The organism is Rhodococcus sp. AZ1, assembly GCF_054979605.1.
Genome location: NZ_JBUEQF010000004.1, coordinates 230,687 through 332,183 on the forward strand (window position 1 = coordinate 230,687; position 101,497 = coordinate 332,183).

Here is a 101,497-nt window from a genome sequence, read left to right on the forward strand (position 1 = left end):
ATACAGCGACTCCGGCTTCAGCCGCTCGGCCACCGTGGTGAGCCCGCCGTAGCGGTGGACCGCCCAGACTCCGGCCATGTCCCAGTTGCCACTGTGCGGCAGAGCGAGAACCACACCGCGACCGGCCGCGAGGGCACGGTCGATGTGCTCGCGGCCCACGATGGACGCATCGAGCGAAGCCGCGAGAGCTGCCAGATCCATCGACGGAAGTCGGAACGCCTCACGCCAGTAGCGCGCGTAGGAGCGCAGACTCTCCGCGATCAGGCCGTCGGGGACCTGCTCGGGCGGAACCGACAGAACACGGGAGAGGTTACGGCGCAGCTGAATCGGACCGCCTGCACGCCGTGCCACCATGTTCGCGCCGGCGTCGAAGAGCGTGACCGCCACTCGCTCGGGCATCATCCGGACCAGCTTCCAGCCCGCGGCGTACCCGAACCCCCCCAGCTGTTCGGACAGGCTCACGCTGCTCCGTCGGTACCGGGCGCGCTCACGGTGCGGAGGCCCCGCGGTCGCTAGCCACCGGTGCCGAGGTATCCGAGGGCCCGGTGGGCAGCACGTCGCGAGCGCCCGGCGAGGCGTACACCGCGTACACCCGCTGAACCACGGTGACCACGCTCGCGACCGCGAGGAACCACATGGCGACGTGGATGGACCAGCGAAGCCAGCCGACGTCGAACATGTTCCCCAGGCCGGTGAACCCGGCGCCGACCAGTCCGATCACGAGGCGATCGGGACGCTCGATCCAACCGCCGTCGGCCGAGAGACCGCTGGCCTCGGCGCGCGCTTTCGCGTAGGAGATCACCTGTGAGGTCACCAACACCACGAGGGTGGCCACCACCAGCGGCCGATTGTTCTCGCTGTAGGCCGCCCACCATGCCAGGGAGCCGAAGATGGCACCGTCCGCCACACGGTCGCACGTCGCGTCGAGCACCGCGCCGAAGCGGGTGCCGCCACCACGCGCGCGCGCCATCGCCCCGTCGAGCATGTCGAACATGACGAAGAACCAGATCACCATCGCGCCGGCGAAGAGGTGGCCGGCGGGAAACAGTGCCACCGCGGCCGCCACGCTGGCGATGGTGCCGAGCACGGTCACCGCGTCGGGTGTCAGGCCGGTGCTGTTGAGCGCGCGACCGAGCGGAGCGGTTGCCCGCGAGACCGATGCGCGCCCGAAGATGCTCAACATGGTGGCATCGGTCCTTCCATCCGCGGTCCGTTGGTCACGTCAGTCCTTCCAGGCCCGAGCGAGGAGGTCGCGAGTGTCGCGGAGAAGTTGCGGCATCACCTTGGCACCGCCGATGACGGTGATGAAGTTCGCGTCCCCGCCCCATCGCGGTACCACGTGCTGGTGCAGGTGCTCGGAGAGTGAACCACCCGCCGGTGCACCGAGGTTGAGCCCGACGTTGAACCCGTGCGGATTGGACACACGCTTGATCACTCGCAGCGCCTGCTGGGTGAACTGCATCAGCTCCGCGGCCTCGGCGTCGGTGAGGTCCTCGAGCGCGGCCACCCTCCGGTACGGAACCACCATCAGGTGGCCCGGGTTGTAGGGGTAGAGGTTGAGCACGGCGTACACGTGCTCGCCCCGCGCGACGATCAGCCCCTCCTCGTCACTGAGCTTGGGTATCTCACTGAAGGGCTCGGTGACCATCTTGTCGTCGACACGCGGCTCGGTCGCCAGGTACGACATGCGGTGGGGGTTCCACAGGCGCTGAAGCGCGTCGGGTTCGCCCACTCCCACGTCCACGATCGGGGCGGCGACGGCCTTCTCGTCGGGTTCGCTCATCGGCGCACCTCCGCCGCGAGGACATCTGCCTCCGACAACTTCTCCCCGCTCGGCGACTCGTTGCGGCGAGAGCCGATCCAGTCGGTGATCAGCGCGACCGCGCGGTCCACCGGGACCGAATTGACCTGTGTCCCGTCCCGGAACCGGAAGCTCACCGCATCCGCCTCGACGTCACGTTCGCCGGCCAGCAGCATGAACGGCACCTTGCCCGTGGTGTGGTTGCGGATCTTCTTCTGCATGCGGTCGTCGCTCGCGTCCACCTCGGCTCGCACACCGGCCTCCCGCAGCCGAGCAATCACCGCGAACAGGTGCTCCTCGTGCACGGCTGCAACCGGGATCCCCACCACCTGCACCGGTGCGAGCCAGGCCGGGAACGCGCCCGCGTAGTGCTCGGTGAGAACGCCGAAGAATCGCTCGATGGAACCGAAGAGTGCCCGGTGGATCATCACCGGGCGCGCTTTGGTGCCCTCCGGCGAGGTGTACTCGAGCTCGAATCGTTCGGGCAGGTTGAAGTCGAGCTGGATGGTCGACATCTGCCATGTCCGCCCCAGTGCGTCCCGCGCCTGCACGGAGATCTTCGGCCCGTAGAACGCAGCACCGCCGGGATCGGGCACCAGATCCAGACCCGACGCCGCCGCCACCTCGGCCAGCGTTGCCGTCGCTTCCTCCCACACCTGCTCCGAACCGACCGACTTCTCCGGGTTTCGGGTGGAGAGCTCGAGGTAGAAGTCGTCGAGCCCGTAGTCCTTGAGCAGATCGAGTACGAACGTCAGCAGCGAGGTCAGCTCACCGCGCATCTGCTCACGCGTGCAATAGATGTGCGCATCGTCCTGCGTCATCCCGCGCACGCGGGTGAGGCCGTGGACGACTCCGGACTTCTCGTACCGGTACACCGACCCGAACTCGAAGAGCCGCAGGGGCAACTCACGGTACGAGCGGCCGCGGGAACGGAAGATCAGGTTGTGCATCGGGCAGTTCATCGGCTTGAGGTAGTAGTCCTGGCCGGGCTTGCGCACGGTGCCGTCCTCGGCGAGTTCCTCGTCGACGTGCATGGCCGGGAACATCCCGTCGCGGTACCAGTCCAGGTGTCCGGAGACCTCGTACAGATGGCCCTTGGTGATGTGCGGGGTGTTGACGAACTCGTAGCCGGCGGCGATGTGGCGCTGACGCGAGTAGCTTTCCATCTCGTTGCGGACGATCCCGCCCTTCGGGTGGAACACCGGCAACCCCGACCCGAGCTCGTCGGGGAAGCTGAACAGGTCCAGCTCGGCCCCGAGCCTGCGGTGATCACGGCGCTCGGCCTCGGCGAGCAGCTCGAGGTAGGCCTCCAGTGCCTCGGCCGACTCCCACGCGGTGCCGTATATCCGCTGTAGCGCAGCGTTGGCCTGGTTGCCGCGCCAGTACGCAGCGGAGCTTCGGGTGAGCTTGAACGCGGGAATGTACTTGGTGGTGGGAACGTGCGGGCCGCGGCACAGATCGCCCCACTCCCGCTCACCGGTGCGCGGGTTGAGGTTGTCGTAGGCGGTCAGCTCGGCGCCGCCCACCTCCATGATCTCCGGGTCGTCGGCAGATCCCTTGTCGTCGACGAGTTCGAGCTTGTACGGCTCGCTCGCCAACTCCGCCCTGGCCGCATCGAGCGAGTCGTAGACCCGCCGGGAGAACCGCTGGCCACCCTTGATGATCTGCTTCATCTTCTTCTCGAGGGCGGCGAGGTCCTCGGGGGTGAACGGCTCGGCCACGTCGAAGTCGTAGTAGAAGCCGTTCTCGATGGGTGGCCCGATGCCGAGCTTCGCCGCCGGGAACAGCTCCTGGACGGCCTGGGCCAGCACGTGCGCCGCCGAGTGCCGGATCACGCTTCGACCGTCCTCGCTGTCGGCCGTGACCGGCTCGACCTCGGTGTCGGTCTGCGGAGTCCAGGACAGGTCTCGCAGGGCTCCGCTGGCGTCGCGGACCACCACCACCGCCTCGGGGCCCTTGTTCGGCAACCCCGTCTCGCGCAGCGCACTTCCGGCGGTGGTCCCGGCCGCCACGCTGATGCGTGCGACACGGACAGCGGAATCGGACGTGCTCACGGTGGGGGCTCCTGGTCGGGCTCGGATCGTGCGGGAGTGGACGGACAACACCCTATCGGCCCGTGCACCTGCTGGGCGCCGCCACACCTGATTCGTTCAGGGAACGAGCGCGCTCAACCTCTCAGCGCGGTCGGCGGGAGTGCGCCGCGGACAACTCGAACACAGCCCACCACCGACCTCGAGGATCAGACAGCACGAGCTTCGCCGCACGAACGTGCGAACTCGACCCGACTTCGGGGACCTCACGTCGACGAACCGTGGTGTCGGCATGGCACCGGCGGCGCCGGCCGTCAGCACTCGGGCGAACTCGGCCGCCGCGGGGTCGAGTCGCCCGTCGTCCGCGCAGGTGCTCAGCACACAGTTGGCCACCGAGTCGGACGCGACGGCCCACAGACTGGGCCGACCGACGGGCGCCACCGCGCCCAGTGCGTCGACCACGCGGGAGCAGAACGCCGCCAGTGAGTCCGCTGCGGACCCGGTCGACATCGGCACCCTCGGGCCGGAGAGCGCGACCAGCACACCGTCCGAGCCGACGACGGGTGTGGCGGTCGCCGCATCGACGACGCTCTCGGCCCGCAGAAGGGCCCGCACGAGCGGGTCGACGACGTTCCAGGACGAGGAGTACCACCAGAGCGTCGCCTGCACCCGCGGGGTCGCGGTCGGCCAACGCCGCGCGATGAGGGCGGTGAGGGTCGTGGGGTCGAGCGGCCGCTCGTCGGCTGTCAGAACGGCGCCTTCAACCAGGTCTGATCGAACCCGAGCCACCCGGAGACCAATTCGACGGCACCGAGCAGCCACAGCGTCACCAGGACGACCGCGGTTGTCAGAAGGACGCCGATCCCCTTGACCCACGTCGGCTGGGCGCCGAACCAATCCATGAACTTGCCGTAGCGATCCTTTGCGTAGCGCAGGAGTCGTTGCGCCCAGGCGAACTCGGAGGCGAGGATCGCCAGCCCGGCGAACACCACGGCCCATCCGGGTCCGGGGTACGGGATGAGCACGATGCCGAGGGCGAGGACGGCGATTCCGATGACGGCGACGGTGATCCGGTAGGCGATCTCGGTGCTGCGCCGAGCGGCTATCCGATCTCGGGCGGCGGCCAGCCGACCCTTCTCCGCGGTGTCGTCACGGTCCGATCGGACGGTGGTCTTGTTCTCGGGCACGACGGACCTGCCTGGTGGAAGGGTTCGGGAGACGGGACCGACAGTACCAATGTCTCGACGGCGGAACCCGTGCGTCGAGACCGTCTCCGGGTTCCAGCGACGTCGCGAGGTGTTCTCTGTGTGGTCCCGGCTGGGATCGAACCAGCGACCTCCCCGGTGTGAACGGGACGCTCTTCCACTGAGCCACGGGACCGAAGCGAGTTGCTGCGCAACCCGTTCGAACGAGCACGAAGACTAACACGCGGGGCTGGCACCGGCCCAATCTCGAGTGGGCGGGCAACGGGGCTCGTCGGGTGAACGGAAGCTGAACTGGTGATTTGTCCTCCTCCGCGGGCGTGGGCTAATGTTGCCAACCGCACCACGGGTCACCCCGTGGGGTGTGCGGACGTGGCGCAGCTGGTAGCGCACAACCTTGCCAAGGTTGGGGTCGCGGGTTCGAATCCCGTCGTCCGCTCGAGGACCTACAGTCCACGGTGGAGTGGCCGAGTGGTGAGGCAACGGCCTGCAAAGCCGTGCACACGGGTTCGATTCCCGTCTCCACCTCACCGTCTCGGGCCCCGGTTCGAGACCCCGCGCGATTAGCTCAGCGGGAGAGCGCTTCCCTGACACGGAAGAGGTCACTGGTTCAATCCCAGTATCGCGCACCACGACGTTCCCGAGGCCTGCTTGACTGCCCGGATGGCCCTCTCGATTGCCCGCGCCCACGCCGGTGACGCTCCAGCGCTGGCCGAACTGGCCGCCCGCACCTTCCCGCTGGCGTGCCCACCAGGATCCGACCCGGCGGATATCACCGGCTTCATCGCCTCGACCCTGACCACGCGGCACTTCGCCGAGTATGTCGACGATCCGCAACGCGTGGTGCTGCTGGCCACCGACCCGGCGCCGGTGGGTTACGCAATGCTGATCACCACCCCACCGTCGAACCCGGACGTGATCACCGCCCTCACCGACGGAACCGGCGGTGGGACGGCACCGACGGGCGTGGTGGAGATCAGCAAGTTCTACGTCGATGCTCGCGCACACGGGCGCGGTGTCGCCGCGGCGCTGATGGATGCCGTCACAACCGCTGCCGAGCCGGCTCGGCTGTGGCTCGGGGTGAACCAACGCAACCACCGCGCGCAGAAGTTCTATGCCGCACAGGGCTTCCGCGTCGTCGGACACAAGCGGTTCGTCCTCGGCGAGGACGTTCAGGACGACTTCGTGATGGCTCGCCCCTGAGCGATGCTCAGACCGCAGCGAAACGCGAGAGTGCGAGCAGACGCGATGTCGCCCGCAGGTACTTCTTGCGGTACCCGCCCGCGAGCATCTCCTCGGTGAACAGCTCGTCCAGCCGGGCACCGGCAACGGTGACCGGTGTGCCGGCGTCGTAGAGGCGGTCCGCCAACACCACCAGCCGCAGCGCGACGGCCTGATCGGGCGCGGGGTGCACATGATCGATGAACACCGCGGTCACCCCGTCGATCAACTTGCCGTAACGCGACGGGTGCAGGGTGCTCAGGTGCGCGACGAGCGCATCGAAATCGTCGAGCGTGGAGCCGGCGACGCGCTCGGCTGCGGCGTGGAGCTCTTCGGAGGTCAGCGGCTCCGGTGCCGGCGGGAGGTCGCGGTGGCGATAGTCCGGGCCGTCGACTCGAACGGCCTCGAAGATCGAGCCCAGCTTCTTGATCTCGCGCAGGAAGTCCTGCGCGGCGAAGCGCCCCTCCCCGAGCTGACCGGGAAGCGTGTTGGAGGTGGCGGCAATGCACACCCCACCGGCGGAGAGCTCGGTGAGCAGTCGAGAGACGAGCATGGTGTCGCCCGGATCGTCGAGTTCGAACTCGTCGATGCACAGCACACTGTGCTGCGAGAGCTCCTCGAGCGCCTTGGCGAACCCGAGAGCGCCGACCACGTGGGTGAGCTCGACGAATGTGCCGAAGGCCTTCGGCCCCGGCGCCGCGTGGTAGATCGACGCCAGCAGGTGGGTCTTGCCCACGCCGAACCCTCCGTCGAGATACAGACCGGCGCCCGTGGTGGGGGTCTTCTTCCCGAACAGTCCGCGCTTGCCGCTGCGGATCTTCGCGATGCGGGCGGCGAAGTCCTCCGCCGTCGCCACCGCTGCGGCCTGCGTCGGTTCCTGCGGATCGGGGATGTAGGACGCGAAACTGACGTCGTCGAACATCGCCGGTGGCACCATCTGAGCGATCAACTGATCGGGGGGCACCACCGGATTGCGGTCGACGAGGCGTTCGGGCATACGAGTGAGGCTAACGACGTGCTGTGATGGTCCTTGTGCAGCGCATCGATAAAGCGACCTACTTCACAGTGTCGGAGACCCGTTCAGCACCGTCGGAGACCCGTTCAGCACCGTCGGAGACCCGTTCAGCACCGTCGGAGACCCGTTCAGCACCGTCGGAGACCGGGCCCGGGCTGTCGGAGACGGAGTTCCGCGAGCTTCACGACCACCCCGCCGGACGCGGTACGGCAGACGGCGTCCTTCCGTGGATTCGGGTGAACTTCATCTCCAGCATCGACGGTGCAGTGAGCGTCGACGGCAAGTCCGGTGGCCTGGGCACCCCTGCCGACCGGCGCATCTTCACGGAGCTGCGCGAGAGCGCCGACGCCATTCTGGTGGGCGCGGGAACGGTGCGCGCCGAGAACTACGGGGGTACCGGAGCGTCCGCGCAGCTGCGCGAGCGACGCGCGGCGGCCGGTCGACCGGAGATCGCCCCGATCGTGGTGGTGACCGCATCGGCGAATCTGGACCCCACACTGCGGGTGTTCACCGACACGGCCGTGCCGCCGGTGGTGATCTGTGCGCAGTCGGCTCCACAGGAACGCAGGGACGCACTCGAGTCGACCGGCGCGGATCTGGCCGTCGTACCGGGCTCGTCGGTCTCGACCGAGGACATCCGCAGAGCACTGAGCGAGCGTGGCCTGCGCCGGGTGCTGTGCGAAGGGGGGCCTTCGCTGTTCGGACAACTCCTCGCCGACGACGCCGTGGACGACGCCTTCATCACCACCTCCCCGCACCTGGTGGCGGGGCAGGCGCCGAGAATCGCCAGGTCGGACGACGAACACACGCGCCGAATGCGCATCGGGCACATCCTTTCCGACTCCGATGGCACCCTGGCCGTCCGCTGGATACGAGATCGACCTGGCACGCTGTGATCATGACCGGTGATCACAGGCCTGGCGTGCGGCCGGGCACGGCACGAAACGTGGCGGCCGGTACCCGGCTCACTCGCGGGCCACTCGCGTCGGCGTCCGCGCTGATCCTGGTCGGCGTCCTGGCCGTGACCGGATGCTCCATCGGACCGTCCGAGCGCCCCGGCGTCGCGGTGTCCGGCCGCAGCGACGGCACCCCCGCGGACGGCGGCGCCACGACCTCCGCGGCCCCGTCCGCTCCCCCGGTGGTTGCGCCGACCGACGATCTCGCGTGGACCAACTGCGGCGCGAGCGTCGCCGCTACCTACGGCGTCACACTGACCGGCGGCGTGGTGGTCGAGTGCGCCACCTACCAGGCGCCCATCGAGCCCGACTCGCCGGCATCGGGAGACTTCGCGATGGCGGCGACCCGGGTCCGGCTGACATCGACCCCGGCGACGGCTGCCCCGCTGGTGTTGACCACCGGCGCCGATATCGCGTCCGAAGCGCAGGCGGCCGTTCTCGGGTCCGCCGCCGATACCGCCCTCATCGCGGCGCATCCCGTCGTCGCCGTCGACCGTCGAGGGACGGGGAAGTCGGCGCCTTTCGACTGCGGAAGTGCCATCGCGGACGTCCGCCGACCTCTGTTCGACCTCGGACAGTTCACCGATCCCGGCAAGGATCCGGTGGATCGCACCGCCGACCTCGCGCGAGCGGCAACCGTCGCGTGCACAGACTTCCTGCAGCCCGACGCGTTGGCGTTCGGGTTGAGCCAGAGCGCCTCCGACCTCGAGGCCCTACGCAACGCGTGGAAGGTCGACACCCTTGCGATCATCGGTGCGGGCAACGGCGCCGCGGTGGCGCTGGCCTACGCGCGGGCTTTCCCGAAGAGCGTGTCGCGGTTGATCCTGGACTCCCCCGCACCGGCGGGGGTCGACGTGACCACCTCGATGGAGCAGACGGTGCGCGGCCAGGAGGCCGCCTTCGACGCTTTCGCCGCTCGGTGCACTGCCACGGCCTGCTCCCTGGGACCGGACCCGCGAGCCTCGGCGACGACGGTCGTCCAGCGGGCCCGCGACGGACAACTCGGCTCGCTGTCCGCACACGCGGTCACCACTGCACTTGCGCAGACACTCGCCTTCGGCTCCCCGACGGACCCGGCTGCGCGCACCACCGTTCTGTCCGATGCCCTCGCGGCTGCTCTGCGCGGTGATGCGGGACCGCTGACGGCGTTGGTGAACGCGGCCCTCGCCCGTACCGGCAGCGACGGGCAGTACGTCAGCCGGTGCACCGACGGCGGGCAGGTGCCCACACCGGATCGCATCCGGCAGGTCCGCGCCGCGTGGACCGCCCAGTACCCACTCTTCGGGTCCGAGGCCGCCCTCGACCTGGCGTCGTGCACGGGGTGGCCCACCACTGCTCCCGCTCCCCTGCCGACCGACCTCTCCGTGCCCGTGCTGCTGCTCAGCGGTGCCGCCGACCCGGTGAGCGGCAACGGAGGCATCGACACCGTGCGCGGATCGGTGTCGGCGGCCGGTGCTGCGACGAGCACCGTCACCTGGGCCGGGCTGGGACACCCGTCGAGCGTGCTGTCGGGGTGTGTGCGCGCGGCGGTATTGGCCTACACCGACGACGCCGCCACGGGCAGCGACGGCACGGCCTGCCCGTCCTGAGCACACGGCTCGCCCGACCCCTGAGACCTCAACGCGGCAGCAGCCACCCGTAGCCCTCGACGCCCACCTCGAGCCGGTCGCCGACCGAGGGAGCGACACCGGAGATCGACATCGGGTACTCCCCGCCGTCGGCCAGGCGAATCCGAAGATCGCTCGACGCTCCTCCGAACACGGACGCCGTCACCACGGCCTCGACCCCACCGGGTCGTTGGCGCAGTTGTTCGGGCCTCAGCATCAGGTGCCCTCCGTGACCCTGTGCCTCGACGGGACCGAGTGGAGTCGTCAGGGTGGCCACGCCGGCACCATCAGGTCGCGACGGACCGTGCTCGACGTCGGCGGGGTCCACCAGCAACGTCGGCCCCGTCAGCTGCGCGGTACGCAGATCGACCGGGCGCTGGTAGACCTCCTGCGGGGTGCCCTGCTGCACCACCACCCCGTCACACATCACCGCCACGGAATCAGCGATGGAGAACGCTTCGGTGCGGTCGTGGGTGACCAGCACAGCGGTGCATCCCTCACGGCCCAGCACCTCCCGCACGTCTGCGCGAACGCTCTCGCGCACACGCGCGTCGAGAGCCGAGAACGGCTCGTCGAGCAGCAATGCCCGCGGCGCCGGTGCCAAGGCCCGAGCCAGCGCCACCCGTTGCTGTTGACCGCCCGAGAGCTGGTGAGGGCGCCTGCGTTCGAACCCCTCGAGACCCACCAGTGTCAACATTCTTCGCACGCGCGCGTCGGCGTCCGGGGCACGCATCGAACCCCGGCGCTGGGTGAACGACAGGACCGGCCGGAGGCCGAAGGAGACGTTCTCGCGCACGGACAGGTGCGGGAAGAGAGCACCCTCCTGAGGCACCAACCCGATCGAGCGCCGCTCGGGCGGAACATCAACACCCGGTCCGACGATCTCCCGGGAGCCGAGAAGAATACGCCCCGCGCTCACCGGGTGGTGTCCCGCGAGAGCGCGCAGCAGGGTGGTCTTGCCGCACCCGCTCGGCCCCAGCACCGCAACCACGCTCGCCTGCGGCACGTGCAGGTGGACACCTCGCAGCACCTCCGCGCGGCCGTGGCGGGCGTGCACACCGATCACCCGAAGATCGCCGGGGTCACTCATCACGCGCCCCGGATCCGGGTGAGCGCGACCGCCGGAACCGAGGCCACCAACACCAGGGCCAGGGCGAAGGGCGCAGCGGCTCCGTAGGCCCCAGTGGATGTTCGACTCCAGATCTCGGTGGCAAGGGTGTCCAGCTCGCTGGGCCGCAGGACCAGAGTGGCGGGCAGTTCCTTCATCGCTGTCAACATCACCAGGAGTGTCCCGGCCGCGAGCCCCGGAGCTGCGAGCCGACCGGTCGTCGCGGCTGCACCGATTCTGCCCCGCCCGAGGGAGCGAGCAGCTTCGGCCATCGACGGTGGGACCTGTTCGAGAGCGGTACGTCCCGTTCCGATGGCCTTGGGAAGCATGAGCACCACGTACGCGAACACCAGAACGGTGACGCTCTGGTACAGCTCGGGCGCCGCCCGCAGGGTGAAGAACACCAGCGCGAGCGCCACCACCAGACCGGGTAGGACGTGGCCGGCGTAGCCGGACGTCTCGATGGTCGTCACCAGGGTTCCTCGGTAACGGGCGGTCAGCGCGGCGATGGGCAGCGACAGCGCGAGGGCAACCAGGGCGGCGGCGGCGGCCACCGACGCGGTGCTGCTCAGCGCGGCAAGAACTTCACCTGCGTCGAACACCCCGGGGCGAGCGTCCTGCAGTCGTCCGAGCAGGGCACCGATGGGAACCACCACGGCCACCACCGGCGCCGCGAGCACCACTGCCAACAGCGGTGCCTCGAACCATCGCGCCGCGCGTGCGGCGCCCGGACGACGCACACCAGATCCCACCCGCCACCGCGCTCCGCGATCGCGAGCTGCCCGCTCGAGTGCCACGACCGCGGTTGCGATCACCACGAGCGCCGCCGCCAGCACGAAGGCGCTCTCGCGCCCGATGAGCGATTGGAACTCCCGCGCAATCACCACGGTCAGGACGCGTTCACGGAAGATGGCGACGGCGCCGAAGTCCGCCAGCACGTACAGCACGACCAACAGGGTCCCCGCTGCCGCTGCCGGCGCGATCTGCGGCAGCGTCACGCGCCACCACGCCGATACCGGCCCCGCACCGAGCGAACGTGCGACGTCGACGGCATCCGGGTCCGCGGACCGCAACGCGGCCAGTACCGGCAGGGTCACGTACGGCGCGCACACGGCCGAGAGCACCATCCACGATGGGACGGGTCCACTCCAGTCCGGACGCACTGCGAGCCATCCCAGCCCGGCGACGTACGACGGCATTGCCAGCGGCAGCACGGCCACCACCGACCACAGGCCGCCACCGGGCCACCGTCGCCGCGCGAGCAGCATCGCCGTGGCCACACCGAGCGCGGCGCAGGTGAGGGCAACCGCACCGGCGAGCGCGACGCTGCGGGTGACCACGTCGACGAACCCCGGTCGGCCGAGGACCTCGACGATCCCGCCGCCGCCGATGTCGATCAGGCGGATCGCGAGGAAGATCACCGGGAGCAGCGCGCAGGCGGCCGCGACGGTGGCGGCCGCCACGAGGGCAGTCGGTGGCCCGGCCGCACTGCGCCGCATCGACGTTCGGTGCGCCCGCTCGCGAGTACGGGCCCTCACGCCAGACCGGCCTCGCGGATCATCCGCACCGACGTCTCGAGATCGGCGAGATCGGACAGGTCGACAAGTGGTCCGCGCAGGGAGTCGAGCGCTGGCAGGCCGGTCGGGGTGGGCACCCCGGCGGCGAGTGGGTACTCGAACACGGTGTCGGCAAAGTACCGCTGGGCCTGCTCACCGACGAGGAACCGAACGAACGTCGCGGCGTCGGGGTCGTCGCCGAGGATTCCGGCACCGGAGACGTTGACCAGTGCTCCGGGATCACCGGCCTCGGCGAATGCGAGTTTCGACCGCATACCGCTCGCCCCGACCTCCGCCGACTTCTCGAACCAGTAGTAGTGGTTGATCAGGCCCACATCGAGGGCCCCGGACTCGACGGCATCGAGTACCAGCAGATTGTTGTCGTAGGTGCGGGCGTCGTTGGCCGCCATCGCGCTGAGCCACGTTCGCGCGGCATCGTCTCCGCGTGCGACACGGAAACCCGTCACAAAGGAGTGGAACGAGGCGTTACCGGGCGGGAATCCGACGCGGCCCTTCCACATCGGGTCGGTGAGCGCCTCGACACGGCGGGGTAGCTCTGCCTCGCTCACGCGATCGGGGTTGTAGACCATGACCCGTGATCGGCCGGTGACCCCCACCCATCGGCCGTCGGCGTCGGAGTACGTGGTCGGGACGGCGCCGAGGACGTCACCGGGGAGGGGTTCGAGCAACCCGCGGTCACCGAGCACGCCGAGCGCGCCGGCATCCTGGGTCACCACGACGTCGGCGGGGCTCGCGTCGCCCTCTTCGAGGAGTGTGGCGGTGGTTTCGGGTGTTGCGGCGTAGCGCGCGCTGACCGTCAGGCCGCTCTGCTGCTCGAACTTCTCGATCAGCGGCGTCATCAGCGCTTCGTTGCGGCCCACGTACACCACGAGGTCGGGGTCGGCCGTCTCTGTCCCGCAGGCGGTCAACACACCCGCTGCAAGTGCGGCGGCAATGAGCAGGGTCGTACGGGAACTCGGGCGGGTGGACATCGGCACTCCTTCGCAATCCGGCAAGAACTGCTGAGGCTACCCTAATTCAGATAAGCCTCACCTAATCACACCGAAGAGGGTCGCTGCTGGGTACCGCGTGCTCGCGCGGTGTACCGTTCGCGCGTGCTGATGCGATCGTGGGAGCCCCGGACGGCCGAGACCACCGCGCGACTGATCAACTACGTCGTGTGGCCCTTGGCCGTCATGACCATCCTCAATCGTGCCCTGGTCAAGGCCGTGAACGGCTTCCGGACGGACGATTTCGCGCCCGTCTACCAGGCCGCGCTGGCCTTCCTCAATCGCCGCCCGGTGTACACGGCGGATTTCTCCTCGACCGATCCCCACTACCTCTACCCGCCGAGCGGCACCCTGCTCATGGCACCTCTGGCCGTGATCGATCCCGAACGCGCGCGCTGGTTCTTCATCGGCATCAACACCATCGCGATCATCGCGGCGGTCGTGCTGCTGCTTCGGATGTTCCAGGTGCGGTGGTCCTCACCGCTGACACCGGTGGCCCTGCTGTTCGCCTTCTACTCCGAGACCGTCACCAACACCCTGGTGTTCACCAATGTCAACGGTCTCGTCCTGCTCGGCGAAGTGTGCTTCTTGTTCCTGCTGCTGCGGCGCAAGCAGTACTGGTCGGGCGCGGCGATAGGTCTGACCCTCGCCATCAAGCCGACCCTCGCCCCGCTGCTGTTGATCCCACTGGTGCGCGGACAGTGGCGGGTGTTCGTGACGGCGCTCGCGGTACCGGCGGTGCTCACGGCGCTGGCCTGGCCGCTGTCGGTGGACCCCATGGCCTTCGTGCGTCGGACCGTGCCGTATCTGTCCGAGACCCGGGACTACTACAACTCCTCGATCACCGGCAATGCGCTCTACTACGGCCTCCCGACGTGGCTGACGGTGTCGATCCAGGCGCTGTTCGCCGTGCTGACGGTGGTGGCGCTCTACCTCCTGTGGCGCTTCTATCGACACGACGACCTGCTCTTCGTCAGCACCACCAGCGGTGTGCTGCTGACGGCGTCGTGGCTGCTGTCCTCGCTGAGCCAGATGTACTACTCGATGATGCTGTTCCCGCTTCTGCTGACCGTGGTGTTGCGGAACTCGATGATGCGGAACTGGCCGGCCTGGCTCGCCGTCTACGGATTCATGAGTTACGACAGCTGGTTGACCGGTCGTTTCCCCACGACCGGCCGCGCCGCCGAGTACATGAAGACGACGTTCGGCTGGAGCCTTCTCATCATCGCCATCACCACCGTCCTCGTCGGGCGCTACCTGCGGGCGCGCGCCGCCGGTCGACTCGACGACGGGATCGACCCACCCGAACTGCGAGAGGTCGGGCCGGACCGCTCACCTGCGAAAACTGCGTGAGGGCTCTCGCAGTATTAGCGTTGGGGCATGAAAGCTGTCGCCAACGATGATCCCGCGTACAAGCTGACCGACGCCCAGTGGCGCGAGAAGCTCACCCCCGCCGAGTACGCCGTCCTGCGCCAGGCAGGAACCGAGCGCCCCGGGGTGGGCGAGTACACCGACACCACCACGGAGGGCATCTACCGGTGCCGGGCCTGCGGGCAGGAACTGTTCCGCAGCACCGAGAAGTTCGAGTCCCACTGCGGGTGGCCGTCGTTCTTCGATCCCGCGAACTCCTCGGCCGTGGTCCTGAAGAAGGATCGCTCGCTCGGCATGGTTCGCACCGAGGTGATCTGCTCGAACTGTCACAGCCATCTGGGGCACGTGTTCGAGGGTGAGGGGTATCCCACTCCGACCGACCAGCGGTACTGCATCAACTCGATCTCGCTGACCCTGGTCCCGGCACACGCTGCCGAGTAGCCACACACCGGGGTTGGATCGAACTAGTGTCGAACCCATGACAACTCTGTCGTCCGCATCGGACGTGCTCGGTTCGATCGGCAACTCACTCGGTACCAGCCCATGGCTCGAGATCACTCAGGACCGCGTCGACAAGTTCGCGGACGCGACCGGGGATCACCAGTGGATTCACATCGATCCGGTGCGCGCCAAGGCGGAGAGCCCGTTCGGCGGACCGATCGCGCACGGCTTCCTCACGCTGTCGCTGATCCCGCTGCTGGCCGGTCAGACCTACAGCTTCCCCGGGGCGAAGCTTGCGGTGAACTACGGGTCCGACAAGGTGCGCTTCATCAATCCGGTACCGGTCGGCGCGCGCATTCGCCTGCAGTCGACGGTGGCGGCCGCATCCGAGCTTCCCGGCGGCGCCGTGCAGATGACGGTCATCGCCACGATGGAGATCGAGGGCGCCGACAAGCCGGCGCTGGTGGCCGAGACGATCACCCGCGTGTACTTCTGAGCCGCGTCCGTCCGAGGTTCACCGCGCGCCCAGCGCGGCCCGGTCGACGAACCGCGGCTGGTCGTACGCACGAATGGGCGGCACCTCGCCGAACCAGCGTTCGATCTCCACCAGGACGTGCTGGCCGGTGCACCCGCGCGACAACGACGACGCCGGCACATCCGCCGTGAGCACGTTCGGGTTGCCGTGCACGCACATCGATGTCGGATCGGCCGGGTCCAGCGGGTCGTACCAGGCTCCGGTGGACAGCTGCACCACCCTCGGGGCGACGCTGTCGTCGATCACCGCGCCCGCCAGGCACGCTCCCCTGTCGTTGAACACCCGCACCACGTCACCACCGGAGATTCCGCGCTCGGCGGCCGCGGCGGGATGCAGACGTATCGGCTCACGGCCGGCCACCTTCGAATCCTGACTGACCTTGCCGTGATCGAGCTGACTGTGCAGGCGGGTGCGCGGCTGGTTGGCGATCAGATGCAGGGGGAACCGCTCGGCTCGCGCACTTCCCAACCATTCGTCCGGCTCGATCCAGGACGGGTGGGCACGACAGTCGTCGTAGCCGAACCCGTCGATGTCCTCGGAGAAGATCTCGATGCGACCGCTCGGCGTGCGCAGCGGCTCGGCGACCGGATCTCGCACGAAGTCCTCGAATGCGATCAATCCGTCCTCGGTGTCCATCGCGACACTGCCCGCGTCCCAGAAATCGTCGAACCCCGGCGCATGTGCACCCGAGCGCAGCACATGTCCGCGCCACTCGTCGTAGAGCGTGCGAATCCACTGAGCTGCGGTGCGCCCGCAGGTGAACGCCTCGCCCACACCGAGTCTCGCAGCCAGCGCCCCGAGCGTGTCGTAGTCGTCACGAGCGTGGGCGAAGCGCGGAACCACCTGCTGCATCGCCACCAGCAGTGGATCGTTGCGGGTGCAGCTGAGGTCGTCGCGTTCGAGGCTGGTCGTCGACGGCACCACGAAATCGGCGTGCCGAGCCATCGGTGTCCAGTACGGATCGTGCACCACGATGGTCTCCGGGCGCGCGAGCGCACGCCGGAGCCGCGAGATGTCCTGGTGATGATGGAAGGGGTTGCCGCCCGCCCAGTGCACCAGTCGAATGTCGGGGTACGTGAGCACGCGACCGTCGTAGTCGAACTGCTCACCCGGGTGCAGCAGCATGTCCGAGATCGCGGCGACCGGCACGAACTCGGTCACCGGGTTGACCCCCTGGCCGAGCGTGGGCAGCGGGTACGGCACCGGCGCGAGTCCAGGCTCGTTCATCGACCCGTACCCGTGGCCGAATCCGCCTCCGGCGGTACCGATACCCCCGAGCATGGCCGCGAGCGTCACCCCCATCCAGGGCGCCTGCTCACCGCCGCGTATGCGTTGCAGCGACCATGTCACCGAGACGAACGTGGTGTGTGCGGCCATCTCACGCGCCAGGCCGGTGATCGACTGGGCGTCGATCCCGGTGATCGTCGATGCCCAGGCCGGGTCCTTCGCGAGCCCGTCGGATCTGCCGAGGAGATAGTCCTCGAAGCGGTCGAACCCCGTGCAGTACCGCTCGAGGAACACCGTGTCGTGCAACTCCTCCGTCACCAGCACGTGCGCCAGCGCGAGCATGAGGGCGACGTCGGTTCCGGGGCGGGGCGAGAGCCGATGCGCGTCGCCGTGTATGTCGTCGGCGAGCGGGGAGATCGAGACGATCCGCCCACCGCGAGCGCGCAGCCGGTCCAGCGCGCGCCGAGCCGGATGGTTCGATGTACCGCCGTGGTTGATTCCGGTGTTCTTCACCGGGACCCCACCGAAACACACCATCAGCTCGGTGTTCTCGGCTATCAGATCCCACGAGGTGGATCGGGCGAACAGCTTCCAGTGTGTCCCCACCACCCGCGGCATGATCACGGCCGTGGCGCCGAGCGAGTAGCTGTTGACCGACCGGACATAGCCACCGATCGTGTTGAGGAAGCGATGGAGCTGGCTCTGGGCGTGGTGGAACCGGCCGGCACTGGCCCACCCGTACGAACCTCCGTACACGGCGCGGTTACCGTGCGTATCGAGAACCCGCCGGTATTCGCCGGCGAGAAGGTCGAGGAACTCGTCCCACTCGAGTTCGACGAACTCGTCGTTGCCCCGCCTGTCGGACGGGCCCGGCCCCGACTCGAGCCACCCGCGACGCACGGCCGGACGCCGAACCCGAGCCCGGTGCGTGACGGACCCGACGATGTTTCCCAGAATCGGCGAGGGGTCGAGATCGCCTGCATGGGGATCGAGTGCAACGACGTCGCCGTCGCGACCCTGCGCGGTGAACATGCCCCAGTGGGCCATGTGCGTGCGGCTCACGGGAGCGAGGACACCAGCTGTTCGAGCTCGACCCGCGGACCGGTGTAGAACGGGATTTCCTCACGGACATGACGTCTGGCTTCGGTTGCGCGCAGATCACGCATCAGGTCGACGATCCGGTCGAGCTCGGGAGCCTCGAAGGCGAGTATCCACTCGTAGTCGCCGAGAGCGAAGGACGGCACGGTGTTGGCGCGCACGTCCTTGTAGCCCCGCGCTGCCTTCCCGTGGTCTGCGAGCATCGTGCGTCGCTCGTCGTCGGGCAGCAGGTACCAGTCCAGTGAACGCACGAACGGGTAGACGCAGATGTAGTTGCCGGGGTCCTCGCCGGCGAGGAATGCCGGGACATGACTCTTGTTGAACTCGGCCGGACGGTGCAGAGCAGCGTTGCTCCACACCGGGTCGCTGGCACGACCGAGCTCGGTGGTGCGGCGGAAGTCCGAGTACACCTTCTGCAGATCCTCGATCCGCTGAGCGTGCGTCCAGATCATGAAGTCCGCGTCGGCGCGCATCCCGGCCACGTCGTAGAACCCGCGAACGACGACGTCGGTGTCCTCGAGCGCATCGAAGAAGGCTCTCGCCTCCTTCAGCGCGGCTTCACGATCGGCGCCGAGGACCCCGGGGCGAACCTTGAACACCGAGAACATCAGGTATCGGAGAGTGGAATTGAGGGCTGCGTAGTCCAGTCGTGCCATGCCTCCATGGTGCCACGGTGGCCGCCGACGTCACGCTGCGAGCGAGGCCGCCAGACGCTCGACGGCGGACCCTGCCGAGGCGATGCACGCCGGGACACCCACTCCGTGCAGGAAGGCCCCGGCGACCTCCAGGCCGGGACACCGCGCCACGTCGGCCTCGATGTCCGCCACGAGGGACTGGTGGTGCGGGCCGTACTGCGGCAGCCCCCCGAACCACCGCTGCACGACGGCCTCGGACGGCGCCGCCGCAATCCCGAGCACCGCTTCCAGATCGCGGCGCGCGGCGGCGATGATCTCCTCGTCGGCACGATGGACGATGGCGTCGTCGCCGAATCGGCCGAACGAGGCACGGACGATCGAGACCCCGCGCTCGGCGAGATGCGGCCACTTGCGACTCGAGAGAGTGAAGGCCTTGGCGTCGAGCGGGCGGCCCGTTCGATCACATTCGCCTGTCGCAACGAGCACACCACTGTTCTCGGGCAGCTCGATCGCATCGAACTGCAGGGCCGCAACCACCGAGCTCGCGAGCTGGATCCGGCCCAGTCCCGGTGCACGACCACCGATCAGGGCAGCGGCGTCCGGGGCCGGTACGCACAGCACGACTCCGTCGACGGTTCCGACCGGGTCGACCACCCAGCGCGAACCGTCCGGCCGCACGGCCGTGGCCGCCACGCCGATCATCGGCTGGACGTCCGCTGCGACGCGCAGCGCGTCGAGCAGCGTCGCGTACCCGTCGCGGAAGGACCCGAACACCGGGCCGGACGACGGCGGTGGCAGTGCGGCGCCAACGGCGGCAGTGAGCGAGAGCGCACCCGACCCTGATGCGGCGGCGTCCAGAGCGGCAGCCAGCGTCGGCACTGCCGCCCGTACGCCGATCGTCTCGGCTGAACCGGAGTACACACCGCCGAGCAGTGGGTCCACGCTTCGAGCGACGACCTGCTCCCCGAATCTGTCCCGGACGAGGGCACCGACGCTGATGTCGGATCCGGGGGTCCACTCGAACTCGCGGTCCGGCTCGGCCTCCACCTTCGCGATGGTGGCGGAGTCGACGAGACCGACCAGTGACTGCGCCGTCGACGGGATGCCCATGAGAGTTCTCGTGGGGATGGGGTGCAGCTCACCTGCGGCGCGAACAAGCGGGGAAACGGGCGCCGGGTGTACCACCTGATCGCTCAACCCCAGTTCGGCCGCCAGAGCGGCCACCTCGGGTCGGCGTGCGATGAACGCCTCGGCGCCCATGTCCAGTGGACCGCTCGACGTTGCTGCGGTGACGAGCTTGCCCCCGCTGCGAGGGGCACACTCGACCACGACGATGTCGGCGTCGGGACCGAACGTCGTCCGGGCCCGGAACGCCGCGACGAGGCCGGTGATCCCGGCACCGATGACGGCGATCCGACTCACAGCGAGTGCACCAGCTCCACCACCGAGGTGAGCACGTCAGGATCGGTCTCCGGCAGGACCCCGTGCCCGAGGTTGAAGATGTGTCCCAGCGCTCCGGCCTCGACAGCGCGGTCGGCGTCGGCGAGCACACGCCGAACACCGGCCTCGACCACGTCGCGACCGGCGAAGAGCAGCGAGGGATCGAGGTTGCCCTGCAACGCCTTCCCTCGCCCGACGCGTCGGGCGGCCTCGTCCAGCGGGACGCGCCAGTCCACACCGACGACATCCGCGCCGGCCTCACCCATGGCCCCGAGCAATTCCCCGGTCCCGACCCCGAAGTGGATGCGGGGCACGCCGGCGGCGGCGACGGCATCGAACACCCGCGCCGAGTGCGGCAACACATACTCGCGGTACTCCGCGAGCGAGAGCGCTCCGGCCCACGAGTCGAAGAGTTGAACGGCGTCGACACCGGCGGCGATCTGAACGTCGAGGAACGTGGTGGTGATCTCGGTCAGCGCGGACAACAGTGCGTGCCACGCGGCCGGATCTGCATGCATGAGGGCCTTGGTCTTCTCGTGGTTGCGGCTGGGACCGCCCTCGACGAGGTATGACGCGAGAGTGAAGGGTGCCCCGGCGAATCCGATGAGCGGGGTCTGCCCCAGGGCGGCCGTGAGCAACCGGACGGCCTCGGCGACAGGCGCGACGGCACCGCGGTCCAGGGACGGAAGCGCCGCCACGTCGGCTGCCGATCGAACGGGTGAGGCGATCACCGGTCCGGTGCCGGCGACGATGTCGAGGTCGATACCGGCGGCACGCAGCGGAACGACGATGTCGGAGAACAGGATCGCTGCGTCGACACCGTGACGTCGGATCGGCTGGAGTGTGATCTCGCAGACCAACGCGGGGTCGAAGCACGAATCGAGCATCGCGACCCCCTCGCGCACCTTGCGGTACTCGGGTAGGGAACGCCCGGCCTGGCGCATGAACCAGACCGGTCTGCGCTCAGGTACCCCACCACGGGCCGCCACCAGCAGAGGGGCGTCGGGGAGATGGCGGCGCGAGGACGTGTCGGTACTCATTGCTTCCATGATCCCACGGGCGATCGGACGGGTGCGGCGCGCCTCCACGACGGCCTCCGTGGTCAGCGATAGCGTCCGACACTGTGACCACGTCCGATGCCGCCGATCCGGCACCCTTCCGTGCGGCGATCGACGCCATGCTGCGCGCCAGCGTGCACCCGGACATCGAGGTCGGGCCGATCAGGCCCCCTCAACGTCTCGCGCCGTACAGCTACGCGATCGGTGCCGAGGTGCGTCACCCGGAGAGCGACGTCATCGCCGAGCAGAGCGACGGGGACGCCTTCGGCCGACTCATCCTGCTGTACGACCCCGCAGGCGACGAGGCGTGGAACGGAACCATGCGCCTGGTCGCCTACATCCAGGCCGACGTCGACGCCTCCCTCGCCGCCGATCCGCTGCTGCCGGAGGTGGCATGGAGTTGGCTGGTGGACGCATTCTCCGCTCGCTCGGAGAATGCGGGGTCGGCCCTGCAGACCGCGCTCGGCGGCACGGTGACCTCCACCAGTTCCGTGCGCTACGGCGATATCGTCGGGCCTCCGCGTGCCCACCAGCTCGAACTCCGCGCTTCCTGGACGGCTGTCACCGATGAGCTGGATGTTCACGTGGAGGCGTTCGGCGAGGTGCTCGCATACGCCGCGGGTCTGCCCCCGGCCGGCGTCACCCGTCTGGGATCGGTGGGGCTCCGCGATACCGGGCGGTGACCACGGGCGTAGCGGCGGTGACCACGGGCATAGAGTCGACAGCCATGAGGGTGTCATGAGCGAGCCGAAGAATGCAGAGCCGGTTCCGTTGCTGGCTCCGCGCGACGGTGTGCCCGCTGTCACCGACACCGTGCGTGGGGCGCTCGAGGCTGCCCGTCGACTGGCCGACGGCAGCGGACCACTGGCGGTGGACGCCGAAAGGGCGTCCGGCTTCCGCTACTCCGCGCGTGCCTACCTTCTGCAGTTCCGCCGCGATGGCGCCGGAACTGTACTGCTCGACCCGATACCGATCGTCGCCGAGGCCGGACCCGACGCCCTCGAGCCCTTCGGCGCTGTGGTCAACGACCTCGAGTGGGTACTGCATTCGGCCGATCAGGACCTACCGGGGCTGGCGGAACTGGGCATGCGGCCCGCGCGACTGTTCGACACCGAGCTCGCAGGGCGGCTGGCCGGCTTCGATCGTGTCGGTCTGGCCGCCATCGTCGAACGAGTCCTGGGATTGTCTCTACAGAAGGGCCACGGCGCTGCGGACTGGTCGACGCGACCGCTACCGGACACCTGGCTCAACTACGCGGCGCTCGACGTCGAGGTGCTCGTCGAGCTCCGCGACGCAATGGCGCAGGAACTGACCGAGCAGGGCAAGATCGACTGGGCGGCCGAGGAATTCGAACACATCAGGACCAGCGGACCTGCGGCGCCCAAGCCCGATCGGTGGCGACGAACGTCGGGAATCACATCGGTCAGGACGCCTCGGGCGTTGGCAGCGGTGCGCGAGTTGTGGACCACGCGCGATCAGATCGCCGAGCGACGCGATATCGCACCGAACCGCATTCTCCCCGACTCCGCGATCGTGGCGGCGGCGACGGCAGACCCGGCCGGCGTGGCGGAGTTGCGGGCACTACCGGTGTTCGGTGGACCGCGTCAGCGTCGAACCAGCGGCGTCTGGGTGGAGGCTCTGGCCCGCGCCCGAGCACTGCCCGAGCACGAACTCCCCCCGCTCACACCACCGTTCAACGGTCCACCGCCTCCCGGACGCTGGGCCCGCCGGAACCCGGAGGCAGCGGCACGGTTGAGTCGAGCGCGGGCGGAGATGACCGAACTCGGCGAACGCCTCGCCGTCCCGGTGGAGAACCTGCTCACCCCGGACATCCTGCGGCGTCTGCTGTGGGACTGGACACCACCTGCATCCGAGGCCGACGTGGCGGACACGATCGACGCGTTCCTCGCACGGTCGGGCGCCCGACCCTGGCAGCGCCGAGTGACCGTACCCGTGCTCGTTCGGGCCCTCGACGCCGTTGCGGAAACCGGGCCGGATCCAACCGCCGGGTCTGATCAGCCCGCCGGTCCCCCGGCTGCGCCCAACCAGCCCTGAACTCGACGTGTGATGTCCGCGGCGGTCAGGCCGATCTCGGCATGGATCGCATCGCGGGCAGCGTGGTCGAGGAACCGCTGTGGCACACCGAGATCGCGGCACGGCACGTCGACCCCGGACGAGCGAAGGGCAGCCGACACCGCCGATCCGACACCTCCGTGCAGCCCACTGTCCTCGATGGTCACCACGAGGGCATGCTCGGCCGCCAACTTCACCAGCGACTCCGGCACGGGGATCACCCACCGCGGATCCACAACCGTGGCACCGACGCCGTGCTCGCCCAGCGCAGCCGCAACATCGATGGCCGTGGACGCCATGGACCCGACCGCAACGAGCAGCACGTCCCGACTGTCGGACTCGCTCAGGACATCGACCACCGAGTCCAGTCGCCTCACTGCGGGAAGATCCTCCCCCACGGCACCCTTCGGGAAACGCAGAGCGGTCGGACCATCGGAGACTGCGAGCGCCTCCCCCAGTTCCTCGCGAAGCGTCGACCCGTCGCGCGGAGCGGCGACACGGATGCCGGGAACGATCGCCAGTAGCGAGAGATCCCACATGCCGTTGTGACTGGCTCCGTCCGACCCGGTCACACCCGCGCGGTCGAGAACCAGGGTGACGGGAAGTTTCAGAAGCGCCACGTCCATCAGCAGCTGGTCGAAGGCACGGTTGAGGAACGTGGAGTAGATGGCGACGACCGGGTGCAGTCCACCCAGGGCCAGACCTGCGGCCGATGTCAGCGCGTGCTGTTCGGCGATGCCCACGTCGAAGAAGCGGTCGGGGTAGGCCTCACCGAAGGGCGCGAGACCGGTCGGCCCGGCCATGGCGGCGGTGATCGCCACGACGTCCTCGCGCGTGGCGCCGATCCCGATCAGCTCGGCCGAGAAGACCGACGTCCAGTCCACCGCCGGCGACGACTTCGCCTGCCCGGTCACGGGATCGATGACACCGGTGGAGTGCATCTGGTCGGCTTCGTCGTTCTCGGCGTGCGAGTAGCCCATTCCCTTACGCGTGACCGCGTGCACCACCACGGGCCCGCCGAATGCGCGGGCGCGGCGCAGCGCCGACTCGAGGGCCGCTTCGTCGTGACCGTCGACCGGACCGAGGTACTTGATGCCGAGGTCGGTGAACATCACCTGAGGGCTGACCGCGTCCTTGAGCCCCGCCTTGATGCCGTGCAGGAGCTTGTACGCGGGCCCGCCCACCACCGGGAGGCGACGGACCGCACGCCGTCCGTTGTCGAGGAAGCGCTCGTAGCCGGGCTGCAACCGAAGCGCCGCGAGGTGCTCTGCCATACCTCCGATGGTCGGAGAGTAGGAACGACCGTTGTCGTTGACGACGATCACCACCGACCGGTTGCTGCCGGCCGCAATGTTGTTGAGCGCCTCCCAGCACATACCACCGGTGAGCGCGCCGTCCCCGACCACGGCCACCACGTGACGATCACGCTGGCCGGTCAGCTCGAACGCCTTCGCCAGACCGTCCGCGTAGGACAGGGCTGCCGAGGCGTGTGAGGACTCCACCCAGTCGTGCTCACTCTCTGCGCGCGCCGGGTAGCCGGAGAGACCGCCCTCCTTGCGCAGGGTGTCGAATCCGTCGGCACGACCGGTGACGATCTTGTGCACGTACGCCTGGTGGCCGGTGTCGAAGATGATCGGATCGTTGGGGGAATCGAAGATTCGATGAAGTGCCAGCGTCAGTTCCACGACGCCGAGATTCGGGCCGAGATGGCCGCCCGTGGCGGAGACCTTCTCGACGAGGAACTCGCGGATCTCCGCGGCCAGCGCCGCGAGTTCGATCCGGTCGAGGCCACGAAGGTCTGCAGGCGTTCGCACGCGATCGAGAACACCCAACGAGATCTCTCCCTCCACCCGCTCGCACGCCCACGCGTTCGAGGTCTGTCGAGTCTACGTGGCGCGGCGCAGTTCATGGGTCGCGACGAGAAGTGGCCGACCTCTCCGCGCGCGCTCCACCGGGCCTGCGAGGTGGCACGGCCGGGCGAATTGTGGCCGATACCACTGTCAGCTCAGCGTGACCGCGGTGATCGGGGTGGTGGTGGGTGCGGCGGCACCCGCTGCGGCCTCGACGGTGACGGCAAGTGTGCCCGCCGAACCCAGACGCGCCACCACCGCTCTCGACGTGCGGTCGGGAGCGACGAGACCGACAGGGCGCGGCGCCGACCCGTCGTCGATCAGCCACAGCGCGAACACGCGCCCCGGTGCGGGTGCGGACAGACCGTCCAGGGTCACCACCGCGGCGTCGTTGCGCCGCGACCAGGCCACCGTGGCGGTGCCACCGCCGGTGACCGCCGCGGACGCCGACTTCACGTCCGGTGAGTTCAGAATCGACTCCGGGGCCGTCTCCGGCGCCGACGCGATCGCCGGCACCGACGCGGAGTCGCGGTCGAGGGTTCCGATCACCGAAACGCCAGTCGCGACGACGATCGCGGCAGCTGCTGCCGCGACGGCGGTTCGGTATCGGCGTCGGCGGCGGGCGTCCAGAGAGACGACGGGCGCGCTCGAACCCTGTGCCGGAGAGTCGCTACCGACCTCGGGAACCCCGACCTCGGGCAGCCCGACATCGGAGAACAGGGCGGCCCGAAGGCTCGGCGGGGCGTCGACCGCGGTTGTGGCCGACATCAGGGCCAACGCCTCGTGCACCTCGCGAACAGCGGTGGCGAAGCGCGTTGCGACCTCCGGATCCGCTGCGGCCACGGCGGCCTCGACAGCGGCGTGCTGATCGGCGTCGAGGCTGTCGAGGGCATACGCGTACGCCCAGTCCGTGATCAGGGTGTCGGTCTCGATCGGGTCAGTCATCGAGGCTCACCCCGAGGCAGGACTTGAGTTTGATCAGCCCATCGCGAATCCGGGACTTGACGGTGGGAACGGCGACACCGAGTTCCTCGGCCACCTCCCGATAGGTCCGGCCGCTGTAGTACGCCAACCGCACCGACTCCCGCTGGGTATCGGTGAGAGTGTCCAGGCAGCGCACCACCGCCTCCGACTCGAGGCTCTGTGTCACCGATTCGAGCACCTGATCGTGCGCGGGACTGTGCGTTGACGATCCGTACAGAGCCTCGCGGTCGGTGCCGCTCTGCTCACTACGCACCCGGTCGACCGCGCGCCGGTGTGCCAGCGTCATCATCCATGCCAGCGGTGAGCCCTGCGCCGGGTCGTACCGGTCGGCGGTGCGCCAGATCTGCAGGAACACCTCCTGCGCGGTCTCCTCACTGAACCCCGGATCACGCAGAACACGCAGCACCATGCCGTAGATGCGCGACGACGTCAGGTCGTACAGCTCGGAGAATGCCCGTCGATCCCCGCGACCGACGGCCACCAGCAACGAGCGCAGCCGCTCGGCCTCGCTCGCCCGAACAGCGGCAGAGTTCGGCGCCGGCACCGGGCATGCCGGCGCGGCTGCGGGCCGATCCCAATTCTCAGTCGTCACGGGCAGGTGCGCCCTCGGACGTCGGCAATCACGTTCATCGCAGACGAGCCTAATGCGCGGGGTACCCGATCCCCTACACGAGTGTCCCGCCCACCGGAACGAACAGACCGATCACCTCCACGTGGTGGGTCATCGGGAACGCGTCGAAGCCGGCCAACCGGGCCAGTCGGTAGCCGCGCGCGCGGTAGTCACCCGCGTCGCGAGCGAAGGCAGCCGGGTCGCAGCCGATGTGCACGATTCGCTCCGGCCCCACGGCTGTGAGGTTCTCGATCACGGCACGACCGGCACCGGAGCGGGGTGGATCGAGCACCACCACCTCGGGAGGCCGAGATGTCGGCAGAGTCGTTCCCGCTCGCAGCACCCGCTCGACGCGCCCGACCTCGAGTACGACCTCCGGCATCGCGCTCAGGGCTACACCGCCGTCTCGCACCGCCGACGCCGACGCCTCCAGGCCCCATACCGCCCCACGCTCGCCGACCTGTTCGGCGAGCCGGGCCGCGAACACCCCGGCGCCGCAGTAGAGATCCCATGCGGTGGCTCCCGGGGACGGCCGGGCCCACTCGGCGACCACATCGCTGTATACCGCGGGTGCGTCCCGATGGGCCTGCCAGAAGCCGGCGGCGTCGACCACCCAGCTCTGCGGACCGACCCGCTCGGTGGCCCGGCCGGTTCCCTCGACCACCTCCACCGAACCGTCCCGGCTCGCTGCCGTACGTGCGGCGGTCGCAGCACGTCTGGCTGCGTCGCGACCACCCGACCCGCGCAGGCCGCCTCGTGAGCGCTCGCCACCGCGTGGCGCCCGCAGCTCGAGCACGTGCCGGGAGCCGGTGGAGTCGACGACCACCTGGACTCGGGAGTGCGGTGTGAACCGCAGATCGCCAAGTCCGACCATCGCCGCGGGTACGCCCTGTCCGCACCTGTCGTCCGTGATCACCCTCTCGCTCCGGAACCCTCGAACACCGGCTCTGCCGTTGGCATCGACACCGAGCCCGGTGCGCGTGCGCCAACCGCGGGGCGCGCCCGATCCGACCGGACGCACCGTCACCGGAATGTCGATACCGGCCAGGCGGCGCAGTTGATCGCCGACAACCGTGGCCTTGAGCTCGCGTAGCGCAGACGGGTCCACGTGCGAGAAGTCGCAGCACCCGCCGCGGTCGGGTCCCGCGACCGGACACAGGGGGGCGATGCGGTCCGGCGAGGGCTCGAGAACCTCCACCGCATCGCCGCGGCAGAAGCGCTTACCCGGATCGTCGGTGATGCGTACCCGTACCATCTCGCCAGGAAGGGTGTGGCGGACGAAGACCACTCGACCGTCGTGCCGCGCCACACACGATCCGCCGTGCGCCGGTCCCCCGACGCGGACCTCGACGGTCGAGCCGGTCAGGCCGACGGCCGTCGCATTCGGGCGGCTCTCGTTCATGTCCCCGCTGGGGGTTCGTACCCGCGTCGCAGGGATCCCGGGGCGTTCTGAAGCGAGTCCTGTCGAGCATTCGCACTCGAACTGAGCTGCCAGGGGACGCTGGTGACCATGACACCGGGCTGGAAGAGCAGTCGACTCTTCAGACGCAGAGCGCTCTGGTTGTGCAGGATCTGCTCCCACCAGTGGCCGACCACGTACTCCGGGATGAAGACGGTGACCACGTCCCTGGGCTGATCACGGCGCACCCGCCGGACGTAGTCGAGCACGGGCTTGGTGATCTCGCGGTACGGGGACTCGACCACCTTCAGCGGCACCGAGATGTCGCTCTTCTCCCACTGCTGCACCAACTCTCGCGTATCGGCCTCGTCGACGTTGACCGTGATCGCCTCGAGCGTGTCGGGGCGACTTGCCCGCGCGTACGCGAGCGCTCGGAGGGTGGGCCGGTGAAGCTTGGACACGAGAACGATCGAGTGTGTGCGGCTGGGTAGCACGCCGTCCCACTCGACGTCGGCAAGCTCGGTCGCCACCGAGTCGTAGTGACGCCGAATCGCTTTCATGAGTACGAAGATCGCGATCATCGCGACGATCGCGATCCAGGCTCCCGCGGCGAACTTGGTGATGAGCACGATCACAAGCACCGTGCCCGTCATCGCCAGACCGATCGAGTTGATCACCCGCGACCGTTGCATGCGTCGCCGAGCCACCGGATCGGTCTCGGACCGCAGCAGACGCGTCCAGTGCCGGATCATTCCGGTCTGGCTCAGGGTGAAGGAGACGAAGACACCCACGATGTAGAGCTGGATGAGCTTGGTGACCTCGGCGTTGAAGAGCACCACGAACGAGATGGCTGCCACCGAGAGGAAGAGGATCCCGTTGCTGAAGGCCAACCGGTCGCCACGGGTGTGGAACTGGCGTGGGAGGAAGCGATCCTGCGCAAGGATCGAGCCCAGCACCGGGAATCCGTTGAATGCGGTGTTCGCGGCCAACACCAGGATCAGGGCCGTGACGGTGGTGATGAAGAAGAAGCCCACCGGGAACCCGGAGAAGACGGCCTCGGCCAGTTGGGCGATGAGCGTCTTCTGCTGGTAGTCCGCGGGGGCGCCGGCCAACTGGGTGGCGGGGTCGGCAGCGAACTTCACCCCGATCTTCTCGGCCAACACGATGATGCCGAGGAGCAGGGTGATGCCGATCAGACCGAGGAGTAGAAGAGTGGTCGCGGCGTTGCGGGACTTCGGCTTACGGAATGCAGGCACCCCGTTCGAGATCGCTTCGACTCCGGTCAGTGCAGCACAGCCCGAGCTGAACGCACGCGCGAGCAGGAATGCGAACGCGATGCCGTACAGGTGCGAATCGTCGCCGACGAGTGTGAAGTTCGACGATTCCGCCTCGACGTCGTCGCCGAGGAGGAACACCCGGATCAGCCCCCAGGCCAACATGATGAACATGCCGATCATGAATGCGTACGTCGGGATTGCGAACGCGGTCCCCGACTCCCGGATGCCGCGCAGGTTGATCGAGGTGATCACCGCGATGGCGGTGACCGCGAAGAGCACCTTGTGTTCCTCGACGAACGGGATCGCCGATCCGATGTTCGACGCTGCCGCCGAGATCGACACGGCCACCGTGAGTACGTAGTCGACCAGGAGCGCGCTGCCGACGGTCAGACCCGCGGACGGACCCAGGTTGGTGGTGGCGACCTCGTAGTCACCACCCCCCGACGGGTACGCGTGCACGTTCTGGCGGTAGCTGGCCACCACCACGGCCATGACGGCCGCAACGGCCAGGCCCACCCACAAGCTGAAGGTGTACGCGCTCAGACCCGCCACCGACAGCACGAGGAAGATCTCCTCGGGTGCGTAGGCGACCGACGACATGGCGTCTGAGGCGAACACGGGCAGCGCGATACGCTTCGGCAGCAGGGTGTGCCCCAGCGTGTCGCTGCGGAACGGTCTGCCCAGTAGCAGCCTTTTGGTGGCCGTCGATAGCTTGGACACGCAGCAGAGCCTAGGGGTAGTCCGCGTTCGAAACGCGCCGGGGCGCGAATACGGTCCCACGGGGTGGGACGGTGGGCGCGGCGGCTGTACGGTTTGGGCCGTAGCCACCGTCGCCTCGGCCGCCGTCTCGAAGCGGTCGTCGCCCGAACCGAGCACCTGGAGCAGTGTTGTACGTAGTCGTCATGGGGTGCGGCCGGGTCGGATCGTCCCTGGCCTGCGCCCTCGCGCGCATAGGTCACGAGGTCGCGGTCATCGATCGCGACGCGAACGCCTTCCTACGGTTGGGGGCAGGGTTCACCGGCACCACGGTGCAGGGAATGGGATTCGACCGGGACGTGCTCACCAGGGCCGGGATCGACAAGGCCGACGCGTTCGCCGCCGTGTCCTCCGGCGACAACTCCAACATCATCGCCGCCCGTGTGGCCCGCGAGACGTTCGGTGTGGAGCGGGTGGTCGCGCGAATCTACGACGCCAAGCGCGCCGCGGTCTACGAACGTCTTGGCATCCCGACCGTCGCAACGGTGCCGTGGACCACCGACCGGTTCCTGCACACGCTGATCGAGGAGTCCGAACCGACCAAGTGGCGAGATCCGTCGGGCACGGTGGCCGTGGCACGTCTGCACTTGCACGAGCAGTGGATCGGCCACGGAGTCGGCGCTCTCGAGCGGGCGACCGGCTCGAGGGTGGCCTTCGTGATCCGGTTCGGCGCGGGTCTGCTGCCCGACCGGAAGACGGTGCTGCAGTCCGGCGACGAGGTGTGGATCGCCGCGGTGAGCGGCAGCGTCGCAGAGGCCGTCGCACTCGCCGGCAACCCACCGCCGGAGGACTCCTGAGGTGACGTCCGACGCCCCCACGGCTTCACAGCCCATGGCCCCCGATTCCCACGACCTGACGGACGGATTCCGATGAGAGTTGTCATTGCCGGCGCCGGTGCGGTGGGGCGTTCGATCGCCCGCGAGCTGCGTCGCAATCAGCACCATGTCCTGTTGATCGAGCGAAAGGCCGATCACGTCGACCCGGCGGCGATCCCCGACGCGCAGTGGCTGTTGGCCGACGCGTGCGAGCTCGCCACGCTCGAGGACTCGCACCTGCACACCTACGACGTGGTGATCGCGGCAACGGGCGACGACAAGTCGAACCTGGTTCTGAGCTTGCTTGCCAAGACCGAGTTCGGTGTGAACCGGGTCGTGGCGCGAGTCAACGACCCCCGCAACGAGTGGTTGTTCGACTCGTCGTGGGGTGTCGACGTGGCCGTCTCGACACCGCGCATGCTGGCCTCCCTGGTGGAGGAAGCGGTGTCGGTGGGCGACCTGGTGCGGCTGATGACACTGCGGCAGGGCAAGGCGAACCTGGTGGAGATCACCCTCCCGGCCACCACCGCGCTGGCGGGCAAGCCCGTGCGCACCATCGAACTGCCGCGCGATGCCGCACTGGTGACGATCCTGAGGGGCGGGCGAGTGATCGTCCCGGACCGGGACGACCCGCTCGAGGGCGGTGACGAACTTCTCTTCGTCACCACGGTCGACGTGGAGGATCAGCTCCGCTCGGCGCTCGGGCTGCCCGCCTGAGCATCGGCTCCACCGTCGACCCCGGCAGCCTCCACCTCGGCAGCCTCGACCCCGGCAGCAGCCATAGCGGCGTCCGCCCGCCGTACCGCCCACACGGTCAGGGCGAAGGCGAGCGCGGCCAGCGGCCAACCCATCGCCAACCGGGCCACGGCGAGCCACCCGGTCCGGTCGGCGTCGTAGAGTCCGCTCTGGACCAGATACCGGGCCGCGAAGACGGCCACCCATCCGGCGGTGGCAATGTCGTAGGCGCGCAACGCGGTTCGATTCCCTCGCCAGTTCCTCGCACCGCCGTTGAGGAAGCCCCACACCACCCCGACCAGCGGCCACCTGATGAGGATCGACGCCAGGAACACCCCGCCGTAGAGAAGTGACGTGTAGATGCCGAACAGGAAGAACCCCTTGGCGTTGCCGGTGCGGTGTGCGATGAAGGCACTCAGTCCGACACCGAGAAACCCCGTGACCGCCGGCTGAATCGGCTCGCGCCGAACCAACCGAACCACCAGGATCACGACAGCCGCGGCTAGTGCCGACCAGATGGCGGCAGTGAGGTTCGCCACAGCGTTGACCGGGACGAACACCAGAACCGGCAGGCTCGAGTACACCAGGCCGGACACGCCACCGAGCTGCTCGAGCACGGTCTGTTCGGCCCGGGCCTCGTCGTCGGTCACACGGTCGGCAGCCGACTGGTCGGGGGTATCGCGTTCGGTCATGACAGCCCACGATGCCAGATCACGGGGGCGGGGTCGACCGGCCTGCACAGCGTGGCACCGGGTGCAGGTCAGGGGCGACCGGTGACGTGCGTCAGGCGTCCTCGCGTAGTTCGTAGTACGGGTTGTAGATCACCTTCCGGCCCTCACGCTCACCGACCCGGCCCCGTACCAGAACCTTCTTGCCGGGCTCGATCCCTGCGATACGACGGCGTCCGATCCACACCAGGGTCACCGCGTCCGAGCCGTCGAAGAACTCGGCTTCGATGGTGGCGCTGGCCGACTTCGAGCATGTCTCGACGCTCCGCAGACGGCCCAGCATGGTGACCTCCTCACCACGAGCGCAGTCGCACGCGCGCTGAGCCCCGGAGGCCTTCGCGGACTCCTGCATGTCCTCGGCGTCGAGCTGGTCGATGTCTGCTGTCAGCCGACGCGACAGTCGACGGAAATAACCTGCGGCAGCGGGTGCCATGTGAGCTCCTGGAAGCGACGGCGGTGCGTACGTTCGCAACTCTAGCCCGGACCGGGGACCGTGCACACACCCGCGCCACGCAACGTCGGTCCAGCACCCCGAACGTCGCGTCCGGCCCTGCGCAGGAGATGATCCCGCTGTGAACCGCGCGCCCGATCCGCCTCGCCGCGCAGCGCCCAGGACGCGCTGGGTGCTGCTGCCCGGAACCGGGTCGGACGCGCAGTTCGTCCGTGAGGCGTTCGGGTCCGCGGTGGCGGGCCGTGCCGAACTCGTTGCGATCGAACCCGATCCGAGTTCGCTGGTCGAGTCGTACCTCGGCGCACTGTCGGCGGCAGCCGCCGAACCGGGTCCGCTCGTCGTGGGCGGTGTCTCGATCGGTGCGGCGGTCGCGGCACGGTGGGTGATCGACCACCCGGGCCGCGCCGACGGTCTGATGCTGGCCCTGCCTGCATGGACCGGCTCGCCGCTGCGCTCGCCGGCGTCCCTGAGTGCGCGCTTGACGGCGTCGTGCCTGCGCGCGGACGGCTTGGAGCGGACCATCGCCACGATGTCGATGTCCAGTCCGGCATGGCTGGCGCGAACACTGGAGCGGTCGTGGCGCCACCAGTGGCCGATGCTCGCATCGTCGCTCGAGGAAGCCTCCGCCTACGTCGCGCCCACCATCGCCGAACTCTCCACCATCGCGGAGCCGACCGTGATCGTCGTGGCCGAGGACGACCCGCTGCATCCCGCAGCGGTGGGTCGCGCGTGGGCGGAGGCGATGTCGAACGCCTCGGTACTGACCGTCGAGCTGGCCGACTTCGACCGCGATGTCGCCGTCATCGGCGAGCGTGTTCGGCGCTCACGCGCTCTTGCCGGCCTCTGATCGGGGGCTACGGATCAGGTCGGACCGATCAGCCCAGCTGCTGCATCGCAGAACCTGCGGGCCCGCGCCGCGGAGGTTCGGCGGCGGTGACAGGCTGCTCGGGGGCGCCCTGCCCGTCACCGACCTGTTCGCCCGACGCGGACTCGCCGCGGAACTGCGCCTGGACCGAGGCGAGCGCCTGAGCCTCCGCCTGAGCCCGCGCCTGCTCGTTCAGTTGTTCCTGCTGGGCGGCCGCCGCTGCCTGCAGCTGTTCGAGCATCGCGGACGGCAGCACCACCGGAAGTGCGGCGCGAACGGGGTACGGGTCGGTGCCCCGATCGACCACGGTGTGCGCCACGATGCCGCGGACCTGCGCGGTGAGGGTGGAATCGGCGTCGGCCGAGCCGGCCGGACCGCTCGCAACCGCCCGGATCATCCAGCGGTAGCCGTCGACGCCGACGAACCGGATGTCCCCGTTCGGCGTCGAGGCCGATACCTCGCGCCCCCACGGACCGGTATCGACGCTCACCGGAGCCCCCTCGGCGCGAAGTGAATCCGCGAGTTCGGCGGCCACCTCTCGCCACTGCCCGGGCGATTTCGGGGCCGCGTATGCGGCGACGGTGATTCGACCCTGCGGTGTCACCAGGTGAACCGCCTGCGGTTCACCGGTCGGGGTCATCTCCACCTGCAGCTGGACACCCTCCGGCATCGGGATCAACACCGAACCGAGATCGAGGCGCCCGAACGCGAGGTCCTCACGCGAGGTGTCCAGATCGGACACCTCGTACGGACCGGACTCGGGCTGCTGGTCCTGCTCGACCTCGTCCCCCGGGCTCTCCTGTGCGCTACGGGTCTTCCTGTTGCGTCCCACCATCGTTCACTTCTCCTGTTCGACTGCGTCGGAGGCTCCCAGAACGGCGTGCCCGCCGGTCGACCCGTATCCACCGGTACCTCGTTCGGTGCTGTCCAACCGATCGACCTCGACGAAGTCGACCAACTCCACCCGCTGCACCAGCAGCTGCGCAATCCGGTCACCCCGGCGGACGACGATCGGCTCACGCAGGTCGTGATTGATCAGGCACACCTTGATCTCGCCGCGATAACCCGCATCGACGGTCCCGGGGGCATTGACCACCGACAGCCCGGACCGGGCCGCCAGCCCTGATCGCGGGTGGATCAGTCCTACGGTCCCGATCGGCAGGGCGATCGCAATTCCGGTGCCCACCAGGGCACGCTCGCCGGGGGCGATCGTCACGTCCGCGGTCGATGTCAGGTCGACCCCGGCGTCACCGCGGTGCGCGCGGGTGGGAAGGGGAACGTCGGGGTCGAGTCGTACGAGACGGACGGCCCCGGGCTGCGCGGGATCGGACGCCGCGGGGCTCGCATCACTACTCACGACTGCCGAGGCTACTCGGGGCTCGGCACGGCACCGCGTCGACCGCCTACCCTGAGGTTCATGAGCGAGGATTCCCGGACACGCGACCAGCGCACCGAGCCGTCGGACACCGAGGTCGTGTTCACGGACAGATTGTGGGTACCGCTGTGGTTCTGGGCCATCGCCATCCTCATGGCGGGCCTGCTGTCCGCCGAGGTCGAGATCGGATCTCGAGGAATCCCGGGGTGGGCGGCGGCCCTGCTCCTGGTGCCGTTCGCATCCTGGGCGATGGTTCACCTCTCGCGTACCAGGATCGAGGTTCGCGACCGCCCGGACGGGCGTGTGCTGATCGCGGGCGGGGCGACGCTCCCGGTGTCGGTGATCGCACGCGTCGCCGTGGTGCCGCCCACGGCGAAGAGTGCCGCGCTGGGCCGTCAACTCGACCCGGCCGCATTCGTCGTCCACCGCGCGTGGGTCAGGTCGATGGTCATCGTGGTTCTCGACGACGCGGACGACCCGACCCCCTACTGGCTGGTCAGTACCCGTCGACCCGACGAGCTCGTGGCTGCGCTGCGGGGCAGCGAGAACTGATCGGGCCGTCGGTCACGCCGCGCAGTCGCGACAGACCAGAGTGCCGCCCGCATCGGTGGCGAGCCGCGACCGGTGATGAACCAGGAAGCAACTCGAGCAGGTGAACTCGTCGGCCTGCTTCGGAACCACGCGAACCGACAACTCCTCGCCGGACAGATCGGCGCCGGGCAGTTCGAAGGACTCGGCCGTATCGGTCTCGTCGACGTCGACGACGGCGGACTGAGCCTCGTTCCGGCGAGCCTTGAGTTCCTCGAGGGAATCCTCGGAGACGTCGTCGGACTCGGTGCGACGCGGGGCGTCGTAATCGGTTGCCATGGTCTAACTCCTTTTCCACGTTTGTGCACGTCGAGCGCGGCCGCCGCTCCGGGCGAACTGTCCTCGCCGTGGCGTCGTCCACCTATTCGCAGCAGCGACCGAGTCGGACCATTCGACCCCGGGAACGCTCCGCTTCGAGCCGCCAGACCATAGCCGATCGGTCGGCGCCGAAGGCCTCGTGCAAGTCCGGCAGGCCACCGCGTGTCGGTGTCGGGGACCCGCTTCTCGAGCCACCCGATATGCCCACAACGTGACACGAGCGCCCTGTGTTCCGTGTTCCGGCTCACCCTGCACACGTGGACCCCACTAGAGTGCAGCGCGTGGTGTCACTGATTACAGAGGGTCGGTCCGTCGACGACAAGGGACGGCCGTTCCCACGACGCCGGAGCGCACCGATACTCGCGCTCCTTCTCGTGTTGGCTCTGCTCGGGACCGCCGTCTGGGTGGTCGTGCTCACCAGGTCGGACAACTCCTCCGCGCCGGTGGCCTGCAACGCACCGACCCCACCCTCGGACTCTGCGGCACCGGCACCCGTCGCACCCGGCACCACCGTGGACCGATCCACTCTGCGAGACGTGCAGCCGGCAGTGCTGTCCGCGGCCAAGGTGCGGGTGTTCAACGCCAACGGTCAGGGCGGGCAGGCAGCAACCGTTGCCGCCGAGTTGAGCGACTTCGGCTTCGCGAGCGCTCCCGATGTACAGGTCGGCAACGATCCGATCTACGTCGACCAGAACCTGCAGTGCCAAGGGCAGATCCGGTTCGGCCCGAACGGACTGGCAGCGGCAGCCAGCGTCGCCCTCGTGGCCCCCTGCCACGAACTGGTCGAGGATGCACGCACGGACGACACGGTCGATCTCGCGCTCGGGAGCTACTTCAACGACCTCCAGCCCGGCCCGGACGCCCTGACCGTGGTGCGCACGCTCGCCGACGTCCCGGTGGGCGCTCCCGCTCCCGCCATCGACATGGGTGTCCTCGACGCGGCGCGCAACACGCGCTGCTGACCCCCTCTGCTCCCGATCACTGCGGCAGCGGCTCCAACCCGCCGATCTCCCGCAGGACCGCGACGAACTCGTCGGCTATCCCCGGCGCACACGCCAGGGTCACCTGGCCGTCGTCGCTCCGGGAGTTCGCGTCCGGCAGCAGCACGGACGCACCGGCCTCCGCGGCGATCAGCCCTCCCGCCGCCCAGTCCCACGGGCTCAGCCCGTGCTCGAAATGAGCATCGACCCGCCCACACGCCACCATGCACAGATCCAACGCTGCAGACCCGACGCGCCGCAGATCGCGCACACGGGGCAGCAGTTCGGCGATTATTCGCCCCTGTTGTCGACGACGCCCCGCGTCGTATCCGAATCCGGTAGCCGTCAACGCCATGGACATCTCGGAGACGTCGGTGCAGCGAAGGGTGACCATGTCCCCCGATCGCTGATCGGTCAGGGTCGCGCCACCGCCGCGACACGCGGAGAAAACCTGCTGTGCGGCCACGTCGACCACCGCTCCGGCGACACTGGCGCCGCCGATCTGCGCGGCGACGGACACTGCGTAGGCAGGAATGCCGTAGAGGAAGTTGACCGTCCCGTCGATGGGGTCGACCACCCAGCGCACACCCTCGGGCGCGGCGCCCGCACCGCCCTCCTCCTCACCGAGAATCGGCTCGCCCGGCCGCAGCCGAGCCAGGAGATCACGAACCAGCGACTCCGATTCGGTGTCGACCACCGTCACCGGATCGGTTCGGGTGGACTTCGCCCGGACGGGATCGGCGTCCGCTGAGAAGGCGAGCGCACCGAACACCTCGGGGCGACGTCGACGCACGTGCGCCGCGGCGCGTACGGCAACCTCCTCGCACACTCGGCGCAGGACGTCGGGAGCGGTGGAGCCGGGGTCGATGTGCAGGTCGATCTCGGGCTCGTCCGCGGCGTGGTGTGGTGTCACCTCCCCATCCTGTCGGAACGTCGGCGCCCCCGTTGTCGCGGGCCCACACGGGCGGGCCCATGAGCGTCGCACGCACTAGGGTTGCCACCGGGCCGACCGACCCCCGATACCGACCGCCGATACCGACCGATCAGGAGTCCCCCGCCATGACCGCACCCAGTCCCGATGCAGGGTCGTCCCGGCCGACCACGTCGCCGGTTGATCGTGCGTTCGGTATCGATATCGGCGGCAGTGGCGTCAAGGGCGGGATCGTCGATCTCGCGACCGGTGAACTGATCGGTGAGAGGCACAAGATCGAGACTCCGAAGCCCGCCACCCCGGCGGCCGTAGCCGATGCCGCGGCGGCCATCGTCGATCATTTCCAGTGGGAGGGGCCGATCGGCCTGACACTGCCATCCGTGGTCACCGAAGGTGTGGCGCGCACCGCGGCCAACATCGACCCGGCGTGGATCGGCACCGACGCGGTCACGTTGTTCTCCCGGCGGCTGGGTGATCGATCGGTGGTGGTGCTCAACGACGCCGACGCGGCCGGGCTCGCCGAGGACCACTACGGCGGCGGTAAGGACGCCGACGGCGTGGTGATCCTGCTGACGTTCGGAACGGGGATCGGGTCTGCGGTGATGCACAACGGGGTGTTGCTCCCCAACACCGAACTGGGCCACATGCAGGTCGACGGTAGGGAGGCCGAGCACCGCGCCGCCTCCTCGGTCAAGGACGCCCTCGGTCTGTCGTATCGGGACTGGGCCAAGGAGGTGAGCAGGGTGCTCGTGGCCGTCGAGGACCTGTTCTGGCCCGATCTCTTCATCGCCGGCGGCGGCATCAGCCGGAAGGCGGAGAAGTGGATCCCGCTGCTGACCAACCGCACTCCCGTACGACCGGCGGCGCTACTGAACACGGCCGGGATCGTCGGCGCCGCCCTGGCGGTGCAGGGGCTCGTCCCCGCGCCGGATTCGGACGTGTGAACAGGGGTGTAACCCTGCAGTCCGACGAAGCGACACACGTCGGGGTCGGTCCATCCGGTCGGTGCCGACTCCTCAACCCTCGCGGGTCGTTACAATGGGGTCATCGTGGCCCGCCGGGCCGACCTCAGTCAGACCTCTCCGCCGGGCCGACACCCCGGCGTGACGCCGCACGACATCGTCACGAAAGGGCGTACGTGGCAGCCACCGACACGCGTCAGGCAGAACAAGCCGTAGCGCGTTCCGCAGAAGCAGACATCGACACACGGGCACCCGAGTCCGAGACGGGTGCGGTGAAGGCTGCGCCGGCCAGGAAGTCGGCGGCCAAGAAGGCGGCGCCGCGCAAGGCCGCTCCCCGCAAGGCCACCGCTCGCAAGACTGCCGCCGCGAAAGCCACTCCCGCAGCCGGTGTGGCACCTGCATCGGTCGACTCCGAGTCCGAGGCGGCTCCCGCTGATCTTGCAGAACTCGACGTCCCCGAAGCCGAACTCGGCACCGACGTGGTCGAGGTGGTTGCCGTCGGCGAGGAGCCGGAGGACGATGCTGCCGCCGAACCCACGCCCGAGGACAAGGCGTCCGGGGACTTCGTGTGGGACGAGGAGGAATCCGAGGCGCTGCGCCAGGCGCGCAAGGATGCCGAGCTCACCGCCTCCGCCGACTCGGTCCGCGCCTACCTCAAGCAGATCGGCAAGGTCGCACTCCTCAACGCCGAGGAAGAAGTGGAGTTGGCCAAGCGCATCGAGGCGGGCCTGTACGCCACGCAGATCATGGCCGAGCACGCCGAGAAGGGTGACAAGCTGCCCGTCGCCCAGCGCCGGGACATGAACTGGATCTGCCGTGACGGCAACCGCGCCAAGAATCACCTGCTCGAGGCCAACCTGCGCCTGGTGGTCTCGCTCGCCAAGCGCTACACCGGACGCGGAATGGCCTTCCTCGATCTGATTCAGGAAGGCAACCTCGGTCTGATCCGCGCCGTCGAGAAGTTCGACTACACCAAGGGCTACAAGTTCTCGACGTATGCCACGTGGTGGATTCGCCAGGCCATCACCCGAGCCATGGCCGACCAGGCTCGCACCATTCGTATCCCCGTTCACATGGTGGAAGTGATCAACAAGCTGGGTCGTATCCAGCGAGAGCTGCTCCAGGACCTCGGCCGCGAGCCCACCCCCGAAGAGCTCGCCAAGGAAATGGACATCACGCCGGAGAAGGTCCTCGAGATCCAGCAGTACGCTCGGGAGCCGATCTCGCTCGATCAGACGATCGGCGACGAGGGCGATAGCCAGCTCGGTGACTTCATCGAGGATTCCGAGGCCGTCGTCGCGGTCGACGCGGTGTCCTTCACCCTCCTTCAGGACCAGTTGCAATCGGTGCTCGACACCCTCTCCGAACGCGAGGCAGGTGTGGTTCGCCTGCGGTTCGGCCTCACCGACGGTCAGCCGCGCACCCTCGATGAGATCGGTCAGGTGTACGGGGTCACGCGCGAGCGCATCCGTCAGATCGAGTCCAAGACCATGTCCAAGCTGCGTCACCCGTCTCGGTCGCAGGTTCTGCGCGACTACCTGGACTGACGCGTTCGCACTCGGGCGCCGTGGTCAGCGTCCGAACGGTTCGAAGACCCCGTCCGGACGCGGCCAGTAGTGCGTGACGGCAACAACCGCCTCCACCGGAAGCGGGCCGTAGAGATGCGGGAACGTCGGTGCACCCGGGTCGTCCGGAGCCGCTTCCCACCGCACTGGCGACCCGAGTCGCTCACCGTCGAGGATCAGGGCGAGCATATCGGTACGAGCGGCGTAGAACAGGTTCGCCGGAATGTGCACCTGCTGCGGGGTGGACAGGTGAACGAAGCCCGCGACCTCGTAGTCCGGCGGGATGCGTCGGCCCCGCTCACGGAGCTCGCTCCATTCGGCGTGAGTACACAGGTGGATGAGCATGACCTCGCCCACCCTAGAGGCTCCGGGTGTCACCGACCTGGCCGGCACCGAGAATCACGGCTGCGACCACCAGCGCGATCCCGACGAGTTCCCCCGGTGTCGGCAGTTGCCCCAGCGCGACGAATCCCACCACGGTGGCCGTTGTCGGTAACAGCGCCAGCAGGAGCGCGAAGCGGGCGCGACCGACCTCGGCGAACACGACCTGATCGAGCGCATACGGCACCACCGACGAGAGCAGCCCGACCACGAGTCCGGTGACGACGAGCGTCGGGATCGACACCGCGGTGACGCTGTGCACCGACCCGAACGCCGCCAGTGGTGTGGCGAGTACGGTCCCCGATGCGATGCCGACTGCGAGCGAATCGAGGCCGTCACCGTGATCGGACACGGTCTTGCCCAGCACGATGTACCCGGCCCACAGCGCAGCTGCGAGGAGGGCGAACCCGACGCCGACGAGTCCCTGCTCCCCCGGCGCTCCCGTCACGGACGCCCCCTCCACCGATGCCCCCGCGACGAGGACAACCCCGGCCACCACGGCGAGGAGCGCAGCGACGTCGCGAGCACGACGCATCCCGGCGGCCGCCACCGCGACGGGTCCGGCGAACTCGATCGCCACGGCGGTCCCCAGCGAGATGCGAGCGACCGCCTCGTAGAAGGCCACGTTCATGCCGACCGTGAGGACACCGAAGCCGGCGGCGACGGTGAGGCCGCGCCGCGTCCAGGTCGATCGCCATGGCCGACGCCAGGCGAGCAGAATCACAGCGGCGCCGGCGCATCGCGCCCACGCGACCACGACGGGATCGGCGACGCGGAAGAGGGTCACGGCAGCCGCCGCCCCGAGGTACTGGCACAGACCCCCGATGACGAACAGGATCGGTGCTGGTACGCGGCCCGGCATGAGACCCGCGTTCATGAGGCGACCGTATCCTGCATCGAACCCTTCCGGCGCTCCACATGTTCACCGCCGGCGAACTCCGTGAACCCTCCGACGCCGAGTCCAGCGTGTTTCGTGTTAGTGACAACACAGGTTTGCGAGCGTGGGAACAACGCACCACCGGCGTACGTCTGTAAGAGTGGATACACCGCGTCGAACCGACGTGGCGGACCGGCCCCACGGCTACCGGCGCCAGCCACCAGCCAGTACGGAGGAGTCATGCCCGGATTGTTGACCGAGACCCAACTGACCGCATCCGACAGGTGCGATCGATGTGGCGCGGGTGCGCGCGTGCGGGCAGTGCTGCCCACGGGCGGCGAACTTCTCTTCTGCCGTCATCACGCCAACGAGCACACCGCTCGCCTTCGCGAACTCAACGCCGACATCACCGAGTCGGCGGCGTGATCTGACGTTCTCTTCTCACGTCGAGCGGGCGGTCACCTCCGAGGGAGGTGACCGCCCGTTCGTTATCTGTACAGTCCCGTGCACGACAGTCCCGTGCGCGTCGACACCGACGCGTGTTCACCACTGCCTCAGAGTGGCAATTCGCTCGGTCAGCTGATCGACCGTCGCTATCGCCGTGGGTGGCCCTCCGCAGGTGCGACGAAGCTCCCCGTGAATGATCCCGTGCGCCTTGCCTGTTCGATGGTGATGCATCGCGACCAGACCGTTGAGCTCCTTGCGTAGCTCGCTGAGCTTGGATGCGTTGCCGATACGTTCGGCCACCACCGGTCCGGGCGGCGGCGCAGTGTCGACCTGGCTCTGCTGCCGTCTGCGCAGGAGCGCACGCATCTGGTCACCGTCGAGAAGGCCTGGTAGTCCGAGGTAGTCCGCCTCCTCGTCGCTGCCGGAGAACGTCGCGGTCCCGAACGACGACCCGTCGTAGATCACCTGATCGAGCTCGGCGTCCGCCCCCAGTGACGTGAAGGCCTTCTCGTCGTCCCCGGGGGTGTCCTTGCGCCGGTTGGCCTCGGCGATCAACTCGTCGTCGAGCCCGTTCTTCTCCCGATGAGGCTTGCCGATCACGTGGTCGCGCTGGGCCTCGAGCGCACTGGCCAGATCCAGGAGCACCGGTACCGACGGCAGGAACACGCTCGCCGTCTCCCCCGGCCGACGCGAGCGGACGAATCGGCCGATGGCCTGCGCGAAGTACAGCGGGGTGGATGCACTGGTGGCGTAGACACCCACCGCGAGGCGGGGGACGTCGACACCCTCGGACACCATGCGGACGGCCACCATCCAGGCAGCTGTCCCTTCGGCGAACTCCGCGATCCGCGACGACGACGCCGGGTCGTCGGAGAGCACCAGGGTGGGCGCGGTGCCGGTCACCGCCTCGACGATGGCCGCGTACGCCCGTGCCCGCTCCTGATCCGACGCGATCACCAGACCACCCGCATCGGGTATCCCCCCGGCGCGCAACTGGTGCAGGCGCGTGTTCGCCGCGGCGAGTACGGCGGGTATCCACTCACCCGACGGGTCGAGTGCAGTGCGCCACGCGCGGGCGGTCTGCTCGGCACTCAACGGTTCACCGAGACGGGCCGAGAACTCCTCCCCGGCGCTGTCGCGCCAGCGAGCTTCGCCGGAGTAGGCCAGGAAGACCACCGGACGAACCACACCGTCCGCCAAGGCGTCGGCGTACCCGTAGCTGTGGTCGGGCCGCGACCGCGGCAGACCCTCCTCGTCCGGTTCGTAGGTGACGAACGGAATCGGGCTGTCGTCCGAGCGGAACGGGGTTCCGGTCAGCGCGAGACGCCGGGTCGCGTCGCCGTACGCCTCCCTGATCGCCTCGCCCCAACTCTTGGCGTCGCCACCATGGTGGATCTCGTCCAGGATCACCAAGGTTCGGCGCGACTCCGTGCGCACCCGATGGCGACTGGGGTGCGATGCGACCTGGGCATAGGTGACGACGATCCCGTGGTAGTCGGCCGACGTCTGACCTGTGCTGTTGGAGAAGCGTGAGTCGAGTGCGATACCGACCCTGGCGGCCGCCTGTGCCCACTGGTGCTTGAGATGCTCCGTCGGCGCGACGACCGTGACCTGGTCGACGGTGCGATCGCCGAGCAGTTCGCCGGCGATCCGGAGTGCGAATGTGGTCTTCCCGGCCCCGGGTGTGGCGACGGCGAGGAAGTCCCGCGGGCCGGACGCCAGGTACTTGGTCAGTGCGCGGCGCTGCCAGGCGCGCAGGGTCTGGGCGGACGGTTCGGCGACCACGAATGCCTCACCCTCCTGTTCGTCCTCGTATGCGGGCCCGCCCCCGAGCCGACCCGACGATCCTAGCGTCGCGCGCCGACGGGCCGGGGACCGGCGAACACATCGCCGGTGTGTGACGCGGGCACGTGCGCGCAATGTGGTACATGCTGGAGACGAGATGAGCACACCCGACGAACCCGTGAGCACCCCTGGCGAATCCGCGGGTTCAGCGCACGACGCGTCGCCCGAATCAGGGCCGACCGCGCGGAGCATCGCCGGTTCGGCGCGCCATGTGATTGTTCGCACAGCGTCGAAGGCGTGGGACAACTCCATCTTCTCGCAGTCCGCCGCGGCGGCCTTCTGGCAGACACTGTCGTTGCCGCCGCTGCTGCTCGGAGTTCTGGGCAGCATCGGATACGTGGCGGGATGGATCGGGCCGGACACGCTCGCGATCATCGAACGCCGAATCCTCACACTCGCCAACGCCGCGTTCAGCGACAACGTCGTCTCGGAGATCATTGCCCCCACGGTCAGCCAGATCCTGCAGAACGGCCGGGGCGAGGTGGTGTCGTTCGGTTTCGTGCTCTCGCTGTGGGCCGGGTCGTCGGCGGTATCGACGTTCGTGGACTCGATCGTGCTCGCGCACGGTCAGCAGGATGCACGTCACCCGGTGTGGCAGCGGATCTTCGCCCTGCTTCTCTACGTCGCGTTCCTCGTCCTGGCGGTGGCGTTCCTGCCCTTGGTGGCCGTGGGACCGAATCTGCTGGCCGACGCGCTGCCCGAGAGGTGGTACGAGATGGGCTCCCAGATCGTGCGCATCGGCTACTACCCGGCAGTGGGTCTGGGGCTGATCGTCGGTCTGACGACGCTCTACAAGGTGGCTCTGCATCGCTCGCTGCCGTGGCACCGGCTCCTGGGAGGCGCGGTGCTCGCCGGCGTGGTGTTCATGATCGCCAGTTCGCTGCTACGGGTCTACCTGTCCTGGGTGACCAGCACCGGCTACACGTACGGCGCCCTGGCCAGTCCGATCGCGTTCCTGCTCTTCACGTTCTTCCTCGGTCTGGCGGTGATTCTGGGAGCGGAGTTCAACGCCGCGATCGAGGAGACCTGGCCGACTCCGACCAGCAGGCTCGATCAGGTCAAGGGGTGGATCAGTGAGAAGGCGGGCACGGCAGCAGATCCCGCTCTGACCGCTGCTGTCCGCAGGCTCACCGGGCCCATCCGGCTCGAGCAGGAGGGCGAGAACGGGGGCACCCCGGAGCACGGTCGCACCCCGGAGCGCAGTCACTCCCCCGGGCGCAGCCCGTCGTAGACCTTCTTGCACTCCGGGCACACCGGGGATCCCGGTTTCGCCGAACGGGTCACCGGGAACACCTCACCGCACAGAGCCACTACATGGGTGCCCATGACGGCGCTCTCGGCAATCTTGTTCTTCTTGACGTAGTGGAAGAACTTGGGAGTGTCGTCGTCGGTCGTCTCGTCGGTGGTGGTGGTGTCGGGACGTTCCTTCGTCTGCGTGCTCATGACTCGATTATGTCCCGCACCGCTGACGGCGGAACACCCGACGACGCAATCTCGACGATGTCGGACCGAGCATTCGTTGCCGTCACCATCTACGGACCAGTGTGTCCGTTGTCGCGTCAGGACACGTGCACAGGCGCATCGACAGTGACAGAGTGGAGGCATGGCACGCACAGTGAAGGCTCCGGGAGAGACATCGCCTCGCGACGCCATCCTCATCACGGATGCGCAGGCGTCGGTCGAAGAGCAGCACAAGGCGCGGGTGCGCAAATACTTGTTCATCATGTCGTTCCGCATCCCCTGCCTGGTTCTGGCGGCGATCTCCTACAGCATCTGGGCCAACCCGTGGATCGCGATGGCGATCATCAGCGTGTCGATCCCGCTGCCCTGGATGGCGGTCCTCATCGCCAACGACCGGCCGCCGCGCACCGCGGACGAGCCGTCGCGGTATCAGCACCGTGCACCGGCGGGTCCAGCGCTCGAGGCCGGTGTCACTCCGATGACGGCGATCGACTCACGCTCGTTCGACCCTGATTCGGTGATCGACGTCGACGGCAAGCCCTGACCGACGACGAGGTTCGCGCACGCGACCTGGACACCGACGTACTGCTCCGATTCGTCGCCGGACTCCGAACGCAGTTCCTGGCGCACGACTACACACCGGAGGGCGTCGCCGACTTCCTCGGTGTCGGCGCCCATAGGGCTCTCGGACGTGGTGAACCCGCCCCGGCCCGCAGGGTGTGTCGGTCGGTCGGCGCGGACCCCCTGGGCACCCTGGTGCGGCTGTTCATGCTCGCCGACGACGGCCGAACCGCCGACGTCGGAGCGACGCTCACCGAGGAGACGGTCGACCTCGGGATCCGCGCCGGCGCGTTGGTGGAGGGTCCGAGCGCAGGGACGCTGAGGTCCACCCTCGACATCCGACCCACCGACCTCGGATCCGGTGTCCGTTGGATGGTGTCGGACTTCGATGGAAGCACTCGCAGACTGCGGATCGGCGACGACCACGTGCCCGGTGTCGGCCACGCGTCGGTGTCGCTTCTCCGGGCGACTCCGACGCAACGGGTGGGGTCGGTCCTCGATCTCGGCACCGGGTGCGGAGTGCATGCGATCCGCGCCGCGGATTATGCCGAGAGGATCGTGGCAACCGACATCAGTACCCGTTCGGCGATTCTGGCAGCGGCCACGGCGGTCCTCAACGAGGTGGACCTCGACATTCGGACCGGCCCCTGGTTCGAGCCCGTGGCAGATCAGCGGTTCGACCGCATCGTCGCCAATCCACCGTTCGTGGTGGGAGCTCCCGTCGTGATGCACTCGTATCGCGATTCCGGGCTCGATCTCGACGGTGCGAGCGCACTGGTGATCGAGCGGTCGGCCGAGCATCTGCTGCCCGGCGGGATCGCGACTCTGCTCGCGTCGTGGTTGCACGTGCGCGGCCAGGACTGGCGTGACCGTGTGGCGGCGTGGATTCCCGACCACGGTGTGGACGCCTGGATCCTCCAGCGGGACATCGCCGACCCGTCGCTGTACGTCGGTACCTGGATCCGTGACGGTGGCCTGGATCCGCGTGAGGGCGACGCCGCACGCACCTCGATCGCCTGGCTCGATCACCTCGAGGACGCCGACGTCGTCGCAATCGGGTTCGGTGTGGTGTACCTGCGCCGCACCGACGGGCCGAGCCGAGTGATCGCGGAGGATCTCGCACATCCGTACTCGGACCCACTCGGACCCGAGGCGCTGGCCCACTTCCGGCGTCTGGACTGGGCGGCCGAGCACGATGTCGCCGGGTGTCGATGCGCGCTGCATCCGCACACGATCCTGGAATCAGTACACGTGCCCGGTGAGCACGGCTGGGACCAGGCGAGTGTGCGGATCCGTCGCACCGACGGTCCCGAGTGGGTTCACGAGATCGACGAACTGGGCGCGGCACTTCTCACGGCTCTTCGCCCGGATGGACCGACGGTCGGTGAGGTGGCCGGCATCCTGGCCGCCGCGCACGGGCTCGATCACGAGCAACTCACCGACGCCGTGTGCGAGATGGTGGGCGCTCTCATCGCCCACGGCATCGTGATTCCGGCGCCGTCCTGATCGCTGCTGTTCCCCACTCATGACGTGTTCTCAGCAACTTCTCAGGACGAACAGCGCAAAACTGCACGTCGCGCGGTTTCGGACGGGAACCGCCCGGGAACTCATTGCACGTCGCGACGCGTTGAACTGCGTGAAGAGTCTTCGAGCGTCACCGGATTCTGTGAGAGAACCATCGAACATGGAGGCACGTCATGACCAGTCCGACCACCGTTCGCCCACGCCCTAGCGAAGCCGACCTGGATGCGCAGAGCCCGGCCGCGGACCTCGTTCGTGTCTACCTGAACGGGATCGGACGCACCGCACTCCTGACCGCCGCGCAGGAGGTCGAACTCGCGAAGGCCATCGAGACGGGTCTCTACGCCACCCATCTTCTCGAGACCGGCAAGCGTCTGAGCCCAGCGAAGAAGCGGGACCTCGCGCTCATCGCCCGCGAGGGGCGTGCTGCACGTGCACATCTCCTCGAAGCCAATCTGCGCCTGGTGGTGTCGCTGGCCAAGCGCTACACCGGTCGAGGCATGCCCCTGCTCGACCTGATCCAGGAGGGCAACCTCGGTCTGATCCGGGCCATGGAGAAGTTCGACTACGCCAAGGGCTTCAAGTTCTCCACCTACGCGACGTGGTGGATCCGCCAGGCCATCACGCGCGGAATGGCCGATCAGAGCCGCACCATTCGGCTGCCCGTCCACCTGGTCGAGCAGGTGAACAAGCTCGCCCGCATCAAGCGCGAACTGCACCAGACGCTGGGTCGCGAAGCAACCGATGAGGAACTCGCGGAGGAGTCGGGAATCCCGGTCGAGAAGATCGCCGACCTGCTCGACCACAGTCGTGACCCCGTGAGCCTGGACATGCCGGTCGGTACCGACGAAGAGGCTCCGCTCGGGGACTTCATCGAGGACTCCGAGGCGGCATCCGCGGAGAACGCGGTGATCGCGGGCTTGCTGCACAGTGACGTGCGTTCGGTCCTGGGGACTCTCGACGAGCGTGAGCAGCAGGTGATCCGTCTGCGCTTCGGACTCGACGACGGCCAGCCCCGCACCCTCGACCAGATCGGCAAGCTGTTCGGTCTCTCGCGTGAACGTGTTCGCCAGATCGAACGCGAAGTGATGGGCAAACTGCGCCAGGGCGATCGCGCGGAGCGCCTGCGGGCCTACGCCAGCTGACCTTCGCGAAGGGCCGGTACTACGGCGTCACCTCAAGCGACGGGGTCCGAGATCCACACGTGTGGGCTCGGACCCCGTTCGTATGCGCGCATCGGTGATCGCCGAACCAGAGGGCGATGCCAGGACAGGATCGCACCGGACCTCGAGAACTTCCGGCAGATCGCCGACAAGGGCGGCGACCCGTTCGATCACGTCGATCAGGGCGGCGCTGTCGACGGGCTCGAGGCCCCCGTATCCCGCCAGGAGGGGCGCCGCGCGGGGCGTAGCCAGCAGTTCACGGGCGTCACGGCGACTGATGGGCAACACCCGGTAGGCGCGATCGACGAGCAGGTCCGACAACAACCCGGACAGGCCGAACGAGATCAGCGATCCGAAGCTCTGATCGTCGAGTGCTCGAATCGAGCAGCCGATCCCCTTCTCGGCCATGCGCTGCACCACCACCACGGGCTCGTCGGACGCCTCGCTCAGGTCTCGGTATGCGCGCGCAACGGCATCGGCCCCGACGAGATCGAGTCGAACACCGTTCAGATCCGGCCGATGGCGCCAATGTTCCGCGGTCGCCTTGACCGCTACCGGGTAGCCAAGGGCCTCCGCAGCCGCCACGGCGTCCTGAGCGCTCGCTGCGCTGCGGAACTCGGCCATGGGGAGCGCGTAGCACGCCATCAGCTCGGCGGTTTCGTCGTCGGTGAGCCACCGCCCCTGCGGCGCGGCAGCGTGCCAGCGATCGACCAGCGATCGCGCCCTGTCGACGTCGATACCCGGCGGCCGGACCGTCGGCTCCACCGGGCGCGCCAGCCACGAGGAGTAGCGCCACGCCCGAGCCAGTGCCCCCACTGCGCGGCCCGGATCGGGATACGACGGCACCGACCCACGGACCTCGCGGCCGTCCGCGTCGCGTACCGCGAGCATCTCCGGTATCCCCTCCGCCGCGAGGAAGGTCGTGACCACCGGCTTCTCACTGCCGACCACCGCCGCACGCAGGGCACGCGCGTACGCACCCACATCGACTGCGACCGGCGGCACGAACACGGCGACCACGGAATCGACGGAGTCGGCGGCGAGCGCTTCGGCAACAGCCGATGCGAACGCGTCTGGCGATGCTGCCGGCCCCACGTCGACCGGGACACCCGCAACCAGTCCACTGGACCGGGCGGCGTCGATCGCCAGGGTCCCCAGCGCGGTGGAGTTGCCCACCACTGCCACCCGCGGACCGGGCGGGAGCGGTTGGTATCCGAGGAGGACACCGCAATCGAAGAGGTCCGAGATGCTGTCGACCTGGATGACTCCGGCCTGCTCGAACAGCGCCCGCACGATGGTGTCGTCGATGTCCTGACCGGTCTGCAGGGCCGGCGGAGCCGCTCCGCGGCCACTCTTGACGGCGACGATCGGCTTGGTACGCGACAGCCGCCGGGCGATGCGCCAGAACTTGCGCGAGTTGCCGAAGCTCTCGAGGTAGAGCATCACCACATCGGTCTGCTCGTCCGAATCCCAGTACTGCAGAAGGTCGTTGCCCGAGAGGTCGGCGCGATTTCCCGCGGAGACGAAGGTGGACAGGCCGAGTCGTCGGACCGACGCCTGCTCCAGAATTGCGATACCGAGAGCGCCCGACTGACAGAAGAAGCCGACCCTGCCGCGATGCGGGAGGATGGGCGCCAGAGTTGCGTTGAGCGAGATCGCCGGGTCCAGGTTTGCCACGCCGAGTGCATTGGGTCCCACCAACCTCATCCCGTGTGCGCGAGCGGCATGCACCAGACGACGCTCCGTGGCACGTCCCTCAGCTCCGGTCTCACCGAAACCGGACGACACCACCACCATCGATCGCACGCCCTTGGCCAGGCAGTCGTCGAGCACGGCTTCGATCGCGTCCGCGGGCACCGCGGCGATCGCGAGGTCGACATCGTCGGGGATCTCCGACACGGCGCGGTAGGCGCGCACACCGCGGACCGAGCGCTGCTCGGCGTTGACCGGGTAGACCGGACCGGTGAACGATCCGCGCAGGAGGTTGGTGAGCACCGCGTTGCCCACCTTGGCCGGATCTGCCGAGGCACCGATCACCGCGACCGACCGCGGTGCGAGAACGTTGCGGACACTGCGCGCCTCGGTGGCCCGTTCGCGTGAGTTCCGCACGGTCAGCAATGCCTCGGTGGGGTCGATGTCGAACTGGAGAGTCAGCGTCCCGCCGTCGTAGGTTCGGGTCACCTGGTACCCCGCCTCGCGGAACACCGAGACCATGTTGCGGTTCTCGGCGAGCACGTCCGCGACGAATCGGGCTATGCCGTTTCTCGCTGCCGCCGCGGCCAGGTGCTCGAGCAGGATCGGCCCGAGCCCGCGGCCCTGATGGGCATCGGCGACGACGAATGCCACCTCCGCGGCGTCGGCCGGATCGGGTAACCGCTCGTATCGACCGACCGCGATGATGTCGTCGCCGAGGGTGGCCACGAAGGCCACTCGGGACGTGTGGTCCACATGGGTGAAGTGCTCGACGTCGCGTGGCGGCATCGTCGGGTACGGACCGAAGTACCGCAGGTAGCGCGTGCGATCGGAGAGAGACCCATGGAATCGGACCAGGGCCTCGGCGTCGGCGGGCTCGATGGGCCGCAGCCGCACCACACCGCCGTCCGAGGCCAACACGTCGGCGGACCACAGCGGTGGCGGTGGGGCGTCGGGGGCGGGGTCAATCACGAGGATCCTCCGGATCGAGACCGAGCAGGGGGAACACCGCCCGACGCGTGGCGATGATGGCGGTGTCCATCCGCTGCGTCAGGCGATCGAGGTGCGGCACTCCCGAGTCGGCGCTGCCCCCCGGACCGTCCCACGGCGGGTAGTCGGTGTCGCCGTCGTCACTCATGGTGTGCGGCAGATCGATTCCCGGAGCCTTCTCACGCACGCGGTCGTGCCACACCGTCGGGATGGATGTGCGAGGGTCGAGGTCGCGACCGAGCGCTGCGGCGATCAGATGGGACCACGCTCGCGGCACCACCCGAATCAGCCCGTACCCGCCTCCACCGACCGCGAGCCACCGGCCCTCGCTGTGGCGATCGGCGAGATCGCGCATGGCCAGGAACGCTGCCCGCTGACCGTCGACGGTGAGCGCCAGATCGGCCAGCGGGTCCTCGCGGTGGGAATCGACGCCGCACTGGCTGATGATGATCTGGGGCCGGAAAGCGGCGATCGCACCCGGAACGACCGCGTGGAATGCTCTCAGCCACAGTCGATCACCCGTGCCGGGCATACAGGGCACATTGACGGCCGTGCCGGAGCCCTCCTTGAGGCCGATCTCGGTGGACCACCCGGTGCCGGGCCACAGGGTGGCCGGGTGCTGATGGAGCGAGATCGTCAAGACCCGTGGGTCGCGCTCGAAGGCCACCTGCACTCCGTCACCGTGGTGGGCGTCGACGTCGACGTACGCGATGCGGTCGTACCCGTTGTCGAGCAACCACGAAACAGCAACGGCCACATCGTTGTACACGCAGAAACCCGCTGCGGAGTCGCTCATCGCATGGTGCATGCCGCCACCGATGCTCACCGCACGCCGGGATCGTCCGGAGGCGATCTCGCGCGCGGCGGTCAGTGTTCCCCCGGCGATGACGGCACCGGCCTCGTGCATCGACGGAAAGATGGGATTGTCCTCGGACCCGAGGCCGTGGTGAACCTCGCCGGCGCGGGTACCGAGCGGGTACACCTCGGGGGCGGTCTTGACGGCATGGATGTACCGGGGAGTGTGGATGCGCAACAGCTCGCCGTCGGTGGCGGCGACCGGGGTGACGGTCTCGATTCCCTCGACCAGCCCCAGATCGGTCGCCAGATCGATGGTGAGCGCGAGACGGGTCGGGTTCATCGGGTGCTCGTCGCTCCACCGATAGCGGAGATAGTCGTCCGACCACACCAGCGCGGGCGCGTGCGAGCGAAGTTCCGTCATGATCCGAACCTACGTCCCGCGTCACCCGAACGGCACCCTCCGATCGGCGGCAGTCACCCGATCGTCCCGAGCCCGGCCCGCTCCGGGACGCCCCGGGTGGGCCCGACCCGGTAATATTCGGTGGCAACGAAGGGTGTGAGGTGAAGGATCTCGTCGATACCACGGAGATGTATCTCCGCACGATCTACGACTTGGAAGAGGAGGGCGTCGTCCCCCTCCGGGCGCGCATTGCCGAACGGCTCGACCAGAGCGGTCCCACGGTGAGCCAGACGGTGGCTCGCATGGAGCGCGACGGCCTGCTGCTGGTGGCCGGCGACCGGCATCTGCAGTTGACCGAGAAGGGGCGAGCACTGGCTGTCGCCGTCATGCGCAAACACCGTCTCGCGGAACGACTCCTGGTGGACGTGATCGGGCTCGAGTGGGAGAACGTGCACGCCGAGGCGTGCCGCTGGGAGCACGTGATGAGCGAGGAGGTCGAACGCCGTCTGGTCGAGGTTCTCGACGACCCCACCACCTCGCCCTACGGCAACCCGATACCCGGCCTGGACCAGCTCGGCATGAGTGCGCCGACGCCGAAGGTCGAGGATCTTGTGCGGCTGATCGACATCCCTAACGGCACACCGACGGCAGTCGTGATCCGCCGACTCTCCGAGCACGTTCAGTCCGACCCGGACGTGATCGCGCGGTTGCGCGAGGTCGGCGTGGTGCCCGACGCGCGAGTGACCGTCAGCACCAGGCCCGGCACTGTCACCATCAGTGTCACCGGACACGATGACGTGGAGTTGTCGGAGGAGATGGGCCATGCCGTTCAGGTCAAGCGGATCTGACCCTGCGGACCCCTGGGATATCGAGGCGGAGCTATGAAGCTCGTAGTGACCGGCGGAGCCGGATGAAGCTCGTAGTGACCGGCGGGGCCGGGTACGTCGGCAGCGTGTGCACGGCGGTGCTGGTGGAGCAGGGCCACGAGGTGGTGGTGGTCGACGACCTCACCACCGGTAATCGCGATGGTGTGCCCGATGGGGTGCGATTCGTCGAAGGGGCGGTGGCCGACGTGATCGCCGACGTGCTCGCCGAGGGCGGGTACGAGGGCGTCCTGCACTTCGCAGCGCAGTCCCTGGTCGGCGAATCGGTGGCGGAACCGGAGAAGTACTGGCGCGGGAACCTCGGATCTGCGCTCGAACTCCTCGACGCCATCGTCGCCAACAAGATCCCACGGCTGGTGTTCTCCTCGACCGCCGCCACATACGGCGAGCCCGAACGCACTCCCATCACCGAGGACATGCCCACGGCCCCCACCAACCCGTACGGGGCGACCAAGCTGGCCATCGACCACGCGATCACCGGCTACAGCACTGCTCACGGTTTCGGTGCGACCAGCCTGCGCTACTTCAACGTCGCGGGCGCCTACGCCGGGTTCGGCGAGAACCGGGTCGTGGAGACGCATCTGATCCCCCTCGTGCTCCAGGTGGCCCTGGGTCAGCGACCGTCGATCTCGATCTTCGGCACCGACTGGCCCACACCCGACGGAACCGCCGTCCGCGACTACATTCATGTCCGCGACCTTGCTGATGCGCACCTGCTCGCACTGGATTCGACCGTCCCGGCGACACATCGGATCTTCAATCTCGGTAGTGGACAGGGGTTCTCGGTGCGAGAGGTGATCGAAGCCTGTCGGCGGGTCACGGGTCGATCCATCGCGGCGGTCGAGGCGCTTCGTCGGGCCGGTGACCCGGCCGTCCTGGTGGCCTCGAGCGAACGAGCGATCGCCGAGCTGGGGTGGACCCCGTCCCGAACGGACCTCGACGGGATCGTCGCGGACGCCTGGCAGTTCCTGGTGTCGCTGGGCGAGAGATCGCACTCGGCGACCTGACTCATCGCAGCCGCCGGGGAATCGGTGGCGGCACCGCGAGCCCGAGAAGTCGTGCGGACTCGCACGAGGCCAGGGCGATCCTCTCGGCGTCCTCGGGTCGAAGACCGAACTGCAGTGCGTCGTCGAGCAGCAGCGCGAGGGAGTAGCCGGGAGAGGCCGCCAGGGCCGTCTCGACCGCGATGCTCGCGAAGGCACCCTGCCCGCGAACGTAGGCACTGAACGCCAACAGCACTGCTGGTGCCGCTCGCAGCGGCACCGGGGTCACCCGGGTGAGATCGAGCATCAAAGCCTCGACATCGCGTGCGTGCTCCCCCACGGCGAAGGCGAACATCAGATCACGGACGGTCGTGCGCTGCAGTGCCACTGCCGCCCGCGCGAGGTCGGTGACGCTGTAGGGCTCCACCGCTACCCCGCTGTTCGACGTCAGCGAGATGGAGACCAGAAGACGCACGCAGTCTGCGTCGTCGAGGTCGTTCATCTCGGCGGCGACGGTGTCGATCGCGGACGACACCGCCTCGCGGACGGTCGGATCGGCCGGGGCGATCTCGGACGCGAGGTCGGATCGTCGGGCCCGGATGGGGGCGCCACCGAGCACGGTGGCCAGCGCCAGGCGCGAGGATCGCGGATCAGGGAGAAGCCCGACGCGTCGATCCCCGAGGAAGCTCGCCCAGGGCTGATCGGCCTCGATTCGTCCGACCAGATGTGCGGACGCCAGCGATCCTCCTGTGGTGGCCAAGCGCACCTGCAGGTACTCGACGATCGCGGCGTGTGCCCGCATCGCGTCGTCGGGGGGCAGATCATCGGTCAGGAATTCGGTGCTGCCGGCAGCCATCGCATGCAGGTCGGCGATCACGGTCGGGTCGTCGTCGACGAGTACGGCGATGACGGTGCGCAGGCCCTCACGCCGGCACACGTTCGCGATCCGATCGATGGCCTCGACCATCACGGGGTGCACAACGGCGCGGTGGTGGGCGTACCCGTAGATGTCCTCACCGTAGAAGTCGTAGTGGTAGTCGCAGAGGTACTCGTCGCACTCGTCGCAGTCGTCGAGCACGTACGGGTCGATCCCCCGATCGGAGCCGCCGGTCCCGCTCGGCAGAACGAGGTCCTGCCGGGCGGTCATCGCCACGGTGGGTGGTGTGGAGTCGGTGAGAGCGATCAGGACGAGCGAGGCCTCCGGGGTGAACCCGAGGAGAGCGGGAAGTGCGGCGATCAGGTCGTCGGGCTCGGTGATGGTGAGGTCGACCGGCTCGGCGGCCCAACCCTGTGCGTGTGTGGTCATGGTGCTCACTGTGCGGGGAGCACCTGACGCCTCGGGGGTGTCGGCGGGTGTGCGGGGCCCACCCGGGGACAGGAACGAGGGGTGTGGACAACTCGGCGCCGAGACGCACGGATCAGCGTGCGGCGCCGACCTTCTGAACTGCCTCGGTGAAGAGTTGATCGAGGGCGACGGTGTCCGGATCGGTCCCGCTGTAGGTCATGAACGTCGCAGTGATGCGAACATCGGCGATCTGTGCGACCAGCGCCAGCGCCGACTGGGTCACCGCACCTCCGCCGGAAGAGACCGTCCGACGAATTGCCGCGGTGTCGTCGGCATCGATGGGCGGGGGTGGCACCACCGCTGTGGTGACCGTGGCCGTGGCACCGTCGGAGGTCGCGGTGACGGACGGGCAGCGCTCCCATGTCGACTTCTGTTCGGACAACGGCGTGCGGACACGCGCAAGCTCCACCGAGATCGTCGTGCGGGCCTCGTTGTCGGAGCCGACCACAACCTTGACGTCGTCCGGATCGGTCGAGCGCACCGGCGGCACACACGACGGTGGATCGACCTCCGCCCCCACGGCGATGCCGTCGAGATCCTCGGTGGCGGCCGATGCCGCGGGAGGCGGGAGGTCCACCCCGACGTAGGGGCTCGGGAAGTCCGTGGGCCGCAGCGAGAGGTCGGCGAGGGCGGTCGAGATCGTCGAGGTGACCGTCGCGTCGGTCGGGGTGGGTGCTCCGGTGACCGTCTCCGCACACCCGGCCGAGGCCATGAGGCCCGCGGCGGCCAACACGACGGCGACGGCACGAACGGGACGACCTGCCGATCTCGTCCCAATACTCACATCTGCAACAGTGGTCACAGGCTTCACTGTGCCATGCCGAGGTCAGGAACCCCGCGCAATCCATTCCTCGAGATGCGGCGATTCGCCGCCGATACTCGTGCTGTCCCCGTGACCGGTCCGAACACGAGTCTCACCGGGCAGTGTGAACAGCCGGTCCCGAATGGAGCCGATGATCGTCGGGAAGTCCGAATAGGACCGGCCCGTGGCGCCGGGGCCGCCGGAGAACAGGGTGTCCCCGCTGAACAACTCGCCCGCCTCCGGCAGGTACAGACACGTCGATCCCGGCGAGTGGCCGGGTGTGTGCAGGGCCAGGATGTCCGTACCCGCGACGGCGATCCGCCCACCGTCGACGAGTTCCCCGTGCGCAACGCCCGGGTGCGTCTGCTGCCACAGCACGTCGTCTGCCGGGTTGAGCAGAAGCGGCGCGTCGAGGGCGGCGGCCAGTTGGGGCGCGACGGTGATGTGGTCGTTGTGACCGTGCGTGCACACGATGGCCCGGACCGCGCGCCCGCCGACACCGTCGATGATCGGCGCGCTGGAGTGCGCTGCATCGACGACGACGACCTCGTCGTCGTCGCCGATCAACCAGATGTTGTTCTCGACCTCCCAGCTCCCGCCGTCGAGTTCGAAGGTGCCCGAGGTGACCACACGGTCGATGCGCAGCGCCCCGCTCACATCACCACCACCGATCGCAACACCGTCCCGGCGTGCATCGTCTCGAATGCCGCCTCGACGTCACCGAGGCCGACCCGCTCGCTGACGAACCGGTCGAGTGGCAACCGGCCCTGCCGGTAGAGGTCAACCAGCATCGGGAAGTCTCGTTCGGGCAGGCAGTCGCCGTACCACGACGACTTCAGCGCTCCGCCGTGGCTGAAGAAGTCGATGAGGGGCATCTCGAGGGTCATGTCCGGGGTGGGCACGCCCACCAGGACCACCGTCCCCGCGAGGTCGCGGGCATGGAATGCCTGCACGTAGGTCTCGGGCCGACCGACCGCGTCGATCACCACGTCGGCCCCGTTGCCATCGGTGAGTTCCCGGATCGCCTCGACCACGTCGCCCGCGGTGGCGTCGACGGTGTGGGTGGCGCCCAGACCGGTGGCCATCTCGAGCTTCCTCGGATCGCGATCGACCGCGATGACCGTGCCGGCTCCGGCGAGGACCGCGCCGGCCACCGCTGCGTTGCCCACACCCCCACAGCCGATCACGGCGACCGAATCACCTCGACCGACACCGCCGGTGTTCATCGCCGCGCCGAGCCCTGCCATCACGCCACACCCGAGGAGACCGACGACAGCGGGATCGGACGCCGGGTCGACCTTGGTGCACTGCCCCTCGTGCACGAGGGTCTTGTCGGCGAATGCTCCGATGCCCAGCGCGGGGGTGAGCACTGTGCCGTCCTCGAGGGTCATCGGCACCGATGCGTTGAACGTATCGAAGCAGTACCACGGGCGGCCGCGTTTGCAGGCACGACAGCGACCGCACACCGCACGCCAGTTCAGCACCACGAAGTCCCCGACCTCGACATGGGTGACCGCCTCGCCGACACTCTCGACCACACCCGATGCCTCGTGCCCGAGTAGGAACGGGAACTCGTCGTTGATGCCACCCTCGCGGTAGTGCAGGTCGGTGTGGCACACCCCGCATGCGCTGATGGCGACGACGACGTCGTGAGGTCCGGGGTCGGGTACGACGATCGTGGTGGTCTCGACCGGAGCGCCCTTGGTCCTGGCGATCACTCCGCGAACATGCTGTGCCATATCGGTTCCTCCCGAATGTGTGCCCACGCCGCCGGGGCCGTGGGCCCAGCCTAGCCATGGCCGGATGCGAATCCCTCTATGTTCGGCCGGTACGGTTCCGGGAATCCCGCGGCGGGTTCGCACGTTGTGAGCAGTAGCGAATCGACGCGAGGATAAGCGCGAGGAGAAGGGAGTCGGAATGGACGAGAAGTCGAGAATGTATGAGTTGGAGTTCCCCGCTCCGTCCGTCTCGCAACCGGACGGATCCGGGCCGGTGTTGGTTCACGGCCTGGAGGGTTTCTCCGACGCCGGGCACGCGATCAAGCTCGCCACGGCGCACCTGACCGAGAACCTCGACACCGAACTCGTTGCGTCGTTCGATGTCGACGATCTCCTCGACTACCGCTCTCGGCGACCGATCATGACGTTCAAGTCCGATCACTTCGCGTCGTACGAGGAACCGACACTGAACCTGTACGCGGTTCGCGACAGCGTCGGCACGCCGTTTCTCCTCCTCGCCGGCCTCGAGCCCGATCTGAAGTGGGAGAAGTTCACCACCGCGGTTCGTCTGCTGGCCGAGCAGTTGGGTGTGCGCCGCACCATCGGGCTCAACTCCATCCCGATGGCGGTTCCACACACGCGTCCGCTGTCACTGACCGCCCACGCCTCCGATACGTCGCTGATCGAGGGCAACACTCGATGGCCGGGTGAGCTGGCGGTGCCGGGCAGCGCATCGGCGCTGCTCGAGTTCCGCATGGCACAGCACGGGCACGAGTCGATGGGTTTCACCGTGCACGTCCCGCACTACCTGGCGCAGACCTCGTACCCGCCCGCTGCGATGACGCTGCTCGAGAACGTGGCGGAATCAGCCGGTCTGCAGCTTCCGATGGCGGCGCTGACGGAGTCGTCGGCACGGGTGCGCGAGCAGATCGATGCCCAGGTCGAGAGCAACCCCGAGGTGCAGGCCGTGGTCGAAGCGCTCGAGCGTCAGTACGACACCTTCGTCACCGCTCAGGAGCAACAGTCCACGCTGCTCGCCGCCGAGGGCACGTTGCCCAGCGGTGAGGAACTGGGCGCCGAGTTCGAGCGATTCCTGGCAGAGCAGAGCGGTTTCGGCGACGGCGACGCGCCCTCGTCCGACCCCGATCGCCCCCGCGGCGGACTGTGACTGGAAATCCAGCCGTAACACGAACGATCCGCGCGCAGTAGGACGCCGGTTTATTCTCGGGGCAACCCACGGAGCAGGAGTGTGGGGCAACCCACAGAGCAGGAGTGTTCCGAGATGGCCCAGTGTGTACGGACGTTCCGGTACCGCGAGCGGCCCGGGCGAGGGTGTCGATGATCGGCACCATCGCGATGACGCGGCGGCGCACACTGCGCCCGGTTCCCGACGAGATCTCGCGACTGGAGTTCCGAACCATCCACGGCTACCGCCGGGCCTTCCGTATCGCCGGGGACGGGCCGGCGCTGTTGCTGATCCACGGGATCGGTGACAACTCGAGCACGTGGAGCGAGGTCATCCCCCATCTCGCGCGCAAACACACCGTCATCGCGCCGGACCTGCTGGGCCACGGCAAATCCGACAAACCACGCGCCGACTACTCGGTGCCGGCGTACGCCAACGGGATGCGCGATCTGCTGAGCGTCCTGGACATCCCCAAGGTCACCGTGGTCGGACACTCGCTCGGCGGTGGGGTGGCGATGCAGTTCGCGTACCAGTTCCCGCACATGGTCGATCGCTTGGTGCTCGTTGCCGCCGGTGGCGTGACCAAGGAGGTTCACCCCGTCCTGCGCCTGATGTCGGTGCCCGTGGTCAACGAGGCGATGCGACTGCTTCGGCTTCCCGGTGGGGCGACGGCAATGCGCGCGGTCGGTTCGCTGCTGGGGACCATCGACACCACCCGCGCCGGAGTGGGCGATCTGCTGCACGACACGCCCGATCTGATCCGAGTTCTCGGCGATCTCCTCGATCCGACCGCGTACGAGGCGTATCTGCGGACCCTGCGTGCCGTCGTGGACTGGCGGGGCCAGGTGGTCACCATGCTCGACCGGTGTTACATGACGGAAAACCTTCCCGTGCAACTGATCTGGGGAGACCGGGACGTGGTGATCCCCACCGCCCACGCACACCTGGCCCACGCGGCGATGCCGTCGTCGCGTCTCGAGATCTTCGAGGGCGCCGGACACTTCCCGTTCCGCGACGACCCCCTGCGGTTCCTGAGCGTGGTCGAGGACTTCCTCGCCACCACCACTGCCCTGAACTACGACGAGGCCACCTGGCGCGATCTGCTGATCGCCGGCGTCGGGGAACACGCGATCTCCGGTCCGGCATCGACGCGGCGCGCAGTTCTCGACGCGATGGGATCCGACGAACGGTCGGCCACCTAACCTGGTACCCGTGCTCCTCACCTCGCTGATCCCGTCGGTAGCGGACGGCGACGGTTCCCCCTCGGCCGACGCGCTCTACGACGCGTTCTGCGAGTGGGTGCACGATCGCGGCCTCGAGCTCTACCCCGCGCAGGACGAGGCGGTGATCGAGCTGGTCACCGGCAACAACGTCATTCTCGCCACACCGACCGGGTCGGGAAAGTCACTCGTGGCGATCGGCGCGCACTTCACCGCGCTCGCGCGTGGGATCCGCTCGTTCTACACCGCGCCGATCAAAGCGTTGGTCAGCGAGAAGTTCTTTGCGCTGTGCGAGATCTTCGGGGCGGAGAACGTGGGCATGGTCACCGGCGACGCCGCGGTCAACGCGCAGGCGCCGATCATCTGCGCCACCGCGGAGATCGTGGCCAACATGGCTTTGCGTGAAGGTCCGGACTCGTCGATCGGCCAGGTGATCATGGACGAGTTCCACTACTACTCCGAGCCCGACCGAGGGTGGGCCTGGCAGGTGCCGCTGCTGGAACTGCCGCGCGCTCAGTTCCTGCTGATGTCGGCGACCCTCGGCGACGTGAGCTTCTTCCGCGACGATCTCACCCGTCGGACAGGTCGGATCACCACGGTGGTCGAGGGATCGGAGCGTCCGGTGCCGCTGATGTTCTCGTACCGTCTGACCCCCGTGGTCGAGACCATCGAGGAGTTGGTCGCGACCCACCTCGCCCCGGTGTACGTGGTCCACTTCACCCAGGCCGCAGCTCTCGAGCGCGCGCAGGCCCTCACCAGCATCACCGTCGCATCCAAGGAGACCAAGGCCGCCATCGCCGATGCGATCGGCGGCTTCCGGTTCACCACGGGGTTCGGCAGAACGCTCTCACGCCTGGTCCGGCACGGAATCGGCGTTCATCATGCCGGCATGCTGCCCCGATATCGACGACTGGTGGAGAAGCTCGCGCAGGATGGTCTGCTGACGGTGATCTGCGGAACGGACACCCTCGGTGTCGGCATCAACGTTCCCATTCGTACCGTGCTGTTGACCGGACTGACCAAGTACGACGGAGTCCGCACCCGCCAACTTCGCGCTCGTGAGTTCCATCAGATCGCCGGACGGGCCGGGCGAGCCGGTTTCGACACACTCGGCACGGTCATGGTGCAGGCGCCCGAGCACGAGGTCGAAAATGCCCGCCTGGTTGCTCGCGCCGGCGACGATCCCAAGAAACTCAAGCGCATTCAACGAAAGAAGGCTCCCGACGGATTCGTCTCCTGGGGCAAGCCGAGTTTCGACAAGCTCGTCGCCGCCGACCCCGAACCCCTCGTATCCCGATTCTCGGTCACCAACTCGATGCTGCTGAACGTGATCGCCCGTCCCGGAAGCTGTTTCGAGGCGATGCGCCACCTGCTCGAGGACAACCACGAGACGCGTCCGGCGCAGCGTCGGCACATCCTGGCTGCCGTGCGGCTCTACCGCGGCCTCCGCGACGCCGGGATCGTCGAGCAGCTCGACCAGCCCGACCAGCAGGGGCGGACCGCTCGACTCACCGTGGATCTGCAGCGAGACTTCGCACTCAATCAGCCCCTCTCCCCCTTCGCCCTCGCCGCGTTCGAACTGCTCGATCGTCAATCCCCCGCGTACGCACTCGATGTCGTCTCCGTCATCGAGTCCACACTCGACGATCCGCGCCAGATTCTCCTGGCGCAGCAACACGCTGCACGCGGTGAGGCCGTCGCCCTGATGAAGGCCGACGGCATCGAGTACGAGGAGCGCATGGCGCTGCTCGAGGAGATCACCTGGCCCAAGCCACTTGCCGAGCTCCTGGTGCCTGCGTTCGAGATCTACCGCGCGGGCCACCCGTGGTTGTCGGAGTTCGGACTGTCGCCGAAATCGGTTGTGCGCGAGATGATCGAGACGTCGCTGACCTTCACGGAACTGATCTCGCAGTACGGTCTCTCGCGTTCGGAAGGGTCGGTTCTGCGCTACCTGGCCGAGGCGTACCGCGCTCTGCGGCAGACGGTTCCACCCGAAGCGCGCACCGAGGAGGTTGTCGATCTCACCGAGTGGCTCGGTGAGACGGTCCGCCAGGTCGACTCGAGCCTGCTCGACGAGTGGGAGAGCCTCACCGATCCACAGGCCGGCGACGCGGGTGTGGCGAGCGTTGCCGCCTACGGATCGGACGCGCCGAAGCCGATCTCGGCCAACCCCCGCGCCTTCCGAGTGATGGTGCGCACTGCGCTGTTCCGACGACTGGAACTGGCGTCGCGGCGTCGATGGGACGAGCTCGATTCCCTCGGTGACGATCTCGACTGGGAGAACGAACTCGCCCCCTACTTCGACGAGTACGGCGAGATCGGCATGACGGCCGCTGCGCGCGGTCCGCACCTGTTCTCGTTCGTGCAGTCCCCCGACGAGACCACCGCGCGACAGGTGATCGACGATCCGGACGGCGACCACGGGTGGTCGCTCGACGCCACCGTCGACGTCGCCGAGTCGGACGAGGTCGGTGAGGTCGTGTTCGACGAGATCACCATCACCGCGGGCTAGGAGGGGTCGATCACGGCTCCGGAGGACGTCGACCCGCAGCAGACTCTCGCGCACAGACTCGGCTTCAGCGAAACGGTGTTCGTGGACGTGGGCGGGATGGCGTCCACGCCAGCCTCTTCAGGAGCGCCGGGCGGCGAGTTCGCCCAGTCGCGCGATCGCCAAGGCGATCAGCACGAATCCGCCGAGCAGAACCACCAAGCCGACGGCGAGGGAGCCGTACCCCTGCGTACGCGGGTCGAGGAACGGATACGGGTACCAGTCGACCACGGGCCCACGTAGGAGTGTGTACACGCCATATGCCACCGGGAACCACAGCCAGGTCAGCGCCGTGGAGCTCGAGATCCGGTGGCGCACCGGCGAGAGCACCCAGTCGAGCACCATCACCACCGGCACGACACGGTGCAGGACGTTGTTGGTCCACGGATCACGAATGTCGACGTCGATGTTCGCCAGGAGCACGGCGTAGACGATCCCGGTGATCACCATGTACACCGTGACCGATCCTCGTAACGACTCCCAACGCGGCGAGCGCGGGTCCACTGCCCCACCCACGGCCAGGACGATCGCCGCGAGAACATTGCTCAGGATTGTGAAGTAGCTGAAGAAGTTCGCCGTGGTGAAGCCGGGTACGTCGCCGCTGGTGGCCGGAATGTAGATCACGGCGGCAACCCCCAGTGCAGCGAACACCAGGCGGAGGCCACGGATCAGCAGGGGCGTGTGCCGAACAGCGGGCTCGGTGATGGGCATGAGTCACAGTGACATGTCACAGTCCCCGGCGTGCCGGATTCGTCGTTGCCACGGGCCGATCCAATCGGTAGACGACATGTCGCGGGTCGTCGATCGGGTTGTCCGGCTCGATATCGACCTCGCCCACGCGCGCGAATCCTGCGCGCGCGAGGCTGCGCCACGACCGCGTGTTCGCCGCGACGACAGCAACGAGGATGCATGGACACGTCGGATAGCTCGCCCAGGTGTCGTCGGCAATCGTCGCGATCATCCGCGGACCGAATCCCCGTCCGCGGTACTCGGGCGGCCCGATCAGGTAGTCGAGCGCGACGGCGCCCTCGGGCACCGCCGCGAGTTTGCTGAAGTCGGCGAGATTCTCCGGGTAGTCGGCGATCTGCGAGCGCTGGACGAGGCCGATCGGCACGGCGTCGAGCATCACCAGGAGATCCTCGCCGGGCTCCTCGCCACGGACCGACGGCCCGAAGTCCCGTGCGAGCGACTCGGCGTCGTACTCGTGGTGCCACCAGCGGGCGACCTCCGGGTCGGCGAGCCACTCGGCCAGCAGCGGCAGATCGTTCTCGCTCAGCGCACGCCACGTCATCGCCGCGTCGCACCCGCCGCTCGGGCCCCTAAACTTGGGACCACTCATGTCCACGTCCTCCCGTTCCCGCCGCTCGCGGCCCGCCGATGGCCCGCGCCCGGCCGGTCGTCCGCGGCGGCCCGCCGATCTCGAAACCAGCCTGGCCGACGTCACCCTCCACGACGCCCATCGGCTCGGCCGCGCCTACGACCGCGCCCGCGACGACCAGGCTCGTTCTCGCGTGCTCGCCGACATCGATGCTGCCCGCGCACGTCTGAGCGCCCGACGCGCCGCCGTTCCCGAGACCACGTACCCGCCGACGCTCCCGGTCACCGCGCGTCGCGAGGACATAGCCGCGGCGATCGAGGCACACCAGGTGGTCATCGTCGCCGGGGAGACCGGATCGGGCAAGACCACCCAGATTCCGAAGATCTGCCTCGACCTCGGACGCGGGGTACGCGGCGTCATCGGCCACACGCAGCCGCGGCGACTGGCGGCACGCACCGTCGCCGAGCGCATCGCCGAGGAACTGGGTCAGCCGCTGGGCCGAAGTGTGGGTTACAAGGTCCGGTTCACGGACACCTCGTCGGACGACACGCTGATCAAGCTGATGACCGACGGGATTCTGCTCGCGGAGATCCAGCGCGATCGGTTCCTGCGTCGCTACGACACCCTGATCATCGACGAGGCTCACGAGCGCAGCCTGAACATCGACTTCATCCTCGGCTACCTTGCCCAACTCCTCCCGATGCGCCCCGACCTCAAGGTCGTCGTCACCTCGGCGACCATCGATCCCGAGCGGTTCGCCGCGCATTTCGCCGTCGACGGTGTGCCTGCCCCGATCGTCGAGGTCTCGGGCCGGACGTTCCCCGTGGAGGTGCGGTACCGACCGCTGTCCGTCGAGGTCGGTGACGAGATCGTCGACCGCGACCCGGTCGAGGCAACCTGCGAGGCTGTCGAGGAGTTGCTGGCCGAGCCCGATGGCGATGTCCTGGTGTTCCTCTCCGGCGAGCGCGAGATCCGCGATACCGCCGACGCCCTGCGGGAGCGCCGACTCCGCAACACCGAGATCCTCCCCCTCTATGCGCGCCTGTCCGCCGCCGAGCAGCATCGCGTGTTCACCGCCCACACCGGCCGACGGGTCGTGCTCTCGACCAACGTCGCCGAGACCTCGCTCACCGTGCCCGGGATCCGCTACGTGGTCGATCCGGGCACCGCCCGAATCTCGCGGTACTCGGTGCGTACCAAGGTGCAGCGGCTGCCCATCGAACCGATCTCGCAGGCCTCGGCGCGCCAGCGCTCGGGGCGGTGTGGACGCGTCGCGGACGGCATCTGCATCAGGCTGTACTCGGAGGAGGACTTTCAGGCCCGCCCGCTGTTCACCGAACCGGAGATCCTGCGCACCAATCTCGCCTCGGTGATCCTGCAGATGACCGCCCTCGGACTGGGCCGCATCGAGAACTTTCCTTTCGTCGAACCTCCCGATCCTCGCGCGATCAAGGACGGTACTGCCCTGCTCGACGAGCTCGGCGCGCTCGATCACACACCCCGCACCCCCGGCCGCGGCCACGCTCGGAAGGACGGGGACGGCCCGCGGCTGACCCCGCTCGGTCGGGAGTTGGCCGGCCTGCCGGTCGATCCCCGGATGGCACGAATGCTGTTCGAGGCCAACAAAACCGGCTGCCTGGCGCAGGTGTTGGTGATCGTCTCGGCGCTGTCGATCCAGGATGTGCGTGAACGACCTGCCGAACATCAGCAGGCAGCCGACGCCAAGCACGCACGGTTCACGGTCGAGGGATCGGACTTCCTCGCCTACCTCCGGCTGTGGGACTACCTGCGCGAACAACGACACGCCCTGTCCTCCAACCAGTTCCGGCGTCTGTGCAAAGCAGAGTTCCTGCACTACCTGCGAATTCGGGAGTGGCAGGACCTGCACGGCCAGCTCCGCCAGATCGCCCGTGGCCTGGGCTGGTCGGTACCCGAGGGCCCACCCGAACCCGCCGACGCCACGCCGGACCACGACCTGCCTGCCATTCATCGCGCGCTCCTGGCAGGACTGCTCTCGCACATCGGCGTTCGCGACGCCGACAGCGGGATCGGGCGCACCGACAAGGAACCCGGACGGAACCAATCCCGCGGTGGCGAGGGTCGCCGGGGCAGCAGGTCCCGAGAGTTCCAGGGGGCGCGCGGGAGCACCTTCGCGGTGTTTCCAGGATCGAGCCTGTCCGCCAAACCGCCTCGCTGGATCATGGCCGCGGAGATGGTGGAGACCTCCCGACTCTGGGCGCGCATCGGCGGGCGAATCGAACCGGAGTGGGCGGAGGCGCTCGCTGGACACCTGGTGAAGAAGACCTATTCCGAGCCGCACTGGTCCACCAAGCGTGAGGCGACCATGGCGTACGAACGGGTGACGCTCTACGGAATCCCGCTCGTGACCGCCCGGCAGGTGAACTACGCCGCGATCGATCCCGTCGTCTCCCGCGAACTGTTCATCCGCCACGCCCTCGTCCAGGGCGAATGGCGAACGCACCACGCGTTCTTCGGCCGGAACCAACAGATGCGGGAGGACGTCGAGGAACTCGAGAACAGAGCGCGCCGCCGCGACATCGTGGTCGACGACGACACCCTGTTCGACTTCTACGACGCCCGCGTCCCCGAATCGGTGGTGTCCGCGCGCCACTTCGACCGGTGGTGGAAGTCGGTACGACGCAGTGATCCCGAACTGCTGGACTTCCAGCGGGCGACGGTGGTCAACACAGATGCCGCGGCGGTTCTCGGCGGCGACTATCCCGACGCCTGGCGCCAAGGGGACATGCGTCTGGCATTGACCTATCAGTTCGAACCGGGCGACGAGGACGACGGCGTGAGCGTTCGGATCCCCGTCGCGCTGCTCCCGGGCGTCCGCGATGTCGGCTTCGACTGGCTGGTGCCCGGGATGCGCCAGGAACTCGCGGCGGCCATGATCAAGACCCTGCCCAAGCACCTACGCCGTCTGGTGGTTCCCGCACCGGACTTCGCCGCGGCAGCCCTGGCGGCGCTGCGGCCACGCGTGGAGCCCTTCACCATCGCGCTGGCGCGCGAGCTCACTCGGCTCAGTGGATCCACCATAGAGCCGGGAGATTTCGACCCCGACGCGCTGCCACGCCATCTGAAGCTCACATTCGTCGCGGTCGACGACCAGGGTGCGGTTCTGGGGCGCTCGGTGTCGCTGAGCGATCTGCGTGATCGACTGGGTTCGGTGGCCACCGCAGCGGTGGCAGGCGCGGTGGCCGGAACCGAGCGACCCGCCACCACCGTGTGGACCAGTGACAGCATCGGAACCCTTCCGCCCACGGTCACCACAACGGTCGGTCGGCAGACCGTGACGGGATATCCGGCCCTGGTTCCCGAAGCGGGCGGCGTGGCAGTCCGAGTACTCGCGACACCCGCGGAGCAGTCGGCCTCCATGCGCGCGGGAACGCGCCGCCTCCTCGCGGAGGCCGCACCCGTCTCGACCAAGGCGGTGCTGGGTTCGCGCTCGAACTCTCAGCGGCTGGCCGTGGGCCAGAATCCCCACGGGAGCCTCGATGCGCTCGTCGCCGACTGCCATGCTTTGGCTCTCGACGAGATCATCACCGCCGCAGGCGGTCCGGTATCGACGCCGCAGGATTTCCAGGCCCTGGCGAGCACCGCACGCGCTCAGGTTCCGAGCCGCACCGCAGCCCTGCTCGCCCTGGTGGAACCTGTACTGGCCGAAGCGACACGTGTTCGGTCAGCGCTCGACGAGTGCGCCGGCGAGGCGGCCGACGACGTTCGCGAGCAGCTCGATTCGCTGGTGTTCGACGGATTCGTCTTCGACAGCGGAGCGGACGCCCTGCAACAGATTCCGCGGTACCTGCGCGGTGCCGTCGACCGACTGGCGGCACTGCCGGGTAGCGCCGACCGCGACAGGGCCGGTATGGCCGTCCTCGACCGGGTGTACGCCGACTACGACGCCCTGATTCGCGCCCTACCCCCGGCTCGAACCGGAGCACCGGACGTGCGAGCTGTGTTCTGGATGATCGAAGAACTTCGGGTGAGCCTGTTCGCTCAGAAACTCGGTACGGCCTATCCGGTGTCGGAGAAACGCGTCCGGAAGGCTATCGCCGATCTGCGTTGACCCGATGCGATCGAAGATCGTCGATCTCGTTCTCGAAATCGGCGATGCTGCTGAACGACCGGTACACCGACGCGAAACGAAGATAAGCCACCTCGTCGAGATCCCTCAGAGGCCCCAGGATCGCCAACCCCACCTCGTTGCTGGGTACCTCCGCCGATCCAGAGGCGCGGACCGTGTCCTCCACCTGTTGCGCCAGCAGCACCAGAGCATCGTTGTCCACGTCGCGACCCTGGCACGCCCGACGGACGCCCTTGATCACCTTCTCCCGACTGAACGGCTCGGTGACTCCACTGCGCTTGACCACCGAGAGCACTGCCGTCTCCACCGTGGTGAAACGCCGGGAACAGTTCGGGCACGAGCGACGCCGCCGAATGGCCTGCCCCTCGTCCGCCTCCCGGGAATCGACGACACGCGAGTCCGGATGACGACAGAACGGGCAATGCATGAGACCCCACTTCTCGTACCGGACGGCGGCGCCGGAGCGCATCCCGACAGTACCCGGTGGGGTGTGGGTGACACAGTCAGCGCACACCGTCGACCACGGAGATCGGTGCCGTCGGTGCCGGCTGATCCGCAGCCCGCAGGTTCGCCAGGGCAACGAGACCGAGCGAGAGCGCGGCCGTCACCAGCGCGATCCCGCACAGCTTGCCGAACCCGATCTCGCGGCGCTCGGCGTGGGACGAGCGGGGTGTCGGCGCAACACGTCCGTAATCGAACGGTGCGACGTCGGGCCGGGTGCCCCCGCGCCGAGCCGGCCTACGGGCCAGGTGCCGGCCGTCGGTGTCGAACGAGCCGGCGGTGTCGAACGAGCCGGCGGTGTCGAACGAGCCGTGGTAGCTGTCCCGACCGACGGTCTGGAGAACTGAAGTCCGTGCCATCGCAATCACTCCCTGGTCGCTGGGTCCGGCCCCTGGCCGGAACATCGATCACGCGTTCGAAGGAACGCATGTTCGATTTGTAGCACGCCCCACCGACAAAGTTCTCGAGAACACGCGACACGCTTCGAACAGATGTTTGATCGAACTGGTGTTTCCGTCTAAGTTCGTGTCAGACGGCACACCGAGCGCCACCGATCATCAGGTCCAACGACATGCCAGGAGGTCTTACGAGATGAAGGACGACAGCTCGTCCACTGCGAGGGGAAGCGGGTCCAAGGCTCCCGCGGCCGCCGCACCCGTCACCCTCACCACGCCACCCGCCGACGACGCCACCGCCGGTCTGACCACCCGGCAGCGGAAAGTACTCGAGGTCATCCACGCGTCCGTCCGGGAGCGGGGCTACCCGCCGAGCATCCGAGAGATCGGCGACGCGGTGGGATTGACGTCGACGTCCTCGGTCGCCCACCAGCTGCGCACTCTCGAGAAGAAGGGGTTCCTGCGCCGCGACGCCAACCGACCGCGAGCGGTCGACGTCCGGGGCCTCGACGACCCGGCGCTGGAGAACGCCGACGCCGAGTCCGATGCCGCGGGCGCGCTGCCCACACCGACATTCGTACCCGTTCTCGGTCGCATCGCCGCCGGCGGGCCGATCCTTGCCGAGCAGGCTGTCGAAGATGTCTTCCCTCTCCCCCGCGAGCTGGTGGGATCCGGCTCGCTGTTCCTGCTCAAGGTCGTCGGTGAGTCGATGATCGACGCCGCGATCTGCGACGGCGACTGGGTGGTGGTGCGGCAGCAGAGCGTGGCCAACAACGGCGACATCGTCGCCGCGATGATCGACGGCGAAGCCACGGTGAAGACGTTCAAGAAGAGCAAGGGCGAGGTGTGGCTGATGCCGCACAACCCCCTCTTCGATCCGATCCCCGGGAACAACGCGGCGATCCTCGGCAAGGTTGTCACCGTCATCCGCAAGATCTGACACGAGGTCGGAGAAAAGCGCAACGCCGGTCGCCCCTCAGGGGTGACCGGCGTTGCGCTGTTGCTGATGCGGGTCAGAGGTTGAGGCCGCGCCCGATGATCTCCTTCATGATCTCGGTGGTGCCGCCGTAGATCGTCTGGATTCGCGAGTCCATGAACGCCTTCGCGATCGGGTACTCCTTCATGTAGCCGTAGCCGCCGTGCAGCTGCAGGCACCGGTCGATCAGGCGCACCTGAAGCTCCGAGGTCCACCACTTGGCCATCGCGGCTTCCTGCACGGTCAGCTTGTTCTCGTTGAGCAGCTCGATGTACTTGTCGACCATGATGCGCACCGCGGTGGTCTCGGTGGCGAGCTCGGCCAGCACGAACCGGGTGTTCTGGAAGTGGCCGATCGGCTTGCCGAACGCCTTGCGGTCGCGGCAGTACTGGATGGTCTGCTCGAGAACGGTCTCCATGGCTGTCGCCGCGACGACGGCGATCGACAGACGCTCCTGAGGCAGGTTCTGCATGAGGTAGATGAACCCCATGCCCTCCTGGCCGATCAGGTTTGCGGCGGGGACGCGGACGTCGGTGAAGCTGAGCTCGGCGGTGTCCTGTGCCTTCATGCCGATCTTGTCGAGGTTGCGTCCGCGCTCGAAGCCCGGCATCCCGCGCTCGACACCGAAGAGCGAGAAGCCCTGCGCGCCCTTCTCCGGATCGGTGCAGGCCACGACCACCACGAGGTCGGCGTTGATGCCGTTGGTGATGAACGTCTTGGAGCCGTTGAGCACCCAGTCGTCGCCGTCCTTGACCGCGCGGGTCTTGATGCCCTGCAGGTCACTGCCGGTTCCGGGCTCGGTCATCGCGATGGCGGTGATGATCTCACCGGAGCAGAAGCCCGGCAGCCACCGTGCCTTCTGCTCGTCGTTGAGCAGCTCGGTCAGGTAGGGAGCAACCACGTCGTTCTGCAACGTGAAACCGAGGCCGCTGTAGCCGGCCCTGGTGTTCTCCTCGGTGACGATGCAGTTGTAGCGGAAGTCCTTGATCCCGCCGCCGCCGTACTGCTCGTCGACGTCCATGGCCAGAAAGCCCTGCTTACCCGCTTCGACCCACACACCGCGGTCGACGATGTTCTGCTCTTCCCACTGCGCGTGGAACGGTGCCACGTGCTGGTCGAGGAACTTCTTGTAGGACTCCCGGAACAGGTCGTGCTCGGGTTCGAAGATCGTGCGTTCCATCGGTTCTCCCTGGATGTGTTGTCACGGTTGTCGCAGGTCGCGTAAGTCGAAACCTGTGTGCGGCCACGACGAATGAACTCGTGGTACCAGCGTAGAAGACGAACCCCTGGTTCGGGCGTGACCGCGACGAGCACAATTCGTGACCGATCAACCCCGCGCGGCCCCGTCGAGCACGTCCCGGGCGGCGCGGCGAGCGTCCTCGGGTCCCGAAGTCGCCGAGACCGCCTCTGCCGCGCGACGACATGCGTCGAGTGTGACCGATCCCAGAGCGGCACCGACACCGGCGACGGCAGCGGAGGCGGCCGAGAGGGACGTGACGCCGAAACCCACGAGCACGCAGGCCAGGAGCGGGTCGGCCGCGGCCTCACCACAGACACCCACCGGCTTACCCACCCGTGCGCCGGCTTCGGCAGCGCGCGCCACCAGCGCGAGCACTGCGGGCTGCCAGGGGTCGGTCAGGCCGGCAAGGTCTGCGGACATGCGATCGGCCGCCATCGTGTACTGAGTGAGGTCGTTGGTCCCGATCGACAGGAAGTCGACGTGCTCGAGAATCCGGTCGGCCTGCAGCGCCGCGGCAGGGACCTCGATCATCACGCCGGGCTCGAGTCCGCGAGCGCGGACGTCCGCCGCGAACTCCCTGGCCTCGGCAGCCGTTGCGATCATCGGCGCCATGACCTTGGGTGCGGTGCCGGTGGCGCGGGCCGCGTCGGCAACAGCGTCGAGCTGGCGCAGCAGGATGCCACGATCGCGGTGCGCGATGCGGATGCCACGTACACCGAGTGCCGGGTTTGCCTCATCGGCGTGGTGGGCGAACCGCAGCGGCTTGTCCGACCCCGCATCGAGGGTGCGGATGATCACTTTCCGACCGGCGAATGCCTCGAGGACCTGCCCGTAGATCTCGCTCTGTTCGGCCACGGTCGGTTCGACGTCGCGGTCGAGAAAACTCAACTCGGTGCGGAAGAGCCCGACGCCGGCGGCCTCCGTGGTGGCGGCCGCACGCGCTCCCGCCCCGTCCTGGACGTTCGCCAGAATGTCGACCGGATGCCCGTCGGCAGTTCGGCCGGGACCTCGCCACTGCGCCACCAGTTCGGCGGCCGTGCGCGATCGGGCGACCGCGGCATCTGCGCGGTCGCGATCGGGCTCGATCTCGATGTCCCCGGTAGCGCCGTCGAGCAGGACCCGAGTGCCCACGGCAACGTCGTCGAGGCCCGCGACGGCGACCACACACGCGATACCGAGTTGGCGAGCGATGATCGCCGTATGGCTGGTCGGACCGCCCAGAGTGGTGGCCAGGCCCACGACCAGCGCCGGATCCAATCCGGCCGTATCGGCCGGTGCCAGGTCGTCCGCGAGGAGGATCGACGGTGAGGTGGGAACGGGCACACCGGGTTCGGGTAGTCCGAGCACCTCGGCCAGAACCCGATCACGAATATCGAACAGGTCGGTGACCCGCTCGGCCATACGGCCCCCGAGCTTGGTCAACATCGCCGCCATGGACTCGATGGCGGAGACCGCGGCGGACGTGGCGGGCACACCCGCCCGCACCTTCTTGGTGGCCGGCGCGAGCCACCCCCGATCGGTCGCCATCGATGCGTTCGCGGCCAACACCTCCGACGCCGAACCGGTGGCCAGAGCGGCCCGCTGCTCGAGACTTCTCGCGACAGCGGCGGCCGCGGCGGCGAGTCGGTCCGCCTCCTCCTCGCGCTCGTCGTCGGGCACCGTCCGCGTGTCGGTGGGCGGAGTGGGTCGCGATGCCGGGCGAATCACCGGTCCGTAGGCGACCCCGGGGACCACCGGCGTCCCGCGAAGAACCGCGGTGCCTCCCGGCTCCTGCGCTCCGGCGGACCCCGCGTCGGCAACCGTGACCGACCCCGTCATCGCTCTCCTCCACCGCTGCACGTCATCGCTCTCCTCCATCGCTGCGCGTCATTGCATTCCTCCTGCACCGATCGGCGCACTCGCATCGCCGAGTCACATCATGACCACCCGGCGAATATGTGATGTAGATTACGCCAAACCCTTGACATGTCAACAGACACGGGCGTAAAACAACACGAACCAACAATCCGATAGGCGAGCACTCAGAGGGGGTCACGATGTACGCCCAGGAACGCCAGCAAGCGATCGCGTCCCTCATCTCCCAGCGTGGCCGTGTCTCGGTCGCCGACCTGGCCGAGAACTTCGCGGTCACCACCGAGACGGTTCGCCGCGACCTGGCTGTGCTCGATCGGATCGGACTGGTCACACGCGTGCACGGCGGGGCAGTCCCGGCCACCACGTTGACCTCGATCGAACCGGGGATCACCGAGCGCGAGAGCACACGTGCCGACCAGAAGGACCGCATCGCCGCCAAGGCGCTGGCGCACCTTCCCGCCGCGGGCGGCAGTGCTCTGCTCGATGCCGGCACCACGACCGGTCGGCTGGCCGCGCTGCTACCGGTCGACCGTGACATGGACGTGATGACCAACTCGGTTCCGATCGGTGCGCGACTGGCCGGGATGTCCGCAATTCGACTGCATCTGCTCGGCGGGCGCGTGCGCGGACTCACGCGCGCCGCTGTCGGTGAAGACGCCCTACGAGTCCTCGACCGCACCCGCGTGGACGTCGCCTTCATGGGGACCAATGCCCTCAGCCGCGGCCACGGCCTGTCCACCCCCGACCCCGACGAGGCTGCCGTCAAGCGCGCGATGGTGGCCGCAGCGGATCGCGTGGTCGTACTGGCCGACTCCGCCAAGATCGGGCGCGAATTCATGGTCTCCTTCGCCACCGTCGACCAGATCCACGTGGTCATCACCGACGACGGCATAGCGGACACGGAGATCACCGAGCTACGTGAACACGGAATCGAGGTCGTCGTCGCATGATCGTCACTCTCACAGCGAATCCGAGCATGGATCGCACTGTCGCGCTCGAGTCCGCACTGACACGGGGCGCCGTCCACCGCGCGGTCAGCACCACCATCGAGGCAGGGGGCAAGGGCGTCAACGTCGCGCGGGTGCTCACAGCCGCGCGCGTGGAGTGCGCCGCGGTGCTGCCGGCCATGCATTCGGACCCGATCCTGTCGGCCCTGAGCTCCATCGGCGTCGCGCACCACAGCGTGCCCGTCACCGGGCATACACGCACCAATCTCACACTCAACGAACCGGACGGCACCACGACCAAGATCAACGAGCCCGGCATGCTGACCACGCCCGAGACCGCGACGGCCCTGATGGACGTGATCGTCGGCCTGGGTTCGGCAGCGCAGTGGGTCGTTCTCTCCGGCTCGCTTCCGCCCGGCATCGCACCCGGGTGGTACGGCGAGATCGTGCGGGCGCTGCGCCCACTGCCGTGCCGGGTGGCCGTCGACACCTCGGACCTACCGCTGACCGAACTGGCGGCGGGCTTCCCCGACACCGCACCCGACCTGATGAAGCCCAACGCCGAGGAACTGGCCTGGCTCACCGGGCAGGACGGCGATGAGCTCGAACGATCTGCTGCCGCAGGCGATCCGGGACCGACAGCGGTCGCCGCGTCGCTGCTCGTCGGGCGCGGTGCGGGCGCCGTGTTGGCCACGCTCGGCGCGGCCGGTGCCGTACTGGTCACGGCGGCGGGTGCGTGGGTGGCGACGCCGCCGCGGATCACTCCGCGCAGCACGGTCGGGGCGGGCGACTCGTCCCTGGCCGGTTACCTGCTCGGTGATCTCGCCGGGGACGACGAGCCCGCACGCCTGGCCCGAGCTGTCGCGTACGGCACTGCCGCGACCGCCCTGCCCGGCACAGCCCTGCCCACCCCGTCCGACGTGACGGTCGACGCGGTGACCGTCAGAGCACTGGACTCGCCTCGACCGGTCGCCACCGGCTGACCGCGCACGTCACCGATCCCCCGACCACCTGGCCCCAAGACCACCTGATCAGAGAGAAGGACACCATGACCGCATCGAGTACCAGACCGGGAATCATCAGTGAGGAGCTGATCCTTCTCGACGCCGACCTCGGATCGAGCACCGAGTCGGTCATCGGCCGACTGGCCGACCTGCTCACCACCGCGGGGCGCGCAACCGACGCCACCCCTCTGCGCGACGCCGCCCTGGCCCGAGAGGCCCAGTCCGCGACAGGCCTGCCGGGCGGCATCGCCATCCCGCACTGCCGATCCGCCGCCGTCACCACCGCGTCCCTCGGATTCGCTCGACTCTCGCCCAAGGTCGACTTCGGTGCATCGGACGGCGACGCCGATCTGGTGTTCCTGATCGCCGCGCCCGAGGGCGCGGGCAGCGAACACATGAAGCTGCTGTCCTCGCTGGCACGCGCTCTGGTCAAGCCGGCCTTCGTCGCCTCGCTCCGCGACGCGTCGACCCCGTCGGAGGTGGTCGGCCTGGTCGAGGCCGTGCTGTCCCCCGGCGCCAAGGCAGCGGCACCGGCCACCGCCGACGCCGGGTCCGATACCGGGGCCGACGCCTCGTCCGGTACCCCGCAGCACATCGTCGCGGTCACCGCATGCCCGACCGGCATCGCGCACACGTACATGGCCGCCGATTCGCTGGTCGCCGCGGGCGAGCGGGCGGGGGTCACCGTGCACGTCGAGACCCAGGGATCGAGCGGGTCCACCCCGCTGTCTGCGGACCTGATCGCGGGCGCGTCCGCGGTCATCTTCGCCACCGACGTCGGAGTCAAGGGCAAGGAGCGATTCGCGGGCAAACCGGTCATCGAATCCGGTGTCAAGCGCGCCATCAACGAACCCGACGTGATGGTCACCGAGGCGATGCGCGCCGCACTGGATCCGACCTCGCGGCGCGTGGCCGGATCCGCCTCCAGCGCAGCGTCGTCTGAGTCCACGAGCGGGCTCGGTTGGGGCACGCGTCTGCGCCAGATCCTGCTCACCGGCGTCAGCTACATGATCCCGTTCGTCGCTGCCGGTGGTCTGCTGATCGCGCTCGGCTTCGCCCTCGGTGGTTACGAGATCAAGGGTCTCGCCGAAGACGTCATGACCAACAACAGCCTGTCCAATCTGCCCGACGGCGGTCTGCGCATCTACCTCGGCGCGGTGCTGTTCCAACTCGGCGGCCTGGCGTTCGGCTTCCTGGTCCCGGCGCTGGCCGGGTACATCTCCTTCGCCATAGCCGACCGACCGGGTATCGCGCCCGGCTTCACCGCCGGTGCAGTCGCGGTCTTCGTCGGCGCCGGATTCATCGGTGGTCTGGTGGGCGGCATCATCGCCGGATTCGTGGCGCTGTGGATCAGCCGCTTCGCCGTCCCACCGTGGCTGCGCGGCCTGATGCCCGTCGTGATCATCCCGCTCGGAGCGACCCTGGTGGCCGGTGGCCTGATGTTCCTGGTTCTCGGTCGCCCGCTCGCCGCCATCACCTCCGGCCTGACCAACTTCCTCAACGGGCTCAACGGCTCGTCTGTGATCGTCCTGGGCATCATCCTGGGGCTGATGATGTGCTTCGACCTCGGCGGACCGGTCAACAAGGCTGCCTACGCCTTCGCCACCGCCGGTCTGAACGTCGACAACACCGCGTCGCTGCGGATCATGGCCGCCGTCATGGCCGCCGGCATGGTTCCACCGCTGGCGATGGCACTGTCGTCGCTGCTGCGTCCGCGTCTGTACAGCCCGGCCGAGCACGAGAACGGCAAGGCTGCCTGGCTTCTCGGTGCCGCCTTCATCTCCGAGGGCGCCATCCCGTTCGCGGCGACCGATCCTCTGCGGGTGATCCCGTCGATGATGGCGGGCGGTGCCGTGACCGGTGCGCTCATCATGTCGTTCGGCACCACGCTCAGCGCACCACACGGCGGTCTGCTGGTGTTCTTCGCCATGAACAACTTCTTCACCTTCGTCATCGCCCTCGCTGCCGGCGTGGTGGTCTCGGCCGTTGTGGTCACCGCGCTCAAGGAATTCGGTAAGAAGGATCAGGAACCGGCAACCGCGGCGCACCGCGCGACCGTCGCCGCCTGACCGATCGCACCTGCAGGAGCCAACCCGCCAACACACAGGAGAGAACATGCCCAGCACCACCGTGACGGTCGGATCGGCTGTCGGACTGCACGCACGGCCTGCCGCGATCATCGCCGACGCCGTGGAGAAGTCCGGACACGACGTCACCCTCGAGGTCGTGGCAGGTGAGGAGGTCGACGCCGGTTCGGCGTTGATGATCATGACCCTCGGCGCCGAGAAGGGCACCGAGGTCACGATCACCAGCGACGATCAGGCAACGCTCGACGCCGTGGCGGCGCTGGTGGCGTCCGACCTCGACGCCACGTGACGCCGGGGGTTGAACCAGCGCGGTAGGGGGTTACCGCCGGAAGATTCTCATCGCCGCGACCGCGAGTCCCACGATCAGTGCGATCACGGCCGCGGCGATGAGCATCACCACGATCGGGTTCAGCGTCGACGCCGACCGAGGCGGTTGCGGCTCGGATGTGCGCTCGGCGAGCTGGGCGGCGCCTGCGACGACCTCGATGGACGGCAGTGCGGGTGTGGGCGTGAGACCCTCCTCGGATCCGAGCAGCAGGTCACCGGTTGTCTCGAAGGCCAGCGACTCGCCCTGCGGTTGGCCGGGAATCGGGATCACCACTGCCGGGGCGCGCATCAGCGCCGATGCCACATCGCGGTCCGGAACCGCGTACAGATAGAGATCGGTGTAGGTCCGCAGGGCCGCCACCCGCCCGTCGGCACTGATCGCGCCGCCGGTGAGCAGGATCGATCCCTCGATCAGGGGCGGCCCTCCGATGGTCGAGGTCTTGGTCACGGTCACCTCGCCGACCCGCTCGAGCGGCGCCGGACCGGGAGTCGGAAGCGTCTCCACGGCGTCGGGGGTGCGGTAGATCCCACTGCGCCCATCGGGCGACTTCGTCACGATCACGGCGGATCCGTCTGACTGCACGAGAAGGGTCTCGGCATCGTGCGGTCCGTCCGGGTAGCGCAGGCGGTGGATCTCCCCCGAACCAGTCGCCGGATCGACCCGCACGAGGGCAATCGTGTCGCGGCGGCGGTCGTTGTCGCCGATGTCGGCGAGCCAGAGATTGCCGCCGCGAGCAGCCAGGTCCTCGGTGTCGTAGGGGTCGACCGGGTTCGGGATCCACCCGAGCACCGCGCAGGTTCGCGGATCCATTCGCGCGATGCGCTCGTCGGAGCCGCTGTCGCCCACCCCGTACAGATCGTCGCCGAGAACAACGGTGCCGGACAGCTCGGTGAGACCGCGGTCGGTCGGGGTGCAGCGCACTCCGATCTCGGGCGTCTGCGCGAGCGCTGCCGAGGGACCGACCAGTGACGCTGCGAGCACCGCCGCGCTCGTCGCGACCGCCGAGATGGCTCGTCGAGCCACGTCAGGCGGTGTGCGCGTAGTCGAGCAGGACAGACGCCAGCGCGTGCGGAACCTTCGCCTCGATGTGGGTGCCGTCGGACTCGTGGGAGGAGCGCACGATCTTGCCGTCGGCATGGATGCGGGAGACGAGATCGCCGCGATCGTAGGGAAGCAGGACCGACACCGAGACCTCCGGTGGCGCCACCAACTCCACCAGACGTGCGCGCAGGGTGTCGATGCCCTCACCGGTGTGCGCGGAGACGAACACCGCGCCATCGAGCAGACCACGCAACTGCGTCAGCACCACGGGGTCCGCGGCGTCGATCTTGTTGACCACTACCAGTTCCGGCGGCGCCGCGGACTTCTGTTCGCGGAGAACGTCCACGATCACCTCGCGCACCGCCTTGATCTGCTCGGTGGGCAAGGGATCCGAGCCGTCGACCACGTGCACCAGCAGATCGGCGTCGGTGACCTCTTCGAGTGTGGAGCGGAACGCCTCGACGAGTTGTGTGGGCAGGTGACGAACGAAGCCGACCGTGTCGGTGAAGACGCATGCCCGCCCGTCGCCGAGATCACCTTTACGTGTGGTCGGGTCGAGGGTTGCGAACAACGCGTTCTGCACCAGAACACCGGATCCGGTGAGGGCGTTGAGCAGACTGGACTTACCGGCGTTGGTGTAGCCGACGATCGCGATGTTGGGGATGTCGCTGCGAAGTCGCTTGTCCCGTTTGGTGTCGCGGGCCGCCTTCATGCCCTTGATCTCGCGGCGGAGCTTGGCCATGCGTTCACGGATTCGGCGGCGGTCGGTCTCGATCTTCGTCTCACCAGGACCGCGCAGACCCACGCCGCCGTTGCTGCCGGCGCGGCCACCGGCCTGCCGGGACATCGACTCGCCCCAGCCGCGCAGGCGGGGAAGCATGTACTCCATCTGCGCCAGCGAGACCTGCGCCTTGCCCTCTCGGGACGACGCGTGCTGAGCGAAGATGTCCAGGATCAGAGCGGTCCGGTCGATCACCTTGACCTTGACGATCTTCTCCAGGGCGGTGAGCTGAGCCGGGGTGAGTTCACCGTCGCAGATCACCGTGTCCGCGCCGGTGGCCAGCACGATCTCCCGCAATTGCGTGGCCTTGCCGGAGCCGATGTAGGTGGAGGCATCGGGGCGATCGCGACGCTGCACCACACCCTCGAGCACCTCGGAGCCCGCGGTTTCCGCCAGAGCGGCGAGTTCGACCATGCTGGCGTCGGCCTGCGCCGCGGTGCCGGTGGTCCACACACCCACCAGTACCACCCGCTCGAGGCGCAGCTGGCGGTACTCGACCTCGGTGACGTCGGTCAGTTCCGTGGACAACCCGACGACGCGTCGCAGCGCACTGCGGTCGTCGAGTTGGAGTTCGCCGGTGGTCGGCGCCTCGGGGCCTTCGAGGCTCCAGTGCGGCGTGTCCGGCTTGTCGTCGTCGATTCGGAGATCGACACCATGTGTTTTTGTCATACGCCAGTCATGATCCACGAAAACTCGACCGGGCGCACCGGGATTTCATCGGCGCCGGTCCTCACTGCGGCAGGCGAGCCCACCACTGATCCGACAGCGAGCCCGACGCCACCAGCACCGAGGGCCCACGCAGGTGTGCGTGAGCTGCCTCGATCGACACCTCGACCTCGCCGCCGGGCACTCGGACGCGCACGGTCCCGTTCTCACGATCATCGAAACGCAGTGCCGCAACCGCGGCCGCCACCGTGCCGGTGCCGCAGGACCGTGTCTCCCCCACCCCTCTCTCGTGCACGCGCATCGCCACGGCACCGGCGACCGGCGCGGACACCAACTCGATGTTCACCCCGTTCGGGAAGACGCTCGTATCGAACGTGGGGGCAACCGTGAGATCGAGGGCAGCGAGCGTCGGGGCCGTCAGCTCCGCGCTGACGCAGGCCAGGTGCGGATTACCCACGTCGACGGCCACACCGTCGAACCGCGCTCCCGCGACATCGGTCGTCGACTCCCCGATGATCCGGGCCGGTCCCATCGCGACGGTGACGTCGGCATCGAGCGCATCGGAGCGATGCACGATCACCGGCCGTGCCCCGGCCCGCGAACCGACCACGAACTCGGAGCGGGATTCGAGGCCCGCGGCGTGCAGATAGTGGGCGAACACCCGCACACCGTTCCCGCACATCTCGGCGATGCTCCCATCGCCGTTGCGGTAGTCCATGAACCAGTCGTCGGCGTCCACCCCGGCGGGTCGGTGGTCGAGGACCCCGCGCTCGATCAGAACGCCCGTACGCGCGACACGCAGCACTCCATCGGCACCGAGCCCCCGCCGGCGATCGCACAGCGCGGCGACGCGAGCCGGGCGCAGCTCGGCGTGCGCCGAGAGATCGTGCAGGATCACGAAGTCGTTCTCGGTGCCGTGGCCCTTCGCGAACTCCACACCGACCACCTCCTGCCGCCGTACTGTCCTGAAATCCTAGCGGCCGGCACCGAGGCGGCCGACACCGCGAGCGCGCTGGCGGGCCACCTCGTACAGGCACACCGCTCCGGCCGACGGCGCACCGAGCGAGCTGGCCAAGCCGCCGATCGGGATGGAGACCACCTCGTCGCACGCCGCGCGCCACCCGGCGCTCATCCCCCGCGTCTCGTTTCCGACGATCAGCACTGTCGGGCCGGTGAGGTCACAGTCGAACAGGGCACGGTCCCCGGTCTCGTCGGTGCCCACGATTCGAGCGTCGATACCTGTTGCCCGCCAGCGTGAGACGGCCGCCACCACATCGGCGCTCCCGGCGACCTGCATGACCGGTACGGCGAACACCGACCCTGTCGATGCCCGCACGCTCTGCGGATCGACGGGATCGGCGCCGTGCCCGGCCACCACCACCGCGCTCGCACCGAACGCGTCGGCCGATCGGACCAGCGTGCCGAGGTTGCCCGGCGACGACGGACGGTCCAGCACGACGACCACCGCGTCGGCGGTCGGTGGCGTCCACACGGACAGATCCTGCGGGCGGGTGCGAGCGATCAGCACGATCTCCGGCGGCGCGTCCACCTTCTCACCGAGTTCGCCCATCAACTCCGCGGACACACCGACCGTCGGAACCGGCGCCGAGTCGACGAGCTCACGGGCCCACGCAGACAGCGGTGACTCCTGCAGGCGATACAGGACGGTCTCGAGCGGCCACCCGCTCGCGATCGCGAGGGAAATCGGCCGAACCCCCTGCACGACGAACAGCCCTGCCCGAGTGCGTTTGCCACGATTGGTCAGGTACGACTGCCACTGTTGGAAGCGGGCATTGCGCGTGGTCACGCGCGGTCCGGTCATCGGGCACCTCCGGCGCCGGGGGCAGCTGCGGCGCCGGGCGCGATGAGGGTGTTCAGTGCCTGGTCGAGAAGGTCGGTTCGCGCACCGTCGAGCCAGACGATGCGCCGATCCCGGCCGAACCACGAGCGTTGTCGACGCACGTAGCGGCGCGTGGAGACGAGGGTGCTCTCGCGGGCGTCGTCGAGGGTGCAGCCGCCGCCGAGGTGGTCGAGCACACTCGCGTAGCCGATCGCGCGAGAGGCGGTGACCCCGTTCCGTAACCCGCGACCGACCAGCGCCCGAACCTCGTCGACGAACCCTGCCGCGAACATCGACGCGGTGCGGCGCTCGATGCGCGCATCGAGGTCGGCGGTGTCGCGATCCACCCCCAGAATCCTTGTGCCCCACCGTGGCTCACCGATGGTCGGCGCGGACGCCGCGAAGGGCCGCCCGGTGATCTCGACCACCTCGAGTGCCCGCACGATACGTCGGCCGTCCGTGGGCAGAATCGACGCCGCCGCCGCGGGATCGGCGAGGGCCAGCGCTCGGTGAACGGCGCCCACACCCTCGTCGGCCAACACGGACTCCCAGCGTGCGCGCACCGCGGGGTCGGTTGCGGGAAAGGACCACCCGTCGATCAACGACTGCACGTACATCATCGATCCCCCGACGATCACCGGTGTTCGACCACGGCCGAGGATCGCCTCCACCACCGCGACCGCGGCATTCTGATACGCCGCCACGGTGGCGGTCTCGGTGACCTCCAGAATGTCGAAGAGGTGGTGCGGGAGCCCGCGGCGCCGCTCCACCGGAGTCTTCGCGGTACCGATGTCCATTCCCCGGTACTGCTGCATCGCGTCGATGTTGACGATCTCACCATCGCATCGTTCGGCCAGATCGAGGGCGAGCTCGGACTTTCCGGTCGCCGTCGGACCCACCACCGCGATCGGAACGATGCTCACGCCGGCGCGCTCGCCCGCCATGTCCCGACCGTGTAGCTCACACCGAACGGGGCACCCCGATAGAGCACCTCCGCCGTCGTCCGCGGGGCCTCGGGAACATCGAACACCCCGGCCAGGACCTGCCACGGCGCACGACCATCCACTACGAAACCCTCGCAGTCGACGGGTGTCAGCGCGAGCAGGGACTGCACATCCGCGGCGGCGAGCGCGGAGTCGATGGCCGCCTGGTACTCGGGCGCTCCGTCCCGGAACGCGCCGGGAGCCTTGTCGGTCATCGCGGCGCTGCCATCGGCCACCACGAGGAGCCCGACCGGGCCGTCGGCGTCGCCCTGCAGCTCGTCGGCGAGCAAGCGCCCGAGTTCACGGCAGCGTTCGGGACTCGAATCGGCGGGAACGGCCCGGAACTCGATGGTCGGCGACGTGCTCACCCGGCCGCGCAACCACCCTGCGGTCAGTGCAGCGAGGGGCATGTCCGCCTCGGCGACCTTCCCGCCGACACCCGGTCCTCCCAGGTCGACGGCCACGTCGACGCCGAAGCCGCGGTACGTGCCACGAGCAGCGGCCGGGACCGAACGCGAGCCGGTCCCCAGCGCGATCCACCGGTGCGCGTACCCGGCAAGTTCACCGGCAACACGCACCGCGGCAGCGCGCAGATCGGCCGTCTCGTCTGCGGCGGCACCCGCCAGTTCGGGGACCAACAGCGGCGGTGAGGGCACGAAAGCGGCGAACAAGGGCACCCGTCGAATCTAGCCGAGCCCGCTCACGTGCTGGTCAATGCCGCACCGACGCGGGCCAAGCCTGTTTCAATGGACCGAGCGCCCGACCGTCCAGGAACCGGGCCTACGGAGACCGGCAGCCGTGCCGCGCGGCAGAGACGAGGAACCATGACCGACGTGAGTGCTCGACACCCGGACCCCACTCCCGGGCCCCGCCCCGGCCCCAGACCGGGTCCGCGTCCGGGTCCGCGTCCGAGCTCGTCGACCGCCTCCGCCACCGGGCCCACCACGCCCACCCCGGCCGTGGCCCTGCCGCCCGCCTCGGATCCGTCGAAGTTCGGCCGCGTGGACGACGAGGGGAACGCCTGGGTCTTCACCGCCGACGGTGAGCGGCACGTGGGGTCGTGGCAGGCCGGGGACGCGGCGCAGGGCCTGGCGCACTTCGGCCGCCGGTACGACGATCTCGCCACCGAGGTCGCCCTGCTGGAGGCTCGACTGGCATCGGGCTCCGGCGACGTGCGGAAGACGCGCGCGAGTGCGTCGGCTCTGGCCGAGCAGCTGGCCACCGCGGCCGTCATCGGCGACATCGACGCACTCGCGGCCAGGCTCGAGTCCATCGTCAGCAGTTCCGACGAGGTTGCCGCAGCGCGCCGCGAGCAGAAGGATGCCGAACGCGCCAGGGGAACCGCACGCAAGGAGGCACTGGCCGCGGAGGCCGAGAAGATCGGGGCGGAATCGACCCAGTGGAAGCTCGCCGGAGATCGATTGCGCGAGATCCTCGACGAGTGGAAGACGATTCGGGGTGTCGACCGCAAGGTCGACGACGCGCTGTGGAAGCGCTTCTCGAAAGCTCGTGAGGCGTTCAATCGCCGACGTGGGGCGCATTTCGCCGACCTCGACCGCGAGCGGGGCGCTGCGAAGGCGAAGAAGGAGGAGTTGGTCGAGCGCGCCGAAGCCCTGTCCGGGTCCACCGAGTGGAACGAGACCGCGGCTACCTTCCGCAACCTGCTCGCAGAGTGGAAGGGTGCCGGACGCGCACCCCGAGACGCAGACGATGCCCTGTGGAACCGCTTCAAGGCTGCTCAGGACGTGTTCTTCGCCGCCCGCAACGCCGCAGCCTCGGAGCAGAACGCCGAACTCGAGACCAACGCCACACGCAAGGAGGAGCTGCTCGCCGCCACCGTGATCGACCCGGCGGCCGGGCTGGACACCGCCCGGGCTGCGCTACGCGCACTGCAGGATCAGTGGGACGCGATCGGCAAGGTTCCCCGCGAGCGGATGCACGACCTCGAGGGCAAGCTCCGAGCGCTGGAGAAGAAGGTGCGCGACGCGGCCGATTCCGAGTGGCGCCGGACCGACCCCGAGGCCGTGGCCCGTGCAGCGCAGTTCCGCGAGCGCGTGGCTGCCTTCGAGGAGCAGGCCGCCAAGGCGGACGCGGCCGGACGCGCGAAGGATGCGCAGAAGGCCCGCGCGCAGGCCGCTCAGTGGCGCGAATGGGCCGAAGCCGCCGAGGGCGCGATCAGCTGAACTCCGCTCGGACCTACTCGAAGACCGCCGGTCCGCGATCGGTGCGAAGTTCCGCCTCGGCGGTGGCGAGGCGGCGCTGTTCGGCAGCCTCGAGCTGGGCGGAGGTGCGCTTCCACACCGACCGCGCCCAGTGGAAGGCGATGACGAGCACCGCGAGCCACCCGATGATCAGGCCCACCCCCGGGCCTGCGGCAGGCGAGGCGATCGGCTGGGTCTGGCGCGTCCAGATGGCAAGCATGCCCAGGACGACGCTGACCAGCGAGCCGTAGAGGGCGATGCCCGCCAGCGCCCAGCGCTGAGTTGCCAGCGCCAGACCGGAGAAGCCGACGGGGAAGATCAGAGCGAACCAGACGAACAGGCGGGACGGGAGCGCAATCTTCTCGGCGATCGCGTCCGAGTCACCGGCGAGTACGTCCCACCCGTTGGCGATGCCGGCGTGCGGCAGCGCGAAGGAACCGAGGAGCACCATCACTCCGACGGCCACCACCACTGCCCGGATCCCCGGATCGATGGCCACCGCGGCGGCCTTCTCCCGCGTCTCGGTCTCCTCGAGCCGAGCGAGAGCCTGGTCCTTCTCGTGCGTCGACTTCTCATCGCTCACAGTGCAACTCCTGTCGTCGTACAGCCGGCCATCGCGGTGTCGTCGTCGGTGGACGCGGGAGCACCGATGCCGGGAATACCGAGTCCGACGCCGACCGGCGCGGTTCGGGGCATGTCGGCAGCCTCCGCGCGATCACCTGCCCGCGTTCGTCGGTGGGCGATCAACGGACCGTCGGCGAGCAGGTGGTACGGCGACGAGCCGGTGATGACGGTGGTGACGATGTCGCCGGGGCGCACCGCCGCCGATCCCGGTCGGAAGTGCACCAGGCGTCCTTCGCGAGTGCGACCACCGAGGCGCTCATGAGTGGCGTGCTTGCGTCCGCTGTGCGCCGACACCAGGATCTCCACCTCGTCACCGATCAGAGCGGCGTGGTCCTCGACCTGGATCTGCTCCTGCAGGGCGATCAGTTCCTCGTACCGGCGCCGAACGACGTCCTTGGGGACCTGATCAGCGAACTCCGCGGCCGGGGTGCCCGGTCGCATGGAGTACTGGAAGGTGTAGGCGCCCGAGAACCGCACACGGCGAACGACATCGAGAGTGTCCCGGAAGTCCTCCTCGGTCTCGCCGGGGAAGCCCACGATGATGTCGGTGGTGATCGCCGCACCCGGGATCGCCGCGCGCACGCGGTCGACGATGCCGAGAAACCTCTCCCGACGGTACGAGCGGCGCATCGCGCGCAGAACCCGATCCGAACCGGACTGCAGCGGCATGTGCAGAGTCGGACACACCGACGGAGTCGACGCCATGGCGTCGATGACGTCGTCGGTGAACTCGGCCGGGTGCGGGGAGGTGAAGCGGATCCGTTCGAGCCCGTCGATCTCGCCGCAGGCCCGCAGCAAGGAGGCGAAGGCACCGCGATCGCGTGGACGAGCAGGGTCGGCGAACGATGCGCCGTAGGCGTTGACGTTCTGCCCCAGCAGGGTGATCTCGAGAACGCCCTCGTCGACCAGCGCGCGCACCTCCGCGAGGATGTCCTCGGCCGGGCGGTCGACCTCCTTGCCGCGCAGCGACGGCACGATGCAGAACGTGCAGGTGTTGTTGCAGCCGACCGAGATCGACACCCACGCCGACGACGCCGAATCCCGGTGGGCGGGCAACGTGGACGGGAACGCCTCGAGTGCCTCGACGATCTCGATCTCGGCACGACGGTTGTGACGCGCTCGGTCCAACAGCGCCGGGAGAGAGCCGATGTTGTGGGTGCCGAACACCACGTCGACCCACGGCGCCCGCTCGAGGACGGTGTCGCGATCCTTCTGGGCGAGGCAACCGCCGACCGCGATCTGCATGTCCGGGTTCTCGGTCTTGCTGGGCCGAAGTTGCCCGAGGTTGCCGTAGAGCTTGTTGTCGGCGTTCTCCCGCACGGCGCAGGTGTTGAACACCACCAGATCGGCCGGCCCGTCGTCATCGGCGCGCACGTATCCCGCCTCGTCGAGGAGCCCGGAGATTCGTTCGGAATCGTGGACGTTCATCTGGCACCCGTAGGTGCGCACACGGTACGTCCGAGGCCGTTCGAACGCGCCCTGTTCGGCCCGAACGTCGGCAGCGGAGGTCATGGATTCGAGTCTACGTCCCTCGATTCCACGTCCCTGAATGTGCGAGGCCGTTCTCGTCGCCCGCCACGGGACGAGGCCCAACGGTAAAGTTTCCATTACATAACGACCGGAGTAGGTCCAAACCGGGCGATCGGGGTGGAACATACGAATAGGGTCGCCTTCATGACCGCCCCCGAGAGCCGACCCATGATCTCGATGTCCGGTGTCGAGAAGCACTTCGGCGAGTTGCATGTGCTGCGTGACATCAACCTCACGATCCCCGCCGGGCAGGTCGTGATCGTGGTGGGTCCGTCGGGCTCGGGTAAGTCCACTCTGTGCCGCACCATCAACAGGCTCGAGCCCATCGACGAGGGCGTCATCACCGTGGACGGCCAGTCCCTGCCGTCGGAAGGTAAAGCGCTGGCCGCACTGCGGGCCGACGTCGGGATGGTCTTCCAGTCGTTCAATCTCTTCGCCCACAAGACGATTCTCGAGAACGTCACCCTCGCACCCATCCGCGTCCGCAAGGTCCCCAAGGGCGAAGCGCAGACGCGGGCGCGAGCACTGCTCGAACGTGTCGGCATCGCCAACCAGGCCGACAAGTACCCCGCTCAACTCTCCGGTGGCCAGCAACAGCGCGTGGCGATCGCGCGCGCGTTGGCCATGCAGCCGAAGGTGATGCTCTTCGACGAGCCGACCTCCGCCCTCGACCCCGAGATGGTCAACGAGGTGCTCGACGTCATGACCTCCCTCGCCAAGGAGGGCATGACCATGGTTGTTGTCACCCACGAGATGGGTTTCGCCCGTAAGGCAGGCGACCGGGTTCTGTTCATGGCCGACGGGTCCATCGTCGAGGACAGCACACCCGAATCGTTCTTCACCGCCCCGAAATCCGATCGCGCCAAGGACTTCCTGGGCAAGATCCTCAGCCACTGACCGCGCGCCGTTCAGTGACCGCTCGCCCATCATCCGCCCTCACCATGGAGGAACAATCATGAAGATCACCCGGACCGTCCGACTGGGCGCGCTCGCCCTGGCCGTCGCTTTCGCCGCGACTGCCTGTGGTGGGGACGAGGCCAAGAGCGCATCGGACAGCGCCGCGAGCGGCAAGCTCACCATCGGCATCAAGTTCGACCAGCCGGGTCTGGGGCAGCGCAACCCCGACGGGTCGTTCAGCGGCTTCGACGTCGAGGTTGCCAAGTACGTCGCGGACAAGTTGGGGGTCAAGCCCGACGGGATCACCTTCAAGGAGTCGCCGTCCGCACAGCGCGAGACGCTCATCGAGAACGGTGAGGTGGACTTCGTGGTGGCCACCTACTCGATCACCGACGCCCGCAAGCAGAAGGTCGACTTCGCCGGCCCGTACTTCATCGCCGGTCAGTCGCTGCTGGTGAAGGCCGACAACACCGACATCACCGGACCGGAGTCGCTCAACGGCGGCAAGAAGCTCTGCTCGGTCACCGGATCGACCCCGGCCCAGAAGGTCAAGGACACCTACGCCAAGGATGTCCAGCTGCAGACCTTCGACACCTACTCCGCCTGCGTCGATGCTCTGCGCAACGGCACCATCGACGCCGTCACCACCGACGACATCATCCTCGCCGGTTACGCGGCGCAGTTCCCCGGTCAGCTGAAGATCGTGGGGAGCCCGTTCTCCACCGAGCGGTATGGGATCGGCCTGAAGAAGGGCGACACCGCGACGAGGACCAAGATCAACGACGCCATCGAGTCGATGATCAACGACGGCACATGGAAGGCGAAGTTCGAGGCCACGGTGGGCCCGTCGGGCTACGCCCTGCCCGCACCGCCCACCGTCGATCGCTACTGAGTTACGTACCGGTTCCGATCGCCGAGGAGCGCGTGAGATGAACATCCTGTCCGAATACGACAGCCAGTTGGTGCAGGCCTTCTGGATGACGATCAAACTCACGTTCTTCTCGGCGATCGGGTCGCTGGTGATCGGCACGGTCCTCGCGGCGATGCGTGTCTCGCCCGTGCCGATCGCTCGCTGGATCGGCGCCGGCTACGTGACGATCTTCCGGAACACGCCGTTGACGCTGGTGATCATCTTCGCCTCGTTCGGCCTCTACCAAACGCTCGGTGTCGCGCTGGCGTCGGAGAGCTCACCGACCTTCCTCGTGGACAACAACATTCGACTTGCCGTGCTGGGCCTGTCGGTCTACACAGCGGCGTTCGTCTGCGAATCCATTCGCTCGGGCATCAACACAGTCAACGTCGGTCAAGCCGAAGCGGGGCGCTCACTCGGTCTGACGTTCTCCCAGAACCTGCGCATCATCGTTCTGCCACAGGCGTTCCGGTCCATCGTGGCCCCGCTGGGAAGCGTACTGATCGCCCTCACCAAGAACACCACGGTGGCGGCTGTGATCGGTGTCGCCGAAGCGTCGCTGCTGATGAAGGAGATGATCGAGAACGAGGCCGCCATCTTCGTGATCGGCGGGATCTTCGCCCTCGGCTTCGTGCTTCTGACCCTGCCGACCGGACTGCTGTTCGGCTACATCAGCAAGCGACTGGAGGTGGCGCGGTGAGCGCCGGAAGTGTTCTCTACGACGCGCCCGGGCCCCGGGCGCGGGCGCGCAACACCGCACTGTCCGTGCTGGTGGGTATCGCGGCGGTGGGCATCGGGTGGCTGATCTACCGGGGCCTGGCCGACAAGAATCAGCTCACGGCCGAGAAATGGAAGCCGTTCCTGCAGGCCGACACCTGGACCACGTACCTGCTGCCCGGCATCAAGGGAACGGTGGTTGCCGCCGCGGCATCGATCGTGCTGGCCCTGATCCTCGGCGCCGCACTGGGTATCGCTCGACTGTCGGACCATCGCCCGGTCCGGCTGATCGCAGGTGTGATCGTCGAGGTGTTCCGCGCCGTTCCGGTGCTCATCCTCATGATCTTTACCTACCAGTTGTTCGCCGAGTACAAGGTGTTCAAGTCCAGCTACCTGGCGCTGGCCGCAGTGATCACCGGTCTGACCCTGTACAACGGCTCGGTGATCGCGGAGATCGTCCGTGCGGGAATCAAGTCACTGCCCGCAGGCCAAACCGAGGCCGCCAAGGCCCTCGGGATGCGCAAGGGCCAGATGATGGTTCTGGTCCTGCTCCCCCAGGCAGTCTCCGTGATGATGCCCTCGATCGTGGCTCAGATGGTGGTTGCGCTCAAGGATTCCGCCCTGGGATACCTGATCGGCTATGTCGAGGTTGTCCGCAGCGGACAGCAGGTAGGCGCGTTCTACAGCAACTACCTGCCGTCCCTGATCATCGTCGCGGTGATCATGATCGTGCTGAACTCGCTGTTGAGCCAGCTGGCCACCCGTCTGGAGAAGCGCCTACGACGCAGCCGCAAGACAACCCCGGTTGTGGCCGCCGGATCCGCAACGGCGCCAACGGCGTAGCTGCTCTGAACGGCCGAGTGGCGATACGGCCGCGCGATCAGTTCGAGCCGAGGTCGTCGACATCGGTGCCGAACTTGTCGAGTTCCGCGTGGACGACACCGAAGGCCATGCCCTGAGAGAAGCCGCGTCGCGCCAGCATCGACACGAGTGAGCGCACCACCTTGTCCCGCTCGGAACGGTCTGCGCCGACAAGATCCCGGCTGCGGGCCATCGTGCGCATTCTCTTCTCCACCAACTGCGCTGCTCGCTCGCGCTCGTCCTCCGGATCGATGGTGTCGAGGGCGATCGCAGCAACCTCGGGACTGATTCCCTTGTTGCGCAGTTCCTGTGCGAGCGCGCGCTTCCCACGACCGGAGTGACGGTGGCGCGAGGTCACCCACTGGTGCGCGAACTCCGCATCGTCGACCAGCTTGATGGCCGCGAGACGATTGATCACCGTGGAGATCACCGTGGGCTCGAATCCTCGCTCGGTGAGCTTTGTTTCGAGTTCCATGCGGCTGCGCGCGCGGTCGGTGAGCAGCCGCAGACAAATTTCCTTTGCCTGCGCCTCCGTGCCACCGACAGCTCGCTCGGCAGAACCGCGCCGGTACCCCACCGTGTCCGGGGATACCGGCGCGGATGTCTCGCGGGCCACGCTCAGAATTCCACCGATGCGGGCGCGGGTGCCTCGTCGGACGCACGGACGTCCGGACCGATACCCAGCTTCTCCTTGATCTTCTTCTCGATCTCGTCGCGAATGTCGGTGTTCTCGAGCAGGAACTTGCGCGCGTTCTCCTTGCCCTGACCGAGCTGGTCGCCTTCGTAGGTGAACCAGGAGCCGGACTTTCGAACGAAACCGTGCTCGACACCCATGTCGATGAGCGATCCCTCCTTGCTGATACCGCGACCGTAGAGAATGTCGAACTCGGCCTGCTTGAACGGCGGCGAGACCTTGTTCTTGACCACCTTCACCCGGGTGCGGTTGCCGACCGCGTCGGTGCCGTCCTTGAGCGTCTCGATGCGGCGAATGTCCAGACGCACCGAGGCGTAGAACTTCAATGCCTTACCGCCGGTGGTGGTCTCGGGCGAACCGAACATCACACCGATCTTCTCGCGCAGCTGATTGATGAAGATCACCGTGGTTCCCGAGTTGCTCATCGCACCGGTGATCTTGCGCAGCGCCTGACTCATCAGGCGGGCCTGGAGCCCGACGTGACTGTCGCCCATCTCGCCCTCGATCTCCGCGCGCGGAACGAGGGCTGCCACCGAGTCGACCACCAGGATGTCGAGAGCACCCGATCGAATCAGCATGTCCGCGATCTCGAGCGCCTGCTCGCCGGTGTCGGGCTGCGAGACCAGCAGGGCGTCGGTGTCGACGCCGAGCTTGGCCGCGTAGTCCGGATCGAGCGCGTGCTCGGCATCGATGAACGCTGCCACACCACCGTTGGCCTGGGCATTGGCCACCGCGTGCAGCGCCACCGTTGTCTTCCCGGAGGACTCCGGACCGTAGATCTCGATCACGCGACCGCGCGGAAGACCGCCGATACCGAGCGCGACGTCCAGGGCGATGGATCCGGTGGGGATCACGGCAATGGGGGCACGAGCCTCGTCGCCGAGCCGCATCACCGAGCCCTTACCGAAGTTCTTGTCGATCTGGGCGAGCGCGAGATCGAGCGCCTTGTCCCGGTCGAATGCTGCTGCCGCCATGAGATGTCTCCTTCGAGGTGGTGTGGTCCAGCGATCTTGTCGACACGGTAGAGGCGGGCACCGACAACAACGGCGAACCGGGATTGCGACCGCGTTCGAAACACCAGCATAGGGGAACACCTGTTCGATTACGGTGTGCGACACGCCGCGCATTCGCGACGTCACCACGGCGCGGATCGCGGCGTCACCACCGCGAGGATCGCGGCGTCACCACCGGGAGGTGGGAACGTCGAACTCCGCACACAGCGCGCGCCACACCTCACGGGGATCGACACCGTCCTCGATCGCCTGCGCACCGGTGCGTCCGCCCAGCGTGAGGAGTACGTGGTCGGCGAGCATCGCATCGGCTCGCACACGTCCGAACTCGGTTTCCATACGCTCCGCGAAATCGGTCAGTCGCACCACATCACCGTATCGTCAACGCGGGCGAGCACACTGCTCACACTGCTCCGGCCAGCACGCCGACGAGCAGATCGACCGGATCGACCACACGACGAGCGGTACGCGCAGCAGCGGCCGCCGCGCTGCCGAACGCCGGTTCGGCGAGCACGTGTCGCACCGCCCCGCCGATGGTCTCGGCCGAGACGGGCCGCACCACCAGACCGCATCCCAGACGCACGACTCGGTTGGCCAGTTCCCACTGGTCGCCCTCGCCCGGAACGGTGACGACGGGCACGCCCGCGCACAGGGTCTTCGCCAGCATCCCGTGTCCGGCTCCGCACACCACCACGTCGGCCTGGTCGAGCAGCGCATCCTGGCGCGCCAGACCAGCACGTACCCAGGACGGCAGGCCCGGCGGTGGTGCGTCGAGCATGGTCGCCACCACCCGCACACCGGCACCGTCGAGACCGGCGATCGTGGCCTCGAGCATGCCGATCGCGCCGGTGCGCGCGGTGGAGGGCGCCACCACGACGACCGGACCGTCTCCTGGAGGTAGCTCGATCTCGCGTGTCGTCGGCTCCCACACCAGCGGGCCGACGACGCGCGCCGTGGCGGGCCAGTCCGCACGCGGAGGCTCGAGCGCCGGAATGGTGGCAACCATGGTGGCGGCGGGCCCCGGAGAACGGACCGGGAGGCCGATCTCGGCGCGTGCCCGGCGACGATGTTCGCGCCCGAGCCGTAGCGAACGAGCGGTGAGCCCGCGGAGCACCGCGTCACGCACTGCGCCGCGCAGACCCACCCCTGGCGCCATCCCCGATCCGATCGGTGGCAACGAGCGCGACGCGTGGTATAGCGGATGCGGTGACAGCTCCACCCACGGAATCCCCAGCCGTTCGGCAGCGAGGCCCCCACACGCGGTCAGCACGTCGCCCACCACCACGTCGGTGTCGTCGGCGAGGTCGTCGGCCAGCAGCGTGGACATGTACGCCGCCCGGGCGTGGATGCGTCGGCCGATGTCGAGGTCGTCGTCCTCCGGCCGGGGCTCTAGGCCGCGTAGAACCACCGCATCGATCCCAGCCGCGCGAGCCCGGCCGAGCCAGCCGGAACCCGTGTGCAGCGTGGGCCGATGCCCGGCGGCACCGAGGCGAAGCGAGAGAGCGATCGCAGGAATGACATGTCCGGGATCGGGCCCGGACACCACCGCAACCCTCACGGCATGGAGGGCGTGCGGGTGTGGTTCACCCGGCCGAGCCGGCCTGCGGGGCCTCGGGAGCCGCCGGCTCGGCGGGAGCTGTCAGGTTCTTCTGCGGGGCCGCGGGAGCACCGGGACCGATGGCCTCGCCGGCCATCGACGCGCGGATCTGCTCGAGGCGGCTGTGCCCGGCCATCTGCACGCTGGCCTGCTGAACCTCCATCATCCGACCCTGCACAGAGTTCTGTGCCAGCTCGGCGGAGCCGAGAGCGTTCGCGTACCGCGCTTCGATCTTCTCGCGCACCGCATCGAGGCTGGGTGTGTTGCCGGGTGCGGACAGCGTGCTGTCCATCGAGCGCAGCGACTCCGACACACGTTCCTGCATCTTCGCCTGCTCGAGCTGACTGAGCAGCTTCGTGCGCTCGGCGACCTTGGCCTGCAGTGCCATCGCGTTCTGCTCGACCGCCTTCTTTGCCTGAGTGGCGGCCTGGAGGGACTGATCGTGCAGCACCTTCAGGTCCTCGACACTCTGCTCGGCGGTGACGAGCTGCGCTGCGAACGCCTCTGCGGCATTGGTGTACTGCGTGGCCTTCTCGACATCACCCGCGGCGTTCGCCTGGTCTGCGAGCGTGACGGCCTGGCGCGCATTGGCGTTGAGCTTCTCGACCTCGTCCAGCTGGCGGCTGAGCTTCATCTCGAGCTGGCGCTGGTTCCCGATCACCGCAGCCGCCTGCTGCGAGAGCGCCTGATGCTGGCGCTGAGCGTCCTCGATGGCCTGCTGAATCTGAACCTGGGGGTCTGCCTTCTCGTCGATCTTCGAGTTGAACAGGGCCATCAGGTACTTCCAGCCCTTGACGAAAGGATTGGCCATTGGTTCGTCTCGCCTCCATGAATTCAGCCGCGCGGACCGCGGCACGAGCTACGTGTGCATGATTGCACGGGGGGACCACCGACGCGGGCCACCGATCGACTCGATACCGATCAAGCCCGACACCGACACGATACTTGTCAGGCGGCCGCGAGGGCACGGGGCGACGGAATCACCACGACGGTATCGCTCGCGATACCCGACGGGGTGGTTGCGGACGGGGTGGTCGGGGACGAGTTGGTCGCGGCGTCGGCCGTGTCCTGACCGGGAGCGGTGGACAGACTCGAGCTGACGTCGAAGAGGACCTCGGAGAGGGGTACGTCGAGGGCGTCGCAGATGGCGTTGAGCAACTCGCTCGAAGCCTCCTTCCTGCCGCGCTCGACCTCCGAGAGATATCCGAGGCTCACCCGCGCAGTGCTGGAAACCTCACGAAGTGTCCGACTCTGCGACACCCGGGTACGTCGCAGACTGTCGCCCAGTGCCTCACGCAAGAGCAAAGCCATCCGGCCCTCCTTCGTCCATGTCGGCCCGCGTCCCACGGCCGTAGTCCGCTTCGTCCTCGATGTGCTGCCGGATACCCGCATCCGTTCCTGCCGAACCCGGCTCACAGAACCAATCGTTCACAGGGACCAACGTCGACAGGAACCGAAATGGTTCCCACACCATCGATCGCACTCCGAAACACCGACATTAGTCGGACAGGGCGACAACGCGCGCCAGTACACGCACGAGAGCCTCCCGGACGGTTGCGGCCCGGACGGCCCAGCGATCGCCCGAGAGCGCGAGCTCGTCCGCCACCACCCCGTCGGGACCGGCGACGGCCACGAACACGGTGCCCACCGAATGACCGTCCTGCGGGTCGGGACCTGCCACGCCCGTCAGACCCACCCCCCACTGAGCCGAGCAGCGTTCGACGGCGCCACGCGCGAGGGCTATCGCTGTCGATTCCGCGACGGGTCCGTCGGCGTCGAGCACCTGCTGCGGGACACCGGCGAGGGTGGCCTTGCAGTCGGTGGCGTAGACGATCACGCCGCCGCGCAGCACGCGGCTGGCGCCGGGGACGCCGGCGATGGTCGCGGCCAGCAGTCCTGCGGTCAGGGATTCGGCGGTGGCGATCGTCTCGCCGCGACGCGCCAGGGCGGCGACCACCTCCCGGACCGGACCGAGCGAGGCGAGAGGGTCCGGCGCAGACCCGTCAGGTGTCGACGACACCGGGGATCCGGGTCCGCAGCGATCGTGCGACGTAGTCGATCCCGGTGGCCACGGTGAGGACTACGGCCGCCAGCATCAGGGCGGTGGCGACGGGAGCGAACTCCGCCGGCAGCGGGAGGATGTAGAGCCCGATCGCGATGGTCTGCACCAATGTCTTGAGCTTGCCGCCGCGATTGGCTGCGACGACACCGTGCCGGATCACGGCGAATCGCAGAACGGTCACCGCGATCTCGCGGGCGACGATGACTATGGTGATCCACCAGGCCAGATCGCCCAGCGCCGACAATCCGAACAGGGCAGCACCGATGAGTGCCTTGTCGGCGATGGGGTCGGCCAGTTTGCCGAAGTCGGTGACCAGCCCGTACTTGCGGGCGACGTACCCGTCGACCTGATCGGTGACGGCCGCGACGGCGAAGATGCCGAACGCGACCATGCGCCAACGCCCCTCGTGACCCCCCTCGGCGAAGAGAGCCACCAGGAACACCGGGACCAGCGCGGTACGCACGACGGTCAGGAAGTTCGCGACGTTGATCAGCGGGGCCTGGGGCCGAACACGTTCGGGGGAGGCGGCGGTACGCGGCCGGGCCGCGGTCCCCTCCACCTCACTCATCGAGCCACCCCGCGCACGGGGAGGCGGATTGCCGAACTGTGCACACGCACACAGTATCGGGTGCGCGGCGCACTACTGTTCACCCCATGACCGACGGGCAGGCCGATGTCGACACCACCGCCGTCACCGTGCGACGGGCCCGTACCTCCGACGTCGGTGAGATCAAGCGCCTGATCGACATCTACGCGGGTCGAATCCTGCTCGAGAAGAACCTGGTGACGCTGTACGAGGCGGTCCAGGAGTTCTGGGTGGCCGAGTTCGAGGGGCGAGTGGTGGGGTGCGGCGCCCTGCACGTGCTGTGGGCCGATCTCGGGGAGGTGCGCACGGTCGCGGTGGACCCCGTGGTGAAGGGTCGCGGGGTGGGCCGACAGGTGGTCGCCAGGCTGGTCGAGGTGGCCCGCGAGCTCGGCCTGACGCGGGTGTTCGTCCTGACCTTCGAGGTGGAGTTCTTCGCTCGGCACGGATTCGTGGAGATCGAGGGCACCCCGGTGACCGCGGAGGTCTACGCCGAGATGTGCCGCTCGTACGACACCGGCGTGGCCGAGTTCCTCGACCTGAGCTACGTCAAGCCGAACACCCTCGGCAATACTCGGATGCTGCTCGACCTCCGACGCTGAACCCGAACACGAACCCGCCCACGACCCCGATCACGACCCTGGAGAAACCCATGCCGCTGTTCGCCGTCCACTACGACTACACCGACGCCACCACCGAGGGCCGCGACACGCACCGTCCCGCGCACCGCGCGTGGCTCGCGGACCTCCTGGCTGCCGGAACGCTCGTCTCCTCGGGCCCCTACCCCGACGGATCGGGGGCGTTGATCCTGGTGACGGGCTCGGACCTGCAGTCGGTGACCGAGGTGTTCGCAGGCGATCCGTTCGCGCAGCACGGCCTGCTCGAGAGCTCGCGCATCGTGGAGTGGCAGCCGGTGATGGGCGCGTTGACCGACGCCTGAGCGGGCGACCGGTCAGAGGTCGTCGTCGCTGTCGCCGCCGCCGCCGCGGACAGACCACAGCAGTGAATCCAGCTCGTCGGGCTTGACCAGCACTTCCCGCGCCTTGGAGCCCTCGCTGGGGCCGACCACTCCCCTGGTCTCCATCAGGTCCATCAGTCGTCCTGCCTTGGCGAAACCGACCCGCAGCTTGCGCTGGAGCATCGACGTGGACCCGAACTGACTGCTGACCACCAGTTCGATGGCCTGGAGCAGCACGTCGAGATCGTCACCGATGTCGGCGTCGACGTCCTTCTTCTCGCCGGCCTTCGCCGCGGTGACACCCTCCTGATACTCGGGCTCGGCCTGGTTCTTGGCGAAGTCGACGACCGCCGCGATCTCCTCGTCGGTGATGAACGCACCCTGCAGTCGTACGGGCTTGCTCGCACCCATCGGCAGGAACAGTGCGTCACCCATTCCGATCAGCTTCTCCGCGCCGGGCTGGTCGAGGATGACGCGCGAATCGGTGAGCGAGGACGTCGCGAACGCCAGACGCGACGGCACGTTGGTCTTGATCAGACCCGTCACCACGTCCACCGACGGCCGCTGCGTGGCCAGGACGAGGTGGATCCCGGCCGCTCGCGCCTTCTGGGTGATCCGCACGATCGCCTCCTCGACGTCGCGCGGGGCGGTCATCATCAGGTCGGCGAGCTCGTCGACGATGGCCAGGATGTACGGGTAGGGCCGATACACCCGTTCGCTGCCCAGCGGTGCGGTGATCTCGCCCGAGCGCACCTTGCGGTTGAAGTCGTCGACATGGCGCACCTTGTTGACCTGCATGTCCTGGTAGCGCTGTTCCATCTCCTCCACCAGCCACGCCAGCGCCGCCGCAGCCTTCTTCGGCTGGGTGATGATGGGGGTGATCAGGTGCGGGATGCCCTCGTAGGGGGTCAGCTCCACCATCTTCGGGTCGATGAGGATCATGCGCACCTCGTCGGGGGTCGCGCGGGCCAGCAGGGAGACCAGCATCGAGTTCACGAAACTCGACTTGCCCGATCCGGTGGACCCCGCGACGAGCAGGTGCGGCATCTTCGAGAGGTTGGCGCTGACGAAGTGACCCTCGATGTCCTTGCCGAGCCCGATCACCAGCGGATGGTGGTCCTTGCGGGTGGACGGCGCGGTGAGAACGTCTGCGAGCCTGACCATTTCGCGATCGGAGTTCGGCACCTCGATACCGACCGCGGACTTGCCGGGGATGGGCGCGAGCAGCCGCACGTTCTCCGTGGCCACGGCGTAGGCGATGTTGCGGTGCAGCGCGGTGATCTTCTCCACCTTCACACCCGGCCCGAGTTCGACCTCGTAGCGGGTGACCGTCGGTCCGCGGGTGAATCCGGTGACGGCGGCATCGATCTTGAACTGTTCGAGCACCTCGGAGATGGCCTCGATCATCGTGTCGTTGGCCTGGCTGCGCGTCTTGGGAGGATCGCCCGCGATCAGCAGGGACAGTGACGGCAGCGTGTAGTCGCCCTCGGTGACCCGGTCGAGTTCCATTCGAGCGGCCTCGGATGCGCCGTCGACGGCAGCGGCGGGTCCGAGAACCTCGGTCACCGCCTCCGCGGCAGCGGTGGCCTTCGCCCGCCGGCGACGCGGCGCGGGCACGTACTCCTCGGCGGGCTCGGCGTCGGCAGCTGCGCTGGACTCGTCGAGCGGGTAGTTGTCGGCGGGCGTGCGTGCGCCGGGCCGATCGACCGGGTAACCGGACGCGTCGAACAGGGCCGGGTCGTAGTCCGCGCCCGCCGGATCCTGCGGATCGAGCCCGAACTGGTCTTCCGCGGAGTAGTCGCTGCCGAAGTAGTCGTCGCTGAAGTACTCGTCGGGGAAGGTGGACTGGTCGTCCGCGGAGCCGCGCAGTCGGCCGGTGCCGAACAGTGTGCGCAGCCGGGTCGGGATCTCGCGCACCGTGGTCCCGGTCAGCAGCAGGACGCCGAAGAGGATCGCCAACAGCAGCAGAGGAACGGCGAGCCACACCGTGACGCCGGTGCTCAGCGGGCCCCCGGCCACGTAGCCGACGAACCCGCCGCCCGTGGCCCGACCAGCCGAGTCGGCCGGGGACCCCGCCGCCAAGTGCAGCAGACCCAGCACGGGAACCCCGGTCAGAGCGGACCCCAGGATCAGCCGTGGACGCGACTGCGGCGCCGGTTCGGTGAGAACCAGCAGCACAGCGATCGCGACACCGAGTATCGGGATCAGGTGCGCTGCGGAGCCGACGACGGCGCGCACGCCGGTCTCGATCCATGCGCCCACCGGTCCCCCGGCGGAGAACCAGATCCCGGCGGCGAGAACCACGCTCGTAGAGAACAGCGCCAGCGCGATCCCGTCGCGGCGGTGGCCGTGCTCGATGTCGCCGGCGCGGCCCACCATGCGCGTCGCGGCGCCGAAGCCGCGGGCGGTCATCGACCACACCGAGGCGACGCCGGAGCCGACCGACTTCACCACCGAGCGCCGGTTCTTCTGCGCGGCCGGTGTCCGTGACCCCGCCGCTCGTGAACCGGATGCTCGTGAACCGGATGCTCGTGAACCGGACGTTCGCGTGGAAGTCGACCGGCTCGACCGCGCCGAGCCACCGCGAGCGGCCGTGGAGCGAGGCGTCGTCGGCTTCTTCGGCGTCGTCACGGTGCGCGCAGTCTTTCCGGCCATGGCAATCAGATTAGTCGCACCGGCCCCATCCGGACCATTCGCAACACACGCAACAGCCATGGCGGCGTGTCGACCGCGGCCGCGATCACACTCCGCGCGCGATTGCCCCCAGTGCCGCAATATCGGCGTCCGACCCCTCGAGGTCGAGATGGACCTCGTTGCGGCCGAACGCGTAGAGCACCAGGTCGGCGACGTCGCCGCGCAGGGTCACCGACGTGGCGCGGCCCCCACGCAGGACACGCCGTCGGCCGTCGGGAGTGGTTGCCACCACCCCGACCGGGCTCGATCGGAAACTGGCACGACCCACCGTCCCGAGCAGCGACCAGAGCGACCTCTCGTCGGCAGCACTGAACCGGCGGGCGGTCCAGCCCTCGCGCGCCCGGAGAACGTCCTCGTGGTGGACGAACATCTCGCCGAGGTTGACCATCGCGTCTAGGAGGTAGAACGGCGACCACCACGGTGGTCCCGACGCGAGGCGCTCGAGCATCGACGACCACGGTGCCCGCGCCGCCGCATCCTGCACCGACTCGGTGTGACCGGCCAGGAACGGCAGCACGATTCCGAGCGTCGCGTCGAGACGACGCTCGCGCACGAGCAGGTGCGCCGCCAGGTCCCTCGTGGTCCACGGGCTGCACAGCGTGGGCGCGTCCGGACCCAGCTGACGCATCGCCTCGACCAGGGCCCGTCGTTCTCGATGCGCGAAGCTCATGGCCCAACGCTACCGCTCGACCGGT

At 68.3% G+C, this 101,497-nt stretch carries 96 protein-coding genes, 4 tRNA genes and 1 pseudogene (1 of these 101 only partly in view); 41 read left to right on the forward strand and 60 right to left on the reverse strand.

The genetic code is table 11. The features are described 5' to 3' along the window. The 7 genes from ACY48E_RS07120 to ACY48E_RS07150 form a co-directional block, all read right to left on the reverse strand. Window positions 1-462 carry the 5' portion of a phosphatidylinositol mannoside acyltransferase gene (locus tag ACY48E_RS07120; RefSeq protein WP_462871435.1) on the reverse strand. Its footprint begins 444 nt before the window's first position, so 462 of the gene's 906 nt are visible here — the first part of the coding sequence; it begins with the start codon at window positions 460-462; the stop codon falls past the left edge of the window. Window positions 463-487: 25 nt separating this feature from the next. Further along, entirely contained in the window at window positions 488-1,183 is a 696-nt protein-coding gene (gene pgsA / locus ACY48E_RS07125; RefSeq protein WP_462871436.1) for a phosphatidylinositol phosphate synthase, read from the reverse strand. Window positions 1,184-1,222: 39 nt separating this feature from the next. After that, window positions 1,223-1,783 carry an ATP adenylyltransferase gene (locus ACY48E_RS07130; RefSeq protein WP_462871437.1) on the reverse strand — a complete coding sequence of 187 codons (561 nt, stop codon included), beginning with the start codon at window positions 1,781-1,783 and terminating at the stop codon, window positions 1,223-1,225. Next, window positions 1,780-3,855, reverse strand: a complete 2,076-nt coding sequence (gene thrS, locus ACY48E_RS07135) for a threonine--tRNA ligase (RefSeq protein ID WP_462871438.1) — start codon at window positions 3,853-3,855, stop codon at window positions 1,780-1,782. The genes ACY48E_RS07130 and thrS overlap by 4 nt, the downstream gene beginning before the upstream one ends. 96 nt (window positions 3,856-3,951) lie before the next feature. After that, on the reverse strand, window positions 3,952-4,620 hold the full coding sequence (locus tag ACY48E_RS07140; protein ID WP_462871439.1) for a hypothetical protein: 669 nt from the start codon (window positions 4,618-4,620) through the stop codon (window positions 3,952-3,954). Beyond that, window positions 4,578-4,958, reverse strand: coding sequence for a TIGR02611 family protein (locus tag ACY48E_RS07145; protein ID WP_462871538.1), 381 nt, complete (start codon window positions 4,956-4,958; stop codon window positions 4,578-4,580). Before ACY48E_RS07145 ends, ACY48E_RS07140 begins: the two co-directional genes overlap by 43 nt. A gap of 181 nt (window positions 4,959-5,139) precedes the next feature. Beyond that, window positions 5,140-5,211, reverse strand: a tRNA-Val gene (locus tag ACY48E_RS07150). A gap of 188 nt (window positions 5,212-5,399) precedes the next feature. Here ACY48E_RS07150 and ACY48E_RS07155 point away from each other — a divergent pair. The 4 genes from ACY48E_RS07155 (at window position 5,400) to ACY48E_RS07170 (ending at window position 6,236) form a co-directional block, all read left to right on the forward strand. Next, window positions 5,400-5,472, forward strand: a tRNA-Gly gene (locus ACY48E_RS07155). Between the two features lie 18 nt (window positions 5,473-5,490). Further along, a tRNA-Cys gene (locus tag ACY48E_RS07160) sits at window positions 5,491-5,561 on the forward strand. 29 nt (window positions 5,562-5,590) lie between these two features. Next, window positions 5,591-5,665 (forward strand) — tRNA-Val (locus ACY48E_RS07165). A gap of 31 nt (window positions 5,666-5,696) precedes the next feature. Beyond that, window positions 5,697-6,236 carry a GNAT family N-acetyltransferase gene (locus ACY48E_RS07170; RefSeq protein WP_462871440.1) on the forward strand — a complete coding sequence of 180 codons (540 nt, stop codon included), beginning with the start codon at window positions 5,697-5,699 and terminating at the stop codon, window positions 6,234-6,236. Between the two features lie 7 nt (window positions 6,237-6,243). On the opposite strand, the gene zapE is transcribed toward ACY48E_RS07170, so the two are convergent. After that, a complete protein-coding gene (zapE, locus tag ACY48E_RS07175) occupies window positions 6,244-7,251 on the reverse strand; it encodes a cell division protein ZapE (protein WP_462871441.1) in 1,008 nt (335 codons plus the stop codon). Between the two features lie 254 nt (window positions 7,252-7,505). Between zapE and ACY48E_RS07180 the strand changes: the two genes are divergently transcribed. Further along, window positions 7,506-8,165, forward strand: coding sequence for a pyrimidine reductase family protein (locus ACY48E_RS07180; protein WP_462871442.1), 660 nt, complete (start codon window positions 7,506-7,508; stop codon window positions 8,163-8,165). A 2-nt stretch (window positions 8,166-8,167) separates the two neighbouring features. Next, the gene (locus tag ACY48E_RS07185; RefSeq protein WP_462871443.1) at window positions 8,168-9,814 is read left to right on the forward strand and encodes an alpha/beta hydrolase; all 1,647 of its coding nucleotides are present in this window, start codon (window positions 8,168-8,170) and stop codon (window positions 9,812-9,814) included. 28 nt (window positions 9,815-9,842) lie between these two features. Here ACY48E_RS07185 and ACY48E_RS07190 read toward each other — a convergent pair whose 3' ends face one another. From ACY48E_RS07190 to ACY48E_RS07200, 3 genes are read right to left on the reverse strand one after another with little or no spacing between them, the layout of a single operon-like run. After that, window positions 9,843-10,922, reverse strand: coding sequence for an ABC transporter ATP-binding protein (locus ACY48E_RS07190; protein WP_462871444.1), 1,080 nt, complete (start codon window positions 10,920-10,922; stop codon window positions 9,843-9,845). After that, window positions 10,922-12,439, reverse strand: coding sequence for an ABC transporter permease (locus tag ACY48E_RS07195; protein WP_462871445.1), 1,518 nt, complete (start codon window positions 12,437-12,439; stop codon window positions 10,922-10,924). Before ACY48E_RS07195 ends, ACY48E_RS07190 begins: the two co-directional genes overlap by 1 nt. A gap of 35 nt (window positions 12,440-12,474) precedes the next feature. Then, the gene (locus ACY48E_RS07200) at window positions 12,475-13,488 is read right to left on the reverse strand and encodes an iron ABC transporter substrate-binding protein (protein ID WP_462871446.1); all 1,014 of its coding nucleotides are present in this window, start codon (window positions 13,486-13,488) and stop codon (window positions 12,475-12,477) included. 129 nt (window positions 13,489-13,617) lie between these two features. On the opposite strand from ACY48E_RS07200, the gene ACY48E_RS07205 reads away from it, so the two are divergent. From ACY48E_RS07205 to ACY48E_RS07215, 3 genes are read left to right on the forward strand one after another with little or no spacing between them, the layout of a single operon-like run. Next, a complete protein-coding gene (locus tag ACY48E_RS07205) occupies window positions 13,618-14,859 on the forward strand; it encodes a glycosyltransferase family 87 protein (protein ID WP_462871539.1) in 1,242 nt (413 codons plus the stop codon). 27 nt (window positions 14,860-14,886) lie between these two features. Next, window positions 14,887-15,318: a peptide-methionine (R)-S-oxide reductase MsrB gene (gene msrB / locus ACY48E_RS07210; protein WP_462871447.1), complete on the forward strand. Its 432-nt coding sequence runs from the start codon at window positions 14,887-14,889 to the stop codon at window positions 15,316-15,318. 37 nt (window positions 15,319-15,355) lie between these two features. Beyond that, a complete protein-coding gene (locus ACY48E_RS07215) occupies window positions 15,356-15,814 on the forward strand; it encodes a MaoC family dehydratase (protein ID WP_462871448.1) in 459 nt (152 codons plus the stop codon). A gap of 18 nt (window positions 15,815-15,832) precedes the next feature. Here the strand turns inward: ACY48E_RS07215 and ACY48E_RS07220 are convergent, their stop codons facing one another. The 4 genes from ACY48E_RS07220 to hemE are packed head-to-tail and all read right to left on the reverse strand — an operon-like array spanning window position 15,833 to window position 21,293. Next, on the reverse strand, window positions 15,833-18,127 hold the full coding sequence (locus ACY48E_RS07220) for a molybdopterin-dependent oxidoreductase (protein ID WP_462871540.1): 2,295 nt from the start codon (window positions 18,125-18,127) through the stop codon (window positions 15,833-15,835). Between the two features lie 11 nt (window positions 18,128-18,138). Then, window positions 18,139-18,834 carry a hydrogen peroxide-dependent heme synthase gene (hemQ, locus tag ACY48E_RS07225; RefSeq protein WP_462871449.1) on the reverse strand — a complete coding sequence of 232 codons (696 nt, stop codon included), beginning with the start codon at window positions 18,832-18,834 and terminating at the stop codon, window positions 18,139-18,141. Window positions 18,835-18,864: 30 nt separating this feature from the next. Then, entirely contained in the window at window positions 18,865-20,235 is a 1,371-nt protein-coding gene (locus tag ACY48E_RS07230; protein WP_462871450.1) for a protoporphyrinogen oxidase, read from the reverse strand. Further along, window positions 20,232-21,293, reverse strand: a complete 1,062-nt coding sequence (hemE, locus tag ACY48E_RS07235) for a uroporphyrinogen decarboxylase (RefSeq protein WP_462871451.1) — start codon at window positions 21,291-21,293, stop codon at window positions 20,232-20,234. The genes ACY48E_RS07230 and hemE overlap by 4 nt, the downstream gene beginning before the upstream one ends. A 137-nt stretch (window positions 21,294-21,430) precedes the next feature. Between hemE and ACY48E_RS07240 the strand changes: the two genes are divergently transcribed. Both ACY48E_RS07240 and ACY48E_RS07245 read left to right on the forward strand, forming a co-directional pair. Next, window positions 21,431-21,994, forward strand: a complete 564-nt coding sequence (locus ACY48E_RS07240; protein WP_462871541.1) for a DUF3000 domain-containing protein — start codon at window positions 21,431-21,433, stop codon at window positions 21,992-21,994. Between the two features lie 55 nt (window positions 21,995-22,049). After that, on the forward strand, window positions 22,050-23,366 hold the full coding sequence (locus ACY48E_RS07245) for an HRDC domain-containing protein (protein WP_462871452.1): 1,317 nt from the start codon (window positions 22,050-22,052) through the stop codon (window positions 23,364-23,366). Here ACY48E_RS07245 and dxs read toward each other — a convergent pair. The 5 genes from dxs to ACY48E_RS07270 form a co-directional block, all read right to left on the reverse strand. Then, complete coding sequence (gene dxs / locus ACY48E_RS07250; protein WP_462871542.1) at window positions 23,327-25,216, reverse strand: 1-deoxy-D-xylulose-5-phosphate synthase; 1,890 nt, start codon at window positions 25,214-25,216, stop codon at window positions 23,327-23,329. The genes ACY48E_RS07245 and dxs overlap by 40 nt on opposite strands. Before the next feature lie 168 nt (window positions 25,217-25,384). Then, on the reverse strand, window positions 25,385-26,179 hold the full coding sequence (locus tag ACY48E_RS07255) for an anti-sigma factor (RefSeq protein ID WP_462871453.1): 795 nt from the start codon (window positions 26,177-26,179) through the stop codon (window positions 25,385-25,387). Beyond that, entirely contained in the window at window positions 26,172-26,816 is a 645-nt protein-coding gene (locus ACY48E_RS07260) for a sigma-70 family RNA polymerase sigma factor (protein WP_462871543.1), read from the reverse strand. The genes ACY48E_RS07255 and ACY48E_RS07260 overlap by 8 nt, the downstream gene beginning before the upstream one ends. 67 nt (window positions 26,817-26,883) lie before the next feature. Continuing rightward, complete coding sequence (locus ACY48E_RS07265) at window positions 26,884-28,230, reverse strand: class I SAM-dependent RNA methyltransferase (RefSeq protein ID WP_462871454.1); 1,347 nt, start codon at window positions 28,228-28,230, stop codon at window positions 26,884-26,886. After that, window positions 28,227-30,224, reverse strand: a complete 1,998-nt coding sequence (locus ACY48E_RS07270) for an APC family permease (RefSeq protein ID WP_462871455.1) — start codon at window positions 30,222-30,224, stop codon at window positions 28,227-28,229. Before ACY48E_RS07270 ends, ACY48E_RS07265 begins: the two co-directional genes overlap by 4 nt. A gap of 167 nt (window positions 30,225-30,391) precedes the next feature. On the opposite strand from ACY48E_RS07270, the gene ACY48E_RS07275 reads away from it, so the two are divergent. Together ACY48E_RS07275 and ACY48E_RS07280 are read left to right on the forward strand one after the other, a co-directional pair. Further along, the gene (locus ACY48E_RS07275) at window positions 30,392-31,057 is read left to right on the forward strand and encodes a potassium channel family protein (protein WP_462871544.1); all 666 of its coding nucleotides are present in this window, start codon (window positions 30,392-30,394) and stop codon (window positions 31,055-31,057) included. Window positions 31,058-31,129: 72 nt separating this feature from the next. After that, complete coding sequence (locus ACY48E_RS07280) at window positions 31,130-31,792, forward strand: potassium channel family protein (protein WP_462871456.1); 663 nt, start codon at window positions 31,130-31,132, stop codon at window positions 31,790-31,792. Here the strand turns inward: ACY48E_RS07280 and ACY48E_RS07285 are convergent. After that, a complete protein-coding gene (locus ACY48E_RS07285; RefSeq protein ID WP_462871457.1) occupies window positions 31,759-32,502 on the reverse strand; it encodes a DUF3159 domain-containing protein in 744 nt (247 codons plus the stop codon). The genes ACY48E_RS07280 and ACY48E_RS07285 overlap by 34 nt on opposite strands. A 91-nt stretch (window positions 32,503-32,593) precedes the next feature. Next, window positions 32,594-32,971, reverse strand: a complete 378-nt coding sequence (locus ACY48E_RS07290) for an OB-fold nucleic acid binding domain-containing protein (protein ID WP_462871458.1) — start codon at window positions 32,969-32,971, stop codon at window positions 32,594-32,596. 139 nt (window positions 32,972-33,110) lie between these two features. Between ACY48E_RS07290 and ACY48E_RS07295 the strand changes: the two genes are divergently transcribed. After that, a complete protein-coding gene (locus ACY48E_RS07295) occupies window positions 33,111-33,836 on the forward strand; it encodes an alpha/beta fold hydrolase (RefSeq protein ID WP_462871459.1) in 726 nt (241 codons plus the stop codon). 28 nt (window positions 33,837-33,864) lie between these two features. On the opposite strand, the gene ACY48E_RS07300 is transcribed toward ACY48E_RS07295, so the two are convergent. Together ACY48E_RS07300 and dut are read right to left on the reverse strand one after the other, a co-directional pair. Continuing rightward, entirely contained in the window at window positions 33,865-34,689 is an 825-nt protein-coding gene (locus tag ACY48E_RS07300) for a DUF3710 domain-containing protein (protein WP_462871460.1), read from the reverse strand. Window positions 34,690-34,692: 3 nt separating this feature from the next. Next, window positions 34,693-35,211, reverse strand: a complete 519-nt coding sequence (dut, locus tag ACY48E_RS07305; RefSeq protein WP_462871461.1) for a dUTP diphosphatase — start codon at window positions 35,209-35,211, stop codon at window positions 34,693-34,695. Window positions 35,212-35,271: 60 nt separating this feature from the next. Between dut and ACY48E_RS07310 the strand changes: the two genes are divergently transcribed. Further along, entirely contained in the window at window positions 35,272-35,781 is a 510-nt protein-coding gene (locus ACY48E_RS07310; protein ID WP_462871462.1) for a DUF3093 domain-containing protein, read from the forward strand. A 12-nt stretch (window positions 35,782-35,793) separates the two neighbouring features. Here ACY48E_RS07310 and ACY48E_RS07315 read toward each other — a convergent pair whose 3' ends face one another. Continuing rightward, window positions 35,794-36,096, reverse strand: coding sequence for a DUF4193 domain-containing protein (locus ACY48E_RS07315; RefSeq protein ID WP_462871463.1), 303 nt, complete (start codon window positions 36,094-36,096; stop codon window positions 35,794-35,796). 320 nt (window positions 36,097-36,416) lie between these two features. Here ACY48E_RS07315 and cei point away from each other — a divergent pair, with 320 nt between their 5' ends. Beyond that, window positions 36,417-37,097, forward strand: a complete 681-nt coding sequence (gene cei / locus ACY48E_RS07320; protein ID WP_462871464.1) for an envelope integrity protein Cei — start codon at window positions 36,417-36,419, stop codon at window positions 37,095-37,097. 16 nt (window positions 37,098-37,113) lie between these two features. On the opposite strand, the gene ACY48E_RS07325 is transcribed toward cei, so the two are convergent. Next, a complete protein-coding gene (locus ACY48E_RS07325) occupies window positions 37,114-37,995 on the reverse strand; it encodes an inositol monophosphatase family protein (RefSeq protein ID WP_462871545.1) in 882 nt (293 codons plus the stop codon). Between the two features lie 179 nt (window positions 37,996-38,174). Here ACY48E_RS07325 and ppgK point away from each other — a divergent pair, with 179 nt between their 5' ends. Together ppgK and ACY48E_RS07335 are read left to right on the forward strand one after the other, a co-directional pair. Continuing rightward, on the forward strand, window positions 38,175-38,990 hold the full coding sequence (gene ppgK, locus ACY48E_RS07330) for a polyphosphate--glucose phosphotransferase (RefSeq protein ID WP_462871465.1): 816 nt from the start codon (window positions 38,175-38,177) through the stop codon (window positions 38,988-38,990). A gap of 137 nt (window positions 38,991-39,127) precedes the next feature. Further along, window positions 39,128-40,555, forward strand: a pseudogene (locus tag ACY48E_RS07335) (RNA polymerase sigma factor); the annotation flags it as partial. A gap of 24 nt (window positions 40,556-40,579) precedes the next feature. Here ACY48E_RS07335 and ACY48E_RS07340 read toward each other — a convergent pair. Then, window positions 40,580-40,918, reverse strand: a complete 339-nt coding sequence (locus ACY48E_RS07340) for a DUF952 domain-containing protein (RefSeq protein WP_462871466.1) — start codon at window positions 40,916-40,918, stop codon at window positions 40,580-40,582. 13 nt (window positions 40,919-40,931) lie between these two features. Continuing rightward, the gene (locus tag ACY48E_RS07345) at window positions 40,932-41,831 is read right to left on the reverse strand and encodes an EamA family transporter (protein ID WP_462871467.1); all 900 of its coding nucleotides are present in this window, start codon (window positions 41,829-41,831) and stop codon (window positions 40,932-40,934) included. A gap of 240 nt (window positions 41,832-42,071) precedes the next feature. On the opposite strand from ACY48E_RS07345, the gene ACY48E_RS07350 reads away from it, so the two are divergent. Further along, the gene (locus ACY48E_RS07350; RefSeq protein WP_462871468.1) at window positions 42,072-42,257 is read left to right on the forward strand and encodes a DUF7455 domain-containing protein; all 186 of its coding nucleotides are present in this window, start codon (window positions 42,072-42,074) and stop codon (window positions 42,255-42,257) included. 117 nt (window positions 42,258-42,374) lie between these two features. On the opposite strand, the gene ACY48E_RS07355 is transcribed toward ACY48E_RS07350, so the two are convergent. Beyond that, window positions 42,375-44,063, reverse strand: a complete 1,689-nt coding sequence (locus ACY48E_RS07355) for a DEAD/DEAH box helicase (protein WP_462871469.1) — start codon at window positions 44,061-44,063, stop codon at window positions 42,375-42,377. A 157-nt stretch (window positions 44,064-44,220) separates the two neighbouring features. On the opposite strand from ACY48E_RS07355, the gene ACY48E_RS07360 reads away from it, so the two are divergent. Then, the gene (locus ACY48E_RS07360) at window positions 44,221-45,354 is read left to right on the forward strand and encodes a YihY/virulence factor BrkB family protein (RefSeq protein WP_462871470.1); all 1,134 of its coding nucleotides are present in this window, start codon (window positions 44,221-44,223) and stop codon (window positions 45,352-45,354) included. On the opposite strand, the gene ACY48E_RS07365 is transcribed toward ACY48E_RS07360, so the two are convergent. Next, window positions 45,327-45,566 (reverse strand): DUF3039 domain-containing protein, encoded by a 240-nt coding sequence (locus ACY48E_RS07365; protein WP_462871471.1) that lies wholly within the window; start codon window positions 45,564-45,566, stop codon window positions 45,327-45,329. The two genes, ACY48E_RS07360 and ACY48E_RS07365, sit on opposite strands and share 28 nt — an antisense overlap. 160 nt (window positions 45,567-45,726) lie before the next feature. Between ACY48E_RS07365 and ACY48E_RS07370 the strand changes: the two genes are divergently transcribed. The 3 genes from ACY48E_RS07370 to ACY48E_RS07380 all read left to right on the forward strand — a co-directional run bounded on the left by ACY48E_RS07370 (window position 45,727) and on the right by ACY48E_RS07380 (window position 48,811). After that, on the forward strand, window positions 45,727-46,128 hold the full coding sequence (locus ACY48E_RS07370; protein ID WP_462871472.1) for a DUF3099 domain-containing protein: 402 nt from the start codon (window positions 45,727-45,729) through the stop codon (window positions 46,126-46,128). Between the two features lie 26 nt (window positions 46,129-46,154). Beyond that, window positions 46,155-47,651, forward strand: coding sequence for a DUF7782 domain-containing protein (locus tag ACY48E_RS07375; RefSeq protein WP_462871546.1), 1,497 nt, complete (start codon window positions 46,155-46,157; stop codon window positions 47,649-47,651). A gap of 191 nt (window positions 47,652-47,842) precedes the next feature. Further along, on the forward strand, window positions 47,843-48,811 hold the full coding sequence (locus tag ACY48E_RS07380; RefSeq protein ID WP_462871473.1) for a sigma-70 family RNA polymerase sigma factor: 969 nt from the start codon (window positions 47,843-47,845) through the stop codon (window positions 48,809-48,811). 27 nt (window positions 48,812-48,838) lie between these two features. On the opposite strand, the gene ACY48E_RS07385 is transcribed toward ACY48E_RS07380, so the two are convergent. Continuing rightward, on the reverse strand, window positions 48,839-51,493 hold the full coding sequence (locus ACY48E_RS07385; protein WP_462871474.1) for a bifunctional acetate--CoA ligase family protein/GNAT family N-acetyltransferase: 2,655 nt from the start codon (window positions 51,491-51,493) through the stop codon (window positions 48,839-48,841). Then, entirely contained in the window at window positions 51,486-52,730 is a 1,245-nt protein-coding gene (locus ACY48E_RS07390) for an acetoin utilization protein AcuC (protein ID WP_462871475.1), read from the reverse strand. Before ACY48E_RS07390 ends, ACY48E_RS07385 begins: the two co-directional genes overlap by 8 nt. 140 nt (window positions 52,731-52,870) lie before the next feature. On the opposite strand from ACY48E_RS07390, the gene ACY48E_RS07395 reads away from it, so the two are divergent. Both ACY48E_RS07395 and galE read left to right on the forward strand, forming a co-directional pair. After that, on the forward strand, window positions 52,871-53,557 hold the full coding sequence (locus ACY48E_RS07395) for a metal-dependent transcriptional regulator (RefSeq protein ID WP_462871476.1): 687 nt from the start codon (window positions 52,871-52,873) through the stop codon (window positions 53,555-53,557). A gap of 62 nt (window positions 53,558-53,619) precedes the next feature. Then, on the forward strand, window positions 53,620-54,600 hold the full coding sequence (gene galE, locus ACY48E_RS07400; protein WP_462871477.1) for a UDP-glucose 4-epimerase GalE: 981 nt from the start codon (window positions 53,620-53,622) through the stop codon (window positions 54,598-54,600). 1 nt (window position 54,601) lies between these two features. On the opposite strand, the gene ACY48E_RS07405 is transcribed toward galE, so the two are convergent. From ACY48E_RS07405 to ACY48E_RS07420, 4 genes are all read right to left on the reverse strand, one after another. Continuing rightward, a complete protein-coding gene (locus ACY48E_RS07405; RefSeq protein ID WP_462871478.1) occupies window positions 54,602-55,882 on the reverse strand; it encodes a DUF4192 domain-containing protein in 1,281 nt (426 codons plus the stop codon). A gap of 112 nt (window positions 55,883-55,994) precedes the next feature. Beyond that, window positions 55,995-56,723 (reverse strand): sensor domain-containing protein, encoded by a 729-nt coding sequence (locus ACY48E_RS07410; RefSeq protein ID WP_462871479.1) that lies wholly within the window; start codon window positions 56,721-56,723, stop codon window positions 55,995-55,997. Between the two features lie 24 nt (window positions 56,724-56,747). Further along, window positions 56,748-57,380, reverse strand: coding sequence for an MBL fold metallo-hydrolase (locus ACY48E_RS07415; protein ID WP_462871480.1), 633 nt, complete (start codon window positions 57,378-57,380; stop codon window positions 56,748-56,750). Beyond that, entirely contained in the window at window positions 57,377-58,462 is a 1,086-nt protein-coding gene (locus ACY48E_RS07420) for an S-(hydroxymethyl)mycothiol dehydrogenase (protein ID WP_462871481.1), read from the reverse strand. The genes ACY48E_RS07415 and ACY48E_RS07420 overlap by 4 nt, the downstream gene beginning before the upstream one ends. Before the next feature lie 178 nt (window positions 58,463-58,640). Here ACY48E_RS07420 and ACY48E_RS07425 point away from each other — a divergent pair, with 178 nt between their 5' ends. From ACY48E_RS07425 to ACY48E_RS07435, 3 genes are all read left to right on the forward strand, one after another. Further along, complete coding sequence (locus ACY48E_RS07425) at window positions 58,641-59,609, forward strand: proteasome assembly chaperone family protein (protein WP_462871482.1); 969 nt, start codon at window positions 58,641-58,643, stop codon at window positions 59,607-59,609. A gap of 170 nt (window positions 59,610-59,779) precedes the next feature. Next, window positions 59,780-60,829 carry an alpha/beta fold hydrolase gene (locus tag ACY48E_RS07430; protein ID WP_462871483.1) on the forward strand — a complete coding sequence of 350 codons (1,050 nt, stop codon included), beginning with the start codon at window positions 59,780-59,782 and terminating at the stop codon, window positions 60,827-60,829. A 10-nt stretch (window positions 60,830-60,839) separates the two neighbouring features. Then, window positions 60,840-63,359, forward strand: coding sequence for a DEAD/DEAH box helicase (locus ACY48E_RS07435; protein ID WP_462871484.1), 2,520 nt, complete (start codon window positions 60,840-60,842; stop codon window positions 63,357-63,359). Window positions 63,360-63,476: 117 nt separating this feature from the next. Here ACY48E_RS07435 and ACY48E_RS07440 read toward each other — a convergent pair whose 3' ends face one another. Both ACY48E_RS07440 and ACY48E_RS07445 read right to left on the reverse strand, forming a co-directional pair. Beyond that, window positions 63,477-64,106, reverse strand: coding sequence for a Pr6Pr family membrane protein (locus ACY48E_RS07440; RefSeq protein WP_462871485.1), 630 nt, complete (start codon window positions 64,104-64,106; stop codon window positions 63,477-63,479). Between the two features lie 16 nt (window positions 64,107-64,122). Continuing rightward, entirely contained in the window at window positions 64,123-64,734 is a 612-nt protein-coding gene (locus ACY48E_RS07445; protein ID WP_462871486.1) for a GNAT family N-acetyltransferase, read from the reverse strand. Between ACY48E_RS07445 and hrpA the strand changes: the two genes are divergently transcribed. Next, a complete protein-coding gene (gene hrpA / locus ACY48E_RS07450; RefSeq protein WP_462871487.1) occupies window positions 64,733-68,803 on the forward strand; it encodes an ATP-dependent RNA helicase HrpA in 4,071 nt (1,356 codons plus the stop codon). The genes ACY48E_RS07445 and hrpA overlap by 2 nt on opposite strands. On the opposite strand, the gene nrdR is transcribed toward hrpA, so the two are convergent. Next, window positions 68,784-69,248 carry a transcriptional regulator NrdR gene (gene nrdR, locus ACY48E_RS07455; protein WP_462871547.1) on the reverse strand — a complete coding sequence of 155 codons (465 nt, stop codon included), beginning with the start codon at window positions 69,246-69,248 and terminating at the stop codon, window positions 68,784-68,786. The two genes, hrpA and nrdR, sit on opposite strands and share 20 nt — an antisense overlap. A 76-nt stretch (window positions 69,249-69,324) precedes the next feature. Next, a complete protein-coding gene (locus tag ACY48E_RS07460) occupies window positions 69,325-69,681 on the reverse strand; it encodes a hypothetical protein (RefSeq protein WP_462871488.1) in 357 nt (118 codons plus the stop codon). Window positions 69,682-69,913: 232 nt separating this feature from the next. On the opposite strand from ACY48E_RS07460, the gene lexA reads away from it, so the two are divergent. Then, window positions 69,914-70,657, forward strand: a complete 744-nt coding sequence (lexA, locus tag ACY48E_RS07465; protein ID WP_462871489.1) for a transcriptional repressor LexA — start codon at window positions 69,914-69,916, stop codon at window positions 70,655-70,657. Between the two features lie 73 nt (window positions 70,658-70,730). Here lexA and ACY48E_RS07470 read toward each other — a convergent pair whose 3' ends face one another. Both ACY48E_RS07470 and ACY48E_RS07475 read right to left on the reverse strand, forming a co-directional pair. Further along, the gene (locus tag ACY48E_RS07470) at window positions 70,731-71,873 is read right to left on the reverse strand and encodes an acyl-CoA dehydrogenase family protein (protein ID WP_462871490.1); all 1,143 of its coding nucleotides are present in this window, start codon (window positions 71,871-71,873) and stop codon (window positions 70,731-70,733) included. A gap of 147 nt (window positions 71,874-72,020) precedes the next feature. Further along, window positions 72,021-73,751 carry a putative PEP-binding protein gene (locus tag ACY48E_RS07475; protein WP_462871491.1) on the reverse strand — a complete coding sequence of 577 codons (1,731 nt, stop codon included), beginning with the start codon at window positions 73,749-73,751 and terminating at the stop codon, window positions 72,021-72,023. A gap of 218 nt (window positions 73,752-73,969) precedes the next feature. On the opposite strand from ACY48E_RS07475, the gene ACY48E_RS07480 reads away from it, so the two are divergent. From ACY48E_RS07480 to ACY48E_RS07495, 4 genes are all read left to right on the forward strand, one after another. Then, window positions 73,970-74,737: a DeoR/GlpR family DNA-binding transcription regulator gene (locus tag ACY48E_RS07480; RefSeq protein ID WP_462871492.1), complete on the forward strand. Its 768-nt coding sequence runs from the start codon at window positions 73,970-73,972 to the stop codon at window positions 74,735-74,737. Then, window positions 74,734-75,717 (forward strand): 1-phosphofructokinase family hexose kinase, encoded by a 984-nt coding sequence (locus tag ACY48E_RS07485; protein ID WP_462871493.1) that lies wholly within the window; start codon window positions 74,734-74,736, stop codon window positions 75,715-75,717. The genes ACY48E_RS07480 and ACY48E_RS07485 overlap by 4 nt, the downstream gene beginning before the upstream one ends. Before the next feature lie 65 nt (window positions 75,718-75,782). Next, the gene (locus tag ACY48E_RS07490) at window positions 75,783-77,807 is read left to right on the forward strand and encodes a PTS fructose transporter subunit IIABC (protein WP_462871494.1); all 2,025 of its coding nucleotides are present in this window, start codon (window positions 75,783-75,785) and stop codon (window positions 77,805-77,807) included. A gap of 46 nt (window positions 77,808-77,853) precedes the next feature. After that, window positions 77,854-78,114: an HPr family phosphocarrier protein gene (locus ACY48E_RS07495; protein WP_462871495.1), complete on the forward strand. Its 261-nt coding sequence runs from the start codon at window positions 77,854-77,856 to the stop codon at window positions 78,112-78,114. Window positions 78,115-78,144: 30 nt separating this feature from the next. Here the strand turns inward: ACY48E_RS07495 and ACY48E_RS07500 are convergent, their stop codons facing one another. The 6 genes from ACY48E_RS07500 to ACY48E_RS07525 all read right to left on the reverse strand — a co-directional run bounded on the left by ACY48E_RS07500 (window position 78,145) and on the right by ACY48E_RS07525 (window position 84,141). Beyond that, entirely contained in the window at window positions 78,145-79,176 is a 1,032-nt protein-coding gene (locus ACY48E_RS07500; RefSeq protein WP_462871496.1) for an NHL repeat-containing protein, read from the reverse strand. A gap of 1 nt (window position 79,177) precedes the next feature. Further along, window positions 79,178-80,644 (reverse strand): GTPase HflX, encoded by a 1,467-nt coding sequence (hflX, locus tag ACY48E_RS07505; RefSeq protein ID WP_462871497.1) that lies wholly within the window; start codon window positions 80,642-80,644, stop codon window positions 79,178-79,180. A gap of 61 nt (window positions 80,645-80,705) precedes the next feature. After that, window positions 80,706-81,578 (reverse strand): diaminopimelate epimerase, encoded by an 873-nt coding sequence (gene dapF, locus ACY48E_RS07510; RefSeq protein WP_462871498.1) that lies wholly within the window; start codon window positions 81,576-81,578, stop codon window positions 80,706-80,708. 36 nt (window positions 81,579-81,614) lie between these two features. Next, a complete protein-coding gene (locus ACY48E_RS07515) occupies window positions 81,615-82,463 on the reverse strand; it encodes a TrmH family RNA methyltransferase (RefSeq protein ID WP_462871499.1) in 849 nt (282 codons plus the stop codon). Continuing rightward, on the reverse strand, window positions 82,460-83,425 hold the full coding sequence (miaA, locus tag ACY48E_RS07520; RefSeq protein WP_462871500.1) for a tRNA (adenosine(37)-N6)-dimethylallyltransferase MiaA: 966 nt from the start codon (window positions 83,423-83,425) through the stop codon (window positions 82,460-82,462). The genes ACY48E_RS07515 and miaA overlap by 4 nt, the downstream gene beginning before the upstream one ends. After that, entirely contained in the window at window positions 83,401-84,141 is a 741-nt protein-coding gene (locus ACY48E_RS07525) for a class III extradiol ring-cleavage dioxygenase family protein (protein ID WP_462871501.1), read from the reverse strand. Before ACY48E_RS07525 ends, miaA begins: the two co-directional genes overlap by 25 nt. Before the next feature lie 147 nt (window positions 84,142-84,288). Here ACY48E_RS07525 and ACY48E_RS07530 point away from each other — a divergent pair, with 147 nt between their 5' ends. Next, window positions 84,289-85,647 carry a DUF349 domain-containing protein gene (locus tag ACY48E_RS07530; protein ID WP_462871502.1) on the forward strand — a complete coding sequence of 453 codons (1,359 nt, stop codon included), beginning with the start codon at window positions 84,289-84,291 and terminating at the stop codon, window positions 85,645-85,647. A gap of 13 nt (window positions 85,648-85,660) precedes the next feature. Here the strand turns inward: ACY48E_RS07530 and ACY48E_RS07535 are convergent, their stop codons facing one another. Next, window positions 85,661-86,248, reverse strand: a complete 588-nt coding sequence (locus ACY48E_RS07535) for an Rv2732c family membrane protein (RefSeq protein WP_462871503.1) — start codon at window positions 86,246-86,248, stop codon at window positions 85,661-85,663. Further along, window positions 86,245-87,801, reverse strand: coding sequence for a tRNA (N6-isopentenyl adenosine(37)-C2)-methylthiotransferase MiaB (gene miaB, locus ACY48E_RS07540; protein ID WP_462871504.1), 1,557 nt, complete (start codon window positions 87,799-87,801; stop codon window positions 86,245-86,247). The genes ACY48E_RS07535 and miaB overlap by 4 nt, the downstream gene beginning before the upstream one ends. Window positions 87,802-87,987: 186 nt before the next feature. On the opposite strand from miaB, the gene gluA reads away from it, so the two are divergent. From gluA to ACY48E_RS07560, 4 genes are read left to right on the forward strand one after another with little or no spacing between them, the layout of a single operon-like run. Beyond that, on the forward strand, window positions 87,988-88,716 hold the full coding sequence (gene gluA, locus ACY48E_RS07545) for a glutamate ABC transporter ATP-binding protein GluA (protein WP_462871548.1): 729 nt from the start codon (window positions 87,988-87,990) through the stop codon (window positions 88,714-88,716). Window positions 88,717-88,774: 58 nt separating this feature from the next. Next, the gene (locus ACY48E_RS07550; RefSeq protein WP_462871505.1) at window positions 88,775-89,608 is read left to right on the forward strand and encodes a glutamate ABC transporter substrate-binding protein; all 834 of its coding nucleotides are present in this window, start codon (window positions 88,775-88,777) and stop codon (window positions 89,606-89,608) included. A gap of 37 nt (window positions 89,609-89,645) precedes the next feature. Then, window positions 89,646-90,326, forward strand: a complete 681-nt coding sequence (locus ACY48E_RS07555; protein WP_462871506.1) for an amino acid ABC transporter permease — start codon at window positions 89,646-89,648, stop codon at window positions 90,324-90,326. After that, on the forward strand, window positions 90,323-91,186 hold the full coding sequence (locus ACY48E_RS07560; protein WP_462871507.1) for an amino acid ABC transporter permease: 864 nt from the start codon (window positions 90,323-90,325) through the stop codon (window positions 91,184-91,186). The genes ACY48E_RS07555 and ACY48E_RS07560 overlap by 4 nt, the downstream gene beginning before the upstream one ends. A 37-nt stretch (window positions 91,187-91,223) precedes the next feature. Here ACY48E_RS07560 and ACY48E_RS07565 read toward each other — a convergent pair whose 3' ends face one another. From ACY48E_RS07565 to pgsA (ACY48E_RS07600), 8 genes are all read right to left on the reverse strand, one after another. After that, a complete protein-coding gene (locus ACY48E_RS07565) occupies window positions 91,224-91,781 on the reverse strand; it encodes a regulatory protein RecX (RefSeq protein ID WP_462871549.1) in 558 nt (185 codons plus the stop codon). Between the two features lie 41 nt (window positions 91,782-91,822). Then, window positions 91,823-92,872: a recombinase RecA gene (gene recA / locus ACY48E_RS07570; RefSeq protein WP_462871508.1), complete on the reverse strand. Its 1,050-nt coding sequence runs from the start codon at window positions 92,870-92,872 to the stop codon at window positions 91,823-91,825. Between the two features lie 207 nt (window positions 92,873-93,079). Further along, window positions 93,080-93,274 (reverse strand): DUF3046 domain-containing protein, encoded by a 195-nt coding sequence (locus ACY48E_RS07575; RefSeq protein WP_462871509.1) that lies wholly within the window; start codon window positions 93,272-93,274, stop codon window positions 93,080-93,082. 37 nt (window positions 93,275-93,311) lie between these two features. Next, window positions 93,312-94,466 (reverse strand): glycosyltransferase, encoded by a 1,155-nt coding sequence (locus tag ACY48E_RS07580; protein ID WP_462871510.1) that lies wholly within the window; start codon window positions 94,464-94,466, stop codon window positions 93,312-93,314. A gap of 25 nt (window positions 94,467-94,491) precedes the next feature. Next, the gene (locus ACY48E_RS07585) at window positions 94,492-95,316 is read right to left on the reverse strand and encodes a PspA/IM30 family protein (RefSeq protein ID WP_462871511.1); all 825 of its coding nucleotides are present in this window, start codon (window positions 95,314-95,316) and stop codon (window positions 94,492-94,494) included. A 137-nt stretch (window positions 95,317-95,453) separates the two neighbouring features. Further along, window positions 95,454-95,816: a helix-turn-helix domain-containing protein gene (locus tag ACY48E_RS07590; RefSeq protein ID WP_462871512.1), complete on the reverse strand. Its 363-nt coding sequence runs from the start codon at window positions 95,814-95,816 to the stop codon at window positions 95,454-95,456. A 187-nt stretch (window positions 95,817-96,003) separates the two neighbouring features. Then, a complete protein-coding gene (locus tag ACY48E_RS07595; protein WP_462871513.1) occupies window positions 96,004-96,525 on the reverse strand; it encodes a CinA family protein in 522 nt (173 codons plus the stop codon). Further along, window positions 96,509-97,135: a CDP-diacylglycerol--glycerol-3-phosphate 3-phosphatidyltransferase gene (gene pgsA / locus ACY48E_RS07600; protein WP_462871514.1), complete on the reverse strand. Its 627-nt coding sequence runs from the start codon at window positions 97,133-97,135 to the stop codon at window positions 96,509-96,511. Before pgsA (ACY48E_RS07600) ends, ACY48E_RS07595 begins: the two co-directional genes overlap by 17 nt. 86 nt (window positions 97,136-97,221) lie before the next feature. On the opposite strand from pgsA (ACY48E_RS07600), the gene ACY48E_RS07605 reads away from it, so the two are divergent. Further along, window positions 97,222-97,752 (forward strand): amino-acid N-acetyltransferase, encoded by a 531-nt coding sequence (locus tag ACY48E_RS07605; protein ID WP_462871515.1) that lies wholly within the window; start codon window positions 97,222-97,224, stop codon window positions 97,750-97,752. Window positions 97,753-97,802: 50 nt separating this feature from the next. After that, complete coding sequence (locus ACY48E_RS07610) at window positions 97,803-98,090, forward strand: YciI family protein (RefSeq protein WP_462871516.1); 288 nt, start codon at window positions 97,803-97,805, stop codon at window positions 98,088-98,090. 12 nt (window positions 98,091-98,102) lie between these two features. Here the strand turns inward: ACY48E_RS07610 and ACY48E_RS07615 are convergent, their stop codons facing one another. Further along, window positions 98,103-100,763, reverse strand: a complete 2,661-nt coding sequence (locus ACY48E_RS07615) for an FtsK/SpoIIIE family DNA translocase (RefSeq protein ID WP_462871517.1) — start codon at window positions 100,761-100,763, stop codon at window positions 98,103-98,105. Window positions 100,764-100,848: 85 nt separating this feature from the next. Next, window positions 100,849-101,472, reverse strand: a complete 624-nt coding sequence (locus ACY48E_RS07620) for a TIGR03085 family metal-binding protein (protein WP_462871518.1) — start codon at window positions 101,470-101,472, stop codon at window positions 100,849-100,851. Window positions 101,473-101,497: the final 25 nt, after the last annotated feature.

Bases quoted from the DNA above. Each gene is read 5' to 3' on its own strand.
- ACY48E_RS07585 (WP_462871511.1), bottom strand. From the start codon at position 95,316: ATGGCCAATCCTTTCGTCAAGGGCTGGAAGTACCTGATGGCCCTGTTC.
- hemQ (WP_462871449.1), bottom strand. From the start codon at position 18,834: ATGGCACGACTGGACTACGCAGCCCTCAATTCCACTCTCCGATACCTG.
- ACY48E_RS07460 (WP_462871488.1), bottom strand. From the start codon at position 69,681: ATGGCACGGACTTCAGTTCTCCAGACCGTCGGTCGGGACAGCTACCAC.
- ACY48E_RS07195 (WP_462871445.1), bottom strand. From the start codon at position 12,439: ATGCGGCGCAGTGCGGCCGGGCCACCGACTGCCCTCGTGGCGGCCGCC.
- ACY48E_RS07285 (WP_462871457.1), bottom strand. From the start codon at position 32,502: ATGACCGAACGCGATACCCCCGACCAGTCGGCTGCCGACCGTGTGACC.
- ACY48E_RS07485 (WP_462871493.1), top strand. From the start codon at position 74,734: ATGATCGTCACTCTCACAGCGAATCCGAGCATGGATCGCACTGTCGCG.
- ACY48E_RS07610 (WP_462871516.1), top strand. From the start codon at position 97,803: ATGCCGCTGTTCGCCGTCCACTACGACTACACCGACGCCACCACCGAG.
- hflX (WP_462871497.1), bottom strand. From the start codon at position 80,644: ATGACAAAAACACATGGTGTCGATCTCCGAATCGACGACGACAAGCCG.
- ACY48E_RS07440 (WP_462871485.1), bottom strand. From the start codon at position 64,106: ATGCCCATCACCGAGCCCGCTGTTCGGCACACGCCCCTGCTGATCCGT.
- ACY48E_RS07300 (WP_462871460.1), bottom strand. From the start codon at position 34,689: ATGGTGGGACGCAACAGGAAGACCCGTAGCGCACAGGAGAGCCCGGGG.
- ACY48E_RS07390 (WP_462871475.1), bottom strand. From the start codon at position 52,730: ATGACGGAACTTCGCTCGCACGCGCCCGCGCTGGTGTGGTCGGACGAC.
- msrB (WP_462871447.1), top strand. From the start codon at position 14,887: ATGAAAGCTGTCGCCAACGATGATCCCGCGTACAAGCTGACCGACGCC.
- ACY48E_RS07315 (WP_462871463.1), bottom strand. From the start codon at position 36,096: ATGGCAACCGATTACGACGCCCCGCGTCGCACCGAGTCCGACGACGTC.
- ACY48E_RS07255 (WP_462871453.1), bottom strand. From the start codon at position 26,179: ATGACTGACCCGATCGAGACCGACACCCTGATCACGGACTGGGCGTAC.
- ACY48E_RS07200 (WP_462871446.1), bottom strand. From the start codon at position 13,488: ATGTCCACCCGCCCGAGTTCCCGTACGACCCTGCTCATTGCCGCCGCA.
- ACY48E_RS07215 (WP_462871448.1), top strand. From the start codon at position 15,356: ATGACAACTCTGTCGTCCGCATCGGACGTGCTCGGTTCGATCGGCAAC.
- miaB (WP_462871504.1), bottom strand. From the start codon at position 87,801: ATGACCTCCGCTGCCGACGTTCGGGCCGAACAGGGCGCGTTCGAACGG.
- ACY48E_RS07185 (WP_462871443.1), top strand. From the start codon at position 8,168: ATGACCGGTGATCACAGGCCTGGCGTGCGGCCGGGCACGGCACGAAAC.
- ACY48E_RS07615 (WP_462871517.1), bottom strand. From the start codon at position 100,763: ATGGCCGGAAAGACTGCGCGCACCGTGACGACGCCGAAGAAGCCGACG.
- ACY48E_RS07495 (WP_462871495.1), top strand. From the start codon at position 77,854: ATGCCCAGCACCACCGTGACGGTCGGATCGGCTGTCGGACTGCACGCA.
- ACY48E_RS07550 (WP_462871505.1), top strand. From the start codon at position 88,775: ATGAAGATCACCCGGACCGTCCGACTGGGCGCGCTCGCCCTGGCCGTC.
- ACY48E_RS07370 (WP_462871472.1), top strand. From the start codon at position 45,727: ATGGCACGCACAGTGAAGGCTCCGGGAGAGACATCGCCTCGCGACGCC.
- ACY48E_RS07620 (WP_462871518.1), bottom strand. From the start codon at position 101,472: ATGAGCTTCGCGCATCGAGAACGACGGGCCCTGGTCGAGGCGATGCGT.
- ACY48E_RS07530 (WP_462871502.1), top strand. From the start codon at position 84,289: ATGACCGACGTGAGTGCTCGACACCCGGACCCCACTCCCGGGCCCCGC.
- ACY48E_RS07480 (WP_462871492.1), top strand. From the start codon at position 73,970: ATGTACGCCCAGGAACGCCAGCAAGCGATCGCGTCCCTCATCTCCCAG.
- ACY48E_RS07345 (WP_462871467.1), bottom strand. From the start codon at position 41,831: ATGAACGCGGGTCTCATGCCGGGCCGCGTACCAGCACCGATCCTGTTC.
- ACY48E_RS07245 (WP_462871452.1), top strand. From the start codon at position 22,050: ATGAGCGAGCCGAAGAATGCAGAGCCGGTTCCGTTGCTGGCTCCGCGC.
- ACY48E_RS07340 (WP_462871466.1), bottom strand. From the start codon at position 40,918: ATGCTCATCCACCTGTGTACTCACGCCGAATGGAGCGAGCTCCGTGAG.
- ACY48E_RS07475 (WP_462871491.1), bottom strand. From the start codon at position 73,751: ATGACGGGGTCGGTCACGGTTGCCGACGCGGGGTCCGCCGGAGCGCAG.
- ACY48E_RS07515 (WP_462871499.1), bottom strand. From the start codon at position 82,463: ATGACCGGACCGCGCGTGACCACGCGCAATGCCCGCTTCCAACAGTGG.
- hrpA (WP_462871487.1), top strand. From the start codon at position 64,733: ATGTCCACGTCCTCCCGTTCCCGCCGCTCGCGGCCCGCCGATGGCCCG.
- ACY48E_RS07350 (WP_462871468.1), top strand. From the start codon at position 42,072: ATGCCCGGATTGTTGACCGAGACCCAACTGACCGCATCCGACAGGTGC.
- ACY48E_RS07445 (WP_462871486.1), bottom strand. From the start codon at position 64,734: ATGAGTGGTCCCAAGTTTAGGGGCCCGAGCGGCGGGTGCGACGCGGCG.
- ACY48E_RS07310 (WP_462871462.1), top strand. From the start codon at position 35,272: ATGAGCGAGGATTCCCGGACACGCGACCAGCGCACCGAGCCGTCGGAC.
- ACY48E_RS07240 (WP_462871541.1), top strand. From the start codon at position 21,431: ATGCTGCGCGCCAGCGTGCACCCGGACATCGAGGTCGGGCCGATCAGG.
- ACY48E_RS07365 (WP_462871471.1), bottom strand. From the start codon at position 45,566: ATGAGCACGCAGACGAAGGAACGTCCCGACACCACCACCACCGACGAG.
- nrdR (WP_462871547.1), bottom strand. From the start codon at position 69,248: ATGCATTGCCCGTTCTGTCGTCATCCGGACTCGCGTGTCGTCGATTCC.
- ACY48E_RS07280 (WP_462871456.1), top strand. From the start codon at position 31,130: ATGAGAGTTGTCATTGCCGGCGCCGGTGCGGTGGGGCGTTCGATCGCC.
- ACY48E_RS07555 (WP_462871506.1), top strand. From the start codon at position 89,646: ATGAACATCCTGTCCGAATACGACAGCCAGTTGGTGCAGGCCTTCTGG.
- hemE (WP_462871451.1), bottom strand. From the start codon at position 21,293: ATGAGTACCGACACGTCCTCGCGCCGCCATCTCCCCGACGCCCCTCTG.
- ACY48E_RS07360 (WP_462871470.1), top strand. From the start codon at position 44,221: ATGAGCACACCCGACGAACCCGTGAGCACCCCTGGCGAATCCGCGGGT.
- ACY48E_RS07265 (WP_462871454.1), bottom strand. From the start codon at position 28,230: ATGAACGAGAGCCGCCCGAATGCGACGGCCGTCGGCCTGACCGGCTCG.
- ACY48E_RS07380 (WP_462871473.1), top strand. From the start codon at position 47,843: ATGACCAGTCCGACCACCGTTCGCCCACGCCCTAGCGAAGCCGACCTG.
- pgsA (WP_462871514.1), bottom strand. From the start codon at position 97,135: ATGAGTGAGGTGGAGGGGACCGCGGCCCGGCCGCGTACCGCCGCCTCC.
- ACY48E_RS07590 (WP_462871512.1), bottom strand. From the start codon at position 95,816: ATGGCTTTGCTCTTGCGTGAGGCACTGGGCGACAGTCTGCGACGTACC.
- ACY48E_RS07170 (WP_462871440.1), top strand. From the start codon at position 5,697: ATGGCCCTCTCGATTGCCCGCGCCCACGCCGGTGACGCTCCAGCGCTG.
- pgsA (WP_462871436.1), bottom strand. From the start codon at position 1,183: ATGTTGAGCATCTTCGGGCGCGCATCGGTCTCGCGGGCAACCGCTCCG.
- ACY48E_RS07220 (WP_462871540.1), bottom strand. From the start codon at position 18,127: ATGGCCCACTGGGGCATGTTCACCGCGCAGGGTCGCGACGGCGACGTC.
- gluA (WP_462871548.1), top strand. From the start codon at position 87,988: ATGATCTCGATGTCCGGTGTCGAGAAGCACTTCGGCGAGTTGCATGTG.
- ACY48E_RS07605 (WP_462871515.1), top strand. From the start codon at position 97,222: ATGACCGACGGGCAGGCCGATGTCGACACCACCGCCGTCACCGTGCGA.
- lexA (WP_462871489.1), top strand. From the start codon at position 69,914: ATGAAGGACGACAGCTCGTCCACTGCGAGGGGAAGCGGGTCCAAGGCT.
- ACY48E_RS07425 (WP_462871482.1), top strand. From the start codon at position 58,641: ATGGACGAGAAGTCGAGAATGTATGAGTTGGAGTTCCCCGCTCCGTCC.
- ACY48E_RS07420 (WP_462871481.1), bottom strand. From the start codon at position 58,462: ATGGCACAGCATGTTCGCGGAGTGATCGCCAGGACCAAGGGCGCTCCG.
- zapE (WP_462871441.1), bottom strand. From the start codon at position 7,251: ATGCCCGAACGCCTCGTCGACCGCAATCCGGTGGTGCCCCCCGATCAG.
- ACY48E_RS07130 (WP_462871437.1), bottom strand. From the start codon at position 1,783: ATGAGCGAACCCGACGAGAAGGCCGTCGCCGCCCCGATCGTGGACGTG.
- ACY48E_RS07405 (WP_462871478.1), bottom strand. From the start codon at position 55,882: ATGACCACACACGCACAGGGTTGGGCCGCCGAGCCGGTCGACCTCACC.
- ACY48E_RS07470 (WP_462871490.1), bottom strand. From the start codon at position 71,873: ATGGAACGCACGATCTTCGAACCCGAGCACGACCTGTTCCGGGAGTCC.
- ppgK (WP_462871465.1), top strand. From the start codon at position 38,175: ATGACCGCACCCAGTCCCGATGCAGGGTCGTCCCGGCCGACCACGTCG.
- ACY48E_RS07190 (WP_462871444.1), bottom strand. From the start codon at position 10,922: ATGAGTGACCCCGGCGATCTTCGGGTGATCGGTGTGCACGCCCGCCAC.
- ACY48E_RS07205 (WP_462871539.1), top strand. From the start codon at position 13,618: ATGCGATCGTGGGAGCCCCGGACGGCCGAGACCACCGCGCGACTGATC.
- ACY48E_RS07430 (WP_462871483.1), top strand. From the start codon at position 59,780: ATGATCGGCACCATCGCGATGACGCGGCGGCGCACACTGCGCCCGGTT.
- recA (WP_462871508.1), bottom strand. From the start codon at position 92,872: ATGGCGGCAGCAGCATTCGACCGGGACAAGGCGCTCGATCTCGCGCTC.
- ACY48E_RS07290 (WP_462871458.1), bottom strand. From the start codon at position 32,971: ATGGCACCCGCTGCCGCAGGTTATTTCCGTCGACTGTCGCGTCGGCTG.
- galE (WP_462871477.1), top strand. From the start codon at position 53,620: ATGAAGCTCGTAGTGACCGGCGGGGCCGGGTACGTCGGCAGCGTGTGC.
- miaA (WP_462871500.1), bottom strand. From the start codon at position 83,425: ATGGCGGGCGAGCGCGCCGGCGTGAGCATCGTTCCGATCGCGGTGGTG.
- ACY48E_RS07490 (WP_462871494.1), top strand. From the start codon at position 75,783: ATGACCGCATCGAGTACCAGACCGGGAATCATCAGTGAGGAGCTGATC.